This is a genomic window from Kitasatospora sp. NPDC059795, assembly GCF_042732175.1.
In the GTDB taxonomy this organism is placed as follows: domain Bacteria; phylum Actinomycetota; class Actinomycetes; order Streptomycetales; family Streptomycetaceae; genus Kitasatospora.
Map to the genome: position 1 here is coordinate 335394 of NZ_JBHWID010000003.1, position 83524 is coordinate 418917.

78 protein-coding genes (1 of these 78 running past the window's edge) are annotated in these 83524 nt (G+C 73.8%); 44 read left to right on the top strand and 34 right to left on the bottom strand.

Annotated features, from left to right (window positions below; genetic code table 11):
* Positions 1-812 carry the 3' portion of a class II fumarate hydratase gene (locus ACFV4P_RS08700; protein WP_380468748.1) on the top strand. 604 nt of this gene lie to the left of the window's left edge, so only the last 812 of its 1416 coding nucleotides appear in the window; its start codon lies off the left edge, out of view; the stop codon is at positions 810-812.
* 103 nt (positions 813-915) lie between these two features.
* Here ACFV4P_RS08700 and ACFV4P_RS08705 read toward each other — a convergent pair whose 3' ends face one another.
* Complete coding sequence (locus tag ACFV4P_RS08705; protein WP_380468751.1) at positions 916-1368, bottom strand: SPW repeat protein; 453 nt, start codon at positions 1366-1368, stop codon at positions 916-918.
* 187 nt (positions 1369-1555) lie between these two features.
* Between ACFV4P_RS08705 and ACFV4P_RS08710 the strand changes: the two genes are divergently transcribed.
* The 8 genes from ACFV4P_RS08710 (at position 1556) to ACFV4P_RS08745 (ending at position 9824) form a co-directional block, all read left to right on the top strand.
* Positions 1556-2863 carry a phosphoribosyltransferase family protein gene (locus ACFV4P_RS08710; RefSeq protein ID WP_380468754.1) on the top strand — a complete coding sequence of 436 codons (1308 nt, stop codon included), beginning with the start codon at positions 1556-1558 and terminating at the stop codon, positions 2861-2863.
* A 133-nt stretch (positions 2864-2996) separates the two neighbouring features.
* Complete coding sequence (gene hppD, locus ACFV4P_RS08715) at positions 2997-4208, top strand: 4-hydroxyphenylpyruvate dioxygenase (RefSeq protein WP_380468757.1); 1212 nt, start codon at positions 2997-2999, stop codon at positions 4206-4208.
* Between the two features lie 41 nt (positions 4209-4249).
* Positions 4250-5434: a homogentisate 1,2-dioxygenase gene (locus ACFV4P_RS08720; RefSeq protein WP_380468760.1), complete on the top strand. Its 1185-nt coding sequence runs from the start codon at positions 4250-4252 to the stop codon at positions 5432-5434.
* On the top strand, positions 5416-6225 hold the full coding sequence (locus ACFV4P_RS08725; protein ID WP_380468763.1) for a hypothetical protein: 810 nt from the start codon (positions 5416-5418) through the stop codon (positions 6223-6225). The genes ACFV4P_RS08720 and ACFV4P_RS08725 overlap by 19 nt, the downstream gene beginning before the upstream one ends.
* Positions 6222-7445: a fumarylacetoacetase gene (fahA, locus tag ACFV4P_RS08730; RefSeq protein ID WP_380468766.1), complete on the top strand. Its 1224-nt coding sequence runs from the start codon at positions 6222-6224 to the stop codon at positions 7443-7445. Before ACFV4P_RS08725 ends, fahA begins: the two co-directional genes overlap by 4 nt.
* 192 nt (positions 7446-7637) lie before the next feature.
* Positions 7638-7817 carry a hypothetical protein gene (locus ACFV4P_RS08735; protein WP_380468769.1) on the top strand — a complete coding sequence of 60 codons (180 nt, stop codon included), beginning with the start codon at positions 7638-7640 and terminating at the stop codon, positions 7815-7817.
* Positions 7818-7900: 83 nt separating this feature from the next.
* Positions 7901-8941, top strand: a complete 1041-nt coding sequence (locus tag ACFV4P_RS08740) for an enoyl-CoA hydratase/isomerase family protein (RefSeq protein ID WP_380468772.1) — start codon at positions 7901-7903, stop codon at positions 8939-8941.
* 94 nt (positions 8942-9035) lie between these two features.
* Positions 9036-9824: an enoyl-CoA hydratase gene (locus ACFV4P_RS08745; RefSeq protein WP_380468775.1), complete on the top strand. Its 789-nt coding sequence runs from the start codon at positions 9036-9038 to the stop codon at positions 9822-9824.
* A gap of 121 nt (positions 9825-9945) precedes the next feature.
* Here ACFV4P_RS08745 and ACFV4P_RS08750 read toward each other — a convergent pair whose 3' ends face one another.
* Positions 9946-10956 carry a VanZ family protein gene (locus tag ACFV4P_RS08750; RefSeq protein ID WP_380468778.1) on the bottom strand — a complete coding sequence of 337 codons (1011 nt, stop codon included), beginning with the start codon at positions 10954-10956 and terminating at the stop codon, positions 9946-9948.
* Between the two features lie 52 nt (positions 10957-11008).
* A complete protein-coding gene (locus ACFV4P_RS08755; RefSeq protein WP_380468781.1) occupies positions 11009-12805 on the bottom strand; it encodes an NAD-binding protein in 1797 nt (598 codons plus the stop codon).
* Positions 12806-12980: 175 nt separating this feature from the next.
* Between ACFV4P_RS08755 and ACFV4P_RS08760 the strand changes: the two genes are divergently transcribed.
* Positions 12981-13580 carry an HdeD family acid-resistance protein gene (locus ACFV4P_RS08760; protein ID WP_380468784.1) on the top strand — a complete coding sequence of 200 codons (600 nt, stop codon included), beginning with the start codon at positions 12981-12983 and terminating at the stop codon, positions 13578-13580.
* Between the two features lie 57 nt (positions 13581-13637).
* Here ACFV4P_RS08760 and ACFV4P_RS08765 read toward each other — a convergent pair whose 3' ends face one another.
* Complete coding sequence (locus ACFV4P_RS08765; protein WP_380468787.1) at positions 13638-14948, bottom strand: lipase family protein; 1311 nt, start codon at positions 14946-14948, stop codon at positions 13638-13640.
* A 162-nt stretch (positions 14949-15110) separates the two neighbouring features.
* Between ACFV4P_RS08765 and ACFV4P_RS08770 the strand changes: the two genes are divergently transcribed.
* Entirely contained in the window at positions 15111-16352 is a 1242-nt protein-coding gene (locus tag ACFV4P_RS08770) for a PucR family transcriptional regulator (protein WP_380468790.1), read from the top strand.
* A gap of 512 nt (positions 16353-16864) precedes the next feature.
* Here the strand turns inward: ACFV4P_RS08770 and ACFV4P_RS08775 are convergent.
* The gene (locus ACFV4P_RS08775; RefSeq protein WP_380468793.1) at positions 16865-17491 is read right to left on the bottom strand and encodes a LysE family translocator; all 627 of its coding nucleotides are present in this window, start codon (positions 17489-17491) and stop codon (positions 16865-16867) included.
* A gap of 116 nt (positions 17492-17607) precedes the next feature.
* Here ACFV4P_RS08775 and ACFV4P_RS08780 point away from each other — a divergent pair, with 116 nt between their 5' ends.
* A complete protein-coding gene (locus ACFV4P_RS08780; RefSeq protein WP_380468796.1) occupies positions 17608-18069 on the top strand; it encodes an Lrp/AsnC family transcriptional regulator in 462 nt (153 codons plus the stop codon).
* 4 nt (positions 18070-18073) lie between these two features.
* Here ACFV4P_RS08780 and ACFV4P_RS08785 read toward each other — a convergent pair whose 3' ends face one another.
* Positions 18074-18397, bottom strand: coding sequence for an antibiotic biosynthesis monooxygenase (locus ACFV4P_RS08785; protein ID WP_073809192.1), 324 nt, complete (start codon positions 18395-18397; stop codon positions 18074-18076).
* A gap of 145 nt (positions 18398-18542) precedes the next feature.
* Between ACFV4P_RS08785 and ACFV4P_RS08790 the strand changes: the two genes are divergently transcribed.
* Positions 18543-18800, top strand: a complete 258-nt coding sequence (locus tag ACFV4P_RS08790; RefSeq protein ID WP_073809193.1) for a Prokaryotic metallothionein — start codon at positions 18543-18545, stop codon at positions 18798-18800.
* A gap of 61 nt (positions 18801-18861) precedes the next feature.
* Here ACFV4P_RS08790 and ACFV4P_RS08795 read toward each other — a convergent pair whose 3' ends face one another.
* The 3 genes from ACFV4P_RS08795 to ACFV4P_RS08805 form a co-directional block, all read right to left on the bottom strand.
* Positions 18862-20094, bottom strand: a complete 1233-nt coding sequence (locus ACFV4P_RS08795; protein WP_380468800.1) for a cytochrome P450 — start codon at positions 20092-20094, stop codon at positions 18862-18864.
* A 66-nt stretch (positions 20095-20160) separates the two neighbouring features.
* Positions 20161-21108 (bottom strand): EI24 domain-containing protein, encoded by a 948-nt coding sequence (locus ACFV4P_RS08800; RefSeq protein WP_380468803.1) that lies wholly within the window; start codon positions 21106-21108, stop codon positions 20161-20163.
* Between the two features lie 21 nt (positions 21109-21129).
* Positions 21130-22362: an MFS transporter gene (locus ACFV4P_RS08805; protein WP_380468806.1), complete on the bottom strand. Its 1233-nt coding sequence runs from the start codon at positions 22360-22362 to the stop codon at positions 21130-21132.
* Positions 22363-22639: 277 nt separating this feature from the next.
* Here ACFV4P_RS08805 and ACFV4P_RS08810 point away from each other — a divergent pair, with 277 nt between their 5' ends.
* The 4 genes from ACFV4P_RS08810 (at position 22640) to ACFV4P_RS08825 (ending at position 26366) form a co-directional block, all read left to right on the top strand.
* Positions 22640-23860, top strand: coding sequence for a cytochrome P450 (locus tag ACFV4P_RS08810; RefSeq protein WP_380469133.1), 1221 nt, complete (start codon positions 22640-22642; stop codon positions 23858-23860).
* Positions 23861-23922: 62 nt separating this feature from the next.
* Positions 23923-25008 carry a DUF5937 family protein gene (locus tag ACFV4P_RS08815; protein WP_380468809.1) on the top strand — a complete coding sequence of 362 codons (1086 nt, stop codon included), beginning with the start codon at positions 23923-23925 and terminating at the stop codon, positions 25006-25008.
* A gap of 255 nt (positions 25009-25263) precedes the next feature.
* Positions 25264-25713 (top strand): nucleoside deaminase, encoded by a 450-nt coding sequence (locus ACFV4P_RS08820; RefSeq protein WP_380469135.1) that lies wholly within the window; start codon positions 25264-25266, stop codon positions 25711-25713.
* Positions 25710-26366, top strand: a complete 657-nt coding sequence (locus tag ACFV4P_RS08825) for a nucleotidyltransferase domain-containing protein (RefSeq protein ID WP_380468812.1) — start codon at positions 25710-25712, stop codon at positions 26364-26366. Before ACFV4P_RS08820 ends, ACFV4P_RS08825 begins: the two co-directional genes overlap by 4 nt.
* Here ACFV4P_RS08825 and ACFV4P_RS08830 read toward each other — a convergent pair.
* The 3 genes from ACFV4P_RS08830 to ACFV4P_RS08840 form a co-directional block, all read right to left on the bottom strand.
* Complete coding sequence (locus ACFV4P_RS08830) at positions 26336-26806, bottom strand: GNAT family N-acetyltransferase (RefSeq protein ID WP_380468815.1); 471 nt, start codon at positions 26804-26806, stop codon at positions 26336-26338. The two genes, ACFV4P_RS08825 and ACFV4P_RS08830, sit on opposite strands and share 31 nt — an antisense overlap.
* A gap of 164 nt (positions 26807-26970) precedes the next feature.
* Positions 26971-29277 (bottom strand): hypothetical protein, encoded by a 2307-nt coding sequence (locus ACFV4P_RS08835; protein ID WP_380468818.1) that lies wholly within the window; start codon positions 29275-29277, stop codon positions 26971-26973.
* Between the two features lie 254 nt (positions 29278-29531).
* Positions 29532-30983, bottom strand: coding sequence for a lipase maturation factor family protein (locus ACFV4P_RS08840; protein ID WP_380468821.1), 1452 nt, complete (start codon positions 30981-30983; stop codon positions 29532-29534).
* 236 nt (positions 30984-31219) lie between these two features.
* Here ACFV4P_RS08840 and ACFV4P_RS08845 point away from each other — a divergent pair, with 236 nt between their 5' ends.
* The 4 genes from ACFV4P_RS08845 to ACFV4P_RS08860 all read left to right on the top strand — a co-directional run bounded on the left by ACFV4P_RS08845 (position 31220) and on the right by ACFV4P_RS08860 (position 34266).
* Entirely contained in the window at positions 31220-32182 is a 963-nt protein-coding gene (locus ACFV4P_RS08845; RefSeq protein WP_380468823.1) for an EamA family transporter, read from the top strand.
* A 161-nt stretch (positions 32183-32343) separates the two neighbouring features.
* Positions 32344-33429 (top strand): sugar ABC transporter substrate-binding protein, encoded by a 1086-nt coding sequence (locus ACFV4P_RS08850; RefSeq protein ID WP_380468825.1) that lies wholly within the window; start codon positions 32344-32346, stop codon positions 33427-33429.
* 205 nt (positions 33430-33634) lie between these two features.
* On the top strand, positions 33635-34138 hold the full coding sequence (locus tag ACFV4P_RS08855; protein ID WP_380468827.1) for a hypothetical protein: 504 nt from the start codon (positions 33635-33637) through the stop codon (positions 34136-34138).
* A gap of 2 nt (positions 34139-34140) precedes the next feature.
* Positions 34141-34266 carry a hypothetical protein gene (locus ACFV4P_RS08860; protein WP_380468829.1) on the top strand — a complete coding sequence of 42 codons (126 nt, stop codon included), beginning with the start codon at positions 34141-34143 and terminating at the stop codon, positions 34264-34266.
* 90 nt (positions 34267-34356) lie between these two features.
* On the opposite strand, the gene ACFV4P_RS08865 is transcribed toward ACFV4P_RS08860, so the two are convergent.
* A complete protein-coding gene (locus ACFV4P_RS08865) occupies positions 34357-35274 on the bottom strand; it encodes a DMT family transporter (protein WP_380468831.1) in 918 nt (305 codons plus the stop codon).
* A gap of 44 nt (positions 35275-35318) precedes the next feature.
* On the opposite strand from ACFV4P_RS08865, the gene ACFV4P_RS08870 reads away from it, so the two are divergent.
* On the top strand, positions 35319-36734 hold the full coding sequence (locus ACFV4P_RS08870) for a PLP-dependent aminotransferase family protein (protein WP_380468833.1): 1416 nt from the start codon (positions 35319-35321) through the stop codon (positions 36732-36734).
* A 41-nt stretch (positions 36735-36775) separates the two neighbouring features.
* Here the strand turns inward: ACFV4P_RS08870 and ACFV4P_RS08875 are convergent, their stop codons facing one another.
* Positions 36776-37624, bottom strand: coding sequence for an EamA family transporter (locus tag ACFV4P_RS08875; protein WP_380468836.1), 849 nt, complete (start codon positions 37622-37624; stop codon positions 36776-36778).
* Between the two features lie 121 nt (positions 37625-37745).
* On the opposite strand from ACFV4P_RS08875, the gene ACFV4P_RS08880 reads away from it, so the two are divergent.
* The 4 genes from ACFV4P_RS08880 to ACFV4P_RS08895 all read left to right on the top strand — a co-directional run bounded on the left by ACFV4P_RS08880 (position 37746) and on the right by ACFV4P_RS08895 (position 41407).
* Positions 37746-38600, top strand: coding sequence for an Fpg/Nei family DNA glycosylase (locus ACFV4P_RS08880; RefSeq protein WP_380468838.1), 855 nt, complete (start codon positions 37746-37748; stop codon positions 38598-38600).
* Between the two features lie 48 nt (positions 38601-38648).
* Positions 38649-39632 (top strand): 1-phosphofructokinase family hexose kinase, encoded by a 984-nt coding sequence (locus ACFV4P_RS08885; RefSeq protein ID WP_380468841.1) that lies wholly within the window; start codon positions 38649-38651, stop codon positions 39630-39632.
* A 63-nt stretch (positions 39633-39695) separates the two neighbouring features.
* Positions 39696-40025, top strand: coding sequence for a deoxyxylulose-5-phosphate synthase (locus ACFV4P_RS08890; RefSeq protein WP_380468843.1), 330 nt, complete (start codon positions 39696-39698; stop codon positions 40023-40025).
* A 371-nt stretch (positions 40026-40396) separates the two neighbouring features.
* The gene (locus ACFV4P_RS08895; protein ID WP_380468846.1) at positions 40397-41407 is read left to right on the top strand and encodes a hypothetical protein; all 1011 of its coding nucleotides are present in this window, start codon (positions 40397-40399) and stop codon (positions 41405-41407) included.
* Between the two features lie 8 nt (positions 41408-41415).
* On the opposite strand, the gene ACFV4P_RS08900 is transcribed toward ACFV4P_RS08895, so the two are convergent.
* Together ACFV4P_RS08900 and ACFV4P_RS08905 are read right to left on the bottom strand one after the other, a co-directional pair.
* Entirely contained in the window at positions 41416-42408 is a 993-nt protein-coding gene (locus ACFV4P_RS08900) for a YdcF family protein (RefSeq protein ID WP_380468848.1), read from the bottom strand.
* Between the two features lie 111 nt (positions 42409-42519).
* Positions 42520-44577, bottom strand: coding sequence for an MDR family MFS transporter (locus ACFV4P_RS08905; RefSeq protein ID WP_380468850.1), 2058 nt, complete (start codon positions 44575-44577; stop codon positions 42520-42522).
* 120 nt (positions 44578-44697) lie between these two features.
* Here ACFV4P_RS08905 and ACFV4P_RS08910 point away from each other — a divergent pair, with 120 nt between their 5' ends.
* Genes ACFV4P_RS08910 through ACFV4P_RS08920 form a run of 3 tightly spaced genes read left to right on the top strand, consistent with a single transcriptional unit; the run spans position 44698 to position 46944 of the window.
* Positions 44698-45225: a SigE family RNA polymerase sigma factor gene (locus ACFV4P_RS08910; RefSeq protein WP_380468852.1), complete on the top strand. Its 528-nt coding sequence runs from the start codon at positions 44698-44700 to the stop codon at positions 45223-45225.
* A 32-nt stretch (positions 45226-45257) separates the two neighbouring features.
* Positions 45258-46478 carry a hypothetical protein gene (locus tag ACFV4P_RS08915; protein ID WP_380468854.1) on the top strand — a complete coding sequence of 407 codons (1221 nt, stop codon included), beginning with the start codon at positions 45258-45260 and terminating at the stop codon, positions 46476-46478.
* 58 nt (positions 46479-46536) lie between these two features.
* On the top strand, positions 46537-46944 hold the full coding sequence (locus ACFV4P_RS08920) for an HIT family protein (RefSeq protein ID WP_380468856.1): 408 nt from the start codon (positions 46537-46539) through the stop codon (positions 46942-46944).
* 115 nt (positions 46945-47059) lie between these two features.
* On the opposite strand, the gene ACFV4P_RS08925 is transcribed toward ACFV4P_RS08920, so the two are convergent.
* Positions 47060-47974, bottom strand: a complete 915-nt coding sequence (locus tag ACFV4P_RS08925) for a helix-turn-helix domain-containing protein (RefSeq protein ID WP_380468858.1) — start codon at positions 47972-47974, stop codon at positions 47060-47062.
* 105 nt (positions 47975-48079) lie between these two features.
* Here ACFV4P_RS08925 and ACFV4P_RS08930 point away from each other — a divergent pair, with 105 nt between their 5' ends.
* Positions 48080-49156 carry a LacI family DNA-binding transcriptional regulator gene (locus ACFV4P_RS08930; RefSeq protein WP_380468860.1) on the top strand — a complete coding sequence of 359 codons (1077 nt, stop codon included), beginning with the start codon at positions 48080-48082 and terminating at the stop codon, positions 49154-49156.
* A gap of 62 nt (positions 49157-49218) precedes the next feature.
* Positions 49219-50382: an alpha-hydroxy-acid oxidizing protein gene (locus ACFV4P_RS08935; RefSeq protein WP_380468863.1), complete on the top strand. Its 1164-nt coding sequence runs from the start codon at positions 49219-49221 to the stop codon at positions 50380-50382.
* 184 nt (positions 50383-50566) lie between these two features.
* Here the strand turns inward: ACFV4P_RS08935 and ACFV4P_RS08940 are convergent, their stop codons facing one another.
* Positions 50567-51001 carry an ATP-binding protein gene (locus tag ACFV4P_RS08940; RefSeq protein WP_380468865.1) on the bottom strand — a complete coding sequence of 145 codons (435 nt, stop codon included), beginning with the start codon at positions 50999-51001 and terminating at the stop codon, positions 50567-50569.
* 256 nt (positions 51002-51257) lie between these two features.
* Positions 51258-51737, bottom strand: a complete 480-nt coding sequence (locus ACFV4P_RS08945) for an Lrp/AsnC family transcriptional regulator (RefSeq protein WP_380468867.1) — start codon at positions 51735-51737, stop codon at positions 51258-51260.
* A 111-nt stretch (positions 51738-51848) separates the two neighbouring features.
* Between ACFV4P_RS08945 and ACFV4P_RS08950 the strand changes: the two genes are divergently transcribed.
* Together ACFV4P_RS08950 and ACFV4P_RS08955 are read left to right on the top strand one after the other, a co-directional pair.
* The gene (locus ACFV4P_RS08950; protein WP_380468869.1) at positions 51849-53000 is read left to right on the top strand and encodes a trans-sulfuration enzyme family protein; all 1152 of its coding nucleotides are present in this window, start codon (positions 51849-51851) and stop codon (positions 52998-53000) included.
* A gap of 129 nt (positions 53001-53129) precedes the next feature.
* Positions 53130-54464, top strand: coding sequence for an erythromycin esterase family protein (locus ACFV4P_RS08955; RefSeq protein ID WP_380468871.1), 1335 nt, complete (start codon positions 53130-53132; stop codon positions 54462-54464).
* 1 nt (position 54465) lies between these two features.
* Here ACFV4P_RS08955 and ACFV4P_RS08960 read toward each other — a convergent pair whose 3' ends face one another.
* The 4 genes from ACFV4P_RS08960 to ACFV4P_RS08975 all read right to left on the bottom strand — a co-directional run bounded on the left by ACFV4P_RS08960 (position 54466) and on the right by ACFV4P_RS08975 (position 57579).
* The gene (locus ACFV4P_RS08960) at positions 54466-55272 is read right to left on the bottom strand and encodes a DUF1028 domain-containing protein (RefSeq protein WP_380468873.1); all 807 of its coding nucleotides are present in this window, start codon (positions 55270-55272) and stop codon (positions 54466-54468) included.
* A gap of 186 nt (positions 55273-55458) precedes the next feature.
* Positions 55459-55815: a GNAT family N-acetyltransferase gene (locus tag ACFV4P_RS08965; RefSeq protein WP_380468875.1), complete on the bottom strand. Its 357-nt coding sequence runs from the start codon at positions 55813-55815 to the stop codon at positions 55459-55461.
* A gap of 10 nt (positions 55816-55825) precedes the next feature.
* Positions 55826-56443, bottom strand: coding sequence for an FMN reductase (locus ACFV4P_RS08970; RefSeq protein WP_380468877.1), 618 nt, complete (start codon positions 56441-56443; stop codon positions 55826-55828).
* Positions 56440-57579, bottom strand: coding sequence for an LLM class flavin-dependent oxidoreductase (locus ACFV4P_RS08975; RefSeq protein ID WP_380468879.1), 1140 nt, complete (start codon positions 57577-57579; stop codon positions 56440-56442). The genes ACFV4P_RS08970 and ACFV4P_RS08975 overlap by 4 nt, the downstream gene beginning before the upstream one ends.
* A 249-nt stretch (positions 57580-57828) precedes the next feature.
* On the opposite strand from ACFV4P_RS08975, the gene ACFV4P_RS08980 reads away from it, so the two are divergent.
* A complete protein-coding gene (locus ACFV4P_RS08980; RefSeq protein ID WP_380468881.1) occupies positions 57829-58491 on the top strand; it encodes a TNT domain-containing protein in 663 nt (220 codons plus the stop codon).
* Between the two features lie 57 nt (positions 58492-58548).
* On the opposite strand, the gene ACFV4P_RS08985 is transcribed toward ACFV4P_RS08980, so the two are convergent.
* On the bottom strand, positions 58549-59070 hold the full coding sequence (locus ACFV4P_RS08985; RefSeq protein WP_380468884.1) for a PadR family transcriptional regulator: 522 nt from the start codon (positions 59068-59070) through the stop codon (positions 58549-58551).
* A gap of 166 nt (positions 59071-59236) precedes the next feature.
* Here ACFV4P_RS08985 and ACFV4P_RS08990 point away from each other — a divergent pair, with 166 nt between their 5' ends.
* From ACFV4P_RS08990 to ACFV4P_RS09005, 4 genes are all read left to right on the top strand, one after another.
* Positions 59237-59647 (top strand): PH domain-containing protein, encoded by a 411-nt coding sequence (locus tag ACFV4P_RS08990; protein WP_380468887.1) that lies wholly within the window; start codon positions 59237-59239, stop codon positions 59645-59647.
* A 192-nt stretch (positions 59648-59839) separates the two neighbouring features.
* A complete protein-coding gene (locus ACFV4P_RS08995) occupies positions 59840-60700 on the top strand; it encodes a S1 family peptidase (RefSeq protein WP_380468890.1) in 861 nt (286 codons plus the stop codon).
* A 77-nt stretch (positions 60701-60777) separates the two neighbouring features.
* On the top strand, positions 60778-60936 hold the full coding sequence (locus ACFV4P_RS09000) for a hypothetical protein (protein WP_380468893.1): 159 nt from the start codon (positions 60778-60780) through the stop codon (positions 60934-60936).
* Positions 60933-61454 carry a hypothetical protein gene (locus tag ACFV4P_RS09005; RefSeq protein ID WP_380468895.1) on the top strand — a complete coding sequence of 174 codons (522 nt, stop codon included), beginning with the start codon at positions 60933-60935 and terminating at the stop codon, positions 61452-61454. The genes ACFV4P_RS09000 and ACFV4P_RS09005 overlap by 4 nt, the downstream gene beginning before the upstream one ends.
* A gap of 23 nt (positions 61455-61477) precedes the next feature.
* Here ACFV4P_RS09005 and ACFV4P_RS09010 read toward each other — a convergent pair whose 3' ends face one another.
* On the bottom strand, positions 61478-61972 hold the full coding sequence (locus tag ACFV4P_RS09010; protein WP_380468897.1) for a hypothetical protein: 495 nt from the start codon (positions 61970-61972) through the stop codon (positions 61478-61480).
* A 114-nt stretch (positions 61973-62086) separates the two neighbouring features.
* Here ACFV4P_RS09010 and ACFV4P_RS09015 point away from each other — a divergent pair, with 114 nt between their 5' ends.
* On the top strand, positions 62087-62650 hold the full coding sequence (locus ACFV4P_RS09015) for a hypothetical protein (protein ID WP_380468899.1): 564 nt from the start codon (positions 62087-62089) through the stop codon (positions 62648-62650).
* A 7-nt stretch (positions 62651-62657) separates the two neighbouring features.
* Here the strand turns inward: ACFV4P_RS09015 and ACFV4P_RS09020 are convergent, their stop codons facing one another.
* Positions 62658-64661, bottom strand: coding sequence for an FAD-dependent oxidoreductase (locus tag ACFV4P_RS09020; protein WP_380468901.1), 2004 nt, complete (start codon positions 64659-64661; stop codon positions 62658-62660).
* A 107-nt stretch (positions 64662-64768) separates the two neighbouring features.
* Here ACFV4P_RS09020 and ACFV4P_RS09025 point away from each other — a divergent pair, with 107 nt between their 5' ends.
* The gene (locus tag ACFV4P_RS09025) at positions 64769-65161 is read left to right on the top strand and encodes an RNA-binding S4 domain-containing protein (protein ID WP_380468903.1); all 393 of its coding nucleotides are present in this window, start codon (positions 64769-64771) and stop codon (positions 65159-65161) included.
* A 44-nt stretch (positions 65162-65205) separates the two neighbouring features.
* Here the strand turns inward: ACFV4P_RS09025 and ACFV4P_RS09030 are convergent, their stop codons facing one another.
* The gene (locus ACFV4P_RS09030; RefSeq protein ID WP_380468905.1) at positions 65206-65700 is read right to left on the bottom strand and encodes a hypothetical protein; all 495 of its coding nucleotides are present in this window, start codon (positions 65698-65700) and stop codon (positions 65206-65208) included.
* Positions 65701-65968: 268 nt separating this feature from the next.
* Here ACFV4P_RS09030 and ACFV4P_RS09035 point away from each other — a divergent pair, with 268 nt between their 5' ends.
* Entirely contained in the window at positions 65969-66385 is a 417-nt protein-coding gene (locus tag ACFV4P_RS09035) for a YchJ family protein (RefSeq protein ID WP_380468908.1), read from the top strand.
* On the opposite strand, the gene ACFV4P_RS09040 is transcribed toward ACFV4P_RS09035, so the two are convergent.
* On the bottom strand, positions 66372-67412 hold the full coding sequence (locus ACFV4P_RS09040; RefSeq protein ID WP_380468910.1) for a GNAT family N-acetyltransferase: 1041 nt from the start codon (positions 67410-67412) through the stop codon (positions 66372-66374). The two genes, ACFV4P_RS09035 and ACFV4P_RS09040, sit on opposite strands and share 14 nt — an antisense overlap.
* 80 nt (positions 67413-67492) lie before the next feature.
* On the bottom strand, positions 67493-68425 hold the full coding sequence (locus ACFV4P_RS09045) for a polysaccharide deacetylase family protein (protein ID WP_380468912.1): 933 nt from the start codon (positions 68423-68425) through the stop codon (positions 67493-67495).
* A 257-nt stretch (positions 68426-68682) separates the two neighbouring features.
* Between ACFV4P_RS09045 and ACFV4P_RS09050 the strand changes: the two genes are divergently transcribed.
* Positions 68683-71178, top strand: coding sequence for an ATP-dependent Clp protease ATP-binding subunit (locus ACFV4P_RS09050; protein WP_380468914.1), 2496 nt, complete (start codon positions 68683-68685; stop codon positions 71176-71178).
* A 19-nt stretch (positions 71179-71197) separates the two neighbouring features.
* Here the strand turns inward: ACFV4P_RS09050 and ACFV4P_RS09055 are convergent, their stop codons facing one another.
* The 3 genes from ACFV4P_RS09055 to ACFV4P_RS09065 all read right to left on the bottom strand — a co-directional run bounded on the left by ACFV4P_RS09055 (position 71198) and on the right by ACFV4P_RS09065 (position 77675).
* Entirely contained in the window at positions 71198-74203 is a 3006-nt protein-coding gene (locus tag ACFV4P_RS09055) for a helix-turn-helix transcriptional regulator (protein ID WP_380468916.1), read from the bottom strand.
* 57 nt (positions 74204-74260) lie between these two features.
* A complete protein-coding gene (locus ACFV4P_RS09060; protein WP_380468918.1) occupies positions 74261-74497 on the bottom strand; it encodes a hypothetical protein in 237 nt (78 codons plus the stop codon).
* Positions 74498-74636: 139 nt separating this feature from the next.
* Positions 74637-77675, bottom strand: coding sequence for a type 2 lanthipeptide synthetase LanM family protein (locus tag ACFV4P_RS09065; RefSeq protein ID WP_380468921.1), 3039 nt, complete (start codon positions 77673-77675; stop codon positions 74637-74639).
* A gap of 161 nt (positions 77676-77836) precedes the next feature.
* Here ACFV4P_RS09065 and ACFV4P_RS09070 point away from each other — a divergent pair, with 161 nt between their 5' ends.
* A complete protein-coding gene (locus tag ACFV4P_RS09070; RefSeq protein WP_380468924.1) occupies positions 77837-78643 on the top strand; it encodes a BTAD domain-containing putative transcriptional regulator in 807 nt (268 codons plus the stop codon).
* 217 nt (positions 78644-78860) lie between these two features.
* A complete protein-coding gene (locus tag ACFV4P_RS09075; protein WP_380468926.1) occupies positions 78861-79067 on the top strand; it encodes a DUF397 domain-containing protein in 207 nt (68 codons plus the stop codon).
* Positions 79068-79129: 62 nt separating this feature from the next.
* Here ACFV4P_RS09075 and ACFV4P_RS09080 read toward each other — a convergent pair whose 3' ends face one another.
* Positions 79130-80407: an MFS transporter gene (locus ACFV4P_RS09080; protein WP_380468928.1), complete on the bottom strand. Its 1278-nt coding sequence runs from the start codon at positions 80405-80407 to the stop codon at positions 79130-79132.
* Complete coding sequence (gene lanKC, locus ACFV4P_RS09085) at positions 80404-83142, bottom strand: class III lanthionine synthetase LanKC (RefSeq protein ID WP_380468930.1); 2739 nt, start codon at positions 83140-83142, stop codon at positions 80404-80406. The genes ACFV4P_RS09080 and lanKC overlap by 4 nt, the downstream gene beginning before the upstream one ends.
* Positions 83143-83524 lie beyond the last annotated feature (382 nt).

An 83524-nucleotide genomic window follows, 5' to 3' on the forward strand; every position in this document is an offset into this window, starting at 1 on the left:
GCGGGTACGCGGCGCAGGTCCGCCACGGGGTGGAGCGGCTGACGTCCGCGCTGCCGCGGGTGGCCGAACTGCCGCTCGGCGGAACGGCGGTGGGCACCGGCATCAACACCCCGCCCGGGTTCTCCGCCGCGGTGATCGCCGAGGTAGCCCGGGCGACCGGCCTGCCGCTGACGGAGGCCCGCGACCACTTCGAGGCGCAGGGCGCGCGCGACGGCCTGGTCGAACTGAGCGGCCAGCTGCGCACGGTGGCCGTCGGCTTCACCAAGATCGCCAACGATCTGCGCTGGATGGGCTCGGGCCCGCGCACCGGCCTGGGCGAGATCAACCTGCCGGATCTGCAACCGGGTTCCTCGATCATGCCCGGCAAGGTCAACCCGGTGCTGCCCGAGGTGGTGCTGATGGTCGCCGCGCAGGTGATCGGCAACGACGCCACCGTCACGGTGGCCGGCGCGAGCGGCAACTTCGAGCTGAACGTGATGCTCCCGGTGATCGCCCGCAACGTGCTGGAGTCGGTCCGGCTGCTCGCGAACGCGGCCCGGCTGCTGGCCGACCGCACCGTCGACGGCATCACCGCGAACGCGGAGCGCACCCGCGAGTACGCCGAGTCCTCCCCGTCCGTGGTGACGCCGCTCAACCGGTACATCGGCTACGAGGAGGCGGCGAAGGTCGCCAAGCAGTCGCTGGCCGAGCGCAAGACCGTCCGCCAGGTCGTGGTCGAACGCGGCTACCTGGACCGCGGCCTGCTCACCGAGGCGCAGCTCGACGAGGCCCTCGACGTGCTGCGGATGACCCGCCCGGCCGACCGGCCCTGACCGACCGGCCCCGGCCGACCCCGGCCCACCGGCCCCGGCGGGCACGGCACTCCGCCCCGGCCGAGGGCCGGGGCGGAGTGGGGTTGCGTCTCGCGCGACGTGGTCAGTGGCGTCGTCGCGAGGCCGCGCCGGATGCTCCGGCGAACACCATGCCGACCGCGGCCAGCGCCAGCAGCGTCATGACGCCGCCGGTGATCGTGTTGGTCAGGATGGTCCGGCGGATGTGCGCTCCGCCGTTGACGGCCCAGGGCGCGATGATCGTCCACGCGCCGATGGCCGCGCAGGCCCAGGCGCGGGCGTGCGTGCGACCCCACGCGGGGCCGTAGCCCGCCATCAGGACGGCGTAGGCGATACCGAGCACCAGGTTGCTGATGGCCAGGCCAGTGAAGCCGCTGAAGCCGACCACCCACGGCGAGATGGCGAGGAACAGGCCGGCGCAGATCGCCAGTGCTTCCGTTCCCTGCCCCGCGGTCGTGGACGTCGCCCGTTCGGCGTGTTCACGCATCTCCAGGATGTCCGGGTGATGCTCCATGCCCGACGGCAGCTGAGTGGACACCTGGATCACCTCCTCGTAGTAGGGCCAATGCGAAACCACTTGGTCGCTACCCGGTCCGAGGTGAAAATAACGCTACCTACCGGTTTGTTCTTATTTTTTACTTATCACCCGTTCTGTCCCGTCATGCCCGACCTCTCCGCCCCCTCCCGCCGCGCGTACGGTGGAGAACGGAGAGGGGGTCCCACCCATGGACTTCACCGACCGGACCGAGGCGGGACGCCGACTCGCCGCCGCCCTCACCGGGGCCGGAACCCTCGCGCAGGACGCCGTCGTGGTGGCCCTGCCCCGGGGCGGGGTGCCGGTGGCCGTGGAGGTGGCGGCCGCGCTGGGCGCGCCGCTGGACGTGTGCGTGATCCGCAAGGTGGGGGTGCCGGGCCAGCCGGAGGTCGCGATGGGCGCGGTCGGCGAGGACGGCACCCGGGTGGTGAACCAGACGGTGGTGGACGCGGCGGGCGTCACCCCCGAGCAGTTCGCGGCGGTGGAGGCCCACGAGCGCGCCGAGTTGGCCCGCCGCGCGGCCGCCTACCGCGAGGGCCGGGAGCCGGTGCCGCTCGCGGGGCGCACCGTGGTGGTGGTGGACGACGGGGTGGCGACGGGTTCGACGGCGCTGGCGGCGTGCCGGCTGGTGCGGGCGCGCGGCGCGGCCCGGGTGGTGCTGGCGGTGCCGGTCGCCCCGGACGACTGGACGTCCCGGCTGGCCGGCGCGGCGGACGCGTTCGTCGCGGTGCACACCCCGTCCCGGTTCCTGGCCGTCGGCGAGTTCTACCGGGACTTCCGGCAGGTCGAGGACGCCGAGGTGCTGACGGCGTTGGAGCGGGCCGGCCGGTCGCGTCCGGTCGTGGTCGGCGAGCACGAGTTGGCGTTCCCGACCGGCCCGGCGGCCATCGCGGTGCCCGAACACCCGGTCGGCGTCGTGCTGTTCGCGCACGGCAGCGGCTCCGGGCGGGGCAGCCCGCGCAACCGGCGGGTCGCCGCCCGGCTGCACCGGGAGGGCCTGGCCACCGTGCTGTTCGACCTGTTGACGCCGCACGAGGCGGAGGACCGCCGGAAGGTGTTCGACCCGGGTCTGCTGGGCGGGCGCCTCTCGGAGGCGACCCGCACGGTGCGCCGCCATCCGCCGCTGACGGGCCTGCCGTTCGGCTACTTCGGGGCGAGCACCGGCGCGGCCGCGGCGCTGTGGGCGGCGGCCGAGCGGGACGCCGAGCCGGACGCGATCGTCTCCCGGGGCGGGCGTCCGGACCTGGCGCGGGCCCGGCTGCCGCTGGTGACCGCGCCGACGCTGCTGATCGTGGGCGGCGCGGACGAGGAGGTGGTGGAGCTGAACCGGCAGGCCCGTTCCGAACTGCGCTGCGAGAGCGCCCTCCAGATCGTCCCCGGCGCGGGCCACCTGTTCGAGGAACCCGGGGCGTTGGAGGCGGTCGCCGACCTGGCCGCGCAGTGGTTCGCCCGGCACCTGGCGGCGGGCCGACGGGGAGGCGATCGGACGCGCCACTGAGCAATCCGCCCAGTCCGTCCGGCCCCCGGATGCTCATCTTGTACACATTGAGCAGCAGGAATCGGACCTGTTGCCCACCCCATCGAGCAGGAGGAAGCTCCTCGCAACCGACTCGACGTGGAGGAATGCACCGATGACCGCCGACGCCGCTGTTGAACTGACGCCCGAGGAGCTGGAGGCCGGACTGACGGCCGAGCAGCTGCGCACTCTGGTGGGCCTGGTCGAGTACGACGCCTCGACCGACCCGTTCCCGGTGACCGCCCAGGACGCGGTCGTCTTCGTGGTCGGCAACGCGACCCAGACGGCCCAGTTCTACCAGTCCGTGTTCGGCATGGAACTGGTCGCCTACTCGGGCCCGGAGACCGGCCGCCGCGACCGCAAGGCCTTCGTGCTGCGCTCCGGTTCCTGCCGCTTCGTGATCAAGGGCGGTGTGCTGCCGGACAGCCCGCTGCTGGACCACCACCGCCGTCACGGCGACGGCGTCGTCGACCTGGCGATGGAGGTCCCGGACGTGGACAAGTGCATCGAGCACGCCCGTGCCCAGGGCGCCACCGTCCTGGAGGAGCCGAACGACGTCTCCGACGAGCACGGCACCGTCCGCCGCGCCGCGATCGCCGCGTACGGCGAGACCCGCCACACCCTGGTCGACCGCTCCCGTTACACCGGCCCGTACCTGCCGGGCTACATCGTCAAGGAGTCCACGGTGGTCCGCCCCAAGGGCGCGCCGAAGCGGCTGTTCCAGGCGCTGGACCACGCGGTGGGCAACGTCGAGCTCGGCAAGATGGACGAGTGGGTGTCGTTCTACAACCGGGTCATGGGCTTCGTGAACATGGCGGAGTTCGTCGGCGACGACATCGCCACCGACTACTCGGCGCTGATGTCGAAGGTCGTCGCCAGCGGCAACCACCGGGTGAAGTTCCCGCTGAACGAGCCGGCGATCGCCAAGAAGAAGTCGCAGATCGACGAGTACCTGGAGTTCTACACCGGCCCGGGCTGCCAGCACATGGCGCTGGCCACCAACGACATCCTCACCACCGTCGACGTGCTGCGTTCGCGCGGCGTCGAGTTCCTCAACACCCCGGACTCGTACTACGACGACCCGGAGCTGCGCGAGCGCATCGGCAAGGTCCGGGTCCCGATCGAGGAGCTGAAGTCCCGCGGCATCCTGGTCGACCGCGACGAGGACGGCTACCTGCTGCAGATCTTCACCAAGCCGATCGGCGACCGGCCGACCGTGTTCTACGAGTTCATCGAGCGGCATGGTTCGCTGGGCTTTGGCAAGGGCAACTTCAAGGCGCTCTTCGAGGCGATCGAGCGCGAGCAGGACCGGCGCGGCAACCTCTGACGGGCAGTCGGCAACCACGGCGACGAGGGAGAAGCGGGACGATGGCGTACTACCGGCAGCTGGGCTCGGTGCCGCCCAAGCGGCACACCCAGCACCGCACCCCCGAAGGGGGCCTCTACTACGAGGAGTTGATGGGCGAGGAGGGGTTCTTCTCGGACTCCTCGCTGCTGTACCACCGGCACATCCCGTCGGCGGTCACGGCCGCCTCGGTGTGGGAGCTGCCGGACCAGTCCACCACCGCGAACCTCCCGCTGCTCCCTCGTCACCTGAAGCTCCACGAGCTGTTCCCCGGCCAGGAGTGGAAGTCCGTCGACGCGGTCACCGGGCGCCGGCTGGTGCTCGGCAACGCGGACGTGCGGATCTCCTACGTCGCGGCCGGTGCGCCCAGCGAGCTGTACCGCAACGGGCTGGGCGACGAGTGCGTGTACGTGGAGTCGGGAACCGCCGTGCTGGAGACGGTGTTCGGCGCCCTGACGGTCGGCCCGGGCGACTACGTGATCATCCCCCGGGCGACCACGCACCGCTGGGCCCCGACCGGGGACGAGCCGCTGCGCGCCTACTGCATCGAGGCGAACAGCCACATCACCCCGGCCCGCCGCTACCTCTCCAAGTACGGCCAGCTGCTGGAGCACGCCCCGTACTGCGAGCGCGACCTGCGCGGCCCCGAGGGCCCGCTGCTGGTCGAGGGCGGCGCGGTGGACGTGCTGGTCAAGCACCGCGGCCCGGCCGGCGTCGTCGGCACCCGCTACACCGTGCCGAACCACCCGTTCGACGTGGTGGGCTGGGACGGCTGCCTGTACCCGTACGCGTTCAACATCGCGGACTTCGAACCGATCACCGGCCGGGTGCACCAGCCGCCGCCGGTGCACCAGGTGTTCGAGGGCAACAACTTCGTGATCTGCAACTTCGTGCCGCGCAAGGTGGACTACCATCCGCTGTCGATCCCCGTTCCGTACTACCACGCGAACGTGGACAGCGACGAGGTGATGTTCTACTGCGGCGGCAACTACGAGGCCCGCAAGGGCTCCGGCATCGGACAGGGGTCGATCTCGCTGCACCCCGGCGGCCACACCCACGGCCCGCAGCCGGGCGCGTACGAGCGCTCGATCGGCGTGGAGTTCTTCGACGAGCTGGCGGTGATGGTGGACACCTTCCGCCCGCTGGAGCTCGGCGAGGCCGCCACCGCCAGCGAGGACCCGAACTACGCGTGGACCTGGGCGAAGTGATGAACGTACCCGAGCTGTACCGGGGGTTGTTCGACGACGCGGCGGTCTTCCCGCCCGGCGACCTGCCGCTGGCCGAGGCCGTCCCCGCGCACGCGGCGCACCGCGCCGCCGCGTACGCCGCGGCGGTCGGCCCACTGCTCGCGCCGATCGACAAGCTGGACGAACTGGCCGCCGCCGCACCGGAGTTCCCGGTCGTGGTGACGGTGCCGGCCGGTCGGCTGGCGGAGGCCCTGAAGGCCGCGTCCGGCCTGCCGCTGGCGGGCGTCGAGTACGTGGCGGGCGAGGACGTGCGGGCGACGGTCGCGGAGCTGGACGCGCTGCTGCCGGACGGCGTCACCGCGGCCGTCGAGGTGCCGCGCTCGTATCCGCCGGACGCGCTGGACGCGCTGGCCGGCACCCGCTACCGCGCCAAGTACCGTACCGGCGGCCTGAGTTTCGCGGCGTTCCCGAGCGTCGCCGAGCTCGCCGCGTTCCAAGTGGCCTGCGCCGAGCGGGAGTTGCCGTACAAGTGCACGGCCGGCCTGCACCACGCCGTCCGGCACACCGACCTGGGCACCGGCTACGAGCACCACGGCTTCCTGAACGTGCTGCTGGCGGCGGGGAGTTCGGACCGCGCGGAGGCCACCGAGCTGCTCGCCGAGCGCGACGGGGCCCGCCTTGCGACCGCCGTGCAGTCGCTGACGGAGCACCAGAGGGCCCGGATCCGTTCCGCGTTCACCGCTTTCGGCACCTGTAGCATCGCCGAGCCGTTGGAAGACCTCGCCCGACTCGGCCTCCTGGAGAACTCGTGACCACCACCACCTGGCTCGATCTGCCCGCGGACTCGCCGTTCGGCGTGCACAACCTGCCCTACGGCGTGTTCACCGCCCCCGACTGGCCCGGCCGGCGGATCGGCGTCCGGATCGGCGAGCAGGTCCTGGACGCCGGCGCGGCCGCCCGCGCGGCCGGCGCCCCGTCCGAGCTGCTCGACCTGCTCGCGGCCGAGACGCTCAACCCGCTGATGGCGGCGGGCCGTCCGACCTGGCAGGCGGTGCGCGGCGCGCTCACCGAGTGGCTCACCGACGCCGCCCACCGGGCGGCCGTCGAGCCCTGCCTGCTCGACCTGGCGGACGTCGAGCTGCACCTGCCGTTCGAGGTCGCCGACTACGTCGACTTCTTCGCCTCCGAGCACCACGCCACCAACCTGGGCAAGATCTTCCGCCCGGGTTCGGAGCCGCTCACCCCGAACTGGAAGCACCTGCCGATCGGCTACCACGGCCGCTCCGGCACCATCGTGGTCTCCGGCACCCCGGTGACCCGCCCGCACGGCCAGCGCAAGGCCCCCGCGGACGCGGCACCGACGTTCGGGCCGAGCCGCCGCCTCGACATCGAGGCCGAGGTCGCGTTCGTCGTCGGCACGCCCAGCGCCATGGGCAGTCCGGTGGCGCTCGCCGACTTCGCCGAGCACGTCTTCGGCGTCTGCCTGCTCAACGACTGGTCGGCGCGCGACATCCAGGCCTGGGAGTACGTGCCGCTCGGCCCGTTCCTCGGCAAGTCCTTCGCCACCTCCCTCTCCCCGTGGGTGGTGCCGCTGGACGCCCTCCAGCACGCCCGGGTCGCCCCGCCGACCCGCGACGTGGAGCCGCTGCCGTACCTGGACGACCGGGACGCCGAGCCCTGGGGCCTGGACCTGGCGATCGAGGTCGCGCTGAACGGCCGCACCGTCTCCCGCCCGCCGTTCGCCTCCATGTACTGGACCGCCGCCCAGCAGCTGGCCCATCTCACCGTGAACGGCGCGAGCCTGCGCACCGGCGACGTGTACGCCTCCGGCACGGTCTCCGGCCCCGAGCCGGACACCCGCGGCGCGCTCATCGAACTGACCTGGAACGGCGAGCACCCGCTGAAGTTCCCCGACGGCACCGAGCGCACCTTCCTGGAGGACGGCGACGAGGTGACCATCGGCGCCACCGCCCCCGGCCCGGGGGGGCTGCGGGTCGGCTTCGGCGAGGTCACCGGACGGATCGTCGGCTGACCTGCCTGTTCGTCCCGGCTGCGAGCTGCGGGTGCGCGCGTCAACGGCGCGCCCGCAGCTCGCCGCTGTTCGGGTGAGGTTGCGACGTCTCGAACCCGTCCGGAGCTAGAAGTTGACGCGACATCACGCGGCCCTTCCACCAGGCCGGGCCGCGGCCGTTCGCGGACGACCCGCTGCCCGGAGGACCCGATGATGAAGCTGCGCACCCTGGTCTGCGGAGCCGCGCTGGCCGCCGCCAACCTGCTGATGCCCGTCCCGCAGGCCCAGGGGTTCCCGCTCACCCCGCACCCCGTGAAGCTGTGCGGCTTCGCCTCCCGCCCGGCCGCCCCCACCGGCCCGGTCCTGCTGGCCACCCCGCTGCACCCCTGCTGACCCCGCCCGCCCGACCGTTTGGACGGGCCCGGTACCGTGCACGGGAAGATCGTCGTACTTTCCGGACGGGAGCGGTGACAGGAATGGCGTTGGACACCCCGCAGGACGTGCTGATCGAGCGGATCGGCCGCACCGGCCGGATCACCCTCAACCGCCCGCGCGCCCTCAACTCGCTGACCCTCGGCATGCTGCGGACCGTCCGCGAGGCCCTCGACGCCTGGGCCGAGGACGACCGCGTCACCGCCGTCCTGCTCACCGGCGCCGGCGAGCGCGGCCTGTGCGCCGGCGGCGACATCCGCGCCATACACGACGACGCCAGGCTCGGCGGGGCCGGCGACCGGGCGTTCTTCCGCGTCGAGTACCGCCTCAACGAGCTGATCTCCCGCTACCCCAAGCCGTACGTCGCGGTGATGGACGGCATCACCATGGGCGGCGGCGTCGGCCTGTCCGCTCACGCCGCGATCCGCGTCGTCACCGAACGCTCCGCCGTCGCCATGCCCGAGACCCGCATCGGCCTCGTCCCCGACGTCGGCGGCAGCCGCCTGCTCGCCCTCGCCCCCGGCGAACTCGGCACCCACCTCGCCCTCACCGCCACCGCGATGACCGCCGGCGACGCCCTGTACTGCGGCTTCGCCGACCACTGCCTCCCCGGCTCCGCCCTTCCCGCGCTGCTGGCCTCCGAGGACCCGGTGGCCGCCGTCGCCGCGCTCGCCGAGGCCGCGCCCGCCTCCGGGCTCGCCGCGCAGCGCGAGTGGATCGACCACTGCTACGCCGCCGACACCGTCGAGGAGATCGTCGAGCGCCTGCACGCCGCCGACCTGCCCGAGGCCAAGGAGGCCGCCGAGCAGCTGCTCGCGCACTCCCCCACCATGCTCAAGGTCACCCTCGCCGCGCTGCGCCGGGCCCGCGCCCTGCCCTCGCTCGCCGCCGGCCTCGACCAGGAGTACCGGGTCTCCTGCGCCGCCCTCACCCACCCCGACCTCGTCGAGGGCATCCGCGCGCAGGTCGTCGACAAGGACCGCAACCCGCGCTGGAACCCCGCCACGCTCGCCGAGGTCACCGCCGACGACGTCGCCCGGTTCTTCGCCGTCCCCGCGGACGGCGACCTCGGGCTGGCGGGGTGACCATCGTCTCGCCTGTCGAGACTGGCATCCGGAGCGGCGTTCCGAGATCGTATCCACCGTCAGTGTTCGCCCAGCGTGGAGAGGATAAGCGGCGATGACCGAGTACGAAGCCGAGTACGAGACGATCCTGGTGGACCGCAAGGGCCGGGTCGGCATCATCACCCTCAACCGCCCCAAGGCGCTCAACGCGCTCAACGCGCAGTTGATGACCGAGGTCGTCGCGGCCGCCAAGGCCTTCGACCGCGACCCGGAGATCGCCGCCATGGTGATCACCGGCTCCGAGAAGGCCTTCGCCGCGGGCGCCGACATCAAGGAGATGCAGGACAACCGCTTCCCCGACGTCTACCTCGACGACTGGCTCGGCCCCTGGGACGAACTCGGCCGCCTCCGCAAGCCCGTCGTCGCCGCCGTCGCCGGCTACGCCCTCGGCGGCGGCTGCGAGTTGGCGATGCTCTGCGACATCCTGATCGCCGCCGACACCGCGAAGTTCGGCCAGCCCGAGATCAAGCTCGGCGTCATCCCCGGCATCGGCGGCTCCCAGCGCCTCACCCGCGCCGTCGGCAAGGCCAAGGCCATGGACCTCTGCCTCACCGGCCGCATGATGCCCGCCGAGGAAGCCGAACGCGCCGGCCTGGTCTCCCGCATCGTCCCCGCCGACGACCTCCTCACCGAGGCCCTGGCCGTCGCCGAGACCGTCGCCGCCATGTCCCTCCCCGCCGCCGTCATGATGAAGGAATCCGTCAACCGCGCCTTCGAGACCACCCTCGCCGAGGGCGTCCGCTTCGAACGCCGCCTGTTCCACGCCGCCTTCGCCACCGCCGACCAGAAGGAAGGCATGACCGCCTTCGCCGAGAAGCGCCCGGCCGCCTTCACCAACAAGTAGCCCCGGCACGCCTGTTGAGCATCCCGCCCCCGTGACCGCCCGCGGGGGCGGGGGCGTACGAGGACTCGGACTGCCGAAGCGCGCCGTGCGGCTGGTGGGCGTGGTGCGGGGACGGCGGCGGTCAGTCGCGCCGGAACTCGACCACCCGGTTGTCCCGGTCGACGTCCACGTGGAACCTGCCGGTGTCGTCCTTCCAGGTGAAGCGCCAGGAAGAGCCGTGCGGGGCCGACTGCGGTCGGTCCGAACCGGGGTGGCCCGGGTACCACTGGGCGAGGAAGCGGTCCGCGGCTTCCCGGGCCTGCTGTTCGGTGGCCGGGTCCGGGGCGGGGCCGGGATCGGGGAAGCCCATCACGTCGAGCAGTCGACCGGACGGCCAGTCCAGGGTGAAGGACAGCTTCTCGCCGGTGACGGCCACCCGCTCGATCCCGGGCTCCGAGACCTCCCACTGCACGGCCATCACCCGCGCACCCGGCCCGAAAATCAACTCCTTGTCGCGAAGCGCGAGTTCACGCTGCTGGGCGGTCGCCGGAGAGGCGCCGGTGGCGGGCGTCGGCTCCAGCACCATCGTCTGGACCAGCAGCGCCGGCACCCCGAGCGTCACCGCCATCGCGCCGCCGAACGCCAACTCCCTTCCCCCGGGCCGGATCCGGCGGCGTCGGGCGAGGCGCACCGCGCAGCCCAGCAGCACGCCGGCCAGGCCGCCGATCGCATTGGCGGCCAGGTCGCCGCTGTCGCAGGCGCGGCCGATCCCCGGGAGCAGACCCTGCACGGTCTCGGTGGCGCCGGTCAGGATGAGGACGCCGATCGCGGCCGCCGTGGGGCGGCCGAAGGCGAGGACGGCGAGCAGGCCGATCGGGACGAACATCAGCAGGTTGAGCTGGCCCTGGGTGCCCTGCAGGGTGAAGGCGAGGTCGGCACCCCGGGTGCAGTACGCGTCCCGGGCGCCGGACTGCCCGGTGGGGAACAGGGTGGCGACGAGCTCCCCGGCGAGCGCGGCGCCCAGCAGCACGGTGGACCAGCGCGGCAGTTCGCACCGGGCGGCGAGCCACCACCCGGCGGCGCCGAGCAGCAGGGCCACCACCAGGAAGGCCGGTATCAAGCCGGCATTGTTGTTCAGGATCGCACTGATCATCGACGCCCCGTCAGATCGCTTGCAGAACAGCCGGGTTGGCGGGCCGTCCCGGCTACTGGATGATACGGGCCAGCCCGGCCCTGGTGGCCGCGACGACGATGTGGTCGCCGGGGACGAGGCGGCGGGAGCGGTCGGCGAAGTTCCACTGGTAGGCGTCGGCGCGGCGTTGCAGGCGGACGGCGACGACGCGGACGCCGCCGGCGGCTTCGAGGTCGCCGATGTTCCGGCCGTCGAGGGTGGAGCCGTCCTCGACGGTGAGCTCGGCGACCAGCAGGACGTGCCGGAACACCGAGAGGGTGCCGAGGACTTCGCGGCCCATCAGGGCGGCGGCGAACGCGGGGGCGGCCAGGTAGGAGACCGAGCGGGAGGCGACGTTGCCGAGGGTGGCGTACACGTGGTGGGCGAAGTCGTCGTCGAACAGCCGTACCACGATGCGGACTTCGGGCCGGACCGCGCGGGCTTCGAGGGCCGCTTCGAGGTTGGCGGCGTCGTCGGAGGTGACGGCGGCGACGGCCCGGGCGTGCTTGACCCGGGCCTGCTTGAGCTGGGCCTCCAGCGGGCCGTCGCCGATCAGGACGGGGATGCCGAGGGCGCGGGCGGCGGCGATGCCGCGGGCCTGCGGGTCGCGTTCGAGGCAGACCACGGGCAGGCCGGTGCCGTGGATCAGGGTGGCGACGCGGGTGCCGACGTTGCCGAGGCCGACCACGATGACGTGGTCGCGGGTGCGGGCGCCGGGCGGGCGGGGCAGGCCGCGGCGTCCGCTGGCGAGGGCCTCGACGACGATGGCGGTGGCGAGCGGGACGAAGGTGATGCCGCAGAAGGTGATCAGGACCTGGGCGGCGCGGGCCCACGGGTCGCCGAGGGCCTGGTCGCCGGGCAGGTCGGGCTGGGCGGCGCCGGCGGCGTCGAGCAGCGTGGAGTAGAGCGTCCAGCCGAGGCCGGGCGGGTGCTGGGTGCGGAAGTAGAGCACGACGGCGCCGACCACGATCGCCGCGAAGGCGGTGACCAGGATCATCCGCAGCCGGGTGTTGGTGAAGTACTTGAGGCTGTCGAGCAGCCACCACTTGATCCGCTTGCCGAGCGGCTGGCGCAGCGCCGGTTCGGCGTCGAGGGGTTGCAGGGCGGCGAGGCCGCCGGGTTCGCGGGCGGGGGCGAGGTCGGGGCGGCCGAGTTCGATGGGGCCTTCGCCGCTGCCGAAGCGTTCGGCGATCCGGATGAAGTCGGCGGCCCGGCCGGCGGTGTCGGGCAGCAGGCGCAGCCGGTTGAGGTCCTGGCGGTCGATGCGGTCGGCGACCAGGCAGATCTGGTTGCTGTGGATGTCCTCGTCGTAGGCGACGTAGAGGTGTCGGCCGCCGACCTCGACGGAGTGCGGGCGGCCGAGGGCGCCGTTGGCGAAGGCGGGTGCGGCGGTGGCGGACGCGGACAGTGCGGCGCAGTTGGGGAGGAGTTTCTCCAGGTGTTCGCCGAGCCGCTGGTTGAAGATCCGCAGCACGATGCGGACGCCGTGGTTGCGGTTCTCGGCGGCGAGCGCGGCGTGGATGTTCTCCTGGTCGGTGCCGTCCATCAGTGCGATGCCGCGGGCGCGTTCGACGCCGGCCGCGCCGAGTGCCTCGCCGGTCAGGGTGGAGTACTCGAGGACGGCGGCGACGCCGGGTAACTGGGCTATGGCGGGGCCGTGTTCGCGCGAGCGGTCGGGGACGACGGCGACCACCGGCACTTCGTACTGTTCGGTGAGTTCGAGGATCAGCCGGTGGGCGAGCGAGTTGCCGCCGCAGACGATGTAGTGCCCCTCGATCGTGCTGCCTTCGCCCGGCTCGGCCGGTGGGCTCCCCCGCCCCTGATCCGTCATAGCGTCAGATGGTAGACGGCCCGTCAGGACGTGCGGGTGAACAGCCGGTATCGGATCCGGGTGCGGATGCGGCGGGGAAACTCACCCGTTCGGTGGAATCCGCCGCGCCGGGGGGCGGGGCGGGCGTCGAGGCTGGTGGGTGATCCCTGTTCCGCAGCGGCACCTCGGAGGAGCCATGGCAGACCCCTATCGGACCGACGACCGTCCCGGGCCGGTCGGCCCGTTCCAGCAACTGGCGCGGATGGCTTGGCAGGTGGTGCTGGCGGGCGGTCTGATCTCGTTGGCGCTGGCCGTCGTGATCCTGGTCTGGCCGAAGCAGACGCTGTGGGTGATCGGCGTGCTGTTCGGCGTCTACCTGGTGGTGATCGGCATCGTGCAGCTGGTCTCCGCGTTCGGCACGCACGCCTCGACGGCGCTGCGGGTGCTGGCGTTCGTCAGCGGCGCGATCTGCGTGCTGCTGGGGTTGCTGTGCTTCCGCTCGGCCGCGCAGTCGATCCTGCTGCTGGCGCTGTGGATCGGCATCGGCTGGCTGTTCCGGGGGATCACGCACCTGGCGGCGGTGGCGTCCGACCCGTTGATGCCGGCGCGCGGCTGGCAGGGTTTCATCGGGGCGCTGTACCTGCTGGCGGGCATCCTGCTGATGGTGTTCCCCGCCCACTCGATCACGGCGCTGGCGGTGCTGGGCGCGTGCGCGCTGCTGGTGATCGGCCTGACGGAGATCGTCGCGGCGCTGCAGATCCGGCGCGGCACGAAGCGATATCCGATTGAACTCTGAGGCCCGGTCGGCAGGTCGGGAGGGCCCGCGCCGTTCCGGTGCGGGCCCTCCCGCTGTTCATCGGGGCTGTTCGGGGGTCAGCGGGTTGCCGGGGGCGATGTGGCCGCAGTCGCTGGGCGCGGTCTTCCCGGCGAACCGGTCGTTCAGGTAGCCGACGGCGGTGGGCGCCCACGGGACGGCCGTGCCGAGGTGGCTGAGCAGGTCGTACTGCTGGTGGGCGATCCGGGAGTTGCCGGTGGCGCAGTACTGCCGGGCCAGGGCGCGGACGTCGCCGGCCACCATCACGCCGTCGCCGGTGCCGATGCCCGACACGTTGCTGAAGGTGCCTTCCAGCACGCCGGCGTTGCCCTGCGCGAGGTAGCCGGGGACGGTGGGGGTGGGGGCGGAGCCGAGGTTGACCTTGTTGACGGCGGCCAGGAACGGGGGCACCGAGTTCGGGTCGGCGTACTCCGGCTTGGCGAGCTTCTTCCAGGTCAGGCCGGGGTACTGGCCGAGCGCGTTGACGATCGACGCGTCCTGCATCTTCGTGTACACCTGCTTGCCGTAGTCGCTCAGGTACGGCGTCAGGTCGAGGTCGTAGGCGCGGGCCACGCCGATGACCGCCATCGGGATGACGCCGGCCCAGACCGTGCTGCCGTCCACGTACTTGAGGTTGTGCGCGGGGTCGACCAGCAGGCCGCCCTCGGCGAAGCCGACCAGTCGGCGGTTGACGTCCGGGGCGTAGCCGGGGGCGAGGGCGGCGGCCCAGTTGGTGGCGATCGCGCCGCCGGAGTAGCCGAGCAGGCCGAACCGGGTGTCGGCGTTCATGCCGGTCGCCGCGGAGGCGGAGACCGCGCGGACGGAGTCCAGGGTGGTGGTGCCGTACTCGGGGCCGGCGGCGAAGTCGGCGCGCTGGCCCTCGGTGTCGGGGATCACCACGTCGTAGCCCTGTAGCACGAACGGCACCACGAACAGCGCCTCCGCGTTGGGGATCGCCCCGCCCAGCGTGAGGCCGCCGGCGATCGCCCGGGACGGGGAGTCGGCCGGGTTCAGCGAGTCGTAGAACGACTGGTACGACACCGCCTTCGACCCGTCGCTGCCCAGGCCCCGCACCACGGTGGTCACTCCGGCGGACGGGCGGCCCTGCGCGTCGGTGGTGCGGAACAGCAGCTGCACGGCCTGCACGGGGGTCGGTATGCCGAGCAGGTGGTACGACAGGGTGCGGGTCTTCAGCACCGTGCCGGGGGCGAGCGAGGACAGCGGGGCGCTGCCGTCGTACGTGTAGAACGCGTCGGGTGAAGCGGCGGCGGCGGTGACGGCAGGGGCCGCGGTGGCGAGGGCGGCGGCGGCGAGGGCGGTGGCGATCGTCCGGGCGACGGCTCGGTACATGGCTCTTCCGTTTCTGGCTGGGGGCGGGGGTGCGCGACCTGCTGGGGGAACGTGGGGGATCGCGCGAGTTACCTGCGGGTAGGTAACGTGCCGGGAAACCATCATGGACGCGTCGCCCGCCCACGTCGCCGGGCCGCTGCACAGAGATTCGCGAGGTGGATTGTGACCGCACCCAACGCCGAACTCGCCGCGCCCGAACCGCAGTTCGGTGGCACCCCGGTCCACCTGCGGCTGCTCGCCCTGGCCCCCGCGCTCGCCGCCGAGGTGGCGGCCCGCCTGCTCGACCGCCTCCCGGCCTACCACGCGCTGCCGCCCGAGCAGCTCCGCGGCGAGATCACCCGTCAGGTCGAACGCTGCGTCCGGGCGTTCGTCGACGTCATGCGCACCGGGCGACCGCCCGGCGAGGACGAACTCGCCCGGATCCGCGAGTCGTCCGCGCGGCGGGCGGACGAGGGCGTCCCGCTGGAGTCGGTGGTCGGCGCGTACCACCTCGGCGCGCAGCTGTGCGCCGCCCGACTGCTCACCGAGGCCGCACCCGCCGACCTGCCCGACATCGCCACCGCGCAGGACCGCCTGCTCGGCTATCTGCGGGTCGTCAGCTGCGCCGTCGCCGCCGGCTACGTGCAGGAACGGCAGGCCGCGCTCGGCGACGAACAGGTCGCCCGGCAGGCCCTGCTGTCCCGCCTGCTGGAGGGCGGCGACCCGCGCGCCGCCGCCGACCGGGCCGGCATCCGGCTGCCCGACCGCTACGTCGTCCTCGCGCTGGCCATCGGCCCGCACCCCGACGAGTCCCGCCCGGGCGTCAACCGCTCGGTCGCCGCCCGACGCAAACTCCGCCGCCTGCGCGCCGAGTTGGAGCGCCGCCGGCCGGACGGCGTCCCGCTCGCCGCACTGGCCGCGGACGGCGGGACGGTACTGCTGCCCGCCTCCGGGCCGCTCGACCGGGACACCCTGACGGCACTGGTCGAACGCCTCGGCCGGGCGTGCGGCGCACCGCTGGTCGCCGGCGCGACCTCCGCTCCCCCGTCGGCGGTCGCCGACGCCGCCCGGCTGGCGGCCGAGGTCCGGCAGCTCGCCACCGCGACCGGACGCGGCGGCGGGCTGCACCTGCTCGACGACGTCCTGCTCGCCTACCAGCTCAGCCGACCCGGGCCGGCCCGCGAGGCGCTCGCCGCACTCCTCGCCCCACTCACCGACCGGCCCGAACTCCTCGACACCCTCCGCGCGTTCCTCGCCTGCGGCCTCGACCGCCGCCGCACCGCCGCGCACCTCCTCGTCCACCCCAACACCGTCGACTACCGCCTCCGCCGCACCACCCACCTCACCGGCCTCGACACCGTCCGCGGCCCCGACCTGCTCACCCTCCACGCCGCCCTCACCGCCCTCGACACAACGGGCACCTGACACCACGACAGCGCTGCGCGCGACAGGAGGCGAAGAACACCGACACTGCGCCCGAGCCGGCGCTGCCGCGCGGGCGACACGGCGAAGAACACCGACGCTCCGCGCGGCTCGCGCCAAGGAACAACGCTGCGCACGGCGGGAGACGAGGCCAACGACACTGCGCCCGAGCCGCGAGGACGCGCCGAAGGCAAGCGCCGAAGGCGACAGCGCTGCCGCGCAGGCGACACGGCGGGGAAAACAACGCCGCGCGCAATGCCGAACGGCACCGCACAACGGCGCGCCACGCGGGAAGGGGCGACGCTGCGCGCGAGCAAGGTGGCGAAGAACACCGGCGCCGCGCGCAGCCGGCGGGGAGAGGGCGTCGCTGCGCGCGGCGGAACGGCGAAGACCTTCGGTGCTGCGCGCGAGCGGGCCCCGCAGGCCGGGCCGCGGAGACCAACGGCATCGCCGCTGCGCGCGGGCGGGACCGGCGGAGGACAGCAGCGTGGGTGGGTGGGCGGCCCCCGGCGGGGTCAGGCGGCGGCTGTGACGCCTGCGACGGCGAGGAGGAGGACGGCGGAGACGGCGGAGAGGCGGCGGGCGGCGGTGGGGGTGGTGGTGAGGCGGGTGGCGAGGCGGGCGGTGGTGAGGGCGACGGCGGTGTAGACGGCGGCGCAGCACAGGACGTTGACGGCGCCGAGGGTGGCGACCTGGGCGCCGACGGGGAGGCCGGCGTCGGGGATGACGAACTGCGGGACGAGGGAGAGGTAGAGCAGCAGGCCCTTGGGGTTGAGCAGCGCGGTGAGGAGGGACTGCCGCAGCACGACGCGGGTGGGCTGCGGCCGCGCGGCGGTGAGCGTCTCGTGGCCCTCGCGGCGCAGGGTGAGCAGCATGGTGACGGCGAGGAACGCGAGGTAGCCCGCGCCGACCAGGCGCAGCACGGGCAGCAGTCCGGGCAGCGCCCGGAGCGCGGCGGCGAGGCCGGCCGCGGAGAGCAGGGTGTGCACGCCGTAGCCGGCGCAGACGCCCGCGACGGCGGTGAGGGCGGCGGTGCGGCCCTGGCCGAGGCCGCGGGCGGCGATGTAGAGCCAGTCCGGTCCGGGGGTGCAGACCAGGAGCAGGTCCACTCCGAGGAAGAGCAGCAGGGCGTGCGGGTCCATGGGTGGGCCTTCGGTGAGTCGTCGGAGGGGGTCGTCCTGGACGCTATCCGTCGGGCGTTGGCAGCCGATGTCCCGTTTTCGCTGGTCAGCCCGTCGGTGGGGCAGAATGTTGCGTCATGGACCGCCTCGACCGCAGAATCCTCCACGAGCTCCAGCAGGACGGGCGGCTCACCAACGCCGAGCTCGCCGACCGGGTGGGCCTGACGCCGTCGCCGTGTCTGCGCCGGGTGCGGCAGTTGGAGCGGCAGGGGGTGATCCGCGGTTACCGGGCGCAGTTGGATCCGGTGGCGGTGGGCAGGGGTTTCCAGCCGTTCGTGACGGTGGTGATGCGGCACGAGGACCGGTCCACGGTCGCGGAGTTCGAGCGTCGGGTCGCGGAGCTGCCGGAGGTGGTGGAGGCGCACCGGCTGTTCGGCGACCCGGACTATCTGCTGCGGGTCGCGGTGGCGGACCTGGCCGCGTACGAGCGTTTCGTCACGGACGTGCTGTCGGGCCTGCCGGGCATCGCGCAGGTGCATTCGCACCTGACGATGAAGCAGGTGAAGGCGGACGGCGGCATCCCCGTGCAGCGGGGCTGAGCGGTCAGTCGCCGGGGAGCGTGTCGAGGCGGCGCAGCGACTCGAAGTGGCCGACGGTGGGCGGGTGTTCGAGTTCGTGGAGTTCGCCCTCGGCCCAGACCGGTCGGATCTTCCACATCGGCCCGGCGTAGGCGCGCAGGGCGGCCTCGTCGCGCCAGCGGGTGATCATCTGGACGCGGTGGTCCTCGTCGGACAGGGCGCGCAGCAGTTCTCCGCCGAGGAAGCCGTCCCACTGGTCGAACTCGGGCAGCACGGTGGAGGCGAGTCTGGCGCAGAACTCCTCGACCCGGAGTGGGGAGACCTGTGCCTCCCAGATTCGAATGATCATCTCGGCCTCCTCGGCTGACCCGGGACCCTGCTGACCATTATCGGACTGCTCGGCCGGTGGGAGCCGTTCGGACCGCCGCCGATTGCCGCCGGTGCGGTGCGGGCCAAGACTCGGCGGTGGACCCGTACGGCGAGAGGAGCCCGAGATGGCGGTCTGCGTGGTGTGCCAGAACGACTACTGGCTGTCCTTCGAGATCAAGACGATCACCGGTGACACCTACGTCTTCGACAGTTTCGAGTGCGCGATGGAGAAGCTGGCCCCGCGCTGCGAGCAGTGTTCGGTGCGGATCGTCGGCCACGGCGTCGAGGTCGCGGGCCGGTTCTTCTGCTGCGCCAACTGTGCCCGCGCCAACAGCGTGCTGGGCGCGGAGGTCCGCGACGCCGTGGGCGCCCACCCCGGCTGACCTGCGAGATCTCCTGGAAACGGGCGGTCACCCGGGCCGGGTGGCCGCCCGTTCCGCGTGGTCAGAAGGTGAAGCGCAGGGTGCGGACCCGGTGGTCGAAGGAGGACGGGACGAGTTCCGGCTCGGCGGTGGAGCGGATGCCGGGGAGGCGGGTGAACAGTTCGCGCAGCAGGGTGCGCATCTCCTGGCGGGCGAGGTGGGCGCCCAGGCAGAAGTGCGGGCCGCCGCCTCCGAATCCCAGGTGCGGGTTGGGCGAGCGGGTGATGTCGAAGGCATCGGCCTGCTCGAACACCGCCTCGTCGCGGTTGGCGGAGCCGTAGAACAGCACCACCTTGTCGCCGGCGGCGAGCCGGATGCCGGAGAGCTTGTGGTCGACGGCGACGGTGCGGCGGAACTGCACGATCGGCGTCGAGTGCCGGACGATCTCCTCGACCGCGCCGCCCAGGTGCGCGTCCAGGTCGTCGAGCAGCAGGTCGCGCTGCTCGGGGTGGACGGTCAGCAGGTGCAGGCCGTGGGCGAGCGCGTTGCGGGTGGTCTCGACGCCGGCGACCAGCAGCAGCGAGAAGAACGCGCCGAGTTCGCGGGAGCCGAGGCGGCGGCCGTCCACGTCGGCGGTGACCAGGGCGGAGATCAGGTCGCCGGTGGGACGGCGGCGGCGTTCGCGGCCGAGCGCGGCCACCGTGAGGTGCATCGCGGCCAGCGCGTGCAGCCCCCGGCCGGGGACCCGCAGGCCGCGCCGGGTGACGCCGGCCGAGGCGGAGGCCCGGTTGATCCGGGCCAGGATGTTGCGGCGCTGCTCCTCGGGGATGCCCATCATCGAGCAGATCACCTGGTACGGGAGTTCCCCGGCGACGGCGGCGACGAAGTCGGTGGGGCGTTCGCGTTCCAGCCGGTCGACCAGGCGGGCGGCGGTCCGTGCGATGTCCTGCTCGACCTCGGCGAGCAGGCGCGGGGTGAACGCCCGGCCGACCACCCGCCGCAGGTCGGCGTGGTGCGGGTCGTCGAGGTTGACCATCGAGTCGCCGAAGACCGCCCGCACCCAGCGGGCGGGCTCCGGCGAGGTCACGCCGGGCCCGGAGAGGTACACCTCGGGCGACCGGCTGGCCGTCATCACGTCGGCGTGCCGGACCAGCGCCCAGCAGCGCCGGCCCGTCGCCCGGTCGGTGAACGCCACCGGGCCCGGGCGCTCCCGCAGGCGGGCGAACGCCTCGGCGCGCAACTTCTCGGGGAGCCGCCAGAACGCGGGGTCGCCGAGGTCAATGCCGCGCGGGGCGGCGTCCACGGATACGGGCATGGGGACGTTATCGCGCAGTCGGTGACGCTACGTCAAATCGTCGTGCACGTTCGGTGAGCAGTTCGATCAGCCCTGCCGCGGGTCCGCGGGGTACGGCTGCTGGTACGGGTTCTGCGGCCGGTGGGGCTGCTGCTGGTAGGGGTTCTGCGCCTGGTGGGGCTGCTGGTACGGCTGCTGGTAGGGGTTCTGCGGGTACGGGTGCGCGCCGCCCGGGGCGTCGCCGGGGCCGTCCTGCGGCTCCCCGGAAGGCTCCCCGTCGGGCTCCTCGGCGGGCTCCTCGTGCGGGGCGATCTCGCGGGCCAGCAGCGTCGCGCCGGCCACCGCGCCGGGCATCGCCAGCACGGTCAGCACCGGGATCAGGAACAGCAGCACCAGGCCGGCGCCGAAGCCGACCGCCAGCGACGTCCGGGAGCGCAGCAGGCGCAGCCGCTCCTTCTGCGCCAGGCCGCGCTTCTGCAGGGGCGTGCCGGTCAGTTCGACGGTCAGGAAGAACCCGGAGACGCAGACGCCGATCACCGGCACCACGGTCTGGCCGACCACCGGAATGAACCCGCACAGGAACAGCAGGACGCCGAAGCCGGCGGCGCGCAGCAGCACGGCCAGGCTGTCCTTGAGGCCGGTCCACAGTTCGCGCCAGAGCGGCAGGTCGGGGCCCTGCGGGCCGCCGCCCTCGCTCTCCTCGACCGCCGCGGACAGCGACTCGTAGAACGGCTCGCCGATCAGCAGCGTCACCGCGGTGAAGGTGATCATGGCGAGCAGTCCGCCGATGCCGCCGGCGGCCGCGCCGACCGCCACCCGGACGGCCCCGCGCCACAGGTCGGACCAGTCGTCGGCGAAGGGTGTCGCCCAGGCGGCGAGGTCGCTCGCGTAGACGATCAGCGCGGCCAGTGCCGCCAGGTAGCCGACCAGGGTGATCAGGGCCGGGATCATCCCGAAGCCCCACCAGCGGCCGTGTCGTGCCACCCACCGCTGTCCGTTGAACAGGAATCGCAGTCCCGCCCCGAAATCTCGCATTCCCGCACCTTAAAGGAACCGTCAAATCGCCCGGGCATCCGGTCCGTTCCCGCCCGGCGCCGGTCCGGCCGCGGTGCGTCCGACGGCCGCGGACGCGCCGAGGGTGGCGGCGGCGAGGGTGCCCCACAGGGCGAGCGGGCCGGCGGCGGCGAGGGCGGTGATCGCGGCCGGGGAGAGCGCCAGGCCGAGGCCGGTGGAGAGCTGGAACCGGGCCAGTGCGCGGCCCAGCACCGGCGGCGGGGTCAGCGCGGTGACCAGGGCGGTGGCGCTGCCCGCGTACAGGATCTCGCCGAGCGTGCACGGCACCGCGACCAGGGCCACGGCGAGCGGCCCGAACGGCACGGCCAGCAGGAAGCCGAGGTAGCTGGCGGCCAGCACGACGCCGGACGCGGCCAGCACCGTCCCGCGCGACCAGCGGGCCGCCGCCCAAGTGGTCAGCGGCACCTGGAGGGCCACCACCAGCACCGTGTTGGCCACGAACACGGCCGCCGACCAGGCCGGGGAGGCGTGCAGCACCGTCACCAGGACGAGCGGCAGCGCCACCTCGGGGACGTTCAGGCAGAACACGTACACCACGTTCGCCAGCAGGACGACGCCCAGTCCGGGGCCGGCCGCGTCCGTGCGCCCGGCCGTCCGCGCGGTAGCGGGGGCCGCCGTCACCCGCACCGAGCGGGCCAGCAGGCCGGCGGCCAGGAAGCCGATGCCGGAGACCGCGGCGAGGGCCCGCAGCGCGGGGGCGCCGCCGCCCAGACAGACCGTGGCGAGCAGCGCGCCGACGCCGAGTCCGGCGTTGCGCACGGCCCGGCCGGCGGCGAGTGCCGCGTCCCGCAGCCGGCCCTCGGCGACGGTGGCGATCAGCGCCGCGTGGGCGGCGGGCCAGGCCTGGTTGCCGACGCCGAGGACGAGGGCGGCCAGCGCGAACAGCGCCGCGTTGCCGTGCGGCACGGCCAGCAGCACCGCGACGCCCGCGACCCGCACCAGCATGGACGCCGCGACCGCCGTGCTGCGCGCGCCCCGGTCCAGCCAGCGGCCGAGCGGCGGCATCGCGGCCAGCCCGGCGACGATGCCCAGCGTCATCGCGAGTCCGGTGGCGGCCGCGCCCAGGCCCAGCACCGTGATGCCGTACAGCAGCAGGAACGGCCGCAGCAGTCCGGTGCCGACGGCGTCGACCGCCAGCGCCACCGCGTAGCGGGCCCCGCCGCTCGCCCGGACGAGTTGGCGTGGCGTCGGCCGGGTCGTCGTGATCGTCGTCATGCCGCCCACCGTCGTCCGCCCGGGCGCCGCCGGTCACGCGGGTTGACGGTCCTCGTCAATCCGGGCCGGAATCGGCCGCCCGGCGGGGGCGCGTCGGGGGGCGCGTGGGGCGCGCCGATGCGCACTCGACAGGCCGCGAGCTGCAGGTGATGCTCGATGAGTCCGGTTGTGAACCGGACGTGTCGATCCGTCTCAAGGAGCCCTTGTGGAACGTGAGTTGGAGAACCCGACGACCCCCTCGCTGAACCGTCCGCTGAAGTGCCCCGTCGACCACTCGATGCTGGTCCTGGACCCGACCGGCCGGGCCCGGGAGGCCGAGACCGCCGAGCTGATCGCGCGCGGGCCCGCCTGCCCCGCCGACGTCCTCGGGGTGCAGGTGTGGGCCGTGTCCGACCCCGACGTGCTGGCGGACCTGCTCAAGGACCCGAGAATCGCCAAGGACGGCCTGCAGCACTGGCCGGACTACGAGCCGGTGGCGGCCGGCTGGCCGCTCGCGCTCTGGGTGACGGCCCGCAACATGTCCACCACCGACGTCGATCACCACCGTCGGCTGCGCCGGCTGGTGAGCACCGCGCTCACCCCCCGCCAGATCGCCGCCCTCACCCCGCGCATCGAGGAGATGACGGCCGGGCTGCTCGACGAGATCGCCGCCGCCGGCGCCGACGGCACGCCGGTGGACCTGCGCGGACAGCTCGCCCGGGCGCTGCCGATCCTGGTCATCTCGCACCTGCTCGGCCTGCCCGACGAGCTGCGCGACAGCTTCTGCCGGTACGTCGACGGCGTCTTCGACACCACCCTCACCCCCGAGCAGTCCCAGGCCAACAACGCGGCGCTCTACACGGTGATCTCGGGCCTGGTCGCCGCCAAGCGCGAGCAGCCCGGCGACGACATGACCTCGCTGCTGATCACCGCCCGCGACACCGAAGGCGATGGCAGCGCCCTCACCGAGGCGGAGCTGTTCGACACGCTCATGCTGGTGGTCGCCGCCGGCTACGAGACCACCGTCAACCTGATCGACAACTCGATCGCCCTGTTGCTCACGCATGCTTCTCAACTCGAACTGGTGTGCGAGGGCAAGGCCGGTTGGGACGACGTGGTCGAGGAGTCGCTGCGCCGGGACGCGCCGCTGGCGCACCTGCCGATGCGGTACGCCCTGGAGGACATCGAGCTGCCCGGCGGGGTGACCGTCCACCGCGGCGAGGCGATCATCGCCTCCTACGGCGCCGCCGGCCGCCACCCGTCGCGACACGGCGACAGCGGCGCGGTGTTCGACGTCACCCGGTCGGCCAAGGACCACCTGGCGTTCGGCCACGGCCCGCACTTCTGTCTGGGCGCACCGCTGGCCCGGCTGGAGGCGCGCACGGCGCTGCGCGCCCTGTTCGAACGCTTCCCGCGCCTGGCGCTCGCGCCCGGTGTCGAGCTGGAGCCGGTCGACTCGCTGATCTCCAACGGGCACCGGGTCCTCCCGGTCGTCCTGGAGGGCATCGAGCCGGCGTAGCCACCGCGTCCTCCCACCGACCCCGCCCGGAGTGCGGCCGGGTGGTCGGGGAGGATGGACGCGTGACCCTGCGCATCGACCTGACCGGGACGCCACCCGAGCGGATCCGGTTCGCCGTCTCCCCGCTCGCCGAACTCGCCGCGATGCTGCACGTCCTGGCCGCGCCCGAGCACCACCCGCAGTACGCGGGATGGGCCGCCGGCGTCTGGGCCGGACTGCGGCCCGAACTCGCCGACCGGCTGCACGAGGCCGAATTCCTGTGGCGCTCCTCCCGCGCCGACTTCCTGGTGCCCGCCCGCCCCCGCGCCACCCTCGCCGCCGAACTCGACGAGGTCGACCGGATCGACGACGACCGGTACGCGCTGGCCGCGCTGGTCAGCACCTGCGGCTCCAACCGCCGCACCTTCGCCGGCGGCTCCCCGCTCAACGACCCCGACGCCCGCGCCGACGCCCTCGACCGCGCCCAGGCCCGCGGCCCCCGACAGGAGGCGTTTGCCGCCCGCCTACTGGCCGACCCGCCCGCCGTCCGGGCCCGCGTCCGGGACACCCTGGAGCAGTGCGCGGAGGCCTTCTTCGACGACGAGTGGCCCGCGCTGACCGTCCGGCTCGGCCAGGACGTGCGGCGCAAGGCCGAACTGGTCCGCCGCCAGGGCCTCTCCGCGGCGCTCGCCGAGGTGTCCGCGGCGGTCGCGCTCACCGCCGACGGCGGCTCCCTGGTCCTCGACAAGCTCCAGGACAGCGCGACCGCCGCCGGACCGGCCGGCGTCACCTTCCTGCCCAGCGCCTTCGGCCACCCGCACCTGATCGCCGTGCACGCCCCGGGCTGGCAGCCCGTCGTCCAGTACCCCGCGACCGGCGGCGAACCCGCCGCCGCCGTCCCGCTGGACACCCTGCAACTGCGCCTCGACGCCCTCGCCCACCCCGTCCGGCTGCGGCTGGTGCGCACCCTGGCGCGCGGCCCGCACACCACCGGCGAACTCGCCCACGCCTGGGACCTCACCCCGCCCGAGGTCTCCCGCCACCTCGCCGTGCTGCGCCGCGCCGGGCTGCTCACCGCCCGCCGGCACGGCCGCTACGTGCACCACGCGCTGGACCTGCCGGCCACCACCGAGCTCGGCAGCGACCTGCTCGCCGCGATCCTGCGCTGAGCCGGCTGCGCTGGCGGTGCTGGCGGTGCTTGCGGTGCTTGCCAGGTCGGGCCGCCGGTGAAGCAGGCCTTCGCATCCTTGCACCGGGGCGGCCGTGGGCGGGGCCTCGACCGTGTCGGCGTGGGACCGTTCGTCACCCCTGCTTGATCCGAACACTCGATCGAGCGAAGAAGGCTTGCGGCGCGTTGGGGACGGGCGCGGGCGGGTAGACCGGTCGCGGACGGAAGGAGGTGGCCGGTGGTCGGTCAGGCGGCGGTGTCGGTGGAACAGGCCCGGGAGTGGCTGTCGGTCGCGGTGGCGGAGGCCCGGCTCGGCCTGGCCGAGGGCGGCATCCCGATCGGTGCGGCACTGTTCGGGCTGAACGGCGAGTTGCTCGGGCGCGGGCACAACCGCCGCGTCCAGGACGGCGATCCGTCGATGCACGCGGAGACGGCCGCCTTCCGGGCCGCCGGCCGGCTGCGCGGGTACCGGGACACGGTGATGGTCACCACGCTCTCGCCATGCTGGTACTGCTCCGGCCTGGTACGGCAGTTCGGGATCGGACACGTGGTGATCGGCGAGTCCGCCACGTTCACCGGCGGCCACGACTGGCTGGCCGAGCACGGCACCGGAATCACCCTGCTGGAGGATCCCCAGTGCGTACAGCTGATGACGGATTTCGTCGCGGCCCGGCCCGACCTCTGGCAGGAGGACATCGGCGCATGACCCGTGACGCCCTGGCCGCCGCCGTCCGCACCGCCCTCGAACGGTGCTGCCCCGGCTCGTCCGCCCGGCTGCGGGGTTCCCTGGCCGCCGGCACCGCCGACCGGTTCAGCGACATCGACGTGTGCTGGGTGGTGCCGGACGACGCCTTCCCGGCCTGCCTCACCGCCGGGGCGGCCGCGCTCGCCCGCGTCCGACCCGTCGAACAGGTGCGCTGCGACCCGGACTTCCTGCACTCCGACCGACGCCGCCTGCTCTTCGTCCGTTTCGCCGGCGTCCCGCTGTTCTGGCGGCTGGACTTGGACGTGCGCGCGGCGTCCGTCGCCGACGAGCCCGACTACGACACCGGGAACCCGGCGGCCCGCGCCGACGACAGCGAGTGGTCGCGACCGGCCAGCGCCCTCGCCAACGCCGTCGCGGCCGTCAAGGCCCTGGCCCGCGGCCGCCCCGACACCGCGCACGCCCTGATCGCCCGCGCCTTCACCCGCCTCGGGCTTCCCCACCCCGCCACCGGAGACCCTTACCTGGACATTTACCGCCTGGCCGCCGCCGCGACCCGACAGGACGCGACGCTCGCCCCGCTCGCGGCCCGCGTCACAGCCCTCGCCGACCTCCACAACGGGCCTCAGGACAGGTCGAGTTCACCGACCACCTGATCCCCGCTGGTCTCCCCGGTCGGCCGGAAGCCGAGCCCCAGGTAGAACCGCTCCGGGCCGCCCTCGCCCGGGTGCCAGGTGGTCGTCAGCCGCGTGCCGCCACGCCGCCGGATCTCGGCCGCCACGGCCTCCACCGCGAAGCGGCCGTACCCGCGCCCCTGTTCGCCCGCCGCGATGTTGAGCCGCCACAGCCCGGAGCGGAGGTCGGTGCCCCGGCCGTCGCCGGCGAAGTCGATGTCGAAGAACGCCATGACGAACCCGACGATCCGCTCCCCGTCGACCAACAGCCGGGGCCACGCCGTCCCGGGGTGCACGTACGCCTCCGCCAGCGACTTCACCACCGGCGCCACCAGGTGCTCCTGGTCCGGCCGCACCCTCAGGCCGATCGCGGCATCGATGTTCTCGGGGGTGAGGGTCTCCAGCCGGAGCGTCGTGTTCATGCGCGAACTCTAGGCCAGTTGATCAAGCCTGCTGCCGGACACCGCGGCGGGTCGGCAGCTGCGACAGCCCGGGACTTCCTCTCCCCCGCCCGGCACACCACCGCGCCCGCCGCTGCACGAGATCGCACAACGACGGGCGCGGTGGCATTTCTTGACTCGTTACGTCAGCTCCGCACAGTGGCCACGGCGGCCCCCAGCGCCTCCTTGATACGCGGCCCGAGCCGGGCGAACCCGAGCTCCTTCATCGCCGCCCGCAGCAGCTCGTCGTCCGTACGCGTAGTCCCGTCCGCGTCGAACCACGCCACCAGCGCGACCAGTTCCTCCGCCGAGTACCCAGTAATCGGCTTCCCAGGCGTCAACTCCGGCTTAACCGCCCCCTCCCCGACAGTCGCCTCAGCGACAGGCTCGGCCTCGGCGACCTCGACAACCGGCTCGGCAACGACCTCAGCGACCGGCTCCGCCTCAACCTCGGCGACCGGCTCAACCTCCGCCTCGACAACCTCGGCCACAGGCTCGACCTCGGCGACAGGCTCCACGACGGCTTCGGCGACAGGCTCGACCACGACCTCGGCGGCAGGCTCCGCAACGGTCTCAGCCTCGGCCTCAGCGACCTCGGCGACCAGCTCAACCTCCGCCTCGGCAACGGTCTCCGCAACCAGCTCGGCAAGCTCGACGACCGGCTCGGCCACGACCTCGACCGACTCCTCAGCGACAGACTCCGCCTCAACCTCGGCGACCGCCTCAGCCTCGGACTCGACAGCCTCCGCGACCGGCTCAACCTCCGCCTCGGCAACCGGCTCGGCAAGCTCCACGACCGGCTCGGCCACGACCTCGACCGACTCCTCAGAGACAGACTCCGCCTCAACCTCGGCGACCGCCTCAACCTCGGCGACCGGCTCCACAACGGGCTCAGCCTCGGGCTCGACGACCGGCTCGGCCTCGGCGACCAGCTCAACTTCCGCCTGGGCAACGGGCTCGACAGCAACCTCGGCCACAGACTCGGCCTCAACCTCGGCCACCGGCTCAGCCTCGGACTCGGGTGCCACCTCGACGACCGGCTCAACCTCCGCCTCAGGCTCGGCAACCTCCGCGACCGGTTCGGCCTCAACCTCGGCCGCCGCCTCAACAACCGGCTCAGCCTCGGACTCGACAACCTCGGCCTCGGCGACCGGCTCAACCTCCGGCTCGGCGACGAGCTCAGCCTCAGCCTCAGCGACCGGCTCCGCCGCCGGCCCGGCCTCAACCTCGGCAACCTCGGCAGCGGGCTCAGCCTCAACAACCGGCTCGGCCTCAACCTCCGCCGCAGGCTCCTCCGCCTCGGCCTCGGCCTCAACCTCGGCCGCCGCCTCAACCGCGGCGTCGACGACGGCCTCCGGCTCGATCTCGGCAGCAGCCTCGGTCACCGGCTCCTCGACGACATCCTCAGCCTCGACGACCGGCTCGACCACGATCTCGGCCGCAACCTCAGCCTCAACCTCAGCCGCTGCCTCGACCTCAGCCTCGGCCACCGCAGCAGCCTCGTCCGTCGACTGTCGCGGTCCCGCCGCCAGGGCCGCGCGGGCGGACTGGTGGCGGTCGTAGGCGGCCAGCGCAGCGTCCTTGTCGGCTTGGCGCTCCGTCAGCTCGTCCAGCAGCTCCGTCAGCCCCTGCTCGGCGAGTTCGAGGCGCAGCTGCCGGAGGGCGGACAGGCGGTAGAGGGTGCCTTCGTCGGCGGCCAGGCGGTCGACGAGGTCGGCGAGTTCGCCGAGCGGCAGGGAGTCGAGGGCGCGTTCGGGAAGGAGGCGGGCCAGCGAGCGGACGGCGTCGGCGAGGGACTCGACGACGTTGGCGGTCTCGGTGAGCAGCGCCCCGTCGACGGGCACGGACGGCCGGGAGGCCGCGGTGTCGGCGGCGAGCGCCAGCCAGTCGCGGTGGGCGGCCGCGGCGGCGACCAGCGCGGTGTGGAGGTCGGCGCGGCCGGGTGCGCGGGTGCCGGCGGCGAGGGCGCGGGCCTGACCGCGCAGGACGCGGCGGCGGTTCCAGCCGAGCTTGGCGCCCTTCTCCTTGCGGTAGGTGCCGGTGCCGGTGGCGGCGGCGAGCTCGTGCAGGTCGTGCTGGTAGGCGTCGACGCGCAGCGTCTGCGTGGTGGCGTAGACGCGCTGGAGCAGGTCGAGCAGGGTGGTGAGGCCGCCGAGGGTGTCGGGGATGCGCAGGGCGGCCTTGTCGGCGATGGCGTTGGCGGCCTTGCCGACGGCGCGGGTGTCGCGGCTGCGGAGTTCGGCGAGGACGGTGGACGCGGCGCGGGCGTCCTCGGGGCCGGCGAGGGTCTCGGCGGCCTCCAGCCAGGGGTTGGTCTCGTGGTTGAGCGTGAAGCCGCCCTGGTCGGCGAACCGGCCGAGCTCCTCACGGGTGCTCTGGCGGGTCTCGCCGTCCGTCGCGGACGCGGTCTCGGACGCGGCGTCGTCGGCGTCGTTCAGGGTGCGCACTGTCATGTGAAGTCCGGTTCGTGGGTGCTGTGGCGGGCAGGGGTGCGGGCGGGGTGGTTGCGGCGGCGGTGGCGTCGCGGGAGGCCAGAATACGGGTGCGCGTTCGACGCTTGCACGCACCTGACCCCGTGAATTGCCGGGCCGCGCTGGACCGGTGGCGGCGGGCCTGGGCCCGTTCGCGTGGTCCGTACGGTAGGGAGCGGCACCGACAGTACGCCTTTCCGGGGCGGCGGACGGGAGTTGGGTCGGGTCGGCAACGGTCACCCGGGCGCTTCGGGGAGGAGTCGTCCCAGTTCGGCGAGGCCGACGGGCCGCTGGTAGTCGCGCAGCGGGGTGCGGTGCCACCAGGCGCCGGTGTCGCGCAGTTCGGGTCCGGTGGTGAAGCGGTAGCGGTAGAGCCGGGCCCGGACGAGGACGGGCGGGGTGTCGGGGAACGGGTTGTGCCGCAGCAGCCGCAGCAGGTCGGGGTCGTTGACGAGGAGCCGGGCGAGCAGTGGCAGGAACCAGGAGCGGGCGTAGGAGGGGGAGATCGCGGCGAACCACATCAGCCAGTCGAGGCGCAGGTGGTAGGGCGCGAACTGTCGTGGAAGTCTTCGTACTTCGCCGGGTTTGCCGTGGAATCCGTACTCCCGCCAGCCGTGTGCGCCGTCCGGGTCCGAGGTGCCTTCCAGGACGATCTCGTGGCGTACCCGGTTGACGGAGCCGAACGCGCCGTAGGTGTTGACGAGGTGGAGCGGGTCGTAGGAGCGGTTCATCTGCTGGCGGGGTGAGAGCAGGTTGCGCGCGGGCCCCCAGGAGCGGACCGCCACGAGCAGCGTGTATGCGGCCACCAGGCCCTGGTACCAGGCGGGTTGGGCGGGGTAGTGCGGGTCGGGGGCGATCGGCAGGACGCGGCGCAGGGTGCCGGTGTCGAGGGCGGTGAGGGCGAGGGCGACGGTGAGCCAGTTCAGCCAGGCGAAGTTGCCGGAGGCGATCAGCCAGAGCTGAGTGACGGCCATCAGCAGGGCGGCGTCGGAGGCGATCGGCTGCGGGAGGAACAGGGCGACGGGAACGGCGAGTTGGACGAGGTGGTTGGCGGCGGCCTCGGCCTTGTGCAGCGGCCGGGGCAGGTGGTGGAAGTACCAGCTGAGCGGGCCGGGCATGGGCTGGGTCTCGTGGTGGTGATAGAGGCAGGTGAGTGTGCGCCAGCAGGCGTCGCCGCGCCATTTGATCAGTCCGGCGCCGAATTCGACGCGGAACAGCAGCCAGCGCAGCAGCCACATGACGAGGACGGGCGGGGCGGTGTCGGCGTTGCCGAGGAAGACGGCGAGTGCGCCGGCTTCGAGCAGCAGGGATTCCCACCCGAAGGCGTACCAGGTCTGCCCGACGTTGACGATGGAGAGGTAGAGCGCCCAGGTGAGTGCCCACAGTGCCATCGCGGCGCCGAGCGGCACCAGGTTCGCCGCGCCTCCGAGCAGGGCGGCGGCGAGCAGCGCGCCCGTCCAGGACACGGCGGCGTAGAGGCGGTCGCTGTAGTGCCAGTGGAACAGGCTGGGGGCGTGCCGGGCGGGGACGCGGGCGAGGAAGCGTGGGATCGGGAGCAGGCCGCGGCTGCCGAGCAGGGCGCGGAACTGTCGTCCGGCGGCGAGGAATCCGCACAGGTAGACGAGGGCGAGCAGGCGCAGGAACAGCTCGCGGGCGAGCCGGTACTCGGGGGCGGCGAACCATGCCATGCGGCCGCTCCTCCGGTCGGTCGGCTGCGCTCGGGCCGCCCCCATGCCTACCACCTGCGGCGGATGCGGTGGGGCCGTTGGGGGTGCGGTGGTGCGCCGGTTCATCCGGTCGGCCGCGCCCGGCGTGCGCGGGCCGGGGTTCGCGCGTATCGGCTGCTGAAACTCCCTGCCGGGCGGGGACGGAGTGTGGTGTCATTCCGCCGAGTCCATGTCAGGAGCAAGTGAAGGAGACGCACATGTCCGCGACCTCTCCGCGGTCCGCCGCCGACCCCGACTGTTCACCCGCCGACGGTTCGCCCCTCCCGGGCGACCGCCGGGCCGGGCTGGGCGCGGCGGTGTGGGCGGCGCTCGGCATCGTGTACGTGCTGTGGGGATCGACCTATCTGGCGATCCGGGTGGTGGTGGAGACCATGCCGCCGCTGCTGTCGGGCTCGCTGCGGTTCGCCGCGGCGGGTGTGCTGCTGGCGGTGGGTCTGGCGGCCCGCCGGGGGCCGCGGGTGCTGCGGGTGACGTGGCGTCAGTTCGCCTCGGCCGCACTGGTGGGCGTGCTGCTGCTGGTCGGCGGCAACGGCATGGTGTCGCTGGCGGAGCGCACCGTCCCGTCGGGGCTGGCGGCGCTGCTGGTGGCGAGTGTGCCGCTGTGGGTGGTGGTGCTGCGCCGGGCGTTCGGGACGAGGACCGGCCCGGCCACCGTGGCGGGCGTGCTGGTCGGCCTGGTGGGCCTGGTGGTGCTGAGCGCGCCGGGCCTGACCGGCCAGGTGGGGCTGACGGGGCTGCTGATGGTGATGGCCGCCGCGGTGGTGTGGGCGCTGGGCTCGGTGCTGGCGGCCCGGCTGCCGATGCCGGCGGATCCGTTCGTGGCGAGCGTGTACGAGATGCTCGCGGGCGCGGTGGGCGCGTTCGCGCTGTCGTTCCTGCGGGGCGAGCCGGGCCGGTTCGATCCGGCGGCGGTGTCCACGGCGTCCTGGGTGGGGCTGGGGTACCTGGTGCTGTTCGGCTCCATCGTCGCGTTCACGTCTTATGCGTGGCTGTTGCAGCGCGCGCCGCTGCCGCTGGTCGCCACCTACGCGTACGTCAACCCGGTGGTGGCGGTCTTCCTCGGGTGGCTGTTCGCCTCCGAGGCCCTGACCTGGCCGATCCTTCTGGGCGGCGCGATAGTCGTCGCCGGGGTGTTCCTGGTGGCCCGCAACGAACGCTGAACGCCGGGCGGGCCCGCCGCCCGCCCAGTCTTCAAGAAGGTAACGACTTGCCTCCACCACCCCGACCAATGATTTACTTCTTGACGGCACATGACGGGTGGGCTTGACTCCCCTTCACCTCGCCGCAGGGACGCGGCGCCGTCAGGGAGGCACCACCCACCATGAACTCGATGTCGCGTCGACTCGTCATCGGCGCCGCCGCCGTGTCGATGACGCTGTCACTGGCCGCCTGCGGGGGCGGCCACAGCTCCTCGTCGGGCAACCAGGCGATCGGCCTGCTGCTGCCCGAACGCGCCTCCTCCACCCGGTACGAAGCATTCGACAAGCCGCTGATCGAGACGGCCGTCAGCGGCCTGTGCACCAAGTGCACCATCGACTACGCCAACGCGGACGGCGACGAGCAGGCCCAGAAGAAGCAGTTCGACGCGCTGCTGGCCCGCAACGTCAAGGTCATCCTGCTCGACCCGGTGAACGCCGCGGCCACCGCGCCGTGGATCGACGAGGCCGCCAAGAAGGGCACCAAGGTCATCGCGTACGACCGGCTGGCCGCCGGCAAGGTCTCCGCGTACATCTCGTTCGACAACCAGCGCACCGGCGAACTCCAGGGCCGCGCCCTGCTGGACGCGCTCGGCAGCAAGGCGTCCGGCGCCGAGATCGTGATGATCAACGGCGCGGAGACCGACCCGAACGCGGGCGACTTCAAGGCCGGCGCGCACCACGCGCTGGACGGCAAGGTCAAGCGAATAGCCTACGAGCAGTCCGGCGAGTGGAAGCCCGAGGTGGCCGCCGCCAGGATGAACGAGGCGATGAACAAGCTCGGCAAGAACGGCTTCCAGGCCGTCTACTCCGCCAACGACGGCATGGCCGGCGCGATCATCGACGAGCTGCACAAGGCCGGACGCACCGACGTCCCGGTCGGCGGGCAGGACGCCTCGCTGGACGCCGTCCGCCGGATCCTCACCGGCGAGCAGGCCTACACCATCTACAAGCCGTACCAGCCGGAGGCCGAGGCCGCCGCCGACATGGCGGTCTACCTGGTCAAGGGCATCGACCTCACCTCGGTGGCCTCCGCGACCACCGAGTCGAACGGCCTGCAGATCCCGTCCATGCTGCTCAGCCCGGTGGTCGTCACCAAGGCCAAGGTCGCCGAGACCATCGTCGCGGGCGGCCTGTACAAGGCCGAGGAGATCTGCACCCCGCAGTACGCGCAGGCCTGCCGCGCCGCGAACATCCCCGGCGCCTACTGACCGGGACGGGCCGCCTGACCGGGACGGGCCGCGCGACTCCCGTGTGCGGGGGCGTCGCGCGGCCCGCGCCCCCAGGCACGTTGCCGGAAAGCGCCTTCCACGTGACCGGTAGATCACAGGACGGCGGCGAACCGGCGGCCCGGTACCCAAGCGTCCGCCTGCCGTGGTCCACTGGGCACCTTGCCGAGCGAGGGGAGCGTGCGACATGATCCTGGACCTTGACCTGCAGACCGACTACTTCCGGGCCGCCGACGAGACGGCGGTGCGGACGGTGCTGGCCGACAAGGAGGGGAAGCCCGCCGAGGCGTTCGAATCCGTGCGGGCCAGGCGGATCGACCCGACCACCGTGCTGCGCCGCCTGGTCGCGGCCGTGGAGATCAAGGAGTTCGAGGCCGGCGGGACGCCCGACCGCTCGGTGTGGCCGACCGGGCCGCAGCCCTGGGTGACGGAGGACGAGCCCACCGAGGTCGACCGGGAGAACCCGTGGATGACCGGGCCCTGGGTGGTGGAACTCTCCGACGAGACCCGCGACGTCCTCGCCACCATCGAACGCAAGCGGCTGCCCGAACTCGCCGCCCGCTGGGCCCGCGCCGAGGAGCTCCGCCCGCTGGCGACCGCCGAACTCGTCCAGCTGATCCACCGCCTGGGCGTCCTGGCCCGCCGCGCCCAGAAGGCCGAGCAGCACCTGTACTGCTGCCTCTCCGGCTGACCTTGAACGACCGCATCGAGCTCTTCCGCGCCCCGGATGCCGCCGCCGTCCTCACCACCCTCGGCGGCGGCTCCGCGCTGTCCGCGCTGCGCCCCTACGACCCGGACGTGCCCGCCATCGAACCCTAACTCCTGGGCGCCCTGGCCGAGTTGGCCGGCCGGGCGACGACCGCCGGCCAGTCGCTGTACTACCGGCCGACCGGCTGAGCCGCCGCCGGATCAGCTCCGACGCCCCGGTCCGGCGTCCGCCGTGCGCTGGGTGACGGCGATGCAGGCGACCACGGCGAGGGCGGTCGGGACGGCCGTGCCGGGGAGCGGTTCGGCGAGCAGGAGGACAGCCCAGCAGAGGGTCAACAGAGGCTGGGCGAGCTGGAGTTGGCTGGCCCGGGGGATGCCGATGGCGGCCATGCCGCGGTACCAGACCACGAAGCCGAGGAACTGGGAGACCACGCCCAGCCAGGCGAGGCCGCCGACGGCGGGCCAGGTCCAGCGGAGCGGTTCGGCGGCCAGGCCGAGGGCGGTGGTGGCGACGGTGGCGGGGAGGGCCGCGACCAGGCTCCAGGCGATCACCTGCCACCCGGGCATGCTGCGGGCCAGCCGGCCGCCCTCCGCGTAGCCGACGGCGCAGATCAGCAGTCCGGCGAAGAGCAGCAGGTCGGCGGTGGTCAGGACGGCGCCGTGGCTCTGCTGGACGGTGAAGGCCAGCACCGCGCCCGCCCCGGCCAGGGCGGCGAGCCAGAACGGGCGCGGCGGGCGGGAGCCGGAGCGCAGGGCGGCGACGGCGGCGGTGCCCAGCGGCAGCAGGCCGATCACCACGGCCGAGTGGGCGGTGGAGGAAGCCCGGAGCGCGAGCGTCGACAGGACCGGGAAGCCGATCACGCAGCCCACCGCGACGGCGGCCAGGCCCGGCCAGGCGGAACGCGGCGGCACCCGCGCGCCGGTCGCGAGCAGGCAGGCGCCGGCCAGCAGCGCGGCCACCACGCCGCGCAGGCCGGTGAGCGTCCACGGGCCGAAGCCGTCCAGGGCCCAGCGGGTGGCGGGGAAGGTGAAGGAGAAGGCGAGCGACCCCAGGGCGGCCTGAACCGTTCCGGTGACCGCTACTGGAAGCGGGGCGATAGCGCTATTCTGTGCTGACATACAGGACGGTAGCAGTCGGCCCGAGCTGATCGGAAGGCCCGTCAATGACCGTGCAGGAGCTGACGGATGCGCTGCGCAGCACCGTGTTGCGCTACTCGCCTGGCGAGCGGATTCCCAGTAGCAGGGAGCTGGTGGAGCGCTACCGGGTGAGTCCGGTGTCGGTGTCCCGGGCGATCCGCGAGCTGGTCGCGGAGGGCGTGGTGGTGTCGCGTCCGGGCGCGGGGGTGTTCCGGGCCGAGCCGCGCCCGGCGGCCGTCCCGCAGGGCGACTTCTCGTGGCAGGAGGTGGCGCTGAGCGCGGAGGCGGGTGCGCCGCCGGCCCGGGTGGTGGACGCCGCCGGGGTGCTGTCGGCGCTCGCCCCGGCCCCGCCGGAGGTGATCGACCTGAACAGCGGCTACCCGCATCCCTCGCTGCTGCCGGAGCGGGCGCTGGCCGGTGCGCTGTCGCGGGCGGGCCGCCGTCCGGGCGCGTGGGGGCGGCCGCCGGTGGAGGGACTGCCGGAGTTGCGCGGCTGGTTCGCCCGCGAGGTCGGCGGCGGGGTCACGGCGGCGGAGGTGCTGGTGACGGCCGGCGGGCAGAGCGCGTTGACCACGGCGCTGCGGTCGCTGGCCCCGCCGGGAGCGCCGGTGCTGGTCGAGTCCCCGACCTACCCGGGCGTGCTGGCGATCGCCCGGGCGGCGGGGCTGCGTCCGGTGCCGGTTCCGGTGGACGAGGACGGGGTGCGTCCGGAGCGGCTGGCGGAGGCGTTCGCGGTGTCCGGGGCCCGGCTGTTCGTCTGTCAGCCGCTGTTCCACAACCCGACGGGCGCGGTGCTGGGCGCCGGGCGGCGGCGTGCGGTGCTGGACGCCGCGAAGCGCGCCGGGGCGTTCGTGGTGGAGGACGACTTCTCCCGGCTGCTGGCGCACGCCGACGCACCCGAGCTGCCGGCGCCGCTGGCCGCCGACGACCCGGACGGCACCGTGGTGCACGTGCGTTCGCTGACCAAGGCGGCCTCCCCGAGCCTGCGGGTGGGGGCGCTGGTGGCGCGCGGACCGGCGCTGGCCCGGTTGCGGGCCGTCCAGACGGTCGACTCGTTCTTCGTCCCGCGCCCGCTCCAGGAGGCCGCGCTGGAACTCGTCTCCTCCCCCGAGTGGCCCCGTCATCTCCGGCTGCTGGCCCGGGAGTTGGCCGACCGCCGACAGCTGTTCGCGGCCGCGCTGGCCCGCCGCGTCCCCGGCCTGCTGCCGGCCCGGCTCCCTTACGGCGGCTTCCATCTGTGGCTGTCGCTGCCCGCGTCGCTCGACCCGGTCGGGTTCACCGCCGCCGCGCTGCGCCACGGCGTGTCGATCTCCCCGGGCGCGGCCTACTTCACCGCGGAGCCGGCCCCGAGGATCCGGGTGAGCTTCTGCGGCGCCGAGAATCACACTCAACTGACGGACGCGGCAGGCCGGTTGGCCGCCGCGCTGGCCTCCCTGGGCTGACCGCCGCCGACTGCCCCGCCGGGGGCGGCGGGGCCGGGCCGTCAGTGGGCGAACTCCAGCAGGGCGATGCCGGTGAGCACGGTGGCGCTGGCGGCCAGCCGCAGCGGGCCGAGGCGTTCGCGCAGCACGAAAGCGCCGATCAGGGCGGCGATCACGATGGAGGTCTCCCGGAGGGCGGCGACGGTGGGCAGGTCGCCGACGGTCTGCGCCCACACCACCAGGCCGTACGCGGTGAGCGACATCAGGCCGCCGGCCGCCGCGACGGCGCGGCCCTCGCGCAGCGCGGGCCGCAGGGTGCGGCCGCGGACGGCGGCCACGGCGGCGAGCACGCCGAGGCCCTGGAGGAGGAACATCCAGGCGATGTAGCCGCCGGTGGAGGTCGCGACGCGCACCCCGCTCCCGTCCACCACGGTGTAGCCGGCGATCAGCACGCCGGTGCCCAACGCGGCGGCCAGCGCGGGCAGTTGGTCGCGGCGCGGCCACCCTCCAACCAGAGCGAGGCCGGTCAGGCCGAGGGAGATGACGGCGACGGCGGCGACCTGGCCGGCCGGGAGGGGGTGGTGCAGGACGGTCGCGGCGAGCAGCGCGACCACGGCCGGGGAGGTGCCGCGGGCGATCGGGTACATCTGCCCGAAGTCGCCGAGCCGGTAGGCCCGGGCCAGCAGCAGCTGGTAGCCGACCTGGAGGACGGTCGAGGCCAGCAGGTAGGGCACGGCGCGGAGCCCCGGCAGCGGCACGACCAGCGCGAAAGCGGCGCCGAAGGCCACGAAGACCACGTTCATCAGCGCGACCCCGGCCAGCCGGTCGCGCACCCCGTGCACCAGCGCGTTCCACACCGCGTGCAGCAGTGCCGCCGCCAACACCACGACCGGTACGGCTTCCTGGCTCACCGGCGTCTCCCTCCGACAGCTCCCCGACCATCAACTTGTACAGACAACTTAGCGTGCCGTCGCCGCCCGCCCGGCACCGCCCCGGTGGCCCGCCCGGCCGGGGGCGGGCAAGACTGGACGGGTGCCCGAACTCCCCGAGGTGCAGGCGCTCGCCGAGCGGATGGCCACCGCCTGCGCCGGACGCGTCCTGGAGCGCGTGGACGTGCTGTCGATCCCCGCGCTGAAGACCTTCGACCCGCCGGTGCAGGCGCTCACCGGGCGGGCCGTCGACGCGGTGACCCGGCACGGCAAGTTCCTCGACCTGGCCACCGACGGCGGCCCGCACCTGGTGGTGCACCTGGCCCGGGCCGGCTGGGTGCACCCGCGTGCGTCCTTCCCGGCCAAGCCGCCGAGCCGGCGCGGCCCGCTCGCGCTGCGGCTGGTGCTGGACGACGGCAGCGGCTTCGACCTCACCGAACAGGGCACCACCAAGCGGCTGGCCGCGTACGTGGTGACGGATCCCGGGCAGGTCCCGGGCATCGCCCGCCTCGGCGTGGACGCGCTCGCCGCCACGCCCGAGCAGCTGACCGCGCTGGCCGCCGGGGCCCGGCAGCGACTGAAGACCTTCCTCACCGACCAGAGCGTGCTGGCCGGGATCGGCAACGCCTACTCCGACGAGATCCTGCACACCGCCCGGCTCTCCCCGTACGCCCTGGCGGCCTCCCTGGACGCCGGTCGGCTGGCCCGGCTGCACGCCGCGATCGGGCGTGAACTGGGCGGCGCGCTGGAGCAGTTGAGGGCGGTGCCGATCGAAGGGCTGAAGTCGGAGAAGAAGGCCGACCTGGCGGTGCACGGCCGGGCCGGCGAGCCCTGCCCGGTGTGCGGGGACACCGTGCGCTCGGTGAACTTCGCCGACTCCTCGCTCCAGTACTGCCCGACCTGCCAGACCGGCGGACGGGTGCTGGCGGACCGCCGGCTGTCCCGGCTGCTCAAGTGAACAGCCCCACCGTTGAACCACTGTGCTCGAAGCTGCGCGAATCTCGCTATGATCAAGCAGTTTCACACAGTCGAGTCGAGTTCCCTGGGGGCGTCCGTCGTGATCCTCACCGTCACACCCAATCCGGCGCTGGACGTCACCTACACCGTCCCCCACTTCCGCCCGCACACCAGCCACCGGGTCACCGGGATCGCAGCGCAGGCCGGCGGCAAGGGCGTCAACGTGGCCCGGGTGCTCACCGCGCTCGGCCGCCCCGCCCGCTGCGTCCTCCCGCTCGGCGGGCCCACCGGCGAGGCGGTGCGCGCCGAACTCGCCGCCGCCGGGCTCGACCACGCCGCCGTCCCGATCGCGGGCGACACCCGCCGCACCGTCGCCGTGGTCGACACCGCCGACGCCACCATGTTCAACGAGCCCGGCCCGGCGCTCTCGCCCGCCGAGTGGGACGCCCTGCTCGCCGAGACCGGACGCCACCTCCCGCAGGCCTCCGTCCTGGTCCTCTCCGGCAGCCTCCCGCCCGGCGCCCCCGCCGACGGCTACGCCCGACTCGTCACGCTGGGGCGCGAGTTCGGCGTCCCCGTGGTGCTCGACGCGGACGGCCCCGCGCTGCTCGCCGCGCTGCCCGCCCGGCCCACCGCGATCAAGCCGAACGCCGCCGAACTGACCTCCGCCACCGGCCTGCCCGACCCGTACGACGCCGCCCGCACCCTGCTGCGGCGCGGCGCGGAGTCCGTCCTCGCCTCGCTCGGGCCGGACGGGCTGCTCGCCGTCGACGCCCACGGCGCGTGGCGGTGCGCCCCTCCCGCCGCCGTCGCCGGCAACCCCACCGGCGCGGGCGACTCCGCCGTCGCCGCGCTCGCCGCCGGCCTGTCCGGCAACGCCGGCTGGCCCGCGATCCTGCCGGACGCGGTGGCGCTGTCCGCCGCCACCGTCCTGCACCCCCGGGCCGGCCGCTTCGACGACGACGCCTACCGCCGCCTGCGCCACTCCCTGACCGCCGCCCGGCTCGGCGCGACGCCGCCCGCCGACTGGTAACTCCCGCCGCGGCGAAGGAAATCGACTCGAACCGCCCCCGAGCAGGGCCCTACGCTGACCGTCATGGCCCACACCAAGACCTCCTACGTCTGCCTGCCCTGCCGTGCCTCCTACAAGCAGCCGTTCCCGGACGGCCACGAGCGGCGCTGCCCGCGCTGCGCCGCGCCGCTGATCCACACGGGCTCCGCCTTCGCCGCACCCAAGCGGCGCGACACCGCCGGCTGGCGGACGCTGTCGGTCCTGCTGAACGCCGGCATCCGCTTCCACAAGGGCTGCTGCGGCGGCCCCGGCTACCGCCCGCGCACCCTGAGCGAGGTCCGTGAGCGAATGACGCACGCACGCCGAACGGGCGAGCCCTTCGCGACAGCCCTGACGCGCCCCGAACTTCCGTAGTTCCGAAGGGGGTTCGGCCCGGCGGCCGCACTGAAGGTCCCGCCGGGAGCGCTGCCGGCGGCGGCGCCCACGCACATTCGCTCCGACCCGCGTTCACTCTTCCGAGGCATTGGGCCGAATGGTTCGAGCACGTACAGTGAATTCGCCGGGACACTCCCCCGAACGGGTGTATTCGCCGTCCCGGTCCGACCGGACCGACCCACCGACGAATCAGGCGGCCCCGCATTCGGCCGCCGACGAGGACGGCCGCTTCTGCCGCCGGTCCTTTCCGGGGACGGCACGCGCACCGCCCCGACAAAGACGGAAAACAGCCCGCCGCCGCGCGCGGAAACCGACGCACGCCCGCGGCGCGACCATTCTCGGGAGGAACCATGAACGCGGCCGCCAACTGGGACGACATCCTGGTCCGGGACAATTTCCAGGACACCGGGCAGACCCCCACCGCCGACCCGGTGTGGGAATCGCCGGACATCATCCCCTTCGGCAGCGACATCCTCGGCTTCGACCTGCTGGAGTCCAGCTACAACGGCCCGGACCTCGGCGTGAGCCATCCCATCGTGCAGGGCCAGCTCAACCGGATCTACGTCCGGGGGAAGAACCTGCGGACGGGCTGCCCCAGCTCCGGCGACGTCCGGCTGTACTTCGCCCCCGGCGGGCTGCTGCTGGACCCGCGGGCCTGGACCCCGATCCCCGTCGAGGGCGGCGGCACCAGCGTCCCGTTCGTCGTCCGCAGCGGTTCCCGGGAGATCCCGCCCGGACAGATCTGCGTCACCAGGACCGCCTTCCTCTTCCCGAGCCGGACACCGCCGGGCCACTACTGCACGATCACCACCGTGGACTCCCCCGCCCACCCGATGTCGGCGACCCTGCCCACGTTCAACTCGCTCGTCGACTACCTGAACTGGGTCCGGTACAACCCCAACGTCGGCTGGCGCAACATCGACGTGATCCCGTGCCGGCAGACCGAGTACGTCCTCGCCAACCTGGCGATCTGCAACCTGAACAACACCCCGGCGCGGTTCGTCTTCGGGATCTCCGGCACCGACCTGCCGAACGGCACCGCGGTCTTCTCCAACACCGACCAGCGGGCGCCGTTCAGCCTGACCGCGCAGGTCTACGCGCCCGGCAGCGACGAGGGGTACACGCGCTCGATCCTGCTGCCCGCCAACTACTCCGGCACGGTCACGGTCGTGGTCCGGTTCGACCAGCCCCTGCCGTGCGACGCCCGGATCGTGCTGCGGGCGTACAACCCGGTGACCAACAACGCCGGGGCGCTCGAACGCCGGCTCGCCGTCCCGCTCACCGGTGTGCCCGAGCTCGCGGACGCGCTGTTCCTCGAACTCGGCGCGTACACCTTCGTCGCCGCGGAGAGCAGCGTCTGACACCGTCGCTACGCGGCGACGGAGACCAGGGTCAGCAGGCCGCAGACCGTCACGTTGATCCACTTGTAGGCGACCAGCACGGCGACGAACTCGCGGATGGTCGCGCTGGGCCAGAAGTAGGCGGCGGTGGGCGAGCCGGCGACCTGGCCGTTGACGCCCTGCCGGCGGGCGAGGAGGGCGGCGCGGAAGGCGTGGAAGTTGTTGGTGACCACCACGCAGCTGTAGTCGGGGTCGGCGGCGCTCATCAGCTCGCGGGAGAAGCGCAGGTTCTCCTCGGTGGTGCGGGAGCGGTCCTCCAGGACGATCCGGTCGGCGGGGAAGCCCCGCTCGGTGAGGTAGGCGGCCATCGCGTGGGACTCGGGGAGTTGCTCGTCGGGTCCCTGCCCGCCGGAGGCGATCAGCAGCGGCGGGCGGCCGTTCGCGGCCTGCCGCTCGTACAGGGCGCGGCCGCGCTCCAGGCGGCTGGCCAGCAGCGGCGGGACCCGGGTGCCGCCGAGCAGTCCGGAGCCGAGGACGACGACGTAGTCCACGTCCTGACGCGGCATCAGCCGACCGTACAGGTAGGCGTAGCCGATGAAGCAGACGAACAGGAACGACAGGTAGCAGGTCAGCAGGAGGGCGGTGCGGGCGACCGCCGACAGCGCGGGCGAGTCGGCCTGGGGGGCGGCGACCAGCAGCCCGACGACCGCCAGGATGGCGACGCCGCAGAGCAGCGACAGCAGGTTGGCGACCCGCCGGCCCTCCTTGCGGATCATCTTGAAACCGTTGGCGATCAACAGCCCGGCGAGCACCAGGGTGGCGAGCGCCGGGGCGAGGACGACGACGATCAGGACGACCTCGGCAAGGACGGAGTCGACCTTCCCGAGCGTGACGAGCAGGGCGAACGCCAGGAAGGTGAGGGCGAGTCCGAGGTACACGGCGTTGCTGAAGCGACGTCGGTCGCGCAGCACGCCGACGGCGGCGAGCAGGAGGAAGAAGACCGCGGGAGCATACAGAAGCATGCGGTCCAGCCTAGGCACCGACGCAAAGCGCAGTGGTTGACGCCCTGTGAATCCGGGCACTTCCGGCCCGACAATCGGGCGAACCCCTACGTAATATGACGATCCGCCAGGTCAGCGACGGGCGAGCGCGCCGCCCTGCGGGAACCCTTCCGTGAGGTCCTCGGCGATCATGCGCTTGGCGATGGTGTCGGCGGCGGCCCGCAGTTCGGCGCCGCTGGGGTGGCCGAGGTCCTGCTCCAGCCGGTGGCACAGCCACTGGCCCCAGGCGCGGGTGATGGTCGCGGCCTCGCGTTCGCCGGCCTCGGTGTGCGCGTAGAAGTCGCCGTGCGCCTCCAGGAATCCTTCGGCGACCATCCGGTCGTACACCGGCCGGAGGACCTCCGGCGGGACGCGGCGGCGGGCGGCGATCAGGTTGAGGGTGGCGTGGCCGACGGTGCGGGTGAACAGGTCGACCTGCATGACGGCCCAGGCGCCGGCCATGTCGAGCCGGGTGCCGGAGTCGGCGACGATCTGCCGGGCGGTCTCCAGGCCCGCGGTGCCGAGGAGTTTGCCGACGGCGAATTCGAGCAGCCGCGCGGAGTCGCCGGAGGACGGCTGGGCGAAGCCCTCGCCCATGTCGGTGGAGCCGGCCCGGGCGGAGTCGCGCAGCGGCACCTGCTTGAGGAACAGCGCCACCAGGAAGCCCAGCAGCGCGACCGGCACCGTCCACAGGAACACGGTGTGCAGCGAGTCGGCGTACGCCCGGATCACCGGCTCGGCCGCGGCCGGCGGCAGGCCCTGCACGCCGTGCGGGCTCTTCGCGGCGGCCGCGATCTGCTCGGGGCTGCTGCCGGTGGCCCGGGCGGCCGCGGCGACGCCGTCGGCGAGGTTGGTCTTCAGCGTGTTGGTGTAGATGGTGCCGAACACGGCGGTGCCGAACGAGGATCCGAGGGTGCGGAAGAACGTGACGCCGGAGGTGGCGGTGCCGAGGTCGGAGTAGTCGACGGTGTTCTGCACCGCGATGGTGAGCACCTGCATGCACAGGCCGATGCCGACGCCGAGCACGAACATGTACAGGCTGGCCAGCCACGCGCTGGTGCCCGGGTTCAGCCGCGACAGCAGGTACAGCCCGACCGCCATCACCAGCGAGCCGACGATCGGGAAGATCCGGTACGTGCCGGTCTTGGAGACCACGTTGCCGCTGAAGATCGACGCGATCAGCAGGCCGAGCACCATCGGCAGGGTCCGCACGCCCGAGACCGTCGCCGAGTCGCCGTCCACGTACTGCAGGAACGTCGGCAGGAAGGTCATCGCGCCGAGCATCGCGAAGCCGACGATGAAGCTGAGCACCGAGCAGACCGTGAACACCTGGTTGCGGAACAGCCGCATCGGCAGGGTGGGTTCGACGGCGCGGGTCTCCACCCAGCAGAACAGGCCGAGCGCGACCACGCCGCCCGCGAACAGGCCGATGATGACGGGCGAGCCCCAGGCGTACTCGTTGCCGCCCCAACTGGTCGCCAGGATCAGGGCGCTGGCCCCGATCGCGACCAGCACGATGCCCAGGTAGTCGACCACCGGCCGGGACGCGGAGCGGACCACCGGGATGTTCCGGGCCGCCGCGATCACCACCAGGATCGCGATCGGCACGTTGACGTAGAACGCCCAGCGCCAGGACAGGTGATCGGTGAACAGCCCGCCCAGCAGCGGTCCGATCACGGTGGCGACACCGAACACCGCGCCGATCGCGCCCTGGTACTTGCCGCGTTCGCGCAGCGGGATGACGTCCGCGATCAGCGCCATCGAGGTGACCATCAGACCGCCCGCGCCGACGCCCTGCACCGCCCGCCAGGCGATCAGCAGCGTCATGTTGGTGGCCAGGCCGCACAGGAACGAGCCGGTGATGAACACGATCGCGGAGATCTGGAAGACCACCTTGCGGCCGAACAGGTCGCCCATCTTGCCGACCAGCGCCGTGGTGACGGTCTCCGCCAGCAGGTAGGACGTCACCACCCAGGACATGTGCGCGGCGCCGCCGAGGTCCGCGACGATGGTGGGCAGCGCGGTGCCGACGATGGTCTGGTCGAGGGCGGCCAGCAGCATGCCGAGCACGATGGTGCCGAACACGACGTTGCGCTGCCGCCGGTCGAGGACGGGCGGGGCCGCCGGGCTGGTCTCGCTGGTGGTGGTCACCGCGACATCGTCACACTTTGACCCGTTCCGTCCGTTCCGACACCCCGTTCGGCGAAGAATGATCGATCCGCGCCCGGACGGCGGTGCGACAAGAGTGAAGTCCCACCGCGTTAGAGGGACATGGACAGGACGACGACGACCGGGAACCACGCCGAACCCCTCGAATTCCGGGACTTCGCGGCGGCCCGCGGCCGACACCTGGTGCGCACCGCGTACCTGCTGACCGGCGGCGACGCCCACCTCGCCGAGGACCTCGCCCAGGAAGCCCTCGGCAAGCTCTACGGCAGTTGGCGGCGGGTCTCCCGGATGGCGAACCCGGCCGGGTACGCCAGAACCGTCCTGGTCAACACCTTCATCAGCCACCGGCGCCGGCGCAGCAGCGGCGAACACGTCACCGACACCTTCGCCGAGTCCGCCGCGCCCGTCGCCGACCCCGCCCTGCGCCTCACCCTGCTCCACGCGCTCGGCGAACTCCCGCAGCAGGACCGGGCGGTGCTCGTCCTGCGCTACTGGGAGGACCTCGGCGTCGAGGAGACCGCCGCCGTACTGCGGCTCTCCCCGACCGCCGTCCGATCCCGCGCGTCCCGGGCGCTGAGCCGCCTGCGCGACCGCCTCGGCAGCGAGTACGCCGAACTCGCCCGCATCTGACGATCCTTCAGCACTGTTTCCGGAGACCACCGATGACTTCCGAAGAGGACTTCGCCCGCGCGCTGCGGGCCTCCGCCGAACTCGCCCCCGCACCGGCCGGCGATCTGCTCGCCCTGAACGCCGAACTCCGCGGCCGCAATCGGGTACTGCGCCGCCGGGCGGCCGGGGCCTCCGCGGTCGCCCTGGTCGCCGCGGCCGGGTGCGCGCTGGCCCTGCTGCCCTGGGGGACGCCCGCGGGCGTTTCGGCGGCCGGGGACACCCCGTCGGCCGCGGCGCCGACGCCCGTCGACTGGTTCATGCCCCGTACCCTGCGTTCACTGCTGCCCAAGGAGGGCAAGGTCGACGCCCAGAAGATCTCCAGCATCGACCAGTCGATGACTCTGTCGGCCGCCGTGGAGTACGACGACGGCCACGGCCCGGCCCAGGTCGGCGTGACCGCCGAGCGGGTGGTCACGCCGCTCACCGACGCCGACCCCGCGCTGCAGTGCCCGGACACCCTGGACGAGCCGACCACCACCTGCCACGTCACCACCCGGCCGGACGGCTCCCGCCTGGTCACCGCCGCGAAGGCCCCGCGCTGGGACGGCGACACCCGCACCTGGACGGCGACGTTCGCCGCCCCCGACGGCCGGATGATCCGCGCCTTCGAGATCGTCACCGGTTTCGCCGACAATCCGGACCGCGAGCAGCCTCCGCTGCCGATGGACGGCCTGCAGAAGATCGCCACCTCCGACGACTGGAAACCGGTCTTCGAGCTGCTGCCCCCCGGCAAGGTGTTCACCGAGCCCGTCACCGTCGATCACGTGGCCGCCGCCCTGCGCGAGGCCCTGCCCGCCGGGGCCGTGTTCGACCCGGGCAAGGACACCCAGAACATCCCCGGCCGGATCCACGGAACGGTGTCGCTCAACGGGCGCACCAGCAACATGGTCGTCACCGTCGCGCACAACTGGGAGTACGGCTCGCCCGGCGACGAGCGGGTCAGGTTCCAGCAGATGGGCTCGACCGCGAACATCCACAAGACCGTGAACGGCATCGACACCTTCCTCAAGAAGATCCCGCTCGCCGGCCCCGGCCACACGCCCGAGACCCAGGGCACGGACTGGTTCGCCGCCGCACAGTTCCCCGGCCGCACCGTGGTCACCGTCAAGCTGTGGACGCCCGGAACCGGCAACCAGCACGCCACCGGGCCGGGTGCGCTCGACGAGGACCAGGTCGTCGCGCTGGTCTCCGCCGCGAACTGGTCGCACGCCTGACGCCCGCCCGGGCGCGCCGGTGCTCCCACCGGCGCGCCCGGGTCGTGATGATGGGGCGATGGACTGCCTGTTCTGCCGTGTCGTGGCCGGCGAGGTCCCGGTCGAGACCGTCCTCGCCGACGACATCGTCCTCGCCTTCCTCGACCACCGGCCGCTCTTCCCCGGCCACCTGCTGGTGATCCCGCGCCGCCACGTCCCCACCCTGACCGACCTCACCGACGCGGAGACCGGCCCGTACTGGACCCGGGTCCGGCTGCTGACGGCCGCCGTCGAGCGCGGCATGTCCGCGGCGGGCAGCTTCGTCGCGGCCAACAACCGGATCAGCCAGTCTGTCCCCCACCTGCACACGCACATCGTGCCCCGCAACCCCAAGGACGGCCTCCGCGGCTTCTTCTGGCCCCGCACCCGCTACCGCGACGCCGCCCACGCGGCCTCCACAGCAGCCTCGATCCGCGCCGCCCTCTGACCCCACCCACCCGAGCACCCGCGTCGGGCACCGAGAGGCCACGTTGCGCGGGCGAGGGCTGCGGGCCGGGGGCGTCGTCCCCGCACCGACCGGGCAGACCCCGTTGCGGGCGCCGCTATGTCTCGTCTGCGGTGCCCCGGACCGCTGTGCGGAAGGCGATGGGGGTGGTGCCGGTGCGTTGGTGGAAGAACTTGGCGAAGTTGGCGGCGTCGGCGAAGCCGAGGTGGTCGGCTATGCGGGCGGCGGGGGTGTCGCTGTGGGCGAGCAGGCGTTTGGCTTCGAGGATGACGCGGCGGTCGACGAATTCCTTGGCGCCGATGCCGGTGGCGGCGAGGGTGGCGCGGGAGAGGGTGCGGGGGGAGTAGCCGAGCGCTTTGGCGTAGTCGTCGACGCGGCGGGTGCGGGTGAAGTGGTGTTCGACGGCGTGGCGGAAGCGGCGGTAGGTCTCGCCGGGTTCGGCGGCGGTGGTGGTGCCGCAGGGGCTCGGGGGGTTGGCGAGCCGGAGGAGGAGCGCGGCGAGGAGGTGGCGGAGCAGGGCGTGGTGGATGTCGGCGGGGAGGTCGGCGCCGGCGGCGAATTCGTGGTGGAGGTGGCGCAGCGCCTGTCGGAGGGCGTCGCGTGCGGGGCCGGTGGTGTGCAGGACGGCCGCGGCGAAGGGGTCGTCGAGGTGGGCGGCGGCGACCGTCGCCGGGTCGGGGAAGCCGGGTTCGAAGAGGACGAGGGTGCCGTCGGCGTCGCCGAGTTCGCCCCACTGCTGGACCTGTCCGGGGCGGACCCAGAGCCAGCTGCCGGGGCGGACGTCGTGTTCGGTGAAGTCGACGGTGTGGCGGAGGGCGCCGCGGTCGAGGGTGAGCAGGTGGTGGAAGGCGGGCCGTTGGGGGCGGTGGAAGGCCCGGTCGGTGGCGGCCGCGCGGCGGGCGCGCAGTTCGGCGAGGGTCATCACTTCGACGCCGACCGGTCCGCCGGGTGGCGCGGCGAACGGGACCTCGGGGATCGTCGTCCCGGACGTCGGGTTGTCACTGCCTCGCATGCTCACCACATCCGCAGCCAGGCTACCTCCGGTGGATCTTCCGCCGGGAGGGCGGCGGTACGGTCGGTGCCACGGCGGGACGGGACGGGACAGGAGGGGAGCGGGATGGAGCGGCGTTCGACCTTGCACGACGTGGCGCGGGAGGCGGGGGTGAGTGCGAAGACGGTGTCGCGGGTGGTGAACGGGGACGGTCCGGTGGCGGCGGCGACCCGGGCGCGGGTGCTGGCGGCGACGGAGCGGCTGGGGTTCCGGCCGAATCTGCTGGCGCGCAGTATCCGCATCGGCGGCCCGGATTCGACGGTGGGCCTGGTGGTGCCGGATCTGGGCAATCCGTTCTTCGGGGCGTTGGCGGGCGGGGTGGAGGAGGCGGCGCGGGCGCGCGGGTTGACGGTGCTGCTGGGGTGTTCGGGCGGTGATCCGGTGCGCGAAGCGGACGTGGTAAGCGCTTTCCTGGCACGTCGGACGGCTGCCCTGCTGGTGGTTCCGGCGACGGACGGGGAGGCGTCCGCGCAGCAGGCCGCAAGCGCCGGGGTGCCGCTGGTGTTCGTGGACCGGCCGGGCCCGGACGCGGACTGCGTGCTGTCCTCGAACCGGGCGGGCGCCCGCGAGGGCGTGGCCCACCTGCTGGCGGCCGGGCACCGCCGGGTGGCGTTCCTGGGCGATCTGCCGCCGGAGCTGTACACCCGCCGGGAGCGGCTGGCGGGGTACGAGGACGCGCTCGCAGGGGCGGGCGTCCCGCGCGACGGCGCGCTGCTCGCGGCGGCCCGGACGGCGGCGGACGCCGAGCTCGCGGTGGAGCGGCTGCTGGCGCTGCCGGATCCGCCGACGGCGCTGTTCGCGTCGCACGTGAACGCGGCGACGGGCGCGGTGCTGGCGCTGGCGCGGGCGGGCCGGCGGGAGGTGGCGTTGCTGGCGTTCGACGATCTGCCGTTGGCGGAGGCGCTGGATCCGCCGCTGTCGGCGGTGGCGCAGGCCCCGGCGGAGCTGGGTGCGGCGGCGCTCCGGCTGGCGCTGGCGCGGCTGGACGGGGACGTCTCGCCGCCGCGGACCGAGACGGTGCCGACCCGCCTGGTGCTGCGCGGCGCCCTCTCGCACGGCGCCCTCTCGCACGGCGCCCCCTCGCACGGCGCCCCTCGGACGGCAGCCCCGTTCGCGGCACTCTCCCGCACGGCATCCCCTTGACCACCCGCCGGTAGCGGATGGAGGGTGGCCGCCACCGGTCGATCACCCATCGAGGAGCGCGGATGGCCCCGCAGTTCGGCGACTACCAGAACGAGATCTACTTCGAGGCGCTGTTCGGCGTCGCCCCCAAGTACCCGATGACGTACGCGGGTTGGGCGGAGCGTGCGCAGGCGGCGCTGCCCCCGGACGTGTGGTCGTACGTGGCGGGCGGCGCGGGCGACGAGCACACCCAGCGGGCGAACGTCGCGGCGTTCGAGGGCTGGGGGCTGGTGCCGCGGATGCTGGTGGGTGCGAAGGAGCGGGATCTGCGCACCGGGCTGTTCGGCTTGGAGTCGCCGTCGCCGCTGTTCCTGGCCCCGGTGGGGGTGCTGGGGCTGTGCGCGCCGGACGGGCACGGGGATCTGGCGGCGGCCCGGGCGGCGGCCCGCACGGGGGTGCCGATGGTGGCGTCGACGCTGTCGGTGGACCCGATGGAGCAGGTGGCGGCGGAGCTGGGCGACACGCCGGGGTTCTTCCAGCTGTACACGCCGACCGACCGGGCGCTCGCGGAGTCGCTGGTGCACCGGGCGGAGGCGGCCGGGTTCAGGGGCATCGTGGTCACGCTCGACACCTGGGTGACCGGCTGGCGTCCGCGCGACCTGGGCAGCGGCAGCTTCCCGCAGCTGCGCGGCCACTGTCTGGCGAACTACACCTCGGACCCGGTGTTCCGGGCCCGGCTGAAGGACCCGGACGGGGATCCGCGCGGCGCGGTGATGGACTGGGTGCAGATCTTCGGCAACCCGCTGACCTGGGACGATCTGCCGTGGCTGCGTTCGCTGACCGACCTGCCGCTGATCCTCAAGGGCCTGTGCCACCCGGAGGACGTGCGCCGCGCGAAGGACGCGGGCCTGGACGGGATCTACTGCTCCAACCACGGCGGCCGGCAGGCCAACGGCGGGCTTCCGGCGCTGGAGTCGCTGGCCGAGGCGGTGGCGGCGGCGGACGGCCTGCCGGTGCTGTTCGACTCGGGGGTGCGCAGCGGTGCGGACGTGGTGAAGGCGCTGGCGCTGGGGGCGACGGCGGTGGGCGTGGGCCGGCCGTACGTGTACGGGCTGGCGCTGGGCGGGGAGGCGGGGGTGGTGCACGTGCTGCAGTCGCTGCTCGCGGAGGCAGATCTGCTGATGGCGGTGGACGGCTATCCGTCGGTGGAGTCGCTGCGGGCGCCGGGGGCGTTGCGGCGTTGCTGAGTCCACGCCCGCCCGCCTTATTGCGACTTACTTGCAATAACTGAGTGCATGCAGCAGAGTGGGGTCGCGGGGTCGTCCTCCGATCGTCTTCCCAACCGGCGTCCGCCGGGACACGGCGCCGGCCCCGCGCCAGCCTCCTCCCGCGCCAGCCCCCTCCCCCCGCCGCAGCGCCCCTGTCACGGCGTCAGCCGAGCGGCAGGCGCACCACCATGGTCTTGCCGCCGCCGTCCGGGTCGGCCAGCGTCGCGGTCCCGCCCCCGGCCAGCAGTGCCGTCTCGTGCACCAGGTTCAGCCCCCAGCCGCCGCTGCCGTCCGGGTACGGCACTTCGCGGCGGCGCGGACAGTGCGGGTGCCGGTCGTGCACCCGGACGGTCAACTCGTCCGGCCCGAAGTCGAGTTGCAGCGTGGTACGGGGCGAGCGCCGGGCGGCGTGGCGGACCGTGTTGGTGACCAGTTCGCTGACCACCAGCAGCACGGCGTCGGTCAGCGGGTGGTCCGCGTCCAGGCCGCGGGCGGCCAGTTCGGCGCGCACGCTGCGACGTGCCTCGGGGACGGACGCGGGTACGGTCGCCAGGCTCAGGCTGTACCGCACGGTCTGGGGTGGGTCCGCGACAGCCATGGTCGGTCCCTTCACGGCGGGGGCGACCGGGGTCGGTGCGGGGTGCGCCGTCGTCCGGCCGCGTGGGGGCTCGGCGGCCCTGCCCCGCCCGAGAAGAACCGGACAGACTACCGATAATCAGTACGGTACGGCCGAACGGGCCCATCTGCGGCGGCGGATGCTGGACAGTGGCCACAACTCGCCACCCGCGCAACGCCGTTCGGCATCACGTGACGGGCTCGGACAACAGGCTCGGACGCCGGCTCGGGCGACCGGCTCAGACGACCGGCTCCGCGCCGGGTATCCGTTCGAAGACCAGGTTGGTGCGGGTCTGCGCCACCGCCGGATGGGTCGTCAGGTGCTCGACCACGAAGCACCGCAGCGCCTCCGGGTCGGCCACCGCCACGTGCAGCAGGTAGTCCTCGCTGCCGGCCATGTGGAACACCGCCAGCACCCCGGGCAGGTGCGGTGCGGCGGCGCGGAAGCTTCCGTTCTGCTCCCGGGTGTGCGCCCGCAGCCGCACCGAGATCATCGCCTGCAGTGTCAGGCCGACGGCCGGCAGGTCCACCTCCGCGTGGTAGCCGCGGATCACTCCGCGCTCGCGCAGCGCCCGCACCCGGGCCAGGCAGGTGGACGCGGCGATCCCGACCAGCTCCGCCAGCGCGTTGTTCGCCATCCGGGCGTTGCCCAGCAGCGCCCGGACGATCGCCAGGTCGGTCTCGTCCAGCGCCGCCCGGGCCCGTGGAATGTTCGGCACGCACCCAGCGTGGCGGCCCGGACCGAACATCCGCAAGACCGCACCCTCTTCTGCCGAATGATCGACTGCCGCTCTGGCCTTCGCCCGTCGGCAAGTTCACCATCAACGCCCATGAGCCGACTCGACACCAGAGCCGTGCACGCCGGCCGCGACGACCTCGCGGCGCTCGGCGCGCACGTCCCCCCGCTCGACCTGTCCACCACCTATCCGGTGCCCGACCTCGCCGCCGGCGGCGACGCCTATCAGGCGCTGGCCACCGGCGGCCGTCCGCCCGCCGACGGCGGGCTGGTCTACCAGCGGCTGTGGAACCCCACCGTCGCCCGCTTCGAGCAGGCGCTGGCCGAACTCGAGGGCTGCGCCCAGGCGGTGGCGTTCTCCTCCGGCATGGCCGCGCTCACCGCCTGCCTGCTGGCCGCCGCCGCCGAGGGCCGTCGGCACGTGGTCGCGGTGCGCCCGCTGTACGGCGGCTCGGACCACCTGCTCGACTCCGGGCTGCTCGGCACCGAGGTCGGCTGGGCGACCCCCGACACCGTCGCCGACGCCGTCCGCCCCGACACCGGGCTCGTGCTGGTCGAGACGCCCGGCAACCCCACCCTCGACCTGGTCGACCTGGCCGCGATCGCCGAGGCCTGCGGCGACGTGCCGCTGCTGGTCGACAACACCTTCGCCACCCCGGTGCTGCAGCGCCCCGCCGAGTTCGGCGCCGCGCTGGTGCTGCACTCCGCCACCAAGTCGATCGGCGGGCACGGCGACGTGCTGGCGGGCGCCGTCGCCTGCACCACCGAGTGGGCGGAGCGGCTGCGCCGGGTCCGCGCCGTCACCGGCGCGATCCTGCACCCGCTGGCCGGCTACCTGCTGCACCGCGGACTGCAGACGCTGCCGCTGCGGGTGCGGGCCGCCTCGGAGAGCGCCGCCCGGCTCGCCGACTGGCTGGCCGAGCAGCCCGAGGTGTCCGCCGTGCACTACCCCGGCCGGTCCGGCTCCCCGCTGCTCGGACGTCAACTCCTGGGCGGTGGAAGCACCTTGGCGTTCGAGGCGGCGGGCGGTTTCGACCACGCCGCGGCGATCGCCGAACGCTGCGAGCTGATCACCCACGCGGTCTCGCTCGGCGGCGTGGACACCCTGATCCAGCACCCCGCCTCGCTCACCCACCGCCCGGTCGCGGACGCCCACAAGCCCGTCCCGGCGCTGCTGCGGCTCTCCGTGGGCCTGGAGGACCCGGCCGACCTGGAGGCCGACCTCGGCAAGGCGCTGATCTGGTAACAGCACTGCTCGGTGCGGGGGAAAACCCCCGCACCGGTCCGGTGGCGCACCCCAGCGCGCCGGAGAGCCCCGTCCGGCCATGCTCGTCACCGGGGCCGCACCGCGCGGCCCGGACAGGGAGACAGCGGTATGACGGCCCACCGGCGACGCCTCACCAGGCGCGGACTGCTCACCGCGGCGGCGGTCGCCGCCGTCCCCGCCCTGCGCCTCCCGGCCGCCGCGGCGGCCGACCGGACCGACCGGCAGGAGCTGCTCGTGGTGAAGCAACTGGAGGCCGCCGCGCACCCGTTGCGCTCCACCGCGCCGGGCGGCCGCAGCACCGACCTGGAGGCGCTCGGCGAGCTGATCGGCGACGCCGAGGTGGTCGGCCTCGGCGAGGCCACCCACGGCTCCCACGAGTTCTTCGCCCTCAAGCACCGGGTGTTCCGGTACCTGGTCGAGGAGCGCGGCTTCACCGCCTTCGCCCTGGAGGCGAGTTGGACGGCCGGCCTGGAGATCGACGAGTTCCTGCTCGGCGGCGAGGGCGACGCCCGCCGGGTCGCCGACCGCACCCTCGCCGGATCGCCGTGGCACCGCGAGGAGTTCGCCGACCTGATCAGCTGGATGCGCGACCACAACCGCCGCACCCCGCGGCGTCCCGTCCGCTTCCTCGGCGCCGACCTCGGGCTGCCCGCCCTCGGCGACCCGGTCTTCCGGCGCGTCCTCGACCAGGTCCGCGCCGCCCGCCCGCAGGACGCGGCCCGGCTCGCCGACCTGTACGCGCCGCTGCGCCCGCTGGACGACGCCGTCGGCTACCTCACCCGGCGCCCGCTCGCCGAACGCCGGGCGAACGCCGAACTCGGCCGCCGCGCCTTCGAGTTGGTCTCCGCCGTGGGCGACGAGCAGACCGTGCAGCACGCCCGGGTGATCGCCGACACCTTCGCGTTCCTCGCCATGGACCCCGCCGACGAGCTGTCGGTCGCCGCCGCCGAGCAGCTCCGCGACCGTGCCATGACGCACAACGTCCTGTGGTGGCAGCGGCGGACCGGCCACCGCATCCTGCTGTCCGCGCACAACGGCCATGCCGGGTACGCGTCCACCCTGCCGGAGCTGTACCCGGTCCCGCAGGGCGCGCAGCTGCGCCAGGCCCTCGGCGACGGGCGCTACCTGGCGATCGGCACCACCTTCGACCGGGGCACGTTCCTCACCACCGCGGACGGCGCGGGCGGCGCGTGGCGGCCCGTCGGCGTTCCGCCGGCCCCGCCCGGCAGCCTGGAACACACCCTCGACCAGGTCCGCCACCGCGACTTCTACCTGCCGCTGCGCCGGCTGCCCGCTCCCGCGAGCAGCTGGCTGGCGACCGCGCACCCCACGTACGACGCCGGGACCACCTACACCCCGACGCCCGTGCCGGTGCTCGCCCCGGCGGCCGCCTACGACGTGCTGGTCCATCTGCACGAGGTGACGGCCGCCAGGGCGCTCTGACTCATCGTCCGGCGAGGGTGCGCAGGTGGTCGAGGACCAGCGGGTCGATGCGGCCCTCGACGAGGCGGCCTTCGAGGTTCTCCACGCCGGCCCAACGGTCGAGCTCGTCGAAGCCGACCTTGGCGAGCAACGCGCGGACCTCGTCGGCGAGTTCGCCCTCCAGCGGGAGCAGCGTGGCCGGGTCCGGGGTGCCGTGCAGGATCTCGTGCAGGCCCAGCAGGCGGCGCAGTTCGCCGACCGGGTCGGCGTTGTCCTCGACCCGCAGGTCGTGCGAGGTGTCGCCCCAGCCGCCGACGCCCTTGCCGGGGTCGACGACGTACAGGGCGGCGCTCTGCCGGCCGCGGGAGTCGCCGCCGGCCGCGTCGCCTGCCGCGAGGGCCGCCAACAGGCGGTCGGCGAGCGGGAGTTCGGCGGAGGCGAGCCAGGCGGCTGCCATGTCGCGGACCACTTCGGGTCCGGTGAGGATGTTGCCCTGGATCGCGTAGTCCGGGCCGGCGACGCCGCCCGCCCAGGGCAGGCACTCCTCGCCGGTCCAGGTGAAGGCGCTGTCGGGGCCGACCACGCCGAGCTGGCGGTGGACCCGCCCGTCGTCGGCGGCTAGCAGCGCGGCGACGGTGTCGGCGGGCGAGGCGCCGCTGCGCAGCATGGCCATGCCCTGCGGGCGGTAGGCGAGGTTGGCCCAGGCCTGGGAGGCGAGGGCGCCGATGCCGGTTTCGGCGGCGGGCACCAGGGCCCCGACCGCGAGGAACTTGCTGGCCACGGCGACGCCGTAGGCGTTGCCGTGCCGAGCGACGATGGAGAAGGTCACGACGGGCGACGATAGCTTGGGCGGAACGTTTCGTCCACGGTCCGTCCTGCCTCGGCACATTCCGTCAAGAAGCGCCCCACCGGCGGACCTTCGGCCGGACCGGCCCCGGCCCCGGCTCCGACCCCGGCCGCGCGGCGGGTGCCGGTCTCGTCCCCGGCGCCCTACGCCCGCCGTCCGCGCAGCGGCTCAGAGGTCGAACTTGGCCCGCTTGTCGGCGGGCACCAGGTCGACGTACTCGGGGTGCTTGGCGATCCAGCCGCGGATGAACGGGCAGTACGGCAGGACGGCCTCGCCGCGTCCGCGGACGGTGTCGAGGGCGGCGCGGGCCAGCTTGCCGCCGAGGCCCTGGCCTTCGAACGCCGGGTCGATGACGGTGTGCACGAAGGCGATCTGCCCGCCGTCGCGGCGCTGGTACTCGGCGAATCCGGCGAGTCCGGCGTCGGTGCGGATCTCGAAGCGGGACTGCTCGGCGTTGTCGCTGACCTGGGGTTCCATCGCGGGTTGCTCCTGGTTCTCGGGGCTGTCGGTCGGACGATAGGGCATCGACGGGCGGTCAGTGTGCCCGTAGCGCAGCGAGTTGCTGCTCGAAGGGCACCACTCGCTGGACCGGGCCCGTCGCGGCGGGTCGCCCGGCGAGCAGGGCGGCGAGTTCGCCGGCGGCCCGGTCGATGCGTCCGGCGAGCGAGCCGTCGGCGCCGTTCGCGCCCCAGTCCTCGGAGGCGGCGAAGACGGCGGTGGGGACGACCACGGCCCGCAGGTGGGCGAAGAGCGGGCGCATGGCGTGTTCGAGGGCGAGGCTGTGCCGGGCGGTGCCGCCGGTGGCGGCGATCAGCACGGGCGTGCCGGTGAGCGCGTCCCGGTCGAGGATGTCGACGAAGGACTTGAACAGGCCGCTGTAGGACGCGGAGAAGATCGGCGTGACGGCGATCAGGCCGTCCGCCTCCTCCACGGCCCGGACGGCGTCGCGCAGCGCGGGCGGCGGGAAGCCGGTGACCAGGTTGTCGGCGATGTCCCGGGCGAGTTCGCGCAGTTCGACCACCCGGACGTCCACCTGCCGTCCGGCGGCGCCCAGTTCGCGGGCGGCGGCGCCGGCCAGGCGGTCGGCGAGCAGCCGCGTGGAGGACGGGACGGACAGCCCTGCCGCCACCACGACCAGTTTCAGCGCGCTCACTTGGCGACCTCCTCCTTCTCGCGGGCCTGCCCGTCGCCCTGCCTGTCAGCCTGCTCGTCGGCCTGGGCGCGGGCCGTGACCAGCGCGGCGTGGGTGGGCCCGTCGGGGACCTCGGCGGGGCGGTTCTTGGCGAACTCCTCGCGCAGCACGGGGACGACCTCCTCACCGAGCAGGTCGAGCTGCTCCAGGACGGTCTTCAGCGGCAGGCCGGCGTGGTCCATCAGGAACAGCTGGCGCTGGTAGTCGCCGAAGGTCTCGCGGAAGGCCAGGGTCTTCTCGATGACTTCCTGCGGGCTGCCGACGGTCAGCGGCGTCTGCTCGGTGAACTCCTCCAGCGACGGGCCGTGGCCGTAGACGGGGGCGTTGTCGAAGTACGGGCGGAACTCCCGTACGGCGTCCTGGGAGTTCTTGCGCATGAACACCTGCCCGCCGAGGCCGACCATCGCCTGCTCGGGGGTGCCGTGGCCGTAGTGGGCGTAGCGCTCGCGGTAGAGCTCGATCAGGCGCTGGAAGTGCTCCTTGGGCCAGAAGATGTTGTTGGCGAAGAAGCCGTCGCCGTAGTAGGCGGCCTGTTCGGCGATCTCGGGGCTGCGGATGGAGCCGTGCCAGACGAACGGCGGGGTGTCGTCGAGCGGGCGCGGGGTGGAGGTGAAGGACTGCAACGGGGTGCGGAAGCGGCCCTGCCAGTCGACGTTCTCCTCGCGCCAGAGCTGGTGCAGCAGCGCGTAGTTCTCGACGGCGAGCGGGATGCCCTGGCGGATGTCCTTCCCGAACCAGGGGTAGACCGGGCCGGTGTTGCCGCGGCCCATCATCACGTCCACCCGGCCGTTCGCGAGGTGCTGGAGCATCGCGAAGTCCTCGGCGATCTTCACCGGGTCGTTGGTGGTGATCAGCGTGGTGGAGGTGGAGAGGATCAGTTTCTCGGTCTTCGCCGCGATGTAGCCGAGCATCGTGGTCGGCGAGGAGGGCACGAACGGCGGGTTGTGGTGCTCGCCGCTGGCGAAGACGTCCAGGCCGACCTCCTCGACCTTGAGCGCGATGGCCACCATGGCCTTGATGCGCTCGTGCTCGCTGGGGGTCTGCCCGGTGGTGGGGTCGGTGGTCACGTCGCCCACGCTGAAGATGCCGAACTGCACCGCTCTCAACTCCTTCTCGGTTGATTCAACATTCAACCACTCGCTGCAACGCGATGCCACTCCGATCTGTTCCCGCCAGGATTCCCGGCCGGTTGACCGAAACGCCGACACTCTCGGCAGTTGATCGGATACGCAGAGTTGACTGATGGTCCGACATTCCGCTTACCTGGGGCACGCTTTCGGGCGCGGACCGTCACCGGCCGCCCGCCCGACACCCTCCCCTGCCGTCCGCCTCCCACCGGAGTGTCCGTGCGCCTGCGCCAGTTCCTCGCCCCGCTCGTCGCCACCGTCGCCCTGTTCGCGACCGCCGTGACCGCCGCGCCCACCGCGGCCGCCGCGACCCCGGCCGAGCTGAGGATCACCGTCACCACCGAGTGCTCCGCCGACTTCCGGCACGGCGACTCCCGCCTCGGCCCCGACCAGCTGCCCAACGCCGGGCCCGTCGGCCGCCAGCTGATCGGCTACTTCCGCACCGGCCTGCTCGGCGAGCAGCAGTTCCTCGCCACCTACTACGACAGCGCGGCCGGCAGCTGGAAGTACCCGCCGTCCGACGGCTACCTGCTGACGCCCGACGGCACCCCGATCGAGTACAACACCACCCTCCGGCCCGGCCAGAACATCGACCGCTACGGCAGCGAGTACGGCTCCTTCCTCGCCCCCGAGGGCCTGCCGTACGCCACCCGCTCGATCCCGCCGTCCAGCCTGGACGGCAACCCGGCCGCGGGCTGCAACTACCACGACTACCGGGTGCTCAAGGCGTTCACCGTGCACTCCGGCCCGATCGCCCCCTGGTTCGGACAGCCCGGCCTCGGCCTCCAGTACCAGCTGGACGCCGCGCTGGTGCCGGGCGCGCCGAACCGGATCAACGTCGGCTGGCTGGTCGACAACGGCTACCTGGCCCGCCTGGTCTGACGCACCCCCGGTTCCGCTCCGGTCGGCTCTGGTCCGGTCCGGCCGGTTCCGCTCCGGTCAGTTCTGCTCCAGCGCCTGGTCCAGCCAGGCCAGCCAGAACGACTCCAGCTGGATGCCCGCCTGCAGCACCATGTGCTGCAGGCGGTTCTCCGTCTCCGCCCTCTCCGGCGGGAAGTCGCGGCGTTCGATCTCCTGGTACTCGGCCAACTGCGCCCGGTGCAGCTCCCGGTGGCGCGCCAGCTCCTCGCCGAGGCCGTCCACGCCGAGCACCGCCGCGGCGCGCAGCCGCAGCAGCAGCGGGTCCCGGATCGGCTTCGGGTCCTGCGCCTGCCCGACCCACTCGCGCAGCCGCTCACGTCCGGCCGGCAGCACCTCGTACTCCTTGCGCTGCCCGCGCCCCGTCCCCGGCCCCGACGCGCGCACCAGCCCCTCGCCCTCCAGCCGCCCCAGCTCGCGGTAGATCTGCTGGTGCGTGGCCGACCAGAAGAACCCGATCGACCGGTCGAACCGCCGAGTCAACTCCAGCCCCGAGGACGGCTTCTCCAGCAGGGCGGTGAGGATCGCGTGCGGCAGTGACATGCGGCGATGGTACGGGGCGGGCGGGCGTCGTCGAGAATCACGGCTTGGTAAAAATTGCCAACCCTTGACCTTCGATTGGCGTGAATTCGGCAGAAATTGACGTGATTTGACCGATTCACGGCTCTCTACGCTTTCTTCACACCGCCACCCGAAGGAGCCCGCAGCCGTGAAGAGGTACCGAACGCCGTCCGCGCCGCTCTGGCTGGTGATGGCCCTCGTCTGCGCGGTCATGGTGATCGACGCCCTGCGGCGCCTCCACACCATGGCGGCCGATCAGTTCGCGGTCGGCCTGACCCTGTCCCTGGCCCTGCTGGCCGTCTCCGTCCGGATGCCCCGCCTGTGCGTCCGGCGCGGCCCGGACGGCATCCTGGTCCGCGGCTTCTGGCGCAGCCACGAGCTGCGCTGGTCGGAGATCGCCGGCTTCCGCCACGAGGGCTGGCTGGTCGTCGAACTGGTGGACGGCCGCAGCATCGCGGCCCTCGGGGTGTGGACGCAGAACTACCCCCGCAGTTACGTCGAGCGCACCGCGACGGAGTTGAACGACTTCCTCAAGTCGGCGCAGCAGAATGGCAGTTGACTCTGCCAACGTGCGGTCGAGGGTCTTGCGCCGGTTCGCCCGGTGCCGAAATACTCCCTACAGCGCTTGTCAGGGGCAGATCAGAACTGGGTCCGGGAATCGGCGGGAGTCGACCGGACCGCGATCGCCGCCTGCCCGCGCCTCACGGCCCGTCGACTGTCCGGGCCTCCCCCACACCCCAGGAGGAGAACTGTGAGGACCATGCGCACCACCCCCACCACCCCGTCCCGCGCCCGCGGACGGGTGCTCGCCGTCGCCGTCGCACTCGCCGCGGCGACCGCCCTCGCGGCGCCCAGTGCGGTGGCCGCCGCCCCGACGGCCGACGCGTTGGCGCAGGTCAGCAGCGCGGTCGAGCAGGCCGGCGTCAACGGCATCGCCTGGCACACCGACCGGGCCACCGGCCAGGTCGTCGTGACGGCCGACAGCAGCGTCACCCCCGCGGCGCTCGCCGAGCTCGGCAAGGCCGCCGGCTCCAAGCACCTCAAGATCGAGCGCACGGCAGGAACGTTCAACCCGCTGCTCTCCGCAGGCGCGGCCATCTACGGCGGCGGCTACCGGTGCTCGCTGGGCTTCAACGTGGTCAAGGGCGGCGTCTACTACTTCCTGACCGCCGGCCACTGCGGCAACATCGCGAGCACCTGGTACAGCAACTCCGGCCAGTCCACGGTGGTCGGCTCCACTGTCAGCTCCAGCTTTCCCGGCACCGACTACGCGTTGGTGAAGTACAGCTCGACCAGCCACCCCGGCGGCTGGTCGGCGGCCGGCGCGTACGTCGGCGAGGCCGTCAAGCGCACCGGCTCCACCACCGGCACCCACGGCGGCACCGTCACCGCTCTGAACGCCACCGTCCGCTACTCCGACGGCAGCACCGTCCGCGGCCTGATCCAGACCAACGTCTGCGCCGAGGGCGGCGACTCCGGCGGCCCCCTCTACGACGGCACCAAGGCCATCGGCCTGACCTCCGGCGGCAGCGGCGACTGCACCAGCGGCGGCACCACGTTCTTCCAGCCCGTCACGGCGGCCCTCTCGGCGTACGGCGTCTCGCTGTACTGATCCCCCGCCCCACGCGGTGGGGCGGCGCCCGACCCGGGCGACGCCCCACCGGCACCACCATGAGAAACACGCACCGAATGAACACCCGGACGTACCGGAACCCCTCGCACCACCTCGTCGGGCCGGGGCCCGCCGCTCCCGGCCCGGTCCTGCCCGCAGCCAGGCCCGACAGCCCGGTCACGCTGAACGCCGAACTCGCCGCAGGCCACGCCGAGTCGACGGCGGACCGCTCGTGAAGTACCGCAACCTGCCGCTGGCCGTGACCAGTTGGGTGCTGATCGGCGCGCAGCCTTTCGTCCTCGTCTTCCAGCTCGTGGACGGCGGCGGGCTCACCCGTCCCTGGGACGCGGTGCTCGTCGCCACCCTGCCGGCCGCCGCGGCCTGGGCGTTCCGCCGCGTCGGCGTCTCGCCCCGGGTGTACACCGAGGGCGACCGCCTCGTCGTGGTGAACCCCTTCGTCACCTACCGCGTCCCCGTGCGCTCGGTCCACCCGGTCGGGCGTTCCAGGGGCAGCGCGATCGCCGTGGACGGGCTGGGCGAGGTCCACCTGTGGGCGATGTCGGCGTCCGTCTTCGACGGCCGACGGGTGCGGGACGCCCGGCGGACCGTGCGCCGCCTCGCCAAGGAGGCCCGGGCGGCGTCACCGGCCATCGAACTCCCCCGCGCCGTCCGGACGTTCCGCGTCGAGTGGGCCGACCTCCTGCTGCTCCCGGCCCTCGCCGTCGCGGTGTGGCTGCCGGCGGGCGCGCGGTGAGGCGGGCCGCGGCGGCGGTCCGGTCAGGCGGAGCGGGCGGGCAGACCCTCGAAGGCGCGCCAGTGGTCGGCGTCGCGAGGGTCGGTCAGCCGTTCCGACAGGTGCCCGGCGCAGGCCGCGAACGCCTGGGGCAGCGAGAGACCGTCCCCGACAGCCAGTTGGAGGACGTCGACGTTGTGGGTGCCGTGGTCGGTCTCGCACCAGCAGCCGACGTTGACCACCGCGGTCACCAGGTGCCGGCCGTCCGCCGTCCAGCCGACGTCGAGCAGGAACTCGAACCAGTCGTATCCCTCCGACTCGTGGACGACGTCGAAGAGGAGGATCACGTGCGTCGCACACTCCGGCCCCGTGAAGACCGAATGCTCCAGGCACCATTCCCACTTCGCGGCGGCGGCCTCGGGGCCGCTCGTGTCGATGGCACCCGCGGCGTGGCGGAGCGCGTCGACGTCGGCGGCCGGCAGCGCAGGGAAGAGCGTGCTCAGGGGAACGTCGTGGAGACCGCCTCGGCTCATCGGCATGGGCCGATCATCCGGCCTCCCCGACCGGACCGCAATGCCCCACAGCAGGGAGATGCCCGATGAACGCGGCCACCGTCGGCCGGCGGTGTCGGCGGGTGCCGCTAGCGTGCGCGCATGGGGATGTATCTGGTGGACGCAGAGGCCGAGGAGTGGCTCGACGGGCCGTGTGCGGCGGCGTTCGACGAGGAGTTGGCGCGCCGGGGGCTGCCGCCGTACGTGCCGGAGCCGGCGGTGCGCGGCTCGGGGGCGGGGTTCGAGGAGAAGCTGGTTCCGCGCATGGACAGCTTCGGCGCGCTGTGCCGTGAGGTGCTCGGGCCCGTGGAGGAGGCGGGTCTGTTCGACTGGACGGAGTTGGTGCCGGTGCCGTTCGACGGGGCGATCGGGCTGCCGTTCGGCTCTGCCTACTCCGACCGGACGGTGATCGTCTCGGCCCACCGGCTGCTGCCCCGCGTGGCGCGGTTGGCGGAGGCCCTGGAGCTGCCCGAGGATCTCCCCGGCGTCGGTCTCCGCACCATGCAACTGACCTGCCGGTTCCTGGACTTCGAGAAGGAGCCGCACGCCCTCGCCGGCCTGACCGGCCGCTGGACGCGGGATCTTCCCGCCGCGCTCTACGTCGCGATGTACCTGCGGGCGGCCCGGCACTGTCTGCGGACGGGCCACCCGCTCACCTACTGCTGACCCTGTGTCAGAGCGTGGCCGCCAGGCGGGTGCCCTGGTCGATGGCGCGCTTGGCGTCGAGTTCGGCGGCGAGGTCGGCGCCGCCGATCAGGTGCGGGGTGATGCCGCGGGCGTGGAGGGCCTCGACGAGGTCGCGGCGGGGTTCCTGGCCGGCGCAGAGGACGACGGTGTCGACGGGGAGGGTCTGTTCGACGCCGTCGACGACGACATGCAGGCCGGCGTCGTCGATGCGGCGGTACTCGACGCCGGGGACCATGACCACGCCGCGGTGGCGCAGTTCGGTGCGGTGGATCCAGCCGGTGGTCTTGCCGAGGCCGGCGCCGACCTTGCCGGTCTTGCGCTGGAGCAGGTGGACGCTGCGCGGGACGGCGGGGCGGGCGGGGGCGGCGAGGCCGCCGGGGGTGGTGTGGTCGGGGTCGACGCCCCAGGTGGCGAGGAAGTCGGAGTCGGCGCCCGGGGCGGTGAGGTATTCGGCGACGTCGAAGCCGATGCCGCCGGCGCCGATCACGGCGACGCGGTCGCCGACCTTCGCGCCGTCGCGCAGCACGTCGAGGTAGCCGAGGACGCTCGGGTGGTCGATGCCGTCGATCTCGGGGACGCGCGGGGTGACGCCGGTGGCGAGCACGACCTCGTCCCAGCCGGTGAGGGCGTCCGCGTCGGCGAGCGTGCCGAGGCGCAACTCGACGCCGGTGCGGGCGAGTTCGTGCCGGTAGTAGCGCAGCGTCTCGTCGAACTCCTGCTTGCCGGGGACCCGGCGGGCGACGTTCAGCTGTCCGCCGATCTCGTCGGCGGCGTCGAACAGGGTGACGTGGTGGCCGCGGTCGGCGGAGGAGACGGCGAAGGCGAGGCCGGCGGGGCCTGCGCCGACCACGGCGATCCGCTTGCGCAGCTGCGTGGGCGAGAGGACGAGTTCGGTCTCGTGGCAGGCGCGCGGGTTGACCAGGCAGGAGGTGATCTTCCCGCTGAAGGTGTGGTCGAGGCAGGCCTGGTTGCAGCCGATGCAGGTGTTGATGGCCTCGGGGGTGCCTGCGGCGGCCTTGTTGACGAAGGCGGCGTCGGCGAGCATCGGGCGGGCCAGCGAGACCAGGTCGGCGTGGCCGGTGGCGAGCAGTTCCTCGGCGATGTCGGGGGTGTTGATGCGGTTGGTGGTGACCAGCGGGATGCCGACCTTCCCCATCAGCTTCTTCGTCACCCAGGCGAACGCGCCGCGCGGCACGGAGGTGGCGATGGTGGGGATGCGGGCCTCGTGCCAGCCGATGCCGGTGTTGATGATGGTGGCGCCGGCCGCCTCGATCTCCTGGGCGAGCCGGATAACCTCGTCGAAGGTGGAGCCGCCGGGCACCAGGTCGAGCATGGACAGCCGGTAGACGACGATGAAGTCCGTACCGACCCGTTCGCGCACCCGGCGGACGATCTCGATCGGGAAGCGCATCCGGTTCTCGTACGAGCCGCCCCAGCCGTCGGTGCGGTGGTTGGCCTGGCGGGCGATGAACTCGTTGATCAGGTAGCCCTCGGAGCCCATGATCTCGACGCCGTCGTACCCGGCGGAGCGGGCGAGTTCGGCGCAGCGGGCGAAGTCCTCGACGGTCTGCTCGATCTCGTCCTCGGTCAGCTCGTGCGGGACGAACGGGCTGATCGGGGCCTGGAGGGCGGACGGGGCTACCAGGTCCTGGTGGTAGGCGTAGCGGCCGAAGTGCAGGATCTGAAGGGCGATCTTGCCGCCCTCGGCGTGCACGGCGTCGGTGATCGCGCGGTGCTCGGCGGCCTCCTGCTCGGTGGTGAGCTTGGCGCCGCCGCCCCACGGCCGGCCGGCCTCGTTGGGGGCGATGCCGCCGGTGACGATCAGGCCGACGCCGCCGCGGGCGCGCTCGGCGTAGAACGCGGCCATCCGCTCGAAGCCGTGCTCGGCCTCCTCCAGGCCGACGTGCATGGAACCCATCACCACCCGGTTCCGCAGGGTGGTGAAGCCCAGGTCGAGCGGGGCCAGCAGGTGGGGGTACGCAGCAGTCATCGACGCCTCCGATCAGGATTTGTTACCCAACGGTAGGGGTCGGCGGACTTTCTCTGCAACTAGTTGCACAAAGCTGGGCGGCGACCGTGCGGCGATAGAGTCGGACCATGAGTACGGACGAGGCGAGCGTGCGGATCGACAGCTGGATCTGGGCGATCCGGCTGATCAAGACCCGCTCGGCGGCGGGCGCGGCCTGCCGGGCCGGGCACGTGAAGGTCAACGGGGCCACCGCCAAGCCCGCGCAGCACGTCAAGGCGGGCGACGACGTGCGGGTGCGGGTCGAGGGCCGGGAGCGGATCGTCCGGGTGGTCCGGCCGATCGCCAAGCGGGTCGGCGCGCCCGTCGCCGAGACCTGCTACGTCGACCACAGCCCGCCCCCTCCCCCGCGTACCGAACGCCCCGCCGAGGTCGGTCTGCGCGACCGCGGCGCCGGACGTCCCACCAAGCGCGACCGCCGCGACCTGGAGAAGCTCCGCGACGGCCACCGCCCGTACGCCTGAGCGGACTTCAGCCAGTTCAGCCCGCTCAGCCCTGCTCGGCCCGCTCAGCCCTGCTCGGCCCGATCCTTGGCGATCCGCACCTGCTCGGCGAACTGCTCGGCGGAGATCCGTTCCACCGAGGCCTCGTATCTCGCGGCCAGTTCGTCGACGGGTGCGCTGTCGTGCTCGACCACGTCCAGCACCAGCAGCGCCCGGCCGTTCTCGACCCGGGACGACAGCACGATCAGGCCCGCGCCGCCGTCGGTGATCTCGGTCTGCTCGGCGGCGTTGCCGATCGCCGCGCCCGCCGCGAAGCCCAGCAGCACCCCGATCGGACCGCCGAGCAGCCCCACCAGCCCGCCCACCAGCCCCGAGCCGACGGTCGGCACGCCCGCACCCCGGATGTGGCTCTCCGGAATGTCGACGATCCCCTCCTCGCTGCGCTCCAGCACCGCGACCTGCCGGACCCCCGGCAGGTGCATCGCGTCCTCGTACGCCCGCCGGCACGCCGCCGGGTCGGTGAAGCCGAGCAGCAGCACGTTGTGGTGGTGGTCGCTCATCACAGGTCCCCTTCGCCGACGGTCGCTCCAACCCCGCCCATCCTGCCCCGCGAGCCCTGCGGCGCGCCTGTCCGGCACACCCGTCCGCATGGCCGCGGCCCCGCTCGCACGGCAGCGACAGGCCTGCGCGCGCGGCAGCGACAGGCCTGCGCGCGCGGCAGCGACAGGCCCGCTCGCGCGACAGCGGCAGGCCCGCTCGCGCGGCAGCGAAAGGCCCGCTCGCGCGGCAGCGAAAGGCCCCGTTCGTGCGGCGGCGATAATGGTCGCCATGGCCCGCCGACGCACCCCCTCCGCCCCTGCCGCTCCGACTGCCTGCCCGTGCGGGCTGCCCGCCGCGTACGACGACTGCTGCGGGCGGCTGCACCGCGGCGAGGCGGCGGCGATCAGTGCCGAGCAGCTGATGCGCTCGCGGTTCAGTGCCTTCGCGGTGCGGGACGAGCCGTACCTGCTGCGGTCCTGGCACCCGGACACCCGGCCCGCCTCGGTGGACTTCGACCCGTCGCTGCGCTGGGAGCGCCTGGAGATCCTCGGCGCCACCGACGGCGGCCCGTTCCACCAGGACGGCACCGTCGAGTTCCGCGCCCACTTCCGCGAGCGCGGGCGGGCCGGCGCGATGCAGGAGAACAGCCGCTTCGTCCGTCACGGGGGCGAGTGGGTCTACCTGGACGGCGTCATCCAGCCCTGAGCAGGCGGTACTTGAGGCCGAGCAGCGCCCCGCCCGCGCCGCGCGGCAGCAGCCACCCGGTGTCGGTGCGGTCCTGCGCGCCGAACCGGTACTTGTACGGCTCGTCGCCGCGCAGGAAGTCGAAGACCCGCACGCCGTCCGCCGCGCAGGTGCGGATCGCCGCGTCGATCAGGGCGGTGCCCAGCGACTCGGCGGCCCACCGCTGGTCCCAGCCGATCTGGTAGTAGGCGAACCGGTCGGCCCACCGGAAGCCGTACAGCACGCCGATCAACTCGCCGTCGTGTCGGGCGAGTTGAAAGGACGGTCCGCAGTCGGGCCGGGCGGTCTCCAGCAGTGCCCGGTGCAGTGGCAGCCGGCCCGCGTCGAAGCTGCTCACCCCGCCGGCGGCGGCCTGGCGGCGCAGCCGGTGCAGGCGCAGCAGCTCGTCCAGCAGGGCGGGCCCGGCGGCGGCGGGCGGCAGCCATTCGAAGGTGACGCCGGCGGCGGCCAGTCGGCGGTGGGCGCGGCGGTTGGCGGCCCGGAAGTCGCGCGAGCCCAGGCGGTCGGGCCCGACGGCGAGGTCGAGTCGCGGGCATGCGGTCCGGGCGACGGGCCGGGCGCCGGGCGGCAGCAGGTCCTCGTGCGACGAGTCCCACGAGGGCAGCCACAGGGTGCTCCGGCGGGCCTGTCGGGCCAGCCACGCGGCCACCTCGCCCCGCCGGTGCGGCCGGACGGCGGGCCCGCAGTGGTCGGCGGCCCCGGGCCCGGCGCCGAGCAGCGTGAGCACCGGCACCGCGACCGGCACCCGGTGGTGCGCCCGCACCCGCGCCCGGCCGAGCGGCGCGACCGCCTCGACCCGCCCGTCCGGCCCGCGCCAGACCGCCACCTCGCCCCGCTGCCCGGCGCCGAGCGTCCGCCACCACGCCAGCACCCAGTCCGGCCCGGCGAACCACGACCCGTCCGGGTCGTCGGCGATCAACTCCCGCCACTGGCGGACGAGTTCGCCGTCCAGTTCGGGCGTGCGCAGGATCTCCGGCGCATCCGTCACAGCAGATTCCCCTTTCTCGACAGCGAACTCTCCCCGACACCTGGGCAGTTCGACCCGCGAACGCCTCCGCGGCGCGGTCTTCACCGGCCGCCGCGGAGGCGGTGAACGGCCGGGTGGAGGCCCGAGAGGATGGTGTCGAAGCGGTCGGGGCCGGTGTGGGAGTTGACCCGGAGGCGGCTGATGCGCAGGCGGTGGGTGGGGGCGAGGTCGGCATGGCGGTGGTCGAAGAGGAAGGCGGTGCGGTAGCCGAGGGTGCGCAGGACGGTCTCGGCGCGCGGGTCGTGGTTGCCGTTGGGGTAGGCGAAGGTGGTCGGCGGGTGGCCGAGCCAGCTGGTCAACCGGTCGTGGGCGTCGACGAGTTGGGCGTCGAGGGGGTCGTCGTCGCAGCGGTCGAGGCAGGGATGGGAGGCGGTGTGGTTGCCGATGGTCAGGCCGCCGTCGAGGAGGGTGCGGATCTCGGCGGCGCTCAACTGCCGCTGCCCGGGGGCCTGTCGGCGGGCGGTGGCGCGCAACTCGGCCAGCGAGAGCAGGCGTTGGGCGTCGGGGAGGGTCTTGAGGCGGTGGACGGCGGCGGCGGGTCCGAGTCCGTGCAGCGCGGGGGTGCGGCCGCCGTGCCGGACGAGGTGGGCGGCCTCGGTCCACCAGTAGGGGCGGTCGGTGTCGACGAGGTCGGTGATGACGTACGCGGCGGCGGGGATGCGCAGGCGGGCGAGGATCGGCAGGGCGTGGGTGAGGACGGTGTGGTCGCCGTCGTCGAAGGTGACCAGCACACTGCGCGGCGGGAGCGGCCGGCGGCGTTCGGCGGCATCGGCGACCTGTTCGGGGCCGACGGGGTGGGCGGTGCGGGCGAGGCGTTCCATCTGGGCGCGGAAGGCGACCGGGTCGTCGATGCCGTGGTAGGCGAGGACGGCGAGGCGGCGGGCGGCCCGGGCCCGGAAGACGGGTTGGAGCGGGGAGTGTCGCAGCAGGGCGTCGATCCCCCGGCGCCGGGCGGCGCGGTCCGTGGTCGGCATGGCTTCCCCCTCGACCGGTGGTACGGACGGGCACCCCGGGCGTTCGGCCCGGGGTGCCCGTCGGAGTTCAGGTCATCAGCGTCCCATGCGGCGGTAATGGCTGTCCCAAGTTCCTGAAAGGTTCCTGGGAGCGGGCCCGGCGCGGGCCGGGGCGCAGGCGCACCACCTGTCCGGATCGCACCGCTTTGCGGCAGTTGTAACGGATTGGCATAGTTCTGGGAGACTGCTGCCCGTCCGCCCATGGGAGTGCCCTCACAATGACCATGCCCGGCTTCGGCTCGCTCGGCCCCAACGACGCCTTCTCCGAACTGCTGAATCGCTTCTTCGGCCTGAACCCGGCCGCCGCCCCGCCCGCCGTCCAGCGGGTCCCGATCGGGCGGCTGCTCACCGAGTCCGCCCGGGACCTGATCGGCCGGGCCGAGCTGCGCGCCCAGGAGGACGGCAGCGCCGACCTCGACACGCCGCACCTGCTGTGGGCGGCGACCCTGACCGACCCGGCCCGGTCACTGCTGGCCCAGGCCGGCGCCGACCCGGACAAGCTCGCCGCCACCATCGAACGCACGCTGCCGGCGGGCGAGGCGGACCCCTCCGTGGAGCCCGGTCTGACACCCGCCGCCAAGCGGGTGCTGATCGGCGCGCACGCCCGTTCGCAGGCCGCCGGGGTCTCGTACATCGGGCCGGAGCACATCCTGGCCGCGCTCCTGGACGACCCGGACTCGGCGGCGGGCCGGCTGCTGGCCGCGCACGGCGCGGACGCGTCCCGGCTCCAGCGCGGCGCGGAGGCGGCGGCCGCCCGGGGCGAGCGCGGCGTCCCGGCCAAGCCGGAGAGCAAAACGCCCACGCTGGACGAGTACGGGCGCGACCTGACCGAGGACGCCAAGCTGGGCAGGCTCGACCCGGTGGTCGGCCGGGCCGAGGAGATCGAGCAGACCATCGAGATCCTCTCCCGCCGCTCCAAGAACAACCCGGTGCTGATCGGCGAGCCCGGCGTCGGCAAGACCGCCATCGTCGAGGGCCTGGCCCAGCGGGTCGTCACGGGCGACGTCCCGGCCACCCTGAAGGACCGCCGGGTGGTCTCGCTGGACCTGTCCGGCCTGGTCGCGGGCGCGAAGTACCGGGGCGAGTTCGAGGAGCGGCTGAAGAGCGTCATCGACGAGGTCCGGGAGGCCGCCGACTCGACCATCCTGTTCATCGACGAACTGCACACCGTGGTCGGCGCGGGCGCCGGCGGCGAGGGCGCGATGGACGCCGGCAACATGCTCAAACCCGCCCTGGCCCGGGGCGAGTTGCACGTGATCGGCGCCACCACCATCGACGAGTACCGCCGGTACGTCGAGAAGGACGCGGCGCTGGAGCGGCGCTTCCAGCCGGTGCTGATCCCGGAGCCGTCCGTCGAGGAGACCGTGCAGATCCTGGAGGGCCTGCGCGACTCCTACGAGGCGCACCACCAGGTGCGGTTCACCGACGACGCGCTGCGGGCCGCCGCCGACCTGTCCGACCGGTACGTCTCCGACCGGTTCCTGCCCGACAAGGCGATCGACCTGATGGACCAGGCCGGCGCCCGGGTCCGGCTGCGCGGCCTGGGCCGCTCCACCGAGGTGATCGGCCGGGAGGACGAACTCGCCAAGCTGCAAAGGGAGAAGGACGAGGCGGTGGCCGCCGAGGACTTCGCCCGGGCGTCCGAGCTGAAGACCCGGATCGCCGACCTGGAGTCGCAGAACGCCGAGATCGAGGAGCGCCGCGAGGGCGTCGTCTCCGTCACCGTCGACGACATCGCCGACGTGCTGTCCCGGCAGACCGGCATCCCGGTCTCCCAGCTCACCGAGGACGAGAAGGCGCGGCTGCTGAAGCTGGAGGAGCAACTGCACGCCCGGGTGATCGGCCAGGACAAGGCGGTGGTCGCGGTCTCCGAGGCGGTGCGCCGCAGCCGGGCCGGCATGGCCGACCCGAACCGCCCGGTCGGCTCGTTCCTGTTCCTCGGCCCGACCGGCGTCGGCAAGACCGAACTCGCCAAGGCCCTGGCCGAGTTGATCTTCGGCGACGAGGACCGGCTGGTGCGTTTCGACATGAGCGAGTTCCAGGAGAAGCACACCGTCTCCCGCCTGGTCGGCGCCCCGCCCGGGTACGTCGGCTACGAGGAGGCGGGGCAGCTCACCGAGGCCGTCCGCCGCCGCCCGTACAGCGTGCTGCTCTTCGACGAGGTGGAGAAGGCCCACCCGGACGTCTTCAACGCGCTGCTCCAGGTCCTGGACGACGGGCGGCTGACGGACGCCCAGGGCCGCACCGTGGACTTCCGCAACACCGTGGTCATCATGACCTCCAACATCGGCTCGCAGCTGATCCTCTCCCACCGCGGCGAGACCGACGAGATCCGCGACCGGCTGATGGCCGAACTGCGCGGCCGCTTCCTGCCGGAGTTCCTCAACCGGATCGACGACATCATCGTCTTCGACGCGCTCGGCGAGTACGACCTGCTGCGGATCGTCGACCTGATGCTGGGCAACTCCGAGCGGCGGGTGAAGGCGCAGGGCCTGGAACTCGACGTCACCGAGGCGGCCAAGAAGTGGCTGGTGGACCGCGGCCACCAGCCCGAGTTCGGCGCCCGGCCGCTGCGCCGCACCATCCAGACGCAGCTCGACAACCGGCTCGCCGGCATGCTGCTCTCCGGCGACGCGCAGCCCGGCGACACCATCGTCGCGGACGCCCGGGACGGCGAACTGGTCGTCTCCATCGGCGAACCCGCGCCGTCCTGAGCCATCGCCCCACGGCACGTCACGGCGAGGTGACCCGGGCCGCCCAGGTGGCGAGGGCGGCCCGGTTCGGCTGGTCGGCCTTCTCCAGCAGGCTGGCCACGTGCTTCTCCACCGTCCGCGGCGAGATGCTGAGCCGGGCGGCGATCTCCTGGTTGCCGAGCCGCTGCGCGACCAGCAGCACCACCTCGTACTCGCGCACCGTCACCCGCCGTCCGCGCAGCGGCTCGGGGACCTGCTCGGTGCCGGTGCGCCGCTGCGGGACGCTCGCCCCGGCCTCGCGCAGCAGGCGGCGGCAGGCGGCGCCGACGGCCGGCACGCCGGCCCGGTGGAAGTACTCCTCGGCGCTGCGCAGCCAGAGCACCGGCTCGCCCCAGCCGTCGGCGAGCGCGGCCTCGGCGACCAGCCGCAGCCCCAGGTGGCGGGCCATCTCGAACGGGCGGGCCGCCCGGGCGGCCTCCGCGACGGCCTCGGCGGCGGCCCCGGCCTGCCCGGCCCGGCCCAGGTGGACGGCGTGCGCGAGCCGTTCGAACTGCCGGTTCCAGGCCAGCGTGGCAGCGTGGTCGGCGGCCGTCCGGGCGTGCTCCTCGGCGGACTCGGCGCCGGCCAGCGCGCGCAGCAGCGGGTACAGGCCGTGCGCGCCGTTCAGGTAGAAGACGGACGGGTGCCGGGCCTCCCAGCGGCGGGCCAGGTCGAACTCGGCGAGGGCCAGCGCCCGGTCCTCCTCCAGCAGTGCGCAGACCGCCCGGCAGTTGCCGTGGGCCAGCGGCAGCTGTAAGGAGTCAGCGCCGTCCCAGCGGTCGAACTCGGCCAGCACGTCGGCCATTTCGGTCCGCCGGCCCTGGTGGGCGGCCACCATCGCCCGGGTCAGCAGCAGGAACTGGTGGTGGTCGACGTTGCGCAGTCGGGCGCTGGCCTCCAGGCCCTGGTCGGTGAGGGTCCGGGCCCGGGCGTAGTCGCCGCGCAGCACGGCGTGCATGGCGAGCGTCGCCTCGGCGGAGCGGACCAGGTCCAGCGCCCCCAGGTCGACCGCCGCCCGGTGCGCCCGCTCCAGTTGGACGGACTCCCCGATCTGCATGAACTCGTTGACGCCGAGCCGGAGTTGGGCGTCGACCTGCCAGCCGGGGAGCCGGTGCCGGGCGGCCAGGTCGAGCAGTCTGCGCAGGCAGGCGTCGGCCCGGTCGAAGCCGTTGCGGCGTTCCAGCAGGGCGAGCAACTGCCAGGCCTGGCAGGCGACCTCGGTCAGCCCCGCGGCCTCGGCGCGTTCGGCCGCGCGGCGGGCCAGCCGTTCGGCGACGGCGGTGCGCAGCTCGCCCTCCGGCAGCCCGCCGTCCGGCACCTCGCCCGCCGGCAGCCCGCTGTCCGGTGCCGCGCTGCCGACGCCGGCCAGCGCGAGGTGGGCCTCCACCACCTCCAGGGCGCAGGTCCGTTCCGGGCCGGCCGCCGGGCCGAGCAGGGTGCGGACCAGGGCGGTCTGTTCGGCGGCGTCTGCGAGGCGGCCGGCGGTGGCGGCGGCCCGGGCCAGGCGCAGGTGCAGGGCGGCGGTGCGGTCGTCGCCGAGGGCGGCCGGGCCGCCCAGCGGGAGCGTCCGGGCGAGGTCGCGGGCCTGGTCGAAGCGGCCGCTGTCGGCGAGGGCGTGCACCAGCTGCTCGCGGATCGCGCTGGCGGCGGCCGTGGCGGCGCCGTCCCCGCCGACCAGTTCCAGGGCGCGTTCCAGCAGCGCGACGGCGGACTCGGTCGCCCCGCTCTGCCGGGCCTCCTCGGCGGCCTCGGCGAACAGTCGGGCGGCGGCCTCCGGTTCGCCCGCGGCCTGCCGCAGGACGGCCACCAACTGCCGCCACTCGCCGGGCAGTCCGGGGTAGGCGCGTTCCACCTCGCCGGCCGCGCGGCGGGCGATCGCGGCCCGTTCGGCGGGCAGCAGGTCGGCCAGCAGTGCGTCCGCGACCATCGCGTGCCGGAACTCGTACCGGTCGGCGACCGGCCCGCTCGGCGACAGCAGCCGGGCGTCGATGCCGGCCCGCAGGTGGATCAGCAGGCTGCGGTCGTCCAGGCCGGTGACCAGTTGCAGCACCGGCAGTGCGAAGCGCCGCCCGAGGACGGCGGCGACGTTGAGCATCTCCCGGCCGGCCGGGTCGATCCGGGCGGCGCGCTGCACGACGCTGCGCACCACCGTGGTGGGCACCTCGATGCCGAGGTCGCCGAACACCTCCCAGCCCCGTTCGGGGTCGCGGCGCAGCGCCCCGGCGGTGACCATGCCGGTGAGCAACTCCTCGATCACGAACGGGTTTCCGCCGGCGTCCCGGACCACCCGCTCGGCCACGGCGGCGGGCAGCGCGCCGGGGGCGGCGGACAGGCAGGCGGCGGCGAGTTCGGCGGTCTGCGAGTCGTCCAGCGGGTGCAGGTCGAGCCGCCGGGCCTGCCGGCGGGCGGCGGTGTCGAGCGCCAGGTCGAGGGCCGGTCCGGGGTGTTGACGGAGCGTCGCGACCAGCAGGACGGGCAGGCCGTCGAGGTTGTCGATCACGTAGTCGAGGACGGCCAGGGTCTCCGCGTCCGCCTCGTGCAGGTCCTCGACGATCAGCAGGCAGCCGCGCGGCGGCCGGTCCGGGTCGGCCCGGCCGACCGCGCCGAGCAGGCGCAGCAGCGCCTCCGCGATGTCGGTCAACGACGGTGGTGCGGCCGGACGTTGCTCTCCCCGCCAGTCCGGGACCAGGGCGGCCAGCGCGGACCGGTACGGGGCGAGGGCCGGGTCCTGCGGGGGCCCGCTCACCCGGAACAGTGACAGCAGCGCCTCGGCGATCGGCCGGAACGGCACCGGCGCGCCGGCGCTGCTGCCCCGGCCGCGGAGCACCGCCATCCCGTCCGCGACCGCCCGGTAGGCGCAGTCGGCGGTCAGCCGGGTCTTGCCGATTCCCGCTTCGCCGCCGACGAACACCGCACGGCCCATCCTCCGACGGGCGTCGATCAACCCGTCGAGCAGGACCCGAAGTTCCTCGGCGCGACCCACGACATAGGGCGAGGAGGTGAGCATTCACGCAGGCTAGCCGCCCGCGCCGTCATCGGGCCATGGGGACTTTTCGCACCCCGGTCAGTCCTCGGTGAACGAGAGGGAGGTGAGGGTGGACGGGGCGGTCGTGTCGTTGGTGCTGATGTCGAACGTGCCGAGTTCCGGCGCCACCCATCCGGCCAGCACCAACGCCCGCCGCATGCGCGGGAGTTCGGTTCCGCGCAGGGCCGGGACGATCTCGCCGGCGGGGTGCGGCGTCCGCATGTCGGCGCCGAACTCGGAGATCTCCCACGGGGCGACGAGGGTGGCGGTGGTCATGGTGGTCCTCCTGGGTGGCGTGGTGAACGGCATGCCGGGTGGGGCTGCCGTGGCGGGAGTGTCGTCCGACGGATCGTCGGAGCGGGGGAGGTGCGGAAGTGTGGCGACGGCTCGCGGCCGGGATCGGCGCTGCGGGCGGTCAGCTGCGCGGGGGCTCCAGCAGCAGGACGCAGGGCACGTCCGCGGGGTGGGCGAGGCGCAGCAGGGTGTGGCCGATGCCGGCGAGGCCGGTGAGCAGTCCCGGGGTCGGGATGCCGGACGGGGTGGCGCAGCGGGGCCCGGCGTGGTCGAGCTCGCCGAGCAGGGCGGCGGCGCGGGTGGCCGCGCAGGTCGGGTGGCCGGTGAGCAGGAGTTCCAGGGTGGCGCTGTCGCCGTGCAGCAGGCTGTGGTCGGCGGCGGGTGCGACGGGCACCGGGGGCCGTGCGGTCCCGGGGGTGTGGGCGGCGGCGAGGCGGGCGGCGGGGCCGAGCACCCGGGCGGGTGCGGGTCCGGGCAGCGGGATGCTGCGTCCGGTGGCGGCGTAGCGGTGCAGGGCCCAGCGGCGGTGCGCGGCTCCGTCGGGGGTGGGGTCGGGGGTGGCGGCGAGCCGCTGGGCGCAGTGGTCGGCGGCGGTGGCGGCGGCCGGGTCGCCGGTGAGCCGGTGGACGGCCAGCATGGCGGCCAGGCAGCCGGCGTCGCCGGAGAGCAACTGCCCGTCGGGGTGCGGGTCTTCGAGGGGTGCGGCGTTCGCGGCGCGGGCGGTGAGCCGGACGGCCGCCCCGGTGGCCTCGGCCAGTGCGCCGGTGTCGTCGAGGTGCAGGGCGTCCAGTCGGGCCAGCCCGTAGGCGATGCCGGCGAGTCCGGTGAAGCCGCCCGCGCCGACGGCGTCGAGGTGGGCGGGGTCCTTGGCGAGGGCGTCGAGCAGCGGGGGCAGGGCCCGGACGGCGCGGCGCGCGGTCTCGGCGTAGCGGGCGGTGCCGGTGAGGGCGGCGAGCTGGGCGAGGAACAGTGCGGTGCCGAGGTAGCCGCCGTCGAGGGCCGCGCCCTGCGGCATCAGGGCCCACTGGCGGTCGGTGATGGGTTCCAGGGTGAGCCAGTTGACGCGGCGCCGGTCGCCGTGGGCGTGGGCCAGGATGCGGTCGGCGAGGTCGCAGGCGGCGGCGAGCAGCCGGTCGGGGTCGGGGGCGACGGGCGGGCGCGACTGTCCGGGCGCGGCGGCCGGTGTCGAGCCGGGTCCGGCGGACCGGGTGGCCAGTGCGGCGCGGACGATCCACTCCTGGTCGTAGAGGTCGGTGCGGTCGAGGGCGGCGAGCCGCTGCCGGGTCCGGTCGACGCCGTTGTCGGCGGCGGCCGGGCCGCAGGGGCGGCCGTCGGCGTGCAGGCGTCCGTCTCCGGCGGTGGCGGTGAACAGTGGGATGTCGCCGCGCCAGAGTTCGGCGTGTTCGGAGGCGGCCAGCGGGCGGCGGTGCGGGTCGTCGGCGGACTCGCGCCAGAGCAGGGCGAGCAGCCGGTCGCGGTCGAGGCCGTCGCGCAGCGCGTCGGGGTGGGTGGACTCCTCCAGCAGCGTCGCGTACCGCCGGGTGGGGCGGACCACGACGCGCACGGTGTCGTCCGCGAAGTTCTCCAACGGGCCGCCGGGGGCGGCGAGTCGGGGGGCGGCGTCGACGAGTGCGCGGTAGCCGGCGCGGAATCCGGCGACCAGTGACTCGGTGTACTCCTGCGGGTCGACGTCCGCCCCGTCGAGCCGGGGCCGGTTGTCGGCCCGCCGCAGCCGGCCCTGTTCGCGCACCAGCCGCATCCGGTCGGTGCCGGCGTCCGCCCAGCCGGGCACGGACATCGGCAGCGGCGCGCCGTCGTCCCCGCCGAGGCCGGAGATGTCGAGTGCGCCGTGCTCGCCGAACACCGGGAACGGCAGCAGCGAGATCCGCTGCACGGAGTCGGCGAGCACGCGCCGCGCGGGGTCGTCGCCGAGCGGCTCGGCCGGCGCCTGGTCGGGGTGGAACAGCGTCTCCAGGTCCACCAGGACGGGCTGGTCGGCGGCGGCGATCAGGTTCTCGTAGTGGATGTCGGTGCCGCCGAGGACGTGCAGCAGCGCCAGTTGGACGCCGAGCCGCCGGTAGAAGCGGTCCACGCCGTGCCGGTCCGCGCACGGCCCGGCCCCGACGAACTCCAGCCAGCCGTAGTCGCCCCGGTCCAGCACGGTGAGCGTGCGCAGCGCGGCGTCCGGCACCGACTCGGCGAGCAGCCGCAGCAGTTCGTTCCAGTGCCGGTGGACGGCCAGCGGGCGCGGCTTGTACACGGCGTGCCGCCCGTCGGCGAACTCCAGGACGGCCACCGTGCGTCCGTGGGCGTGCCGGTCCCCCGCGCCGGTCCGTACCCGGACCAGCCGGCCCGGGTCGGCGTCGGCGAACAACTCCTGTGCGAGAGCTGCCCGGTCGGCGGTGAACCGGCCCGCCAGTTCGGTCCAGGCGGCCACCGCGTCCTGGCAGCAGTGCGCCAACAGCCGTGCCAGCACCGGGTATTCGGTGAGCAGTGCGGCCAACCGCTGCGGCGTCCGGGCCTGTTGGACGAAGTCGTCGAACCGTTCCTGGCCGTTCGTGCCGCGCAGGGCGCCGCCGATCCGGGCCACGTTCAGTTCCAGCACCAGCGTCCGGTCGGCGACCCGCACCAGCCGGGACGTCAGGCTGCACTCGAAGTCCCGTTCCAGGTTCGGGAGTTCCGCGACCTCGCCGACGGCCTTCCAGTCCGGTTCGGCCCGCAGCGCGGCCAGTGCGGCGGCGGTGAACGGGGCGACCACGGTCGCGAATCCGGCCGCCCACGGCGTCAACTCCTCGGCGGCGCCCGCCGGGAGGGAAGCGGCGGCGACCGCGTGCCGGACGAAGCCGACCCACTCGGGCGTCTCCGCGACCCGCGCCGCCAGGCTCTCGGCCGGCTCGGCCAGCAGCGCCCGCAGTCGGGCGCGGTCCGCGCCCTGGTCGGCCAGCCACTCGTCGAGTCTGCCGTCGAACTCTCCCTGCCAGGCGGCGAGTCGGCGCTCCGCCGGCTCGGCGGGCTCCGTGCGCGGCGCTCCGGCCGAGCGCCCCGCCGGGTGCGGCGGGTGCTCGTCGGCTGCGCCGGGCAGGCGTTCGGTCAGGCTCAACGCCGGTGCCCACCAGGGGCCGTCGCCGTCCCGGCCCCAGGTGGCTGTGGGATCCGTCATGGTTATGAGCATGGCGAGCTGCGGGTTCGCGGACATGGGGGGCGGCCCCCATATTCCCGCGCGCGGGCGGCGGGTGGCCGCCGGTACGTAGGGAATTCGGGGGCGCCGCCCGGATGGGAACGGAGCCTTCCGGGCGTCAGGCTCTTCCCATGGATGCGACCATGACACAGACGACAGTGCAGGTCCTCGGCCCGATGGCGGCCTCGGTCGACGGGACTCCGGTGCGGCTCGGCGGGCCCCGGCCGCGCGCGGTGCTGGCGGCGCTGGTCGCGGCGGGCGACGCGGTCGTCCCCGAGCAGCACCTGATCGACTCCGTCTGGGAGGAACGCCTGCCGGCCAACCCCCGCCACGCCCTGCACACCTGCGTGACCGACCTGCGCCGCGCCCTGGAGCCCGGCCGCCCGGCCGGCCACCCGTCGTCGGTGCTGTGCCACGGGCCCGGCGGCTACCGTCTGCGGCTCGGCCCGGACGCGCTCGACGCCCGCCGGTTCGCCGCCCTCGTCGAGCGGGCCGGTACGGCCGCCGGCGTCCGGCGCCCCGCGGAGGCGCTCGCCGCGGCGGACCGGGCGCTCGCCCTGTGGCGCGGCCCGGCCTTCGCCGACCTCGCCCACCTGGCCTTCCTCGACCCCGAGCGCTGGCGGCTGGCCGAACTGCGCTGTACCGCACGGGAGATCCGCGCCGCCGCGCTGCTCGCCCTGGACGCCCACCACCTCGCCGTCACCGAGTGCGCGCTGCTCACCACCGAGGCCCCGCTGCGCGAGTCCGGCTGGGCCCTGCGGGCCCGGACCCTGTACCGCAGCGGCCGCCAGGCCGAGGCGGCGGCCGTCCTGCACACCGCCCGCCGCACCCTGCGCGACGAGCTCGGCGTCCACCCCGGGCCCGAACTGGCCCACCTCACCCGGCGCGTCCTGGTCCACGACCCGACCCTCGCGGCGGAGCCGGCGTGGGCGGTCAAGCAGCCCGCCTGACGCCGCCCGCCTGACGCCACGAGGGCAGAGGCCGCAGCATCCTCCCACGCCCGGACCGCCCGGGCACCGTTTATGCCGATGATCGGACTTCCGGGCGTCCGATCTTCCCCCGACCGGTGTTTCGACATGTCCACGTCCCTATGATCTCCTCAGATCGACGGACCCTTCCGGCTCCGTGGATCGCCATACCGAACGCCGAGTTGGAGGAGCGACCCCCATGAGCAGGACCACCGACGAGCTGACCTGGCGCAAGTCGAGCTACAGCGGCGGCTCCGGCGCGTGCGTCGAGATCGCGGTGCCGAACACCGCGACCACGGCCGTCCGGGACTCCAAGGACCCGAGCGGCCCGCAGCTGCGCTTCTCGAACGAGGCCTGGGCGGCCTTCGCGACCGCCGCCGCCGAGGGCGTCTTCGGCACCGGCTGAGCCCCCGCCCGCAGCGACCGACATCGAGGACCCCTGCCGCCGACCGGCGCCGGGGGTCCTCGTCACGCGGTCGGGCCGGCCGGCTCCGGCGGCTTCACGTCCAGGCTCCGCCGGCCCAGCACGACGGCCGTCAGCGCCACGCCGAACAGCGCGGCCACCACGGTCAGCGCCGCGCCCGCGCCCGCCGACTGGAGCAGCGCGCCGGCCGCCAGCGGGGCGAGCGGCTGGAGCGCGCTACCGATGAACGAGGTGGTGCCGGTGACCCGGCCGTACACCTCGTACTCGACGACCAGCATCGTGGTGGTGCCGAGCGCCGCGCCGACCACGGGGGAGAGCAGCAGGACGGTGGCGAGGGCGGCCGCGGGGCCGAGCTGGCCCCCGCTCAGCACGCCCGCGGCCAGTGCGGCGAGCAGCCGCAGCGAGGCGGTGGCCGCCATCAGCCGCCACAGGCCCCAGCGGCGGAACGCGCCCGCCGCGAACAGCGAGCCGAGCAGCCCGCAGACGGCAGCGGCGCTGAACGCCAGGCCGGTGCCCCCGCCGGCCGCGTCGGGCCGCAGCAGCAGCACGTACATCAGCATGGAGACGGCGAGGTTGCCGGGCACCGAGTAGGCGAGACTGGCCCGCAGGAACGGGGTGCGCCGGATGACGGCGAGGCCTTCGCCCAGGCGGGGCCAGCCGCGCGCCGTCGGGGCGTCCCCGGCGCCGGACGGCAGGCCGCGGACGCAGGCCAGCGAGACCAGGTAGCTGGCGGCGTCCGCGACGAACGGCACCGCCCGGGCCACGCCGAACAGCGCGCCGCCCGCGGCGGGGCCGACGATGGAGGCGCTGTAGCCGCGGACCTGGTTGGCGGAGACCGCCTCGGGCAGCTGGTCGGCGGGCACCAGGGTGCGCAGCATCTTGCCGGCGGCGGGCCCGAACGCGGTGAGCGCGGTGCCGGAGACGACGGTGGTGACGGCGAGCAGCCACAGCGGCGGGCCGCCCGCCAGCGCCCAGACGGCGACGGTGCTGACGGCGGCGAGCCGGGCGGTGTCGCAGGCCAGCATCAGGCGGCGCGGCGCGATCCGGTCGGCGAGTTGGCCGCACGGGGCGGCGGTCAGCCAGGTGGTGAGGAAGCCCAGCGTGGCGAGCACGCTGGCCTTCCCGGGCGATCCGGTGACCGCGACGGCCAGCATGGGCACCGCCAGCACGCTCATGGAGCTGCCGAGTTCGGAGGTGAACTGGCCGATCCACAGCCGTCGGAACATCGGGTTCGCACCGACCAGCCGGAACCGGCGCAGCAGGCGCCGGTTCCGGTCCGGTCGTACGTCGGGCGCAACGTCGGCCGCAACGTCGGTGGTCACGGCAGCAGTCCGTCCACGGTGAAGTGGAAGTCGGTGCGGGTGCCGGGGCGGGCGAGGCGCAGCCGGTCGAGGAAGAGCGCGATGCCGATCGAGCCGGTGGCCAGGTCGCAGCTCTCCCGCAGGGCCTGTTCGCCGGGGAAGCCGACGCCGCCGGGGATTTCGCCGTCCTGTTCGATCCGGCTGAGCAGGATGCCGTCGGCGACCCGGCGGGCTTCGTCCAACCACCGCTGTTCGCCGAGCAGTTCGCCCGCGTCGAGCAGGACGTTGCCGAGTCCGGCGAGCCCGTGCGCGAGGTGCGGGAAGACGGCGTAGCGGCGGGCCGAGTCGAGCAGCAGTTCCTCGGCGACGGCGGCGAGTTCGTCGTCGGGCCGGGCGGCGAGGTAGCGGACGACGGCGACCGAGACGCCGGCGGTGCCCTCGTCCCAGTAGTTGCGCAGGATGGTGCGGCCTTCGGCGGGCCCGCCGTGGGACGGGAAGGCGAGGGTGCCGCCCGGGAGGGGGCCGGCGTGTGCGAGGTCGTGGCCGAGTGCGGCGCGGCCGAGGGTGTACCAGCGTTCCTCGCCGGTCGCGAGGTGCAGGTAGAGCAGGAACAGGGCGATGCCGCTGGCGCCGTGGCCGTGACCGAGCCGGACGCGGAGCCGGTCGTCGCCGGCCGTCGCCTGCGGCCAGTGCGGCCCGTCGGGGCCGTGCACGGCGGTGGCGGCGAGGTGTTCGCCGTCGGCGACGGCGTCGGCGAGCAGTTCGGGGTCGTGCTGGCGGTGCCACAGGTGCAGGGCGGCGAGGCCGTGGCCGGCGGTGCCGTGCAGGACGCCGGGCAGGGCGTGCCGCAGCGGGTGGCGGCGGGCGGAGGCCATCAGCGCGCGGGCGACGGCGGGGTGGCCGAGCGCGTCGAACGCCCAGGCCAGGCCGGACTGGCCGAGGTACAGGCCGGGCGGGTACGCGGCGGGGTCGACGTCCTTGGACAGCGTCCAGCCGAGCAGCCGGTCGGGCACGCTGCCGCGCAGCCGGTGCAGGCCGTACAGGATGCCGGTGGCGCCGTAGGCGAGGGAGAGCGGGTTGGTCTGGTGGACCAGCGGGTTGCTGGGGAACAGCCGGTCGGCGCGCTGCGCGTCGGCGGCGGCCTCGATCTCGGCGGCGATGCCTTCGACGGTGGCGGCGAGGTCGGCGTCCCGGAGCCCGGGCACGGCCTCGGGGTCGCGGTAGCGGCGGGCGGCGGGCTCGGCGAGCGGGACGGGGGACGTCCACAGCGCCGGGTCGTCGAACGGCAGGGCGTCGATCCGCTTCAGCAGCTCGTCCGGGTCGAAGTCGCCGTCCACGGCCTCCGGGGCGGTCAGGTCCCTGATCAGTGCGGAGAGTTCGGCGGGCAGCGCGAGGTCCTCGGTGAACGCGTCGAGGAACCGGTCCTGGGCGGGGCGGTGGAAGCCGGTGATGTTGTTGACCACCATGATCGAGGAGAAGATCAGCGCGCCGAGGCAGTGCCAGTCGTTGGCGCGGTCGTAACGGTTGGTGGCGCGCAGCCGGGGGCTGGCGAGGCCGACGGTGTGCACGCCGAGGTGCGGGTCGACGCCCTCGCGGACGGCGGCCTCCAGGTCGAGCAGCACGGCCCGGCCGTCCTGGGTGATGTGCACGTTGGTGTACGAGAGGTCGCCGAGCAGGATGCCGCGGCGGTGGGCGGCGGCGATGCCTTCGGCGATCTGCCGCCACACGTCGCGCTGCGTGCGGTAGTAGGCGCGCAGGCTGTCCCCGTCCAGCTTGCCGGTGATCACGGGGTTGGTGGTGATGCAGTGGCGGCTGTAGTGCGGGCCGTCGATGTACTCCTCGACCAGGAAGGCGTGGCCGCCCTCGTGGAAGAAGTCGAGCGGTTTCACGTAGTACCCGGTGTCGGCGAGCTCCGACAGCACCTGGTACTCCTTCTCCAGCACTTCGACGGCCGCCCGTCCGGGCCGCCCGACCAGCACGCCCGGGCGGGCCTCCTTGAGCACCACCTCCGCGCCGGTCTCCCGGTCGGTGGCCAGGTAGACGCCGCCCCGGTTGCCGAACATCAGCGCGGACGTGGGCAGGTACCGCCCGTTCAGCGCGCTTCCCCCCTCGGCCTCCTCGGGCGGGAACGGGTCGGTGACCCACGCCGGCGACTCGAAGTACGGGTTGCGGACGTCGGGGACCAGGGTGCCGTCGGGGGTGGCGATCATCAGGTCGTTGATGCCGTCGGCCCGCAGTCGCTTGATCGCGGAGAAGCCGCCGTAGCGGTAGTAGACGGCCGTCGAGCCGGGCCAGCGCCGGTCGGAGAGGATGTACGGGCCGCTGCGGCCTTCCAGCGCTTCGGCCAAGTCCTTGCCCACCGCGTGGAATTCGGCGTCGTCGGCCGGATAGATCGTGATGAACTTGCCGCTGGCGGTCCGGGAGAAGGTCTTGCCGCTGGTCAGGGCCACCGACCACGGGTCGATCAGGAACTTGAACGCCGCCTTGTGCGCGAACAGCACCGGCAGGGCGAGCCGCAGCACCTCCTCGCTCTCCGCCGCCTCCGCGGTGACGTGCAGCTTCCACCCCTGCGCGGGGGTGTTGCGGCCCGGCGGGTCGGCCATGAACCACAGGCCGCGCCGGCGGGTCGCCCAGCCGTCCGGGACGAGTTCACGGAAGGCCGCGAGGTGCGCCGGGTCGGGGCGGCGGCGGTCGGCAGTCTCGTACCAGCGGCGGTCGAACTGGAGGTAGTACTGGAGCGATTGCCAGGAGAGCACGGGTGTTTCCCTTCCGGACGGATGGTGCGGAGGCAAGGGGTGGGCCCCGGCGGCAGCGCTTCGCCGGGGCCCGGGAGACCGCTTCGGTCAGCAGCTGTGCGAGTCGCAGGACGAGAGGCTGACGGCCTCCTGGTCGTCGATCGGGCGCTCGTCGACGACGATCATCTTCTGCAGGTTCAGGACGTTCGCCATGGTGTGCTCCTCTGTGGTGTGTACTTCGTCCGCCCGACCGGTCGGCCGGCGCGGTGCGGCGGCAGTGCGCCGCCGGATTTCGGAAGACCTGTGCGGGTCAGCAGCTGTGCGAGTCGCAGGACGAGAGGCTGACGGCCTCCTGGTCGTCGATCGGGCGCTCGTCGACGACGATCATCTTCTGCAGGTTCAG

What these genes read in the sequence shown, in the direction of transcription:
- ACFV4P_RS08825 (WP_380468812.1), top strand. Translation starts at nt 25,710, where the DNA reads ATGACCCGTGACGCCCTGGCCGCCGCCGTCCGCACCGCCCTCGAACGG.
- ACFV4P_RS08885 (WP_380468841.1), top strand. Translation starts at nt 38,649, where the DNA reads ATGATCAAGCAGTTTCACACAGTCGAGTCGAGTTCCCTGGGGGCGTCC.
- ACFV4P_RS09075 (WP_380468926.1), top strand. Translation starts at nt 78,861, where the DNA reads ATGAGCAGGACCACCGACGAGCTGACCTGGCGCAAGTCGAGCTACAGC.
- ACFV4P_RS08740 (WP_380468772.1), top strand. Translation starts at nt 7,901, where the DNA reads ATGGCGTTGGACACCCCGCAGGACGTGCTGATCGAGCGGATCGGCCGC.
- ACFV4P_RS08810 (WP_380469133.1), top strand. Translation starts at nt 22,640, where the DNA reads ATGCTGGTCCTGGACCCGACCGGCCGGGCCCGGGAGGCCGAGACCGCC.
- ACFV4P_RS08930 (WP_380468860.1), top strand. Translation starts at nt 48,080, where the DNA reads ATGGAGCGGCGTTCGACCTTGCACGACGTGGCGCGGGAGGCGGGGGTG.
- ACFV4P_RS08795 (WP_380468800.1), bottom strand. Translation starts at nt 20,094, where the DNA reads ATGCCCGTATCCGTGGACGCCGCCCCGCGCGGCATTGACCTCGGCGAC.
- ACFV4P_RS09055 (WP_380468916.1), bottom strand. Translation starts at nt 74,203, where the DNA reads ATGCTCACCTCCTCGCCCTATGTCGTGGGTCGCGCCGAGGAACTTCGG.
- ACFV4P_RS08965 (WP_380468875.1), bottom strand. Translation starts at nt 55,815, where the DNA reads ATGCCCTATCGTCCGACCGACAGCCCCGAGAACCAGGAGCAACCCGCG.
- ACFV4P_RS09000 (WP_380468893.1), top strand. Translation starts at nt 60,778, where the DNA reads ATGAACACCCGGACGTACCGGAACCCCTCGCACCACCTCGTCGGGCCG.
- ACFV4P_RS08750 (WP_380468778.1), bottom strand. Translation starts at nt 10,956, where the DNA reads ATGATCAGTGCGATCCTGAACAACAATGCCGGCTTGATACCGGCCTTC.
- ACFV4P_RS08805 (WP_380468806.1), bottom strand. Translation starts at nt 22,362, where the DNA reads ATGACGACGATCACGACGACCCGGCCGACGCCACGCCAACTCGTCCGG.
- ACFV4P_RS08935 (WP_380468863.1), top strand. Translation starts at nt 49,219, where the DNA reads ATGGCCCCGCAGTTCGGCGACTACCAGAACGAGATCTACTTCGAGGCG.
- ACFV4P_RS08895 (WP_380468846.1), top strand. Translation starts at nt 40,397, where the DNA reads ATGAACGCGGCCGCCAACTGGGACGACATCCTGGTCCGGGACAATTTC.
- ACFV4P_RS08765 (WP_380468787.1), bottom strand. Translation starts at nt 14,948, where the DNA reads ATGTACCGAGCCGTCGCCCGGACGATCGCCACCGCCCTCGCCGCCGCC.
- ACFV4P_RS08855 (WP_380468827.1), top strand. Translation starts at nt 33,635, where the DNA reads ATGATCCTGGACCTTGACCTGCAGACCGACTACTTCCGGGCCGCCGAC.
- ACFV4P_RS08785 (WP_073809192.1), bottom strand. Translation starts at nt 18,397, where the DNA reads ATGATCATTCGAATCTGGGAGGCACAGGTCTCCCCACTCCGGGTCGAG.
- ACFV4P_RS08985 (WP_380468884.1), bottom strand. Translation starts at nt 59,070, where the DNA reads ATGTCACTGCCGCACGCGATCCTCACCGCCCTGCTGGAGAAGCCGTCC.
- ACFV4P_RS08865 (WP_380468831.1), bottom strand. Translation starts at nt 35,274, where the DNA reads ATGTCAGCACAGAATAGCGCTATCGCCCCGCTTCCAGTAGCGGTCACC.
- ACFV4P_RS08890 (WP_380468843.1), top strand. Translation starts at nt 39,696, where the DNA reads ATGGCCCACACCAAGACCTCCTACGTCTGCCTGCCCTGCCGTGCCTCC.
- hppD (WP_380468757.1), top strand. Translation starts at nt 2,997, where the DNA reads ATGACCGCCGACGCCGCTGTTGAACTGACGCCCGAGGAGCTGGAGGCC.
- ACFV4P_RS09060 (WP_380468918.1), bottom strand. Translation starts at nt 74,497, where the DNA reads ATGACCACCGCCACCCTCGTCGCCCCGTGGGAGATCTCCGAGTTCGGC.
- ACFV4P_RS08745 (WP_380468775.1), top strand. Translation starts at nt 9,036, where the DNA reads ATGACCGAGTACGAAGCCGAGTACGAGACGATCCTGGTGGACCGCAAG.
- ACFV4P_RS08920 (WP_380468856.1), top strand. Translation starts at nt 46,537, where the DNA reads ATGGACTGCCTGTTCTGCCGTGTCGTGGCCGGCGAGGTCCCGGTCGAG.
- ACFV4P_RS08910 (WP_380468852.1), top strand. Translation starts at nt 44,698, where the DNA reads ATGGACAGGACGACGACGACCGGGAACCACGCCGAACCCCTCGAATTC.
- ACFV4P_RS08940 (WP_380468865.1), bottom strand. Translation starts at nt 51,001, where the DNA reads ATGGCTGTCGCGGACCCACCCCAGACCGTGCGGTACAGCCTGAGCCTG.
- ACFV4P_RS08870 (WP_380468833.1), top strand. Translation starts at nt 35,319, where the DNA reads ATGACCGTGCAGGAGCTGACGGATGCGCTGCGCAGCACCGTGTTGCGC.
- ACFV4P_RS08850 (WP_380468825.1), top strand. Translation starts at nt 32,344, where the DNA reads ATGAACTCGATGTCGCGTCGACTCGTCATCGGCGCCGCCGCCGTGTCG.
- ACFV4P_RS08955 (WP_380468871.1), top strand. Translation starts at nt 53,130, where the DNA reads ATGACGGCCCACCGGCGACGCCTCACCAGGCGCGGACTGCTCACCGCG.
- ACFV4P_RS08780 (WP_380468796.1), top strand. Translation starts at nt 17,608, where the DNA reads ATGGACCGCCTCGACCGCAGAATCCTCCACGAGCTCCAGCAGGACGGG.
- ACFV4P_RS09045 (WP_380468912.1), bottom strand. Translation starts at nt 68,425, where the DNA reads ATGCCGACCACGGACCGCGCCGCCCGGCGCCGGGGGATCGACGCCCTG.
- ACFV4P_RS08845 (WP_380468823.1), top strand. Translation starts at nt 31,220, where the DNA reads ATGTCCGCGACCTCTCCGCGGTCCGCCGCCGACCCCGACTGTTCACCC.
- ACFV4P_RS08710 (WP_380468754.1), top strand. Translation starts at nt 1,556, where the DNA reads ATGGACTTCACCGACCGGACCGAGGCGGGACGCCGACTCGCCGCCGCC.
- ACFV4P_RS09065 (WP_380468921.1), bottom strand. Translation starts at nt 77,675, where the DNA reads ATGACGGATCCCACAGCCACCTGGGGCCGGGACGGCGACGGCCCCTGG.
- ACFV4P_RS08775 (WP_380468793.1), bottom strand. Translation starts at nt 17,491, where the DNA reads ATGGACCCGCACGCCCTGCTGCTCTTCCTCGGAGTGGACCTGCTCCTG.
- ACFV4P_RS08755 (WP_380468781.1), bottom strand. Translation starts at nt 12,805, where the DNA reads ATGACGGATCAGGGGCGGGGGAGCCCACCGGCCGAGCCGGGCGAAGGC.
- ACFV4P_RS08760 (WP_380468784.1), top strand. Translation starts at nt 12,981, where the DNA reads ATGGCAGACCCCTATCGGACCGACGACCGTCCCGGGCCGGTCGGCCCG.
- ACFV4P_RS08735 (WP_380468769.1), top strand. Translation starts at nt 7,638, where the DNA reads ATGAAGCTGCGCACCCTGGTCTGCGGAGCCGCGCTGGCCGCCGCCAAC.
- ACFV4P_RS09050 (WP_380468914.1), top strand. Translation starts at nt 68,683, where the DNA reads ATGACCATGCCCGGCTTCGGCTCGCTCGGCCCCAACGACGCCTTCTCC.
- ACFV4P_RS08835 (WP_380468818.1), bottom strand. Translation starts at nt 29,277, where the DNA reads ATGACAGTGCGCACCCTGAACGACGCCGACGACGCCGCGTCCGAGACC.
- ACFV4P_RS09025 (WP_380468903.1), top strand. Translation starts at nt 64,769, where the DNA reads ATGAGTACGGACGAGGCGAGCGTGCGGATCGACAGCTGGATCTGGGCG.
- ACFV4P_RS08720 (WP_380468760.1), top strand. Translation starts at nt 4,250, where the DNA reads ATGGCGTACTACCGGCAGCTGGGCTCGGTGCCGCCCAAGCGGCACACC.
- ACFV4P_RS08925 (WP_380468858.1), bottom strand. Translation starts at nt 47,974, where the DNA reads ATGCGAGGCAGTGACAACCCGACGTCCGGGACGACGATCCCCGAGGTC.
- ACFV4P_RS09015 (WP_380468899.1), top strand. Translation starts at nt 62,087, where the DNA reads ATGGGGATGTATCTGGTGGACGCAGAGGCCGAGGAGTGGCTCGACGGG.
- ACFV4P_RS08830 (WP_380468815.1), bottom strand. Translation starts at nt 26,806, where the DNA reads ATGAACACGACGCTCCGGCTGGAGACCCTCACCCCCGAGAACATCGAT.
- ACFV4P_RS09030 (WP_380468905.1), bottom strand. Translation starts at nt 65,700, where the DNA reads ATGAGCGACCACCACCACAACGTGCTGCTGCTCGGCTTCACCGACCCG.
- ACFV4P_RS08900 (WP_380468848.1), bottom strand. Translation starts at nt 42,408, where the DNA reads ATGCTTCTGTATGCTCCCGCGGTCTTCTTCCTCCTGCTCGCCGCCGTC.
- ACFV4P_RS09035 (WP_380468908.1), top strand. Translation starts at nt 65,969, where the DNA reads ATGGCCCGCCGACGCACCCCCTCCGCCCCTGCCGCTCCGACTGCCTGC.
- ACFV4P_RS08790 (WP_073809193.1), top strand. Translation starts at nt 18,543, where the DNA reads ATGGCGGTCTGCGTGGTGTGCCAGAACGACTACTGGCTGTCCTTCGAG.
- ACFV4P_RS08915 (WP_380468854.1), top strand. Translation starts at nt 45,258, where the DNA reads ATGACTTCCGAAGAGGACTTCGCCCGCGCGCTGCGGGCCTCCGCCGAA.
- ACFV4P_RS09070 (WP_380468924.1), top strand. Translation starts at nt 77,837, where the DNA reads ATGACACAGACGACAGTGCAGGTCCTCGGCCCGATGGCGGCCTCGGTC.
- ACFV4P_RS08800 (WP_380468803.1), bottom strand. Translation starts at nt 21,108, where the DNA reads ATGCGAGATTTCGGGGCGGGACTGCGATTCCTGTTCAACGGACAGCGG.
- ACFV4P_RS08840 (WP_380468821.1), bottom strand. Translation starts at nt 30,983, where the DNA reads ATGGCATGGTTCGCCGCCCCCGAGTACCGGCTCGCCCGCGAGCTGTTC.
- ACFV4P_RS09020 (WP_380468901.1), bottom strand. Translation starts at nt 64,661, where the DNA reads ATGACTGCTGCGTACCCCCACCTGCTGGCCCCGCTCGACCTGGGCTTC.
- ACFV4P_RS08950 (WP_380468869.1), top strand. Translation starts at nt 51,849, where the DNA reads ATGAGCCGACTCGACACCAGAGCCGTGCACGCCGGCCGCGACGACCTC.
- ACFV4P_RS09010 (WP_380468897.1), bottom strand. Translation starts at nt 61,972, where the DNA reads ATGCCGATGAGCCGAGGCGGTCTCCACGACGTTCCCCTGAGCACGCTC.